108 protein-coding genes, 1 tRNA gene, 4 riboswitches and 2 other annotated features are annotated in these 115343 nt (G+C 40.4%); of the genes, 51 read left to right on the top strand and 58 right to left on the bottom strand.

The window, feature by feature from the left end; all coding sequences use genetic code 11:
- Window positions 1–271 precede the first annotated feature (271 nt).
- The 14 genes from DX933_RS17215 to tatC all read left to right on the top strand — a co-directional run bounded on the left by DX933_RS17215 (window position 272) and on the right by tatC (window position 18073).
- Window positions 272–613 carry a thioredoxin family protein gene (locus tag DX933_RS17215; protein ID WP_123317675.1) on the top strand — a complete coding sequence of 114 codons (342 nt, stop codon included), beginning with the start codon at window positions 272–274 and terminating at the stop codon, window positions 611–613.
- A 66-nt stretch (window positions 614–679) separates the two neighbouring features.
- Window positions 680–2440, top strand: coding sequence for an ABC transporter ATP-binding protein (locus DX933_RS17210; RefSeq protein WP_190279577.1), 1761 nt, complete (start codon window positions 680–682; stop codon window positions 2438–2440).
- A gap of 27 nt (window positions 2441–2467) precedes the next feature.
- Window positions 2468–4222 (top strand): ABC transporter ATP-binding protein, encoded by a 1755-nt coding sequence (locus DX933_RS17205; protein WP_123317673.1) that lies wholly within the window; start codon window positions 2468–2470, stop codon window positions 4220–4222.
- Window positions 4223–4273: 51 nt separating this feature from the next.
- Window positions 4274–4819 (top strand): hypothetical protein, encoded by a 546-nt coding sequence (locus tag DX933_RS17200; RefSeq protein WP_123317672.1) that lies wholly within the window; start codon window positions 4274–4276, stop codon window positions 4817–4819.
- 74 nt (window positions 4820–4893) lie between these two features.
- Window positions 4894–6189 (top strand): EF-P 5-aminopentanol modification-associated protein YfmF, encoded by a 1296-nt coding sequence (gene yfmF / locus DX933_RS17195; RefSeq protein WP_190279576.1) that lies wholly within the window; start codon window positions 4894–4896, stop codon window positions 6187–6189.
- The gene (yfmH, locus tag DX933_RS17190; protein ID WP_123317670.1) at window positions 6190–7473 is read left to right on the top strand and encodes an EF-P 5-aminopentanol modification-associated protein YfmH; all 1284 of its coding nucleotides are present in this window, start codon (window positions 6190–6192) and stop codon (window positions 7471–7473) included. It abuts the gene before it with no gap.
- Window positions 7474–8074: 601 nt separating this feature from the next.
- A complete protein-coding gene (locus DX933_RS17185; protein ID WP_190279575.1) occupies window positions 8075–9388 on the top strand; it encodes a sensor histidine kinase in 1314 nt (437 codons plus the stop codon).
- Between the two features lie 24 nt (window positions 9389–9412).
- Entirely contained in the window at window positions 9413–10159 is a 747-nt protein-coding gene (locus tag DX933_RS17180) for a LytR/AlgR family response regulator transcription factor (protein ID WP_123317668.1), read from the top strand.
- 27 nt (window positions 10160–10186) lie between these two features.
- Complete coding sequence (locus DX933_RS17175) at window positions 10187–10870, top strand: response regulator transcription factor (RefSeq protein WP_123317667.1); 684 nt, start codon at window positions 10187–10189, stop codon at window positions 10868–10870.
- 61 nt (window positions 10871–10931) lie between these two features.
- On the top strand, window positions 10932–12311 hold the full coding sequence (locus DX933_RS17170; RefSeq protein WP_123317666.1) for a sensor histidine kinase: 1380 nt from the start codon (window positions 10932–10934) through the stop codon (window positions 12309–12311).
- Between the two features lie 420 nt (window positions 12312–12731).
- Window positions 12732–14525 carry a S9 family peptidase gene (locus DX933_RS17165; protein WP_123317665.1) on the top strand — a complete coding sequence of 598 codons (1794 nt, stop codon included), beginning with the start codon at window positions 12732–12734 and terminating at the stop codon, window positions 14523–14525.
- Between the two features lie 170 nt (window positions 14526–14695).
- A complete protein-coding gene (locus tag DX933_RS17160) occupies window positions 14696–15448 on the top strand; it encodes a gluconate 2-dehydrogenase subunit 3 family protein (RefSeq protein WP_123317664.1) in 753 nt (250 codons plus the stop codon).
- Between the two features lie 15 nt (window positions 15449–15463).
- Complete coding sequence (locus DX933_RS17155; RefSeq protein WP_123317663.1) at window positions 15464–17176, top strand: GMC family oxidoreductase; 1713 nt, start codon at window positions 15464–15466, stop codon at window positions 17174–17176.
- A gap of 18 nt (window positions 17177–17194) precedes the next feature.
- Window positions 17195–18073 (top strand): twin-arginine translocase subunit TatC, encoded by an 879-nt coding sequence (gene tatC, locus DX933_RS17150; protein WP_123317662.1) that lies wholly within the window; start codon window positions 17195–17197, stop codon window positions 18071–18073.
- Window positions 18074–18129: 56 nt separating this feature from the next.
- On the opposite strand, the gene DX933_RS17145 is transcribed toward tatC, so the two are convergent.
- The 3 genes from DX933_RS17145 to DX933_RS17135 form a co-directional block, all read right to left on the bottom strand.
- A complete protein-coding gene (locus tag DX933_RS17145; RefSeq protein ID WP_123317661.1) occupies window positions 18130–18786 on the bottom strand; it encodes a GntR family transcriptional regulator in 657 nt (218 codons plus the stop codon).
- A 265-nt stretch (window positions 18787–19051) separates the two neighbouring features.
- The gene (locus tag DX933_RS17140) at window positions 19052–19762 is read right to left on the bottom strand and encodes a phosphatase PAP2 family protein (RefSeq protein ID WP_123317660.1); all 711 of its coding nucleotides are present in this window, start codon (window positions 19760–19762) and stop codon (window positions 19052–19054) included.
- A 120-nt stretch (window positions 19763–19882) separates the two neighbouring features.
- The gene (locus tag DX933_RS17135) at window positions 19883–20380 is read right to left on the bottom strand and encodes a QueT transporter family protein (protein WP_317843101.1); all 498 of its coding nucleotides are present in this window, start codon (window positions 20378–20380) and stop codon (window positions 19883–19885) included.
- 8 nt (window positions 20381–20388) lie between these two features.
- Window positions 20389–20433: riboswitch (PreQ1 riboswitch) on the bottom strand.
- A gap of 204 nt (window positions 20434–20637) precedes the next feature.
- Between DX933_RS17135 and DX933_RS17130 the strand changes: the two genes are divergently transcribed.
- On the top strand, window positions 20638–21234 hold the full coding sequence (locus DX933_RS17130; protein WP_123317659.1) for a lysophospholipid acyltransferase family protein: 597 nt from the start codon (window positions 20638–20640) through the stop codon (window positions 21232–21234).
- A 79-nt stretch (window positions 21235–21313) separates the two neighbouring features.
- Here DX933_RS17130 and DX933_RS17125 read toward each other — a convergent pair whose 3' ends face one another.
- Together DX933_RS17125 and DX933_RS17120 are read right to left on the bottom strand one after the other, a co-directional pair.
- Window positions 21314–22078 (bottom strand): DUF3891 family protein, encoded by a 765-nt coding sequence (locus DX933_RS17125; protein WP_123317658.1) that lies wholly within the window; start codon window positions 22076–22078, stop codon window positions 21314–21316.
- Window positions 22079–22161: 83 nt separating this feature from the next.
- Window positions 22162–22842, bottom strand: coding sequence for a universal stress protein (locus tag DX933_RS17120; protein ID WP_123317657.1), 681 nt, complete (start codon window positions 22840–22842; stop codon window positions 22162–22164).
- Window positions 22843–23646: 804 nt separating this feature from the next.
- Here DX933_RS17120 and DX933_RS17115 point away from each other — a divergent pair.
- From DX933_RS17115 to DX933_RS17085, 7 genes are read left to right on the top strand one after another with little or no spacing between them, the layout of a single operon-like run.
- Window positions 23647–26049, top strand: a complete 2403-nt coding sequence (locus DX933_RS17115; protein WP_123317656.1) for a Na+/H+ antiporter subunit A — start codon at window positions 23647–23649, stop codon at window positions 26047–26049.
- Entirely contained in the window at window positions 26036–26458 is a 423-nt protein-coding gene (locus tag DX933_RS17110) for a Na(+)/H(+) antiporter subunit B (protein ID WP_123317655.1), read from the top strand. The genes DX933_RS17115 and DX933_RS17110 overlap by 14 nt, the downstream gene beginning before the upstream one ends.
- 2 nt (window positions 26459–26460) lie before the next feature.
- On the top strand, window positions 26461–26799 hold the full coding sequence (locus DX933_RS17105) for a Na(+)/H(+) antiporter subunit C (RefSeq protein WP_123317654.1): 339 nt from the start codon (window positions 26461–26463) through the stop codon (window positions 26797–26799).
- Complete coding sequence (locus DX933_RS17100; RefSeq protein ID WP_123317653.1) at window positions 26792–28273, top strand: Na+/H+ antiporter subunit D; 1482 nt, start codon at window positions 26792–26794, stop codon at window positions 28271–28273. Before DX933_RS17105 ends, DX933_RS17100 begins: the two co-directional genes overlap by 8 nt.
- Window positions 28274–28300: 27 nt before the next feature.
- Window positions 28301–28783, top strand: a complete 483-nt coding sequence (locus DX933_RS17095) for a Na+/H+ antiporter subunit E (protein ID WP_123317652.1) — start codon at window positions 28301–28303, stop codon at window positions 28781–28783.
- On the top strand, window positions 28783–29067 hold the full coding sequence (locus tag DX933_RS17090; protein ID WP_123317651.1) for a Na(+)/H(+) antiporter subunit F1: 285 nt from the start codon (window positions 28783–28785) through the stop codon (window positions 29065–29067). The genes DX933_RS17095 and DX933_RS17090 overlap by 1 nt, the downstream gene beginning before the upstream one ends.
- Window positions 29045–29440, top strand: coding sequence for a Na+/H+ antiporter subunit G (locus DX933_RS17085; protein WP_123317650.1), 396 nt, complete (start codon window positions 29045–29047; stop codon window positions 29438–29440). Before DX933_RS17090 ends, DX933_RS17085 begins: the two co-directional genes overlap by 23 nt.
- A gap of 1 nt (window position 29441) precedes the next feature.
- Here the strand turns inward: DX933_RS17085 and DX933_RS17080 are convergent, their stop codons facing one another.
- From DX933_RS17080 to DX933_RS17060, 5 genes are all read right to left on the bottom strand, one after another.
- Window positions 29442–29756: a DMT family transporter gene (locus DX933_RS17080; RefSeq protein WP_123317649.1), complete on the bottom strand. Its 315-nt coding sequence runs from the start codon at window positions 29754–29756 to the stop codon at window positions 29442–29444.
- 1 nt (window position 29757) lies between these two features.
- Entirely contained in the window at window positions 29758–30102 is a 345-nt protein-coding gene (locus tag DX933_RS17075) for a DMT family transporter (RefSeq protein ID WP_123317648.1), read from the bottom strand.
- 173 nt (window positions 30103–30275) lie between these two features.
- Window positions 30276–30851 carry a TetR family transcriptional regulator gene (locus DX933_RS17070; RefSeq protein ID WP_123317647.1) on the bottom strand — a complete coding sequence of 192 codons (576 nt, stop codon included), beginning with the start codon at window positions 30849–30851 and terminating at the stop codon, window positions 30276–30278.
- A 98-nt stretch (window positions 30852–30949) separates the two neighbouring features.
- Entirely contained in the window at window positions 30950–32527 is a 1578-nt protein-coding gene (locus tag DX933_RS17065) for a Vga family ABC-F type ribosomal protection protein (RefSeq protein ID WP_123317646.1), read from the bottom strand.
- A 980-nt stretch (window positions 32528–33507) separates the two neighbouring features.
- The gene (locus DX933_RS17060; protein ID WP_123317645.1) at window positions 33508–34068 is read right to left on the bottom strand and encodes a hypothetical protein; all 561 of its coding nucleotides are present in this window, start codon (window positions 34066–34068) and stop codon (window positions 33508–33510) included.
- A 238-nt stretch (window positions 34069–34306) separates the two neighbouring features.
- Between DX933_RS17060 and DX933_RS17055 the strand changes: the two genes are divergently transcribed.
- Window positions 34307–35716, top strand: coding sequence for a LysM peptidoglycan-binding domain-containing protein (locus DX933_RS17055; protein WP_123317644.1), 1410 nt, complete (start codon window positions 34307–34309; stop codon window positions 35714–35716).
- Window positions 35717–35744: 28 nt separating this feature from the next.
- Here the strand turns inward: DX933_RS17055 and DX933_RS17050 are convergent, their stop codons facing one another.
- The 5 genes from DX933_RS17050 to DX933_RS17030 form a co-directional block, all read right to left on the bottom strand.
- Window positions 35745–36974, bottom strand: a complete 1230-nt coding sequence (locus DX933_RS17050) for an MFS transporter (protein ID WP_123317643.1) — start codon at window positions 36972–36974, stop codon at window positions 35745–35747.
- Window positions 36975–37043: 69 nt separating this feature from the next.
- Complete coding sequence (locus DX933_RS17045; RefSeq protein ID WP_123317642.1) at window positions 37044–37616, bottom strand: DUF2087 domain-containing protein; 573 nt, start codon at window positions 37614–37616, stop codon at window positions 37044–37046.
- A gap of 594 nt (window positions 37617–38210) precedes the next feature.
- Window positions 38211–39587 (bottom strand): aspartate aminotransferase family protein, encoded by a 1377-nt coding sequence (locus DX933_RS17040; RefSeq protein WP_123317641.1) that lies wholly within the window; start codon window positions 39585–39587, stop codon window positions 38211–38213.
- Window positions 39588–39710: 123 nt separating this feature from the next.
- Complete coding sequence (locus DX933_RS17035) at window positions 39711–40562, bottom strand: MurR/RpiR family transcriptional regulator (RefSeq protein ID WP_123317640.1); 852 nt, start codon at window positions 40560–40562, stop codon at window positions 39711–39713.
- A gap of 15 nt (window positions 40563–40577) precedes the next feature.
- Window positions 40578–41030: a YaiI/YqxD family protein gene (locus DX933_RS17030; protein ID WP_123317639.1), complete on the bottom strand. Its 453-nt coding sequence runs from the start codon at window positions 41028–41030 to the stop codon at window positions 40578–40580.
- A gap of 140 nt (window positions 41031–41170) precedes the next feature.
- Between DX933_RS17030 and DX933_RS17025 the strand changes: the two genes are divergently transcribed.
- Window positions 41171–43801, top strand: a complete 2631-nt coding sequence (locus DX933_RS17025; RefSeq protein WP_123317638.1) for a cation-translocating P-type ATPase — start codon at window positions 41171–41173, stop codon at window positions 43799–43801.
- A gap of 76 nt (window positions 43802–43877) precedes the next feature.
- On the opposite strand, the gene thrB is transcribed toward DX933_RS17025, so the two are convergent.
- Genes thrB through DX933_RS17010 form a run of 3 tightly spaced genes read right to left on the bottom strand, consistent with a single transcriptional unit; the run spans window position 43878 to window position 47112 of the window.
- Window positions 43878–44774, bottom strand: a complete 897-nt coding sequence (thrB, locus tag DX933_RS17020) for a homoserine kinase (protein WP_123317637.1) — start codon at window positions 44772–44774, stop codon at window positions 43878–43880.
- On the bottom strand, window positions 44771–45832 hold the full coding sequence (gene thrC / locus DX933_RS17015; RefSeq protein ID WP_123317636.1) for a threonine synthase: 1062 nt from the start codon (window positions 45830–45832) through the stop codon (window positions 44771–44773). The genes thrB and thrC overlap by 4 nt, the downstream gene beginning before the upstream one ends.
- Window positions 45829–47112 (bottom strand): homoserine dehydrogenase, encoded by a 1284-nt coding sequence (locus DX933_RS17010; protein WP_123317635.1) that lies wholly within the window; start codon window positions 47110–47112, stop codon window positions 45829–45831. The genes thrC and DX933_RS17010 overlap by 4 nt, the downstream gene beginning before the upstream one ends.
- A gap of 277 nt (window positions 47113–47389) precedes the next feature.
- On the opposite strand from DX933_RS17010, the gene DX933_RS17005 reads away from it, so the two are divergent.
- The 4 genes from DX933_RS17005 to DX933_RS16990 are packed head-to-tail and all read left to right on the top strand — an operon-like array spanning window position 47390 to window position 50102.
- A complete protein-coding gene (locus DX933_RS17005; protein ID WP_123317634.1) occupies window positions 47390–47773 on the top strand; it encodes a GntR family transcriptional regulator in 384 nt (127 codons plus the stop codon).
- Between the two features lies 1 nt (window position 47774).
- Window positions 47775–48668, top strand: coding sequence for an ATP-binding cassette domain-containing protein (locus tag DX933_RS17000; protein ID WP_123317633.1), 894 nt, complete (start codon window positions 47775–47777; stop codon window positions 48666–48668).
- Window positions 48649–49401 (top strand): hypothetical protein, encoded by a 753-nt coding sequence (locus tag DX933_RS16995; RefSeq protein ID WP_123317632.1) that lies wholly within the window; start codon window positions 48649–48651, stop codon window positions 49399–49401. Before DX933_RS17000 ends, DX933_RS16995 begins: the two co-directional genes overlap by 20 nt.
- Window positions 49398–50102 (top strand): hypothetical protein, encoded by a 705-nt coding sequence (locus tag DX933_RS16990; protein WP_123317631.1) that lies wholly within the window; start codon window positions 49398–49400, stop codon window positions 50100–50102. Before DX933_RS16995 ends, DX933_RS16990 begins: the two co-directional genes overlap by 4 nt.
- A gap of 57 nt (window positions 50103–50159) precedes the next feature.
- On the opposite strand, the gene DX933_RS16985 is transcribed toward DX933_RS16990, so the two are convergent.
- On the bottom strand, window positions 50160–51422 hold the full coding sequence (locus DX933_RS16985) for an AAA family ATPase (protein WP_123317630.1): 1263 nt from the start codon (window positions 51420–51422) through the stop codon (window positions 50160–50162).
- Between the two features lie 225 nt (window positions 51423–51647).
- Here DX933_RS16985 and DX933_RS16980 point away from each other — a divergent pair, with 225 nt between their 5' ends.
- The 3 genes from DX933_RS16980 (at window position 51648) to DX933_RS16970 (ending at window position 53464) form a co-directional block, all read left to right on the top strand.
- A complete protein-coding gene (locus DX933_RS16980; protein WP_145962294.1) occupies window positions 51648–52049 on the top strand; it encodes a DUF4064 domain-containing protein in 402 nt (133 codons plus the stop codon).
- 107 nt (window positions 52050–52156) lie between these two features.
- Complete coding sequence (gene ytxJ / locus DX933_RS16975) at window positions 52157–52492, top strand: bacillithiol system redox-active protein YtxJ (RefSeq protein WP_123317628.1); 336 nt, start codon at window positions 52157–52159, stop codon at window positions 52490–52492.
- Between the two features lie 153 nt (window positions 52493–52645).
- A complete protein-coding gene (locus DX933_RS16970) occupies window positions 52646–53464 on the top strand; it encodes a squalene/phytoene synthase family protein (protein ID WP_123317627.1) in 819 nt (272 codons plus the stop codon).
- A gap of 120 nt (window positions 53465–53584) precedes the next feature.
- Here DX933_RS16970 and DX933_RS16965 read toward each other — a convergent pair whose 3' ends face one another.
- From DX933_RS16965 to DX933_RS16955, 3 genes are all read right to left on the bottom strand, one after another.
- Window positions 53585–54265: a DUF4956 domain-containing protein gene (locus DX933_RS16965; protein WP_123317626.1), complete on the bottom strand. Its 681-nt coding sequence runs from the start codon at window positions 54263–54265 to the stop codon at window positions 53585–53587.
- Window positions 54266–54267: 2 nt separating this feature from the next.
- Window positions 54268–55032 carry a polyphosphate polymerase domain-containing protein gene (locus DX933_RS16960; RefSeq protein ID WP_123317625.1) on the bottom strand — a complete coding sequence of 255 codons (765 nt, stop codon included), beginning with the start codon at window positions 55030–55032 and terminating at the stop codon, window positions 54268–54270.
- 171 nt (window positions 55033–55203) lie between these two features.
- Window positions 55204–55407, bottom strand: a complete 204-nt coding sequence (locus DX933_RS16955) for a hypothetical protein (protein WP_123317624.1) — start codon at window positions 55405–55407, stop codon at window positions 55204–55206.
- 463 nt (window positions 55408–55870) lie between these two features.
- Between DX933_RS16955 and DX933_RS16950 the strand changes: the two genes are divergently transcribed.
- On the top strand, window positions 55871–57361 hold the full coding sequence (locus tag DX933_RS16950; protein WP_123317623.1) for an MDR family MFS transporter: 1491 nt from the start codon (window positions 55871–55873) through the stop codon (window positions 57359–57361).
- A 49-nt stretch (window positions 57362–57410) separates the two neighbouring features.
- Here the strand turns inward: DX933_RS16950 and DX933_RS16945 are convergent, their stop codons facing one another.
- From DX933_RS16945 to tenA, 5 genes are all read right to left on the bottom strand, one after another.
- Window positions 57411–57998 (bottom strand): hypothetical protein, encoded by a 588-nt coding sequence (locus tag DX933_RS16945; protein WP_123317622.1) that lies wholly within the window; start codon window positions 57996–57998, stop codon window positions 57411–57413.
- Window positions 57999–58191: 193 nt separating this feature from the next.
- Window positions 58192–58812 carry a thiamine phosphate synthase gene (gene thiE / locus DX933_RS16940; protein WP_123317621.1) on the bottom strand — a complete coding sequence of 207 codons (621 nt, stop codon included), beginning with the start codon at window positions 58810–58812 and terminating at the stop codon, window positions 58192–58194.
- On the bottom strand, window positions 58800–59585 hold the full coding sequence (gene thiM / locus DX933_RS16935; RefSeq protein ID WP_123317620.1) for a hydroxyethylthiazole kinase: 786 nt from the start codon (window positions 59583–59585) through the stop codon (window positions 58800–58802). The genes thiE and thiM overlap by 13 nt, the downstream gene beginning before the upstream one ends.
- Window positions 59586–59605: 20 nt before the next feature.
- A complete protein-coding gene (gene thiD, locus DX933_RS16930) occupies window positions 59606–60436 on the bottom strand; it encodes a bifunctional hydroxymethylpyrimidine kinase/phosphomethylpyrimidine kinase (RefSeq protein ID WP_123317619.1) in 831 nt (276 codons plus the stop codon).
- On the bottom strand, window positions 60433–61116 hold the full coding sequence (gene tenA / locus DX933_RS16925) for a thiaminase II (protein ID WP_123317618.1): 684 nt from the start codon (window positions 61114–61116) through the stop codon (window positions 60433–60435). Before tenA ends, thiD begins: the two co-directional genes overlap by 4 nt.
- Window positions 61117–61176: 60 nt before the next feature.
- Window positions 61177–61277: riboswitch (TPP riboswitch) on the bottom strand.
- Window positions 61278–61401: 124 nt separating this feature from the next.
- A riboswitch (TPP riboswitch) is annotated at window positions 61402–61511 on the bottom strand.
- A gap of 642 nt (window positions 61512–62153) precedes the next feature.
- Here tenA and DX933_RS16920 point away from each other — a divergent pair.
- Window positions 62154–63068 carry a phosphotransferase family protein gene (locus tag DX933_RS16920; protein WP_123317617.1) on the top strand — a complete coding sequence of 305 codons (915 nt, stop codon included), beginning with the start codon at window positions 62154–62156 and terminating at the stop codon, window positions 63066–63068.
- A 51-nt stretch (window positions 63069–63119) separates the two neighbouring features.
- On the opposite strand, the gene DX933_RS16915 is transcribed toward DX933_RS16920, so the two are convergent.
- Window positions 63120–63192: transfer RNA gene (locus DX933_RS16915), tRNA-Ala, on the bottom strand.
- 92 nt (window positions 63193–63284) lie between these two features.
- The gene (locus DX933_RS16910; RefSeq protein ID WP_223806027.1) at window positions 63285–64313 is read right to left on the bottom strand and encodes a YeiH family protein; all 1029 of its coding nucleotides are present in this window, start codon (window positions 64311–64313) and stop codon (window positions 63285–63287) included.
- A 128-nt stretch (window positions 64314–64441) separates the two neighbouring features.
- On the opposite strand from DX933_RS16910, the gene DX933_RS16905 reads away from it, so the two are divergent.
- The 7 genes from DX933_RS16905 (at window position 64442) to DX933_RS16875 (ending at window position 73441) form a co-directional block, all read left to right on the top strand.
- The gene (locus DX933_RS16905; protein WP_123317616.1) at window positions 64442–65320 is read left to right on the top strand and encodes a LysR family transcriptional regulator; all 879 of its coding nucleotides are present in this window, start codon (window positions 64442–64444) and stop codon (window positions 65318–65320) included.
- Between the two features lie 173 nt (window positions 65321–65493).
- The gene (locus DX933_RS16900) at window positions 65494–67659 is read left to right on the top strand and encodes a thermonuclease family protein (protein WP_123317615.1); all 2166 of its coding nucleotides are present in this window, start codon (window positions 65494–65496) and stop codon (window positions 67657–67659) included.
- 233 nt (window positions 67660–67892) lie between these two features.
- Window positions 67893–69386: a peptide MFS transporter gene (locus DX933_RS16895; protein ID WP_123317614.1), complete on the top strand. Its 1494-nt coding sequence runs from the start codon at window positions 67893–67895 to the stop codon at window positions 69384–69386.
- A 343-nt stretch (window positions 69387–69729) separates the two neighbouring features.
- On the top strand, window positions 69730–70008 hold the full coding sequence (locus tag DX933_RS16890) for a YhdT family protein (protein WP_123317714.1): 279 nt from the start codon (window positions 69730–69732) through the stop codon (window positions 70006–70008).
- Complete coding sequence (panF, locus tag DX933_RS16885; RefSeq protein ID WP_123317613.1) at window positions 70005–71438, top strand: sodium/pantothenate symporter; 1434 nt, start codon at window positions 70005–70007, stop codon at window positions 71436–71438. The genes DX933_RS16890 and panF overlap by 4 nt, the downstream gene beginning before the upstream one ends.
- A gap of 105 nt (window positions 71439–71543) precedes the next feature.
- Window positions 71544–72563, top strand: a complete 1020-nt coding sequence (locus tag DX933_RS16880) for a DUF4097 family beta strand repeat-containing protein (RefSeq protein ID WP_123317612.1) — start codon at window positions 71544–71546, stop codon at window positions 72561–72563.
- Between the two features lie 155 nt (window positions 72564–72718).
- On the top strand, window positions 72719–73441 hold the full coding sequence (locus tag DX933_RS16875) for a response regulator transcription factor (RefSeq protein ID WP_123317611.1): 723 nt from the start codon (window positions 72719–72721) through the stop codon (window positions 73439–73441).
- Between the two features lie 100 nt (window positions 73442–73541).
- On the opposite strand, the gene DX933_RS16870 is transcribed toward DX933_RS16875, so the two are convergent.
- Window positions 73542–75524: an acetoacetate--CoA ligase gene (locus DX933_RS16870; protein ID WP_123317610.1), complete on the bottom strand. Its 1983-nt coding sequence runs from the start codon at window positions 75522–75524 to the stop codon at window positions 73542–73544.
- Between the two features lie 120 nt (window positions 75525–75644).
- Window positions 75645–76169: a type 1 glutamine amidotransferase domain-containing protein gene (locus DX933_RS16865; protein WP_123317609.1), complete on the bottom strand. Its 525-nt coding sequence runs from the start codon at window positions 76167–76169 to the stop codon at window positions 75645–75647.
- A gap of 174 nt (window positions 76170–76343) precedes the next feature.
- Here DX933_RS16865 and DX933_RS16860 point away from each other — a divergent pair, with 174 nt between their 5' ends.
- The gene (locus DX933_RS16860) at window positions 76344–76949 is read left to right on the top strand and encodes a DedA family protein (protein ID WP_123317608.1); all 606 of its coding nucleotides are present in this window, start codon (window positions 76344–76346) and stop codon (window positions 76947–76949) included.
- Between the two features lie 31 nt (window positions 76950–76980).
- Here DX933_RS16860 and DX933_RS16855 read toward each other — a convergent pair whose 3' ends face one another.
- A complete protein-coding gene (locus tag DX933_RS16855) occupies window positions 76981–77763 on the bottom strand; it encodes a phosphatidylserine decarboxylase (protein ID WP_123317607.1) in 783 nt (260 codons plus the stop codon).
- Between the two features lie 102 nt (window positions 77764–77865).
- Between DX933_RS16855 and pssA the strand changes: the two genes are divergently transcribed.
- The gene (pssA, locus tag DX933_RS16850; RefSeq protein WP_123317606.1) at window positions 77866–78405 is read left to right on the top strand and encodes a CDP-diacylglycerol--serine O-phosphatidyltransferase; all 540 of its coding nucleotides are present in this window, start codon (window positions 77866–77868) and stop codon (window positions 78403–78405) included.
- A 128-nt stretch (window positions 78406–78533) separates the two neighbouring features.
- Here the strand turns inward: pssA and DX933_RS16845 are convergent, their stop codons facing one another.
- Window positions 78534–78983 carry a YueI family protein gene (locus tag DX933_RS16845; RefSeq protein WP_123317605.1) on the bottom strand — a complete coding sequence of 150 codons (450 nt, stop codon included), beginning with the start codon at window positions 78981–78983 and terminating at the stop codon, window positions 78534–78536.
- Window positions 78984–79234: 251 nt separating this feature from the next.
- Complete coding sequence (locus DX933_RS16840) at window positions 79235–81166, bottom strand: LTA synthase family protein (RefSeq protein ID WP_123317604.1); 1932 nt, start codon at window positions 81164–81166, stop codon at window positions 79235–79237.
- A 244-nt stretch (window positions 81167–81410) separates the two neighbouring features.
- Here DX933_RS16840 and DX933_RS16835 point away from each other — a divergent pair, with 244 nt between their 5' ends.
- Window positions 81411–82283 carry a YitT family protein gene (locus DX933_RS16835; protein WP_123317603.1) on the top strand — a complete coding sequence of 291 codons (873 nt, stop codon included), beginning with the start codon at window positions 81411–81413 and terminating at the stop codon, window positions 82281–82283.
- 95 nt (window positions 82284–82378) lie between these two features.
- On the opposite strand, the gene DX933_RS16830 is transcribed toward DX933_RS16835, so the two are convergent.
- Window positions 82379–82993 (bottom strand): spore coat protein, encoded by a 615-nt coding sequence (locus DX933_RS16830; protein WP_123317602.1) that lies wholly within the window; start codon window positions 82991–82993, stop codon window positions 82379–82381.
- A 267-nt stretch (window positions 82994–83260) separates the two neighbouring features.
- On the opposite strand from DX933_RS16830, the gene nagZ reads away from it, so the two are divergent.
- Window positions 83261–84946 carry a beta-N-acetylhexosaminidase gene (gene nagZ / locus DX933_RS16825; RefSeq protein WP_123317601.1) on the top strand — a complete coding sequence of 562 codons (1686 nt, stop codon included), beginning with the start codon at window positions 83261–83263 and terminating at the stop codon, window positions 84944–84946.
- A gap of 149 nt (window positions 84947–85095) precedes the next feature.
- On the opposite strand, the gene DX933_RS16820 is transcribed toward nagZ, so the two are convergent.
- The 4 genes from DX933_RS16820 to DX933_RS16805 form a co-directional block, all read right to left on the bottom strand.
- Window positions 85096–85485 (bottom strand): hypothetical protein, encoded by a 390-nt coding sequence (locus DX933_RS16820; protein ID WP_190279574.1) that lies wholly within the window; start codon window positions 85483–85485, stop codon window positions 85096–85098.
- A gap of 100 nt (window positions 85486–85585) precedes the next feature.
- On the bottom strand, window positions 85586–86632 hold the full coding sequence (gene mnmH / locus DX933_RS16815; RefSeq protein ID WP_123317599.1) for a tRNA 2-selenouridine(34) synthase MnmH: 1047 nt from the start codon (window positions 86630–86632) through the stop codon (window positions 85586–85588).
- Window positions 86633–86877: 245 nt separating this feature from the next.
- Entirely contained in the window at window positions 86878–87936 is a 1059-nt protein-coding gene (selD, locus tag DX933_RS16810; RefSeq protein ID WP_123317598.1) for a selenide, water dikinase SelD, read from the bottom strand.
- Window positions 87937–87974: 38 nt separating this feature from the next.
- Window positions 87975–88736 carry an exodeoxyribonuclease III gene (locus tag DX933_RS16805; protein ID WP_123317597.1) on the bottom strand — a complete coding sequence of 254 codons (762 nt, stop codon included), beginning with the start codon at window positions 88734–88736 and terminating at the stop codon, window positions 87975–87977.
- A gap of 246 nt (window positions 88737–88982) precedes the next feature.
- Between DX933_RS16805 and DX933_RS16800 the strand changes: the two genes are divergently transcribed.
- The 4 genes from DX933_RS16800 to DX933_RS16785 are packed head-to-tail and all read left to right on the top strand — an operon-like array spanning window position 88983 to window position 92091.
- Window positions 88983–89357 carry a GntR family transcriptional regulator gene (locus DX933_RS16800; RefSeq protein ID WP_123317596.1) on the top strand — a complete coding sequence of 125 codons (375 nt, stop codon included), beginning with the start codon at window positions 88983–88985 and terminating at the stop codon, window positions 89355–89357.
- A gap of 11 nt (window positions 89358–89368) precedes the next feature.
- Entirely contained in the window at window positions 89369–90058 is a 690-nt protein-coding gene (locus DX933_RS16795) for an ABC transporter ATP-binding protein (protein ID WP_123317595.1), read from the top strand.
- The gene (locus DX933_RS16790; RefSeq protein ID WP_123317594.1) at window positions 90055–90888 is read left to right on the top strand and encodes a hypothetical protein; all 834 of its coding nucleotides are present in this window, start codon (window positions 90055–90057) and stop codon (window positions 90886–90888) included. The genes DX933_RS16795 and DX933_RS16790 overlap by 4 nt, the downstream gene beginning before the upstream one ends.
- 15 nt (window positions 90889–90903) lie before the next feature.
- Complete coding sequence (locus tag DX933_RS16785) at window positions 90904–92091, top strand: hypothetical protein (RefSeq protein WP_123317593.1); 1188 nt, start codon at window positions 90904–90906, stop codon at window positions 92089–92091.
- Window positions 92092–92136: 45 nt separating this feature from the next.
- Here DX933_RS16785 and DX933_RS16780 read toward each other — a convergent pair whose 3' ends face one another.
- The 6 genes from DX933_RS16780 to DX933_RS16755 all read right to left on the bottom strand — a co-directional run bounded on the left by DX933_RS16780 (window position 92137) and on the right by DX933_RS16755 (window position 98622).
- Entirely contained in the window at window positions 92137–92475 is a 339-nt protein-coding gene (locus tag DX933_RS16780; protein WP_123317592.1) for a thioredoxin family protein, read from the bottom strand.
- 162 nt (window positions 92476–92637) lie between these two features.
- Window positions 92638–93759 (bottom strand): non-hydrolyzing UDP-N-acetylglucosamine 2-epimerase, encoded by a 1122-nt coding sequence (gene wecB, locus DX933_RS16775; RefSeq protein ID WP_123317591.1) that lies wholly within the window; start codon window positions 93757–93759, stop codon window positions 92638–92640.
- Window positions 93760–93765: 6 nt separating this feature from the next.
- Window positions 93766–94884 carry a polysaccharide biosynthesis C-terminal domain-containing protein gene (locus DX933_RS16770; protein WP_123317590.1) on the bottom strand — a complete coding sequence of 373 codons (1119 nt, stop codon included), beginning with the start codon at window positions 94882–94884 and terminating at the stop codon, window positions 93766–93768.
- Between the two features lie 105 nt (window positions 94885–94989).
- On the bottom strand, window positions 94990–95979 hold the full coding sequence (locus tag DX933_RS16765; protein WP_123317589.1) for a polysaccharide biosynthesis protein: 990 nt from the start codon (window positions 95977–95979) through the stop codon (window positions 94990–94992).
- Window positions 95980–96026: 47 nt separating this feature from the next.
- Window positions 96027–97634 carry a glycosyltransferase family 2 protein gene (locus tag DX933_RS16760; RefSeq protein WP_190279573.1) on the bottom strand — a complete coding sequence of 536 codons (1608 nt, stop codon included), beginning with the start codon at window positions 97632–97634 and terminating at the stop codon, window positions 96027–96029.
- Between the two features lie 421 nt (window positions 97635–98055).
- Window positions 98056–98622, bottom strand: coding sequence for a CotY/CotZ family spore coat protein (locus tag DX933_RS16755; RefSeq protein ID WP_123317587.1), 567 nt, complete (start codon window positions 98620–98622; stop codon window positions 98056–98058).
- 289 nt (window positions 98623–98911) lie between these two features.
- On the opposite strand from DX933_RS16755, the gene DX933_RS16750 reads away from it, so the two are divergent.
- From DX933_RS16750 to DX933_RS16740, 3 genes are all read left to right on the top strand, one after another.
- Complete coding sequence (locus DX933_RS16750; protein WP_123317586.1) at window positions 98912–100198, top strand: glycosyltransferase family 2 protein; 1287 nt, start codon at window positions 98912–98914, stop codon at window positions 100196–100198.
- A 275-nt stretch (window positions 100199–100473) separates the two neighbouring features.
- Entirely contained in the window at window positions 100474–100845 is a 372-nt protein-coding gene (locus DX933_RS16745) for a DUF2642 domain-containing protein (protein WP_123317585.1), read from the top strand.
- On the top strand, window positions 100846–101058 hold the full coding sequence (locus DX933_RS16740; RefSeq protein ID WP_123317584.1) for a hypothetical protein: 213 nt from the start codon (window positions 100846–100848) through the stop codon (window positions 101056–101058).
- Between the two features lie 409 nt (window positions 101059–101467).
- Here DX933_RS16740 and lipA read toward each other — a convergent pair whose 3' ends face one another.
- The 13 genes from lipA to DX933_RS16680 form a co-directional block, all read right to left on the bottom strand.
- Window positions 101468–102412 (bottom strand): lipoyl synthase, encoded by a 945-nt coding sequence (gene lipA, locus DX933_RS16735; RefSeq protein WP_123317583.1) that lies wholly within the window; start codon window positions 102410–102412, stop codon window positions 101468–101470.
- Between the two features lie 6 nt (window positions 102413–102418).
- Window positions 102419–103198, bottom strand: a complete 780-nt coding sequence (locus tag DX933_RS16730; protein ID WP_123317713.1) for a lipoate--protein ligase family protein — start codon at window positions 103196–103198, stop codon at window positions 102419–102421.
- Between the two features lie 82 nt (window positions 103199–103280).
- On the bottom strand, window positions 103281–104054 hold the full coding sequence (locus DX933_RS16725) for an energy-coupling factor transporter transmembrane component T family protein (RefSeq protein ID WP_123317582.1): 774 nt from the start codon (window positions 104052–104054) through the stop codon (window positions 103281–103283).
- A complete protein-coding gene (locus DX933_RS16720) occupies window positions 104035–105702 on the bottom strand; it encodes an ABC transporter ATP-binding protein (RefSeq protein WP_123317581.1) in 1668 nt (555 codons plus the stop codon). The genes DX933_RS16725 and DX933_RS16720 overlap by 20 nt, the downstream gene beginning before the upstream one ends.
- Window positions 105699–106280: an ECF transporter S component gene (locus DX933_RS16715; RefSeq protein ID WP_123317580.1), complete on the bottom strand. Its 582-nt coding sequence runs from the start codon at window positions 106278–106280 to the stop codon at window positions 105699–105701. Before DX933_RS16715 ends, DX933_RS16720 begins: the two co-directional genes overlap by 4 nt.
- Window positions 106270–106881 (bottom strand): YkoF family thiamine/hydroxymethylpyrimidine-binding protein, encoded by a 612-nt coding sequence (locus tag DX933_RS16710; protein WP_123317579.1) that lies wholly within the window; start codon window positions 106879–106881, stop codon window positions 106270–106272. The genes DX933_RS16715 and DX933_RS16710 overlap by 11 nt, the downstream gene beginning before the upstream one ends.
- A 102-nt stretch (window positions 106882–106983) precedes the next feature.
- Window positions 106984–107091: riboswitch (TPP riboswitch) on the bottom strand.
- A 74-nt stretch (window positions 107092–107165) separates the two neighbouring features.
- The gene (locus DX933_RS16705) at window positions 107166–107972 is read right to left on the bottom strand and encodes an AAA family ATPase (RefSeq protein WP_123317578.1); all 807 of its coding nucleotides are present in this window, start codon (window positions 107970–107972) and stop codon (window positions 107166–107168) included.
- A 292-nt stretch (window positions 107973–108264) separates the two neighbouring features.
- A complete protein-coding gene (trpA, locus tag DX933_RS16700; protein WP_123317577.1) occupies window positions 108265–109071 on the bottom strand; it encodes a tryptophan synthase subunit alpha in 807 nt (268 codons plus the stop codon).
- The gene (trpB, locus tag DX933_RS16695; protein ID WP_123317576.1) at window positions 109061–110269 is read right to left on the bottom strand and encodes a tryptophan synthase subunit beta; all 1209 of its coding nucleotides are present in this window, start codon (window positions 110267–110269) and stop codon (window positions 109061–109063) included. Before trpB ends, trpA begins: the two co-directional genes overlap by 11 nt.
- Window positions 110235–110894: a phosphoribosylanthranilate isomerase gene (locus tag DX933_RS18685; RefSeq protein WP_223806023.1), complete on the bottom strand. Its 660-nt coding sequence runs from the start codon at window positions 110892–110894 to the stop codon at window positions 110235–110237. Before DX933_RS18685 ends, trpB begins: the two co-directional genes overlap by 35 nt.
- Entirely contained in the window at window positions 110884–111684 is an 801-nt protein-coding gene (trpC, locus tag DX933_RS18680; protein ID WP_223806022.1) for an indole-3-glycerol phosphate synthase TrpC, read from the bottom strand. Before trpC ends, DX933_RS18685 begins: the two co-directional genes overlap by 11 nt.
- A 12-nt stretch (window positions 111685–111696) precedes the next feature.
- Window positions 111697–112725 carry an anthranilate phosphoribosyltransferase gene (gene trpD, locus DX933_RS16685; RefSeq protein ID WP_123317575.1) on the bottom strand — a complete coding sequence of 343 codons (1029 nt, stop codon included), beginning with the start codon at window positions 112723–112725 and terminating at the stop codon, window positions 111697–111699.
- A gap of 21 nt (window positions 112726–112746) precedes the next feature.
- Complete coding sequence (locus tag DX933_RS16680; RefSeq protein ID WP_190279572.1) at window positions 112747–114153, bottom strand: chorismate-binding protein; 1407 nt, start codon at window positions 114151–114153, stop codon at window positions 112747–112749.
- A 65-nt stretch (window positions 114154–114218) separates the two neighbouring features.
- Window positions 114219–114500, bottom strand: a binding site (T-box leader).
- 40 nt (window positions 114501–114540) lie between these two features.
- Window positions 114541–114791 (bottom strand) — a binding site (T-box leader).
- Window positions 114792–115343 lie beyond the last annotated feature (552 nt).

Genomic DNA, 115343 nt, shown 5'->3' with positions numbered 1-115343 from the left:
AGCAAGCTGTTATTCTCAAATTGGGAATAACAGCTTTTTTTAATGGACCCAAAGTTGCCGATGGAGGGAGGAGGTGAATGTATACAAAGTCCTTTCCTTTTCCTGGAACACCCACATGCTGAATAAACCTTAATATGAACAGAATAAACGGAATACCTACCAGTATGAACGAAAGCTATTGTATATGTACTTTGGAATCGTTATTCTATCTGTATTATCTATTTATGTTGATGAAATAATTAGAAAATTATAATTTCAAGGAGTGGAAATAATGGCGGAAGTGAAAGATATCAACACAGAAAATTTTCAGCAAGAAGTAATCGAGGAAAACATCCCCGTTATCGTCAAATTTACAACGGAAGGCTGCGGTCCTTGCCAGGCAATTGTTCCTGTATTAGAGGAGATTAGCGAAGAATTTGATGGCAAATTAAAAATTGTTTCCTTTCATGTAACCTTTGATGAAGGGATGAACGGAACGAATGAAATTGCTGTAAAATATGACATCATGGCCTATCCAACATTACTCGTATTTCAAGATGGTGAGCCCGTAAAAACCATTATTGGTGCATATACAAGAGATGAAATTGTAGGTCGACTTGGTGATTTGGTGTAGGTGGAACAGCTGCATGTGTTTGGGGTACTTTGTTTTTTGCAGGCTGTTTAGAAGGGTGTGTTTTGTTTGGGAAACAAGCTAGAAACAAAAAAACAGCGAAAGCAGGCTGAAAAAGGAATATGGAAAGCGTATATTCGTTTAATCTTCAAAGCAAAGCTTCCTTGGGGATGGCTCATATTTCTTACATTACTTTATATCGGTGATTCTACCTTATCCTTGATTTTCCCACAATATGCACAAAGAGTAATGGCCGGTAATTTAGAAAACACGGTCATTTATGGGACGGTCATTGTAATTTTTGCTAGGGTGTTAAGCTCAGGAATCATTGGTTTTTTCAATAAACTCGTCATGTATAAAGTAGACGTAAGCTATCGTAGTTTAATTTGGCAACGTTTAATGAAGGCGCCACTTTCCCTTTTTAACAAGGTAAAGCCGAATGAAATGGTCAGTCGTACAGCGAATGATACAGCGACAATTAGCTCTGTGCTCGCCGGTTGGCTACCATCCATCATTGCAGCATCTTATTCGATGATTGGTGTCGTCTTTGTATTATTCACCTACGATTGGCGATTGGCTGCAGGTGTACTCATTTATATCCCAATCTATGCATTTTCAAACATCTGGTATGGAAAGTGGAAATACCGGACGAACAAGATTACCCATAATCGTTTGTCGACATTGACTCAGTTTTTTGCGGAGCTGCTTTCCAGTATTCCACTCATCAAATCGTTTGCGATGGAGAAAAAGGAAAATGAACGTGGGCGGGAGAAAATTCAATACTACTATAAAGCATCCTTCCGAAGAGCAATAGTTGATTGGATCCAAAACCCATTGAACAGTTTGTTGAATTTATTGCAAGACATGTTTGTGATTGGTTTTGGTATTTATCTTATCTCTGAACAAGCAATAACATTAGATGTATGGATTGCATTTTTCATGTATGTGGGGATGCTTTGGGGTATTTTGGAAACCTTCGCATTGTTATATACGCAGTTGAAGCAAAGTCAAGGGGCAACTTCAAGAATATCTGTATTAGTAGAAGGCGATTTGGAGCAATATGTCCGCAATAAACAGTTAGAGGACACCTGTCATGACTTAACCTTTGATCATGTTGGTTTTAGTTATGGGGAGGAAAAGAGGGTATTGAAGGATTTAAGCTTTACTATACCATATGGTAAAACGACGGCGATTGTTGGTCCAAGTGGGAGCGGTAAGTCCACTATTCTCTCCCTGGTGCAGCAGTTTTACGAGCCTGATCAAGGAAAAATCAAATTCGGTGATACGGATATTGCAGAATATCATTTACAAGATTGGCGCGCGATGTTCAGCTATGTAGCACAGGATAGTCCACTGCTTTCGGGAACGATCCGCGATAATATCGTTTATGGTGTTGATCGGGAAGTAAGCGAACTGGAAATACGCCAAGCTGCAGAGGCTGCAAACGCACTGGAGTTTATTAGCAACACACCAAATGGCTTTGATACCAACGTTGGAGAAGGTGGTACAAACCTGTCCGGCGGGCAAAGGCAGCGCGTGGCGATTGCAAGGGCACTGCTCAGAAATGCAGAATTTTTACTGCTGGATGAAGCAATGGCAAGCTTGGATAGTAAGTCTGAAAAAGCCGTCCAAGGTGCGATGGAGCATCTTATGGAAGGTAGAAGTGCCATCGTTATCGCCCATGACTTATCGACCATTCGGGATGCAGATCAAATTATTGTTGTGAATGAGGGTACGGTCGATGGAATTGGAACACATGATGAACTGATGGAATCGAACAAGCTGTATCAATTATTTGTAGAGTACTTGACTGAAGCAAATGCAGGCTAATGAAGTGCTTGGAAAGGAGGGCGACACATGCAAGAAACAAAAAAGCATGGCTGGAAGGAATTTTTTCAACTGGTTCTGAAAGCCAAATTACCCTGGCATTTATACATTCTAGCTTTGATTGGTCTGTTTGCGTCAACTACTTTTACGCTCGGTTTACCAGTCGTGATGTCAGAAATATTTGCTGGAAACATTTTTGATTTTGAAATTGTATCGAAATACTTTGTGTTGATGATTGCTTCACTATCACTTGCTGCAATTTCTGCATTTCTTATTTACATTACCAATCCAATTGTAATGAGAAATATCCAGTGGATTATTTGGCCAAAGCTGATTCGGATGCCGATGCGTAAATATGAGAAGCAGCCGTCTTTACAGCTTATTAGTCGGATTACAGTGGACCCGGGCTTTATTGATCGTGCAGTTGCGGATTTAAATAATGTATTAAATTCAACGTATGGACTTGTGGGGTCATTTATTATTATGTATGGCATGAGCTCCAAGCTTACGTTAGCGCTGCTGCCTATCATTCCGTATATCTTGATTGTCTCGGCAATTACGGGTCATTTCACACAAAAAACGCAGTATGGTGTTCAGCATGCATTTTCCGGTCTAACTGCATTTTTTGCAGAGCGTTTACCGAAAATCCGATTGGTCAAATCATTTGGAAAAGAAGATAAGGAAATAGATCGTGGCAAGACCATTATTCAAGATCAGTATCAGGCAGATAAAAAACGTGCACTTGTAGATTTATTTGCACAACCGCTTTTGAACAGTATCCAAGGAATTATTATTGGGATTGTATTGGTTTATGGAAGCTACCTTGTGAGTAAAGGTGAAATGAAGGTAAGTCAGGTCATCGCATTTTATATGTATGTGCAGTATTTGCATATGAGTGTGACGCAGTATGGACGCTTCTGGCAGACATTAAAGCAAGCAAAGGGAGCATCCGAAAAAATTGCCCAAATCCTGGATTCCAAAGACGAGGTTTTGAAACGTGATAAGTCCCTGGACGATGCGAAACAGCAAACATCCGGAGATATCGTACTGGAAAATGTGTCCTTCAGCTATGCAGACACAAAGGTTCTTTCTAATCTTAATTTTACGATACCAAAAGGTAAGGTTACCGCTATTATTGGACCAAGTGGTGGAGGGAAGTCAACTATCTTTTCACTCATTGAAAGATTGTATGACCCTAATGTTGGGCGTGTGTTAATGGGGAATATGCCAGCGGAAAAAATCAACCTGGATGAGTGGCGACATGGAATGGCTTATGTGTCGCAGTCAACCCCATTAATATCTGGTACGATTCGGGAAAATATCACCTATGGGCTTGATAGAGAAGTAGCGGATGAGGAGCTCGTGCATGTAGCAAAAATGGCAGCTGCTTTGGAGTTTATCCAGGAGTTCCCGGATGGATTTGATACAGAGGTTGGTGAGTTTGGTTCTAAATTATCTGGCGGCCAGCGCCAACGTATCGCGATTGCCCGTGCCTTTATCATGGATTCCCAATATTTATTATTGGATGAAGCTACTTCCAATTTAGATGCCCAATCAGAATATTTGATTGAAAGAGCACTGCAGAAATTGATGAAAAATCGAACGACCATCATGATTAGTCATGATTTGAAAGATGTGAAGAATGCAGATCAAATCATTGTCATTGATCAAGGTGAAGTGAATGGCATTGGTACGCATCAGGAGCTGTCCGAGTCAAATGAGTTATATCAACATCTAACGAAATTGCAAAGCGAAAAAGATGCTAAGTTACTACCAGTTTTTTAAAGTGTTTATGAATAAAAATAAAAATATAAGATCAAACAGGAGGAATTCATAATGAAAAAGCTTTTGACACTTTTAATGTTATTGGTATTTGCAGTAGGGATGGTAGCATGCAGTAGTGATTCAGATAAGAAGGACGATGGCGATACAGGTAAACAGGAAGAACAGCAAAATGGTGATGATGCAGAGAAAGCGGATGAGGAAGCTGCTGATAATAATGGAGAACAGGCAGAAGGAGATGCCGCTGAGGTTGCTTCAGAAAATAAAGGCTTTCAGGAATTCATCGACTTGTTGAAGGAAAAAGGCTTGGAAGTGAATGGAATTCAAGAAGGATTTGGAGATGTTCCTGACTTTAAAGATAATATTAATCTCGTTATTAGTGGGGAAGATATGCTTCCGGTAGAAATCTATGAATTAGAAGCAGACTCCGAAAATCTAAAGCATGCTTTGGATAAAGGGGAAGTGAAGGTTGTTTTTGAAGGCCAAGAAGGATACCTACCTGCAACAGCAAAAGGAAATTACGTATTCCTGCTTGCTGAAGGACATCCGGATATTGAAACAATTGAAAGCATCATCGAAAACGATTTTACTGGTGAATAATACAAATGGGAGAGATCGGCTGTGTGGCCGATTTCTTTCGATTATGAAAAATGATTAGAAATGGGGGAATGGAAATGAAGGCATTGCTTCATGAACAAACGGTGGACGTCTGTGGATTAAAGCTTCATTTAATTCCAAGCAAACAATTTAAAACAGCAACAATTTCTTTAAAAATAAAAGGGGAATTAAAGCGTGATACCATCACGAGTCGTTCTCTTTTGCCAATGGTACTTAGACAAGGCTCTAAAACATATCCAAATACAACTCTACTAGCGGAAAGATTGGATGACTTATATGGTGCAGCTTTATCTTTAGGTGGAATGAAGCGTGGAACCTATCATATTTTGGAGACAAGCTTGGAAGTAGCAAATCAAAAGTATATTGAAAATGAGGATACCATTCTACGAGATGCTTTGTCTTTGTTAAAGGAAATTGTGTTCGTTCCAAAAATCGAGAACGGGGCATTTGATAAGGAGATTGTGGAACGGGAAAAGGAAACGATTCGCCAGCGCTTACGATCTCTTCTGGACGATAAGATGTCCTTTGCCAATATGCGATTAATTGATGAAATGTTTGCAGGACATCCCTATCAGATTCGTGCAGAAGGCTATGAATCTGATTTGGATGACATAACAGGGGAAACTTTATATACGACCTACCAGCAGCTGCTTCAGGAAGACGAAGTAGATTTATATCTCGTTGGGGACTTAGATATGTCTGAGGTTACTGCATTGGTTTCTGAGATTTTCCAGGATGTACTTCCGGAAAATCGTGTGCGTACAACTAAGCACGCAGCGGTAAAGGAAAATGCAGCGGCAAGAAAACAGATAGAAATCATGGAGAGACAGAAATTACAGCAAGCAAAATTACATATTGGTTATCGCACCAATACCACATTTGGAGATCCAGATTTTGCTGCATTACAAGTATTTAATAGTGTGCTTGGTGGTGGACCAGGCTCCAAGCTATTTCTTAACGTTCGTGAAAAACATAGTCTCGCATATTATGTTGGCTCCGGCTTTGATAGCTTGCAAGATTTACTCATTATTTATAGCGGTATTGCTCCAGAGGACTATGAAAAGGCATTGCAAATTATTCGACAGGAGTTTGAAGATATCCGCTCTGATCAGTTTACAGATCAGGAACTAAACGAAAATAAAACCATGCTAATAAACGGGTTTTATGCTGATATGGAGCATGCGCACGGAATCATTGATCTTACGTATATGCAGCAATTGGGAGGCAGTACGCAAACACCGGAAGAAACAGTGGCTGCGATTCAAGCTGTGTCTCGAGAAGATGTTGTTCGTATGGCCCATAAAGTGGAAGAAGATACTGTTTATCTGTTGACAAGTGAGGTGAGCGAATAAATGAATAAAAAGGAATATCAAACCATTGATGAAGTAATCTACAGTGAAGTATTGGATAATGGCTTACAAGTTTTTCTATTACCACGTGCAAATGTACGTAATATGTATGCTACCTTTGTAACGGATTTCGGTGGAAATGATCTGTCTTTTATTCCACGAGGTGGAACTGAAAAAGTTACCGTCCCAGATGGCGTCGCTCATTTTCTAGAGCATAAACTGTTTGAGAAGGAAGACCATGATGCCTTTCAAGAATTTATGAATCAGGGCGCGTCTGCGAATGCTTACACTAGTGCTACACAGACTGCTTATTTATTCTCTACAACGGATAATAAGGAGCAGAATGTCAAAACCTTGCTCGACTTTGTACAGGCACCATATTTTTCCGATGAAACGGTAGAAAAAGAAAAAGGAATCATTGTACAAGAAGCGCAAATGTATCATGACCAGCCAGATCATCGTGTGTCTGTTGGAATTCAGGAGGCCATGTACCATCACCATGGGGTCCGAAATGAAGTACTCGGTACCATTGATTCCATTCAGTCCATCACGAAAGAGGATTTGTACACTTGCTATGAAACATTTTATCATCCATCTAATATGGTTTTATTCATTGCGGGTGGCTTTGATCCAGAGCGGATGATGGAAGTAATCAAGGAAAATCAGAATGGGAAGGATTTTGCCCCACCTGAGGAAATCATCCGCTTTACAGAACCGGAGCCGACAGCGGTTTATGAAGCAGAGAAAACCATTTCAATGCCGGTTAATGTTCAAAAAAGTGCCATTGGAATTAAGGAAGACATGCAACAGATTGCTTCTATTCCACAGGTAAAAAGAGTGTTACTAAATGGAATGCTGCTGGATTATTTCTTCGGTAAAAGCGGCCCGTTCTATAATGACATGTATGCAGCAGGCTTAATCGATTACTCCTTTAACTTTATGAGTAATGCGGAACGAGACCATGGATATAGCCTGATTGCCAGCAATGCAGAGAATCCAGATGCCTTTGCAGCGCATATTAAGGAATTACTCCTTTCCATTAAGGATCAAAAGTTAACGGAAGAAGCATTTACACGTATGAAAAAACGTAAAATCGGCACACTTATTCGCGGGATGAATGAATTAGAGGTCATTGCCGATAACTATGTCTGGTATCATAACCGTGGCATGGATTATCTACAGCTAATCCCAATCATTCAAGAACTCACATTAGAAGAAACCAATGCTTATATTGAGCAATGGATTACCGAAGAACGCATCGCAGTATGTAAGGTCATCGCGGAATAAAGTTATACAAAAAACATAAAAAAACAAAAGTGCAAGTTGGAGTTCAAGTCACAAATCCAACTTGCATTTTTTTATCACAGATTAACTGGCTGTAAGCCCCCCACTGCAGGAATTATTGTTAATAACAAGCATTGTAAGGGGGGCAACAGCCAGTAAAGGCCTGTTTGGTTCAACTAACAATCCGTGGGGAAGTGCAAAAACCCCCCTGATTGAAGTTTCACTGAATTGTATAATGAATCCAATCTCAAGAAAATTAGTTGCTTAAAGTAAAGCGAAGCGTCGTTGAATGTAACGAAGGGTGGGTGATTTCCGAGTGCAACACCTCAAACTCCTCGGAATCGATCATATGTGGATGTCGTCGAATACTTCAAGGATGTTAAGTCAAATATATATTTCTTCAAAATGGCTCCGGAAGAAATCCGTGCGATTGAAAAAATTTCTGCTTAACCAGCAAAAGATTCATACGTAATCACTCCAAACAGAGCATGTTTTTAATTCAAAAACTGGTTTACTCATATGCTTTCTATGAAGCATTCATTCGTTAATCGACTATTGGTTTATGATATACTTTGTAATAATATGTTTTTCGATAGGTGATTCGATGGATGCAGCAACACTTTATTTGCTACTTTTCATACTGCATTTGGCAGTTCTTTTATATACGAGTCTTTCTGTAGGGCTTTCGCTTGTAAGTGTCAAACCGTCTACGAAAGTGCTGCAGATTTTCTTTACTAGCGTGGTTGGGGCAGCGGCATATGGTATGAGTATTCATTATGTTGGGGAAGCTTATGGCTTACTTATCATTTATTTTTTGATGCTGCCTGTTGTTCAGTTTATATTCCGGCTTCGTTTCTTACATGCAAGTGTAGCTGTATTATTAGCGATGATGTTTGATTTAGCAATTGTAAAGCTACTGGAATTTAATATTTTTGATATTCTTGCCGGAATGGAAACTGCGGGAGACTTGGCGATTTCCGCATTTTTTACGTTGTTTGTATTAATGAATAATATTTTTATTTCTATGATGATGTATCAAAAGGCGCCGGTATTATTTCCTGATATTTTATTTTCCGAAAGAGATGTGGAGCAGGCAGGGCTGTATCGGTTCCATCTTTCGTTTGTGCTGCTTATTTTATTGACAATCAATGCCTTTTTATTTTATACGTATATTGAATTACCGCATTTTACGGTGAATTATCGTGTGTTTGTCATTTTATGGGGCTTGGTGATTATTGCAGTTTTAATGTTCTTCTTAAGGAATACATTGCTATCCAAAATAGAGCGGGTACAATTTTTCTTGGATCAACAGTATCAGAAGGACTTGCTTTCGTTTTACAGTATCATTCGTTCCCAGCGTCATGATTTTAATTTACATTTAAATTCGCTTTTCGGTATGCTGAGCAGCGAGCAATATGATGCCAGTCGCCAATATATTGAAGATGTGGTGAAAGAAGTGCAGCAAGTCAATGAATTATTGCCGCTAAAACATCCGGCAACTGGTGCCATGCTGCATACTTTCCGTGAATTGGCGGCACAAAAAGGGATAGCCATGGAAATTCATGTATTGGATGATTTACGGGACATGCCTTGTTCAGTATATGAGATGAATAAAATCCTTGGGAACCTCGTCCAAAATGCGATGGATGAAGCGGAAGGACAGCAACAATCCGATATCATCATTGAAATTGACCGGCAAAATGATCAAATTGTAATTCGGGTTACCAATGAAACAAATATAACGGATGATGCTTTACAGCAAATGTTTGCACATAGTTTTTCAACGAAGGAAGCTCATGAGGGAATAGGGCTGCCTTCTATTCAACGCCTCATCACCAAGTATGGTGGTATAATTGTACCAGAGCTATATGATCATAAAATAACGATGACGGTTCGTATTCCCGTACATGCGAAGTAATAGAAATCTGAAGGTGGTGTTTGTTTGAAAATCCGTGTATTAATAGTTGATGATGATCAGCATGCCATTCAATTATTGAAGTCCTATTTGAAGGCATACGCATATATCGAAGTGGTGGGTACGTGTAATCATGGAGAGGCGGCCATGGATTTCATGCGAAACCATCCAGTTGATTTATTGTTTTTAGATATCGAAATGGATGGGATAAATGGCTTGCAGCTGGCAAAGCATCTTCAATCCATTTATCCGGAGATTATGATTATTTTTGTGACCGGCCATGCTGGATTTGCATTAAAGGGATATGAATCTCATCCGGTTGATTTTCTTACCAAACCGGTTAATGTACTGCGATTGGAAAAGGCGCTGAACCGAGTAAAGGAATTAAAATCAAGTACGCCCGTTGCTGCCAAAGATACAAATCATAAGATTGGTATGAAGGTTGATGGCGGCATCCATATTGTTCACGTCCATAACATTATTTACATTCAAAAAAAGGGCAGAAAAATATTAATTCATTGTCGTAATGGGGAAGTCCTGCATTCTAATGACACGATGAAAAATTTGGAGACGATTTTCTCTGCATATGATTTTTATCGTCCACATCAATCGTTCATTGTGCCACTCGAACAGATAAAAGCTATTTTTCCTGATGCTTATTCAAGGTCATATTCGATTCAATTAACAGATGATCCCACGCTATTACCTTTGAGTAGGGATAAATATCAGGAATTGAAGGACTTATTGCTTTCAAAAGGGGTCGCCATTTATTAAATTTATTTGGTTATGGGGTGATGCAGGATGCTTTCCATCTTAATTGTAGATGATGATGCACATATACGAGAATTATTGCGGTTTTACTTGCATAAAGAGGGATATCAAACCATTCAGGCTGCGGATGGCAGGGAAGCAATTGCCATCTTGGAAGCGGAGCAGGTACACTTAGCAATTGTCGATATTATGATGCCACATGTTAATGGTTATGAGTTATGTACAGAAATTCGTTCTTATTATGATATTCCCGTCTTGATGTTAACTGCAAAAGGGGAAATTACCGATAAGGAGCGGGCTTACTCTGCCGGTACGGATGATTACATTGTAAAGCCATTTGAACCAAAGGAAGTGTTGTTTCGTATTAAAGCTTTGTTAAGAAGATTTCAAATGGTCAATGAGGAAATAATCCGTGTTGGTCATGTTGTCATTAATCGGAAAAGCTATGAAGTGGATGCAAATGGGCGAACCATGATTTTGCCGTTAAAAGAATTTGAATTATTGGCTCAGCTGGCACAATTTCCGGATCGTATATTTACCCGTGAACAATTAATTGAGCTCGTTTGGGGGAATGATTATGCTGGAAATGATCGGACAGTGGATGTGCATATTAAGCGGCTGCGGGAAAGATTTGCTCCGGATAGGGCTGGTTTTGCGATCCAAACTGTTCGTGGTTTGGGCTATAAATTGGAAGTGTTCAACCAGGAATCATAATCAGTTGAGACATGTAAACAGGCCAATGGCTATCATTTTCATCTAGGTTTGGAGGACGAGCATGCGAACATTATATGTGCGAATTATCAATATGACGATGCTCATTATGATTGCTAGTGGGGTCATTGCATTTGTGCTGACAAATGTATATTATCATTATGTTTTGAAACCGCAAAATGATGAAAAAGTCTACCATATAGCTAAGGATACGGTATCCATATTTGAAGGAAACCATTATCCGAAAGCGTCTGATTATCTTTCTACGCTAACAGATCTTGGCTATCAGTTTCATGTAATTTCCCCGTCAGGTGAGCGAGAGCATTATGGAGATCCATTTCGGTCCAAGGAGCTTGCGGGAGAGCAGATTGAATCGGTACTTGCTGGTAATGTGTATCACGGTATTGCTGATTATCCGTGGAAACCATTTGTTACGGGATTTTTCGATAATGAGTTAAAGAATACAGTCGGGGTGCCCATCACGATTAATGGGGATACCCATGCCTTGTTTGTACGACCGAATACGACACAGCAATTTGGTGAGATGCGCTATTTTCTAGCGATATTGCTCCTTGTTATGTTGGTGCTTAGTTTCTTATTAATCATTGTCAGTACCACCTTTATCGTACGTCCAATCAAAAAGTTGACGGTTGCAACCAAGCGAATTGCAGCAGGCAACTATCATTTAAAATTAAATGTAAATCGTCGTGATGAAATTGGCAGGCTTGCTGCAGACTTTACCAAAATGAGTGATAGTTTAGCCAAAATGGAGGAAAAACGGCAGGAGTTTGTATCCAATGTATCCCACGAAATCCAATCACCGCTCACATCGATACAAGGATTTTCGCAGGCCCTGCAAGAGGAAGAATTGCCCCGAGAGATGCGGGAGCATTATTTGTCCATCATTGAAAGTGAAAGCAGGCGTCTATCTACATTAAGTAAGCAGCTGCTGACTTTATCCTTCCTGGATAGTGAGGCAGATACCGATTTGGCGGAGCCCGTTCATATTGCTGAACAATTAAAAGATATCATTGCCTCAACGGAATGGCAATGGCGTGAAAAAGGGATTACGATTGAACGGGATGTAGATGAAATGGTGACACAGGGTAATGCACGCTTGTTGTACCAAGTCTGGATGAATCTAATAACGAACGCAATCCGCTATACGGGCAAGGATGGTGTCATTCGTATCCAGGCAATGGCAGAAAAAGATCGATTTACGGTAACAGTTGCTGATACAGGGATTGGTATTGCGAAAGAAAAAATACCTTATCTGTTTGAACGTTTTTATAAAGTGGATGAAGCACGTACCCGATCGGAAAATAGTACTGGTTTGGGATTGTCCATTGTTAAAAAAATTGTTGAATTGCATAATGGATCTATTTTAATAGAGAGTGAGCTTGGAAAGGGAACAAGTATGCAAGTGTCTTTGCCACGAAATTAAAATAAATGTATGATTCTTTGAATAAAGTGAAACCCCAATCCGTGGGGGTTTACAGCCAGTTAATCTGTGATAAATATAGAGAACACCACGAGTTCAGCTCGATGGTGTTTTTTGCTGATGAGGCAAGTTTTTTCTGCGTAATTGTAACAAAGGCTGTCACTGCACGACTTGGTGACTGTCGTGCTTTCCAATGTAAGAATCCTTTGTTTTAAGGAGTTTTGGTTTGATGTGGGTTTTCATGTGAAAAACGTTGACTTTGCTATAAAAGTGGCAGTAAATAGGTTATAATTGAAGCATGATTTATGTAATTGGAACCATTCTGAATATTACTTATAAAACTTAAATAGTTATACGTTTTTCTATTTAGGTTTCTAATAAAGAGATGGTCCCATGATGGTATAAAAAAGAGGGGGAATAACAGTGTTAGAGTTTCCAAAGCCGCAAGTGGAACAGTTTTTTAGGACGTATGTCATTATGGATTTTACAGTAAGCAAGGATGAAGAAAAGCTAATCTTCAGTACCAATTTAAATGGAAAAATGAATCTTTGGGCGATGGATTTGCCAGATACGTTTCCATACTTATTTTCCCAGCATGATGAATCCTGTTCTTTCATCAAAATAGATTCGGAAAATCGTTATGTATTGGCAGGCTTTGATCGTGATGGGGATGAGAATCATCACATATATGCATTGCCACCAACCGGGGGATTACCACAACCACTCATTACTGGTGATCCAAAGGAAAAATACTTTTACGCTCATGTAAGTGAGGATGGCAAGCGGGTTTATTACATCACTTCTGAATCCAACCCCACCTTTTTGAATGCCCGGGTTCGTCATCTGGAGGACGGCACAGATAATTTAATAAACGAAGGGGAAAAGGCACCCACCTTTTTATCGGCTGTTTCGGAAGCGGAGGATGCATTTATTTATTCACAGTCGTTTGCCAATACATATGTTGTATCCTACGTTGTCAAGGATGGAGAAAAGCATTACTTGACACCGGATCCGGATAAGGTTCATATTGCACATGATCCAATATTTATAGATGAGCAAACTATCTATTTCGTAACCGATTACGAACATGATCATAGCTATTTAGCTAAATACGATTTGGCAACAAAGGAATTTAGTAAAGTCCTTTCTATTGAACAGGAAGGGATTCAAAGTATTCATTGGCATAAGGATGGGAAGACATTATATTTGGTAACAGATAGAGGCGTGGAAGATCATCTTTATCGCTATCCATTAGAGACGGAGGAGCTCCTACAGCTGTCTCCGCCATTGGACGTCATTGAAAAGGTACATGTGACAAAAAGTGGCTCGCTATTTTTACTTGGTCGTAAAGGAACGGTGCCAGATAACATCTTCCAATCGACGAACGGTCAAGAATGGAAGCAGCTGACGAATAATCGAGTACTTGGTGTACAGACGTCTGATATGGTTGATCCAGAAGTCGTTACGTATCCTTCATTTGATGGAATGGAAATAGAGGCATTGCTTTTTAAAGCGAAGCCGGAAAATGATAATGGTCATATGATATTTTGGCCACATGGTGGACCTCAGGCTGCAGAGCGTAAAATGTTTCGCTCCATGTTCCAATGTTTCTTAAATCGTGGCTATAGTATCTTTGCACCGAACTTCCGTGGTAGTACGGGATATGGCTCGGAATTTGTAAAACTGGTAGAGCAGGATTGGGGTCATGGGCCACGTCTGGATTGTGTTGCGGGTATCGAATGGTTGTTTGAAAATAATTTCGCTGATCGAGATAAACTGTTTTTAGTTGGAGGCAGCTATGGTGGCTATATGGCATTGCTGCTACATGGTCGCCATCCAGAATATTTTCGCGCTGTCGTCGATATATTTGGTCCGTCTGATCTATTTACGTTCGTTCAATCGGTGCCGGAGCATTGGAAGCCAATTATAGAGCGTTGGATTGGGAATCCGGAGCGGGATAAGGAACGCTTTATCAAGGATTCACCAGTAACTTATTTAGATGAAATGGTGAAGCCAATGCTCGTTATTCAAGGAGCTAAGGATCCACGTGTAGTGAAGGAAGAGTCCGATCAAATCGTCGAGAAGTTACGTGATAAGGGTCGGACGGTTGAATATCTGGTACTTGATGATGAGGGGCATGGATTTTCCAAAAAAGAAAATGAAATTAAAGTATACAGCCTTATGCTAGAGTTCTTAGAAAAGCATCAAGCCAATTAAGATGGCAGAAAGAACCGATGGACTTCCAATACGGAAGCTTCCATCGGTTTTTTTATTTGTTTGGATAAGCCTTCATTTGCATATTTTTATCCAATATGTGGATACTAACTGGCGAGCTTTAATCTAGTAGCAAGTTTTCTTATACGAAAAAGGCGACAGGAGGAAAAGACATGGAAAAGGATAAGAAAGGATATTCCCGGCGAGATTTTCTTAAGACCTCAGGTATTGCAACAGGTGCCGTTATAGGTGGGGGTCTCATCGGTGGATTGGTTGGCTACAATGTGAAGCGAGAAGGGAAAACGACAGCTCCCGAGGGTGGAAATAAAGAGGGTGTACCGGTTCAACGGCAGGGTGGATTAAAGTTTTTTATGAGTGCTAATGAATTTAATGTAATTTCCCAAGCAACGGAAAGGATCTTTCCAAAGGATGATCTCGGTCCCGGTGCCATTGAATTAGGTGTACCATTTTTTATTGATAACCAGCTTGCAGGACACTATGGAAGCAATGCTAGGGAATATATGCAAGGGCCATTTTATGAAGGGGCACCAACTCAAGGCTATCAAAGTAGTTTGAATCGTGGAGAGATTTTCCGACAAGGGATTGCTCGACTGGATGAGGAAGCAAAAAAAAGATTTGAGAAACCATTTACCGAATTAGAGGGTAAGCAAATGGATGAAATATTGACTGCATTTCAGAAGGATGAGGTGTCCATGAATGGTGTGACAGCTGAGTTTTTCTTTAAGCTGTTACGAATGGCGACGCTTGAAGGTGTATATGCCGATCCGATTTACGGTGGAAATACCAATATGGATGCTTGGAGAATGAAGGGCTTTCCAGGCCATCACGCAAGCTATTTGCAGGATATTGAAAAAGATACGTATTTGGAATTGGAACCAAAATCTGTGAGTGAAATGGGACCATAAAAGGAGGTATGAATGATGGCGAAGCAGTTAGATAAAGTAGATGTTGTAACAGTAGGTATGGGATGGACAGGAGGAATTATTGCTGCAGAATGTGCCAAAGCTGGTTTGAAGGTGAAGGGTTTGGAACGTGGACGTGACCGTGGTACTTCTGATTACCAGGTCATCCATGATGAGCTTCGTTATGCGATTCGTTATGAGCTCATGCAGGATTTGTCTAAAGAAACGATTACCTTTCGTAATGATCGGAAGATGCGTGCGTTGCCAATGCGGCAAATGGGTTCATTTTTACTTGGTGAAGGGCTTGGCGGTGCGGGAACACACTGGAATGGAATGACGTATCGGTTTCTGCCATATGATTTTCAAATCAAGACGGAAACAGAGAAAAAGTATGGAAAGAATAAATTATCCTCTGACTATTTATTAAAGGATTGGGGCATTACATATGATGAACTGGAGCCGTATTTTGATACATTTGAAAAAACGATAGGGCTTTCAGGCGAGGATAAAAATCCTTTTGCTGGAAAACGTTCTTCTGATTATCCGACCCCGCCGATGAAGAAGACCCCGATATTGAAAATGTTTGAAAAAGCGGTATCTAATCTTGGCTATCATCCATTTATGGTGCCTTCCGCAAATCTGTCGGAGACGTATAAAAATCCAGATGGCGAGCAGTTAAATGCCTGTCAATATTGTGGTTTCTGTGAAAGGTTTGGTTGTGAATATGGCGCGAAATCATCTCCTGAAACGACGGTTATTCCAACTGCATTAAAAACAGGAAATTTAGATATTCAATTCCATGCCAATGCAGTGGAAATTATGAAAAATGGTAATAAAGTGACCGGTGTGAAATACATTGACACCCAAACGCGCGAAGAATTTATCCAGCCAGCAGATGTAGTGGTTCTTACGAGTTATGTTTTGAATAATGCAAAGCTGCTCATGGTTTCTGATATCGGGGAAATGTATGATCCCGATACAGGAAAAGGTACATTAGGTAAAAATTATTGCTATCAAATCGAACCTGGTACATCCGGATTTTTTAAGGATAAGATGAATGTGTTTATGGGTGCAGGGGCACTTGGCATGACCATCGATGATTTTAATGGGGATAATTTTGACCATGCTGATTTAGATTTTATTCATGGGGCAAGTATTTCTTTGACACAATCCGGGAATCGCCCAATTCTGACCAATCCCATTGCACCTGATGTGCCTGTTTGGGGGGAAGCATTTAAAAAGGCTTCCATAGAAGGATATCCACGTAACTTATTCGTGTTTGGCCAAGGTGCTTCGATGCCACATAAGGAAAACTTTATGTCGTTAGATCCAGTTTACAAGGATGCGTATGGTGTGCCGTTATTACAGTTGACGTATAACTTCACCCAACAGGACATTAATTTGCATCAATATATTGGCGACCGTACGGAGGAAATCATGAAGGAGATGGGGGCTGAAACGGTTGTAGCAGGAAGTCCAATTACAGATTATGATATTGTACCCTATCAGTCTACCCATAATACTGGTGGTACGATTATGGGGGACGACCCTGCGGATAGTGTGGTAAATCCGTATTTGCAGCATTGGGATGCAGATAATTTATTTGCCGTGAGCGCGGGAAGTTTCTCTCATAATAGTGGTTATAACCCTACTGGAACATTGGGGGCACTTGCATATCGCTGTGCAGAAGGAATTATTAAATACAGCAAACAGGGTGGTTCACTTGTATAACGAGGGGGTGCCATTCGAATGGACCCTTACCGGGATCATCATCGGAAAATACGCAGCCCGTTGGATTTAGAACAACTGGAAGCTGAAGAGGAGCAGGCGGCAAATAAACCAGATGTAGAAAAGACTGCAGATGAAATCAATGAGGAGCAGCATGATGACAATCAAGCGGTGAAAGGGGAAAAAATTCCACTTATGGACCACTTGACGGATTTAAGAAGAGAATTGATTCGGAGTGCCATTGCTTTCACACTCGTTTTTCTATTTGTATTTGGTACGATTCATTTTTGGTTTCCATATATTACGCGTGGACATGAGCTCATCATATTAGGCCCTTTAGAGGTGATTCGATTTTATATGTGGATTTCCTTTGCTCTTGCGATGGGATTAGCGATGCCGTTTATTTGTTTTTTTATTTGGCAGTTTGTTAAACCAGGGTTAAAGGAAAAAGAAAGTCGGCTCGTTGGTTTATATTTGCCGGCAATGCTCCTGTTATTTCTACTTGGTTTGTTATTCGGTTATTTTATCGTGAACCCTGCAAGCTACCAGTTTTTACTTGGACTCGGAGCCATTCATTTTACTGTACTCGTTTCTGCTAAAGAATATATGAGCTTTCTATTCATGACAACTTTGCCATTGGGGCTTATGTTTGAACTGCCTATCGTTGTATTATTTCTTTCTGCTTTAGGTGTGCTGAGGAAAGAAACGATGCGGCGTTTTCGCAAATGGGCATATCTTATATTAGGCATTGTCTCAGCGCTTATTACCCCGCCGGACTTTATTAGTCAATTGCTCGTATTGATCCCAATGGCTATTCTTTACGAGTCCAGTCTATTGCTAATCGGCTGGATGGAGAATCGAACAACCCTTCCAGACGGAGACATCGAAACACAAAGCTGAGACATCAAGTGGGGATCTTACAGAAAAACTGGCATCATATTATGATATGGTGCCAGTTATTGCTTTGATTTGAATTCATCGATGGCGCGGAGCCAATTGGTCTTCATGACTGTGGTCACTTCATCTGCTTTGCCGTCCACCATGAGCTGGATGACTTGTTCATGCTCACGGATTGATTTTTCCGTTAGAATAATGGAATTATGAAAAAACAATCTTCTGACGTGTGCCTGAAGGGAAGATAATAATTTCTCTATATATGCATTGCATGACGCGTCAACTATGAGTTGATGAAATTCCTCATCAATTTTGAGGGCAGAGAAATAATTTTCCGCTCGGACGGCCTCTGCAAATCGTTTATTCGTTTCCTGTAGTAAATGAATGAGTTCATCATTTAATTGAGGTATGGCCAGCTCAGCTGCTAATGCCTGTAACACAGCAAGTGGTGGTAGCAAATCAGAAATGGAATCTCGATCGACTTCCGTTACTTGTGTCGCTTTACCTGGATACATTTTTACAAATCCGTCTACTTCTAATAATTGCAAGGATTCCCTAACCGGTGTTCTGCTAACACCTAAGGCTTGGGCAATCTCTGTATCATTCAGCTTTTCACCTGGATGAAGTGTACCGTCGATGATCCATTGCTGCAGCTGGTTGTATGCGCTTTCCTTGGCGGTTAGTTTCGTTGACTTTAAATGGTCAGTCGGTATTGGCATAGCTTATCCCTCCTCCTGCTTGATGATAGGTGGTCTATGAATAGTATACCGAAAATAGATAGACAAATAAATAGTTCATAATAAACCAAGGTAAGCATCAAAAAAACCGTGACGAATGATTAGCGAACTGTTATAATGAATAGGTTGCGATGAGCTGATTTGTGTAAGTCGAAGGACAAAGCAAGCTTGTGCTGTGAACACATGGTCCATTCGCCACAAATAAAAAAGGGTCCGCTACCAGTTAGTAGGGCCCTTTTTGTATGGATTAATAGCTGTCGCGTTGTCGCAGCATATCTGATTCGTTTCGAAGCCGAAATTTAGCCAATATATCTTTTAAAGGCTGCTGTACAAGCAGATAAACACCAATCGAAATAAGAATACAGGCTGTTCCAAATAAAAAGCCACCAATAACATCTGTTGGGAAGTGCACTCCTAAATAAATCCGCGTGTACATGACAAATCCAATCCAAGCAATCGTTATAAATCCAATGACCACTTTCTTCCATACAGAGTTGACGAGTAATACTGCAACCAGTCCAACTAGCCCGTAAAACACAGTCGTTCCAGTGACATGTCCGCTTGGAAAGCTTTCCGTTGTTTTTTCAATCAGCTGTAAGAATTCAGGTCTGTCCCGGTCAAAGGCTTTCTTTAAAATTTTCGTCGCAATCGCAGCACCGAATAAAATCGTACCACCCAGCCATAATCCTTCTGCAAATCTACGCTTTATAAATAACACGATCACCAATAAAATGGTCAAAACAATTACAACTCGAATATTTCCTATTTCTGTAATCAGTTTAATAGCGGAGGTTTTACCATCTGATATACCTGTTTGAAACTGTTGAATCAGGTTCATATCGAGGGTACTAATCCAGCTGCTTTCCGTATGTACACCCCAAGCGACTACACCAAATCCAATTAAAAATAAAAATCCGACCAATAAAAATGGCAGGGAAGCCAATTCTTTTGTTCTCATATTTTGAACCTTCTTTCTGTAGGTGAATGTTGAGACTAGCTTATCATGGTGCAGCCAGTTTCAAAAGATATATTTATAACAATAGCGCCACAATCGAGATGGATGGCGCTATCGTTCAGCTTATTTATAGTCAAACAGTCTATCGAAACGCAGACGCTGATGCAAGGCCCAGATGACGGCAATACCAATCGACATAACGATTAATTCCCCTGCAGCGGTTGTCATCCAAGTAATAAAGAACGGCACCTCAATGGCTAGATTTAACATGAGTGCGATGATCCACATATTACAAGTGAAAACGACAGTATTAATAACCATGAGTACCAGCTTGTTTTTAATAAATACGCCGAAGCCCATCGTGATTAATAAGGAAATGATCGTTTGTGATAAGCCAAGCAATTCATACGCTCCTAACGTTGACATGAATAAATTGGCAAAAAACACACCAATTGCAATTCCCCAAAAATATCGTTTATCAAAGACAATTAAGTGATTAAAAATCTCCGATAATCTAAATTGAATGTTGGAAAATGCAATAGGAGCTACAAGTGCTGTTGCTGCAATATAAAGTGCAGCCAACACACCATTGGTGACCAAGGTTCTAATATTAATATTCATTTTTACTTCTCTCCCTAGTTTTTTATCGTGGGATGGTTTCGAACCACGTTTGAAAATCTCAGTGGTCGCTGAGATTCCCGAAGTTCATTATAGCAGAAGTCTGTCCTTTGTGTAACTCTTTTTTTGTAAAAAAGAGGAAACACGAGTGATTCCACTATAATTTAGTACCAGGTATTAGGTCAATGTGGTAAAATAGAAACAGGAAATGAATTTATAAATATCAACAATGGATAGTTCAGAGGAAAAAGGGGTACGACATGTATAATTTTGCTGCGAATCTTGTTAAAATCATATTAAATATTTTTGGACGGATAAAGGTTTTTCAGAAAGAGAATTTACCGAAGGATGGCAAAGGCTATGTGATTGCTTGTACGCATACAGGCTGGGTGGATATTTTATGGCTTGGAGTTAGTGTTTATCCAATTCAAATTCACTACATGGCAAAGAAGGAATTATTTGAATCCGGTCCCCTGCGCTGGTTAATGAGGAAGCTTAATGCTTTTCCCGTTGATCGTGAAAACCCGGGACCCAGCTCGATTAAAATTCCTAGAAAACTCATTGCGGCTGGCAAGGTAGTAGGTATTTTCCCAAGTGGAACCCGAACGAGTGAAGAAGTCCCATTGAAGCGGGGAGCAGTTACCATTGCAATGCATTCTAAAGCACCGATTGTTCCGGCGGCATATGTGGGTCCAAATAATTTTAAGGATTTAATCAAATTTCAAAAACCGCGCATCATTTTTGGTGAGCCAATCCATCTTCGTGATGATATTCCCAGAAAAGAAGCAATGGAAGTCATGATGACCGAGCTAAACGAAACGATGCATAAGCTACAGCAACAAATTACATCTAAATAAGTGTTATAAATGACTAAGGCTTGCAGAATTTGGAATACCCATTCTGCAAGCCTTTTGTGTATAGGGGTGCTGCCCACCATCATGTTGGGTGTATTTGAATGGTTAATATTTCATTCTTTGCTTGCTGATAGGCATTTTTAAGACCATTTTCTGCGATGGATTGCTCTCTAACCGTTTTAAACGGTATGGCAAGTGAGAAAGGATCGCCAAAAGGAAAAGGATTTAATCGCATTCTGGAAGGCTTGTCCCATTGTGGTTGGATATAATCCGTGTGTAGACCTTCTATTTTCTGTGGAACACGTAACCCTTTTTGGAAAAATGGATGGAATTTTTCTACTGAATCACCTGGTTCATTCATACATAATAGTAATGAAAAATCATCAAAAAGCTGCAGCAATGCATAATCTTTAGCTATTTCTTCTTGCTCTACGTCACCGAGTGAATCCATTATTCGCTGTCTGCGCATAGCTTCTGTTTCTATAAAGTTTTTTGCTATATTTGATTCATGATGTTCAACAAAGCGTGCATAGTGTTTGCTACATAATAATGCTGCATACGAATCCTCTGCTTCCACCATTTCTATCCCTTTCTGGTATGCTGTCAATTTTGGCTCAAGCGGGTAATCAAGAAAGGAGTAGGGTGCATTGGCTTCGTTATTCCAACGTGGCTTGCGATCGAGGAGCAACCAGCCAATGTCATGATTGGAAATTGCAAAGGAAACAGAATCACGATGATGCGGTGAGGCTGGCATATGCTTCCAATGGCGAAATAATTCTCTGGATAACTTTCCATGATCATGCTGCTGGATCATCAAAAATGCATCCTTTTGTTTTCTAATAATCATTGAAAATCCTCCTTGAAAATACTTTGGAAATAAAAAACAGAAGCAAAGACAACAGGGTATATGTTGCCTTGCTTCCGTTTCATTTAATTTTCTACTTTATAATTTGGTGGAAGTTCAAGTAATCCGGTAACTTTATCGTCGGCGATTGTTACTTCGCAGGTTCTACCATTATGGACGAATTTAAACACACCATTATTAAAGTCGGTACCGATTTCTTTATAAAAGATGCCATCATAATGATCATCATTGGAGCGGGTGAAGCTTAGACGATACTCCTCTCCATCCTTGATCAAAAAGCCATGCACCCCTTTTTCAAATGTATCATGTTCTACTCCGCGAATGGTGCGATCCACAGATACAATATGGACATCGACAAAGGTCATTTCTCGTAATAAGGCATTAGCAAATGATCCTTTTGTAATTTCTTCCCATCTATTTTGAGGTGATTGGCCAATGATAATCTGTGTAATATTTAATCTGCGTGCCACTTCGGCGATAACTTTAGCGGAAGGACGCTTTTCATTGTCAATCAAGATGAACTCTTCAATATCTGATTCGTCTGCAAGCTCTTTCCAACGATCCACATAATTGGATTTTTCCGCATCGAATTTGTCATATGGAAGTGGGTCCACCGTTAATACATATAGGGGACAATCGAGCAGATCCGCCAATTTCTGGCCGCGTCTGATTAATCTTTCCCCATTCGGTCCGTAATAGGCACAAACGAGAATACTTTCATCCATTCGACCTTTTATTTTTTTCATGACGATCCTTCACCTCAAAATTAATAATAGTATGGCAGGCTGATAGGGCTAACGGTCGCTTGCACTTAATTTTAGAAACGAACTCATTTTAACATGATATATTTATGGATTCAACCGTTCATTTTACGAATGGTTATAACAGTGGATACTTGTCGTTTCTGCGATATTTTCAATCATTTGCACATAAAGTGAAACTTCAATCAATGGAGGTCTTACAGCCAGTTAATCTGTGATAAAATAAATGGCATCCTTGCGTGTTTCAAAAGTGCAGGAAAGCCTAATTTAGTGTATAGTAAAATGGTATGTACCTTTATCAAAGCAAGGTACATTTCATGGCACTATAAAGTCCGTTTCACATGAATAGTGAAATGGATGGTAGCAGCTACTCCTCTTTATCCATAAGCTATCATCTGCATTCCCAGGGTATGTGCAGTCCATCCTACTCTGTCTATTAGCCATTAATTATCCCATGTTTATGGAAGATGTCAAATGGCTGGAATGCTCTGCAGACGGGACAAACCATGAAGCGTGAACAACGGCTTCCCATGTCCAAAAACAACTTTTGCTATGACTTATATTTATCTCAACAGAAAAAATAGATGTGAAGCGAAATAGGATTAGCTTCATCTATCATACATTAGAAAAATTCGTTTACAAGTCCTTTTACATAAAACGGATGTCGAAAATAAAAAAGTATACCCGCTAAGCGGGTTTTCATCGCATGATATAGCCACTTTGGGAGGTCCTTCAATCAAGCATCTTTGGGGTTTTCCAACATGAATTGTTATTGGGGGTTTTGATTTCATGATTGTTGTTGCAATTTTAATTCCATTTATTGCTGCAATGTTTATTCCACTTTTACATAAATATTTTCCGAAAATACATGTAGGCTGGTTTGCGCTTACCATCCCGGTGCTGCTTTTTGTTGGTTTTATATCCTATGCTCCAGCACTTGCAAATGGTGAAATACAATCCTATACCATTCATTGGATACCTTCCTACGGGATTAACTTCACCGCAATATTAGACGGTCTCAGTATGATATTTGTATTGTTGATTAGTGGGATCGGAAGTCTGGTTATCTTATATTCGATTTATTATTTATCTGAAAAAGAGTCGTTACGCCACTTTTATATTTATCTTCTATTATTCATGGGCAGCATGCTGGGTGTTGTGCTCTCTGACAATATGATGGTTTTGTATGTCTTTTGGGAGCTTACGAGTATTTCTTCTTTCCTATTAATTGCTTTTTGGTACCATCGAAAAAAGTCGAGGTACGGTGCACAAAAATCCTTACTTATTACAGTTAGCGGTGGTATTTCCATGCTGGTTGGCTTTCTGATGCTTTTTAGTATGACGGGAACCTTCAGCATTCGCGAAACGATTGCTTCGGTGGATTTGATTGTCGGGCAGCCATTGTTTATTCCGGCAATGGTCTTAATCCTGCTTGGTGCCTTTACGAAGTCTGCCCAATTTCCTTTTCATATTTGGCTTCCTGATGCGATGGAAGCACCGACACCAGTTAGTGCATACTTGCATTCAGCCACCATGGTGAAAGCAGGCATTTATTTGGTTGCGCGTTTTACACCAATATTTGCGATGGGAGAAGCGTGGTTTTGGATTATTACAATAATTGGACTCATGACATTGTTCTGGGGTTCGTTTACTGCAATCAGGCAGACTGACTTAAAGGCATTGCTTGCTTATTCAACGATTAGTCAGCTTGGCTTAGTCATGAGTCTATTAGGTATGGGCTCGATTGCTTTACAGCTTGGTTATCGTACGGAAATGGTTCTATATAGTCAAGCTACTTTTGCAGCATTGTTCCATCTCGTGAATCACTCGACCTTTAAAGGCGCTTTATTTATGGTTGTTGGGATTGTTGACTTGCAGGTGGGAACAAGGGATATTCGACGGCTAGGTGGTTTAATGTCTATTCTGCCAATTACGTTCACAATTGCTTTAATTGGCAGTTTTTCTATGGCAGGTCTTCCACCGTTTAATGGTTTTCTAAGTAAGGAAATGTTTTTTGCTGCGGTATTGCAAATTGGTTCATTAGATCTTTTCTCATGGGACGCTATTGGTGTGGTTTTTCCAGTAGTTGCCTGGACCGCGAGTGTGTTTACATTTGTTTATTGCATGATTATTGTATTTAAAACATTTCTGGGCCAATACAAAGGGGAAAAAGTACAGAAACAGGATATTGAACCACCAGTGGGCATGCTTATTGCGCCATCTGTACTCGGTTTATTGGTGATTGGTATATTCTTGTTTCCAAATGTGATTGGAACGTATTTGCTGAAGCCGGCAATGGTAAATATTTATCCCGGACTTGCCGATCAATTGGCGGATCATTATACGATTTCTGCCTGGCATGGATTCAAACCTGAGCTCTGGATGACGATTGGAGTAATTGGTATTGGGATATTGGTGTACAAGCTGTTGAAGCATTGGAAGGGTGTGTATCGGTTATTTCCTGATCAATGGTCATTGGATGCGTTATATAACCATACACTGACGCATTTAGAGAATAGCTCGGAAAAATTAACCCGCTCCTATATGACTGGATATTTACGGGGTTACCTCATGTATATTTATATATTTTTTATTGCAGTCGTTGGCGGGGTAGCACTTTTTAGTGGCGCTATATCCTTTGATTTATCAACGGATGCGGATATTGGGGTATACGAGTGGATATTTGTATGTATTATGCTTGTGGCTGGTATTGCTATTTTATTTGCAAAGTCACGGTTAACAGCGGTATTGCTTAATAGTGTGCTCGGTTTTTCGATTGCCTTTTTCTTTGTGTTATTCCGTGCACCTGATTTGGCATTAACCCAGACAATTATTGAAACGGTGACAACTGCATTATTTTTACTTTGTTTTTATTTTCTGCCGGAATGGAAAAAAGAGCATATTACGCCGATGTCAAAAATGCTGCAAATTGGGATATCGATTGCGACTGGTCTGATTTTTATTCTGATTGGACTATCCGTTAAAAGCGGTCGATTATTTGACTCTATCTCGAATTATTTTGAAAATGCTTTTGAATTAGCAGGTGGAAACAACATTGTTAATGCCATTCTAGGGGACTTCCGTGCCTTTGATACGATGTTGGAGGTTGTTGTGTTATTCATCGCAGGAATAGGGGTTTATGCATTAATTAAATTCAAAGGAGAAAAGAGGCAGGATTATGAAGACCAATGATGTCATTTTACAAATGATCACTAAAATCGTCGTATTCATTATATTGACGCTGGCTGTGTATTTGTTTTTTGCTGGACATCATAATCCAGGTGGCGGCTTTATTGCTGGTCTTGTCTTATCTTCTGCCTTTGTGCTTCTTTTTTTAGCTTTCGATACAGAAACCATTATCAAAGGCTTGCCGCTTAATTTCAAGGTTACAGCTGCAGTCGGTGCACTGCTTGCGATTTCATCCGGTATTGTTCCAACTTTATTTGGTCATCCATTCTTAAATATGGTCATGTTAACAATCAACTTGCCGCTCATCGGTAAGTTTGAGCTCGGAACGATTGTATTATTTGAGGCCGGTGTTGCATTGGCTGTTGTGGGTGTTGTCGTTACGATTATTCTAAGTATAAGTGAGGATGTTTAAGCATGGAAACGTTAATCATTATCCTGGCCGGGGTATTGGTCGCTGTTGCTACCTATTTAATCTTGTCCAAACACATACTCCGAATTATTTTAGGAACCGCCATTCTATCTCATGCTGTCCATCTATTATTAATGACGATGGGTGGCTTAAAGCGCGGTTCTACACCTATCCTTGCTGAAAATAAAGTAGCTTATACGGATGCCTTGCCACAGGCGTTGATTTTGACAGCAATCGTGATTAGCTTTGCCGTAACAGCTTTTATTTTGGTGCTAGCATATCGGTTATATCGGAAAACTGGGTCAGATAATCTAGATGCATTGCGAGGGATGGATGATGAATAATGTATTGGTTTTTCCCATGGTCCTTCCCGTATTGACTGGTATTTTGCTTATTTTTCTGCGTCCATATATTCGATTGCAGCGCTGGTTAAGCATGTTATCTGTATTGGGTACAGGCGCGATGAGTATCATACTTCTGCAGCGGGTGCAGGCAAGTGGGATTTTAACGATTGATATAGGTGGTTGGCAGCCACCCTTTGGCATTTTATTTGTAGGCGATTCATTCGCATTACTGCTCGTTTTGACTGCAAGTATTGTAACAGCAGTCTGTTTACTATATGCCTTTTCAACGATTGGACCAGCCCATGAGCAAATGCATGTGTATGCGTTTATTCAATTTTTATTGGCTGGTGTAAATGGTTCATTTTTAACAGGGGATTTGTTTAATTTATTTGTTTGCTTTGAGGTGATGCTGCTTGCATCCTACATACTTGCTTCACTAGGCGGGAAGAGAAAGCAGCTTCGTGAATCCCTAAAATATGTCATCATTAATATTCTGTCTTCCTGGATTTTTCTAGTAGCGATTGCCTATCTATATGGGGCAGTTGGAACATTGAACATGGCACATTTATCAGAAAGGATTGCTGAATCAGGACAAACACCATTATTAACGACGATTAGCATGTTATTTCTCATCGTCTTTAGCTTAAAGGCGGGGCTGGTACTTTACTTTTGGCTACCGGGAACATATAGTGCGCCGCCAACAGCGATTGCGGCATTGTTTGGTGCATTGCTGACAAAAGTAGGTGTCTATGCCATGTTCCGTGTGTTCACCTTATTGTTTTATCATGAACCGTCGATTACACATACATGGATCGGAATCATGGCTGCGATAACGTTAATTGGTGGCAGTATTGGTGCCATATCATCCAAGGATGTTCGGGTTATCGTTTCCTATAATGTAGTCATTGCGGTTGGTTTTATGATGGTTGGATTAGCAGCTGCAACCTCAGCAGCATTGGAGGGGTCTATCTACTATTTGATTCACGACATGCTTGTAAAAGCCTTGCTCTTCCTATTAGCTGGCACCATGATTGCTTTAACTGGAAAATCCAAATTTAATGAAATGAGTGGGTTGATACGTAACTACCCATTACTTGGCTGGTTGTTCTTTATTGGGATGCTTTCGTTGGCAGGAATTCCGCCATTTAGTGGATTTATTGGGAAGGTGCTGATTGGAAAAGGAACCATTGAGGCAGGTACTTACATTTTGCTGGCCTTGGCGTTTGTTTCCAGTATTTTAGTTCTCTATTCCTTGCTGCGTGTATTTCGAAATGCATTTTGGGGAGAAACAGTTATCAGTTTGGAAGAAGAAAAACCACTGAAAAAAAGCTGGTTGGTTCCAAGTGTTTTATTAGCAATTGGTACAATTGTGCTTGGATTAGGTGTGGAAGTGCTGGCTCCTTACGTGCAGGATGCCGCTAATGTTTTATTGCAGCCGAAGCTGTATATTGATGCCGTATTCCAGAGCAAGTAATAGGGTACGTTTACGGGAGGTGACAAAATGGCAGCGCAATTTGTATTGAATATTTTTATTGCATTCCTATGGATGATGTTTCGTGATGAAGATGTGTTAAGGGTGTCGACTTTTTTAACGGGATATGCCGTTGGGATTGTGATTGTCTTTTTGATGTATCGTTTTTTTGGAAAGAAGTTTTATTTGCATCGACTCTATGCGGTTATCAAGTTAATATTTATTTTTAACTCGGAACTGTTTCAATCTGCATATCTGGTGCTAAAAACGGTGCTGACACCTAAGTTGAATTTACAACCGGGGATTTTCAAATATGAAACAGTCTTGAAAGGGGAATGGGAGGTTCCTTTGCTTGCATTGCTATTAACGTTAACCCCGGGCTCTGTCGTAATGGAAGTTGCACCAGAAGGGGATGTGTTTTACGTGCATGCCATGGATATTGTCAAGTATAAAGAAAATCTACTGCGTTCGTTAGGGAAATTTGAAAAAGCAATTATGGAGGTGACACGCTAATGATTGATACGATGTTAATAACCGCAATGGTGTTGTTCGGTATTTCCATTGCAGTAGCGCTTTATCGAATCATTCGCGGCCCCAGTTTGCCGGATCGGGTTATCTCCATGGATTTTATTGGTGTGAACTTAATTTCTGCAATCGCAGTTTTTTCTGTTCTCTTTCAAACGAGGGCATATTTAGAAGTGATTTTGATTTTAGGGATTTTAGCATTTATTAGTACGATTGCGCTCTCTAAATTCATTGAGCGAGGTGTTATCATTGAACGTAAGCGAGACAGTTGAGTTTATCGCTGCTTTATTTATTTTATTTGGCAGTATCATTAGTGTCATTAGCGCATTTGGAATTATTCGTTTTCCAGATGTCTATAGTCGTGCCCATGCTGCAACGAAGAGTTCAACATTGGCTGTATTGCTGACGTTATTCGGAGCGTTTATTTACTTCTGGATATCGGAAGGAATCATTAGTGTACGATTGATATTGGGAATTATATTTGTGTATATTACATCACCTACAGCGGGGCATTTAATTATCCGCGCTGCCTACCGCTCTAATGTGGCACGCACAGAGACGACAAAGGTCGATGAATTGAAGGAAGTCTATGAAGCATATGAACGACAACAAAAAAATCCTCCGCATCACACGGAGGATGGATAGATTAGGATAATGCTTTAAGTCCAACAGCGCCAATAATAATAAGCAAGACGCTTAATATACGACGAATATTTCTTGATTCTCCAAAGAACACCATATTTAACATGACAGCACCAGCTGTACCAATACCAACCCAAACGGAATAAGCGACACTAATTTGCAGATGGTGAAAGGATAAGTATAAAAAAGCAAATGAGCCAGCAAAGCCTCCCAAATAAAGGAGCCCACTCATGATTGCTTTTTTTTGGCTGTACATTTTTAAACCAGTTACCCCAATCATTTCCGTTACTGCGGCAAATAGCACATACATCCAACCCATTTTACATACTTCCTTTCGCCTGTTGTTCTTCGTGATTATCTGCTAATTTTAGACTAATGACTCCTGCAACCAGAATGACCATAAAGAATACTTTTCCTCCTGTAAGGGCCTCATCAAAGAAAAAGATATCCAACAAGGCAGTCCCGATCGTACCTATCGCTGCAAAACATGCATAAACCGTTCCCGTTGGAAGAAGCTCACAAGCCTTGGTAAGAAAATGAAAATCAATAAAAATGAGTAGGACAATAATCCCCCAATGCCACCACTCTGTTGCGATATTAAAGCCAAGAATCCATACGAGCTCAAAAAAACTAGTAAATCCTACATATAACCATGCTTTACTCATGATGTAATTACTCCTTTTTATCTAACAAGAATTATAAGTGTGGAATCAACAGCCAGTAAAGGCCTGATTGGTTCAACTAACAATCCGTGGGGGAAATGCAAAAACCCCTACGGATTGAAATTCCACTTATGACTGACTATCAGTCATTTTTTATAATAAAAAAATAGCCCTGATTATGATGTTACGCCCAGGGCATGCTGTAAAAAGTCCAAGACAGCGCGTTCTTGTTGTTTTGATTGATCTATTCCGGTTGTGTCATATAAATAAATTTGCTCAGCAGCTGATTCAACGAGTGCAATTACAAGCTTGGAAGCAGCGTGCGGATCGATGTTATTTCGTATTTCATTATTTTCCTTAGCTGTTTGCAGGAGACTGCGAACCCAATCATAGAAGGGTTCATAGACACGCTCCCACTCCTTGATATGTTCAGTGGAAGCCAATCCTGCATAAATAAGTGCTTGAACTTCGTGATATTCATCGGTAATATGAAAAACAGCCTGCACCAATTGCTCGAGTTTTTTTGATAATGGTGCTTTTTCCTGTACTGTATCCTGAACAGAATCGAGTAGTTTTTCAACCATTAGCTCAGCGATGGCCGGCATTACAGCAAGCTTGGAAGGGAAATATAAATAATACGTTCCCTGGGCCACACCCGCCCGCTTCACGATATCCGATATTTTTGTTTTTTCAATACCTTGTTCCTGAAAGGTTTGCAATGCAGCACGTGCAATGACACTTTTTTTATCCATTCACAAACTCCTTCATCATCTGAAATGACTGACTATCATTCATTTTATGAAATGACAGCAGCTTTGTCAACTAAAAAAGGACCAGCAGCCCCAACATGCTACTGGTCAACCTCGTCTAATTTACGTTTTTCATCGAGTAATTGCTGGAAGGTTTGCTCCAATTCATCACTGGGCGCAATACTAAGCTGGCCAAGTACCTCTGATATTTTTGTTTCAAGCATCAGTTTTTTTTCAGCAAAGTGATCCCGGGTTTCCGTCGGCTGATGCTCATTCATTTCTTCCAGTGTTCCATCGAAAATGGTTAATTCCTCGTCTGCGATAGAGAGGATTCGATTGGCAATACCTTGGATGAATCGCCGGTCATGGGAAACGAAAATAATCGTTCCTTCATACGCCTGCAATAAATCCTCTAAAGCTTCAATGGCTTGGATATCCAAAAAGTTAGTTGGTTCATCCAGAATAATGGTATTAACATCACTGAGAAATATTTTGGCAAAAGCTACCTTAACTCGTTCTCCACCGCTTAATACGGCTACTTGCTTGTATACATCATCACGGTAAAAGTGGAGTCTAGCCAATACCGTTCGAATGAGTGATTCTTGCTGTTTAGAACGCATGGACACATTTTCAAGAATGGATTTATTTAAATCGAACACATCTAAATTTTGGCTGAAGTAGCCAATTTTAACTGCCGGTGAAAGGTGTATGCCTTCTGCTTGGTTCATGATTTTTTTTAGTAAAGTTGTTTTGCCGGTACCATTGTTTCCGATGATTGCCAGCTTATCATTTCCTCTAATATAGAAGCTCGTTTTTTTCCAAAGCACTCGATTGGGAAATGTGCCTGCAGTTTCCTCCATCCGAATAATTGTCCTGCCTTGTAAAGAGGCTTCATTTGGTAAATCCATTTTAATTGGTACTTCTTGTTTAGGGCGCTCTACCTTTTCCAAACGTTCCAGGCGGCTTTCTATCGCTTTAGCAGTCTGGCGCAGTTTTTTCTGTTTGTTGGCAAAGTATGGCTTAGCTCCTTTAATTCTTGCTTCGGAACCAGTTAAATTCTTTGGTTTTTTCGTTGCGCGTTGTGCCTTTCTCTCTTTTTGTTCCAAGGCATCTTCCAATTGTTTTTTCTTGTGCTGGTAGTTCTCATAAGCATGTTCATGCTGCTTTTTTTCTAATGCTTTTTGATCCGTATATTCAGCATAACCACCAGTATAGCTGTTGACTTTTTCATCATCGATTTCCCAAATCGTATGGCAGACAGCATCCAGAAAAGCTCGATCATGGGAAACGATGACAGCGGCCCCTTGAAAACGTGCAAGCCTTTCTTCCAGCTGTTCCATATGTGCTGTGTCAAGGTTGGTCGTAGGTTCATCCAGACATAATAAATCTGCTTGTTTGGCAAAAACTTGATTAATATAATCTTGGGTAATTTCCCCGCCACTATTCGTCGTGTCAGTCGGCTTTAGCTGAGGCAGGAAGGATACCGTTGTCAGCCTCTCTATACTGCCTTCATCTGGTTCGCGTCTTCCTGCTAATATTTCCAATAACGTGGTTTTCCCTGCTCCGTTATGGCCGATCAGCCCGATACGTGCTTTAGCTGGTATTTTTAATAATGGAATCTCAAAAAGCAGCCGATCTTTTTGGTAATATTTAATATTGGTTGCTTCTAAAATAATCATTTGATTCTCTCCAATCTGTTGGTTGTTGAAGGCAATAAAAAAAGCCTCCGCCAATGAATGGAATAGGAGACAAAATGGATTGAAAAAACAGCAGTGTCCTGCCGTCACGTTATAAGGGTGTCATCCATCTAGCTAATCCTATCCCGAAATACGAAAGATGGCATGCAAAAATAAACGGAATGTAGTACCGTTCATGAACCATCTTTATATCGTGTTTCTGCGTCATAGGATTAGAAGCGCATCGGCATGAGTCACCCTTTCTAAGTTATGTTAATCCTACTATATTTTATGGAAAGCGAATTGTCAATGTTCCGCATATGGAAGCTTGGGTCAAGTATGTATAGGTGAAGCTCACAGTCTCTCCTATTTCATTGTTTGATTGGTGTTTTTGTAGAAATCTTTTTTTAAAGCTGCTGTCATTGGTTTCTTTTACATGCAATACACGGTTGAAACGACCTTGATTCGCTTGCGGGCTCTTCTTAGATGTTGACGTATCACGGTTGCTATGCCTAAGATGCGGTATATTCTCTTTATACAAGGCAAGGAAAAGGCATGGCTCCCAATTTCGAAGCCATGCCTTTTCCCCTTATTGGGGTGCACACGGAAAATTTACGTATTTCCTTTTACTTACTTGTAATGCACGATGGTGTTTCGTACCCATCGTTTGAATCCATTACCTGATCCGTTATGACAGTTTCGGTGAATCATTCACCCGAAGGATTGGATCAGCCTTGCAAATGCACTTACACAAAAAACTTACTGCTTACAGATTACATGCAAAGCCCATACATAAAGCTTGTAAAGCATTTGTAACCGGTACTGCTAGAAGTAAATTTTCCGCCAAGGCTGTGCAAATCTGTAACGAAGCCTGTTCACATGATGCGTTAAGACTATAGCTTCGTCATAGGTTACGCCTTGTATTTATATAATACCCGTAGGTCAAAGGTTTTAAACCTTTAATAAAAAAATAATGATAATAGCTAAAAGGCACCAGAAAGGGCCTCTTCCTGCTGGGTATTTCCCCAAAAATGCTGCAATGGACCTTGGTAAACAAGTTCCATGCCAGGAACGGTTTGTAAATCAGCCGGTGAAATAAAAGCTGGTGGTTTATCAAAGCTGGTAACATTGCATTCTTGTAAAAGAACGGCAATAAATTGTGAACAGAAGTAGGCGCGTTTTCGGTCAATTTGCTTGTGGAATGCAAAAGCGATCAAGCCAATAAAATTATAGCGGTAAAGATTTTTTTCTGCTTCCATCTGTAAAATAAATTGTTTAATTCTTCTTTTTTGCCCTTCGGTAACACGAATACTGTAAATGGCACAATTTGCTTCCCGCATGATTTCTCCACGGGGATTTTCCTTTACAAAGCCGCCAATAAATGGGTTATTCGCCCGTTTTCTCCCAAAGCTATAAATATGTTGCAACTCACCATCCAATGAAATGGAGGCATGATTATATGGTTTTTTCGTATACAGCTTAATCGCCTTTGTAAGTAAGGTGCTTGTATCGGTTAGCAGTATATATACCTCCTGTGTTTTCATCTGGTTTCTCTCCCTATGTTTGAACTCTATTTAGTGTAAGCCAATTTCTTTCCGTTGATAACCACTCTAGGCTATAAAAATAATTAAGCCTTTGGACTTATTATACGATTGAACACAGAAATAAGTTTCATTTGATAGGGAGCACGGTATATAGGAAAAAGATTGGAAAGGCACATGCTGATCTGTTCGTGAATACGATGGGCTAATAGAAATGTGTTGAGTAGGGGAGAGATTTAAAATGCAAATTTATGTTGTGAAAACAAGAGATACACTATGGCAGTTATCACAGCAGTTCGGTGTTTCTGGTAATGATATTGCGTTGGTGAATGAAATAGAGGATCCCAATCAGCTTGTAGTCGGTCAGTCCTTGGTTATTCCTACACCCGGAAGAAATGCAGTCGTACATGCTGGTGATACGATACAATCGCTTGCCAATCAATATGGTGTTTCCATTGAAAACCTTATGCGTGTCAACCGTTTGAATGAAGCATCTATACTTTCTATTGGCCAATTATTACTCATTCCGTCGTTTATACATGTCATTCAGCCGGGAGAAACTTTGTCAGCTATTGCGAACCGATATGGAGTTAGTATCCATAGTTTAAGTCAAATTAATGGCATCACCAACACTTCTTTAATTTATGCTGGACAAAGCATTCGTATTCCGTTGATGGACAGACCAGTGACAGAAATCAATGCATATACGACAGCAATTAGTGATGAGGGAGCACAGGAAGTCCGTCGATTGGGTCATAACTTTACGTATCTTTCTCCGTTTATGTACAGTGTGAAGGAAGATGGCAGTTTGACAGAAATGCAGGAAGGGGCATTATTAGACGCAGCAAAGGCAACGGATACGGCCTCACTACTTGTATTAACGAATTTTAGAAATAGGAAATTTGATTCAGATCTAGCCGCAACGATTTTGCGAAATGCCACAATACAAGAAACATTGATTACTAATTTGCTAGCGATAATGAAGGAAAAGGGCTATCAAGGACTGAATATAGACTTTGAATATGTCTATCCGGAAGACAGGGAAAACTATAATGCTTTTTTAAGAAAGCTTGCCCCTAGGCTGCATGCGGAAGGATTCTTATTATCAACGGCTCTTGCCCCAAAGGAAAGTGCTGACCAACCTGGGCTCTTGTATGAAGCACATGATTATCAGGCACAGGGGGAGATTGTTGATTTTATTATTTTAATGACGTATGAGTGGGGTTGGGCAGGTGGGCCACCCTTGGCCATAGCGCCAATTAACAAGGTTCGTGATGTGCTTGATTTCGCGGTATCGGTTATACCAAGGAATAAAATCATGATGGGTATTCCATTGTATGGGCGTGATTGGAAAATTCCGTGGGAACAAGGGACAATCGCTCGAACGATTAGTCCGCAAGCAGCTGTCCGTTTGGCAAAAGAACATGGTGCGGCCATTCAATATCATGAACAGTATCAATCTCCTTTTTTTAGGTATACAGATGATACAGGGCAACAGCATGAGGTCTGGTTTGAAGATGCTCGAAGTATGCAGGTGAAATATGACACGATTAAACAGTATGGCATAAGGGGTGGCAGTTATTGGGTGTTGGGTAATCCATTCCCACAAAATTGGCCAGTCCTCCAGCAAAATTTTTTCATTAAAAAATGACGACAGAAAACAGGTCAGGTACATGCTGCTACCCGGCCTGTTTAATCTTGCGCCGGAGTGTTCTTTTCGCTTGCTGCCAATTAATCTTGGAAAAGAAAAAAGCATATAGCATCGTTAGAAAGATATAGGTAATTCCAACGTATAGACTCAGTGTTCTTGCCGGGATGATATCGACAATAAATCCTGCCGCTCCCATGGAAACGCCAAGTGCACTATTGGAAATCATTTGGGAGATACCAAAAAAAGCACCCTGACTGGAACGGGGAACTATTTTCATCATAAGAGTTGCGACATAAATATTGCTAATACCACCGACATAGGTAATGAAAACGACAATAAGCAATGCAGTTATAAATGTTGGGGCATGGCTCAACAGGATATGCCCAAGCCCTTCCAAAGAAATGAAAATAACAATAACGGCAGCTAGCTTTTTTCCGGATAACCATGCGCTATAGGAACTAAGAATGAAGCCCAATCCAAGTGCACCATATAAAAGACCGACTCCTAAATCGCCCATGTGAAATACGTCTAATGCGTACATACTGATTAGCACATTGTCAATTCCATTTGCTAATGGCATGGTTGCATCGATAAATAAAAATAATAATAATGCAGAGGATCCCCATGCAAGTTTCCAAATAGGGATAGATGGAGCTTGCCGGACTTTTCTCGTTTGTGATTGTGTAGGTATCAACATTCGCCCAAGCATATAAGCGGAAATTAGAAACGTAACTGCATCAAGCAAGAACAAGACATGGGTTCCAAATAAAAACGCAATTATTCCACCTGTTGTGGAGCCGACAACCAGCACTGCACCCAGCATGATTTGCTCTAAAGCATTTACATATAAAATTTTATCTGATTTTACCAATGCAGGAATAACTGACATTCTTGTTGGTGCATATATCGCCTCACAGATGGCTAGCGAAAATAATCCAATATATAAAAGCCATATCCCGTTCGCATCATGAACAAACAAGGGGATACATGCTAATGGAATTCGCGCCATATCAAGCCAAATTAAAATATGCTTTTTAGGGAAGCGGTCTGCGAGCATGCCGCCAAGTGGTGCAAAGATTAGAAACGGGATCAAGCGAATGGCAAAGTAAATTCCAATTGACAATCCCGAACCAGTAATCGAATAAAGTAATGCAAGCATGGCAACCTGATTAAACCGATTACCGATTCCATTGATAGCTCCTGACCAAAACAATTGGCGATAGTTTTTTTCTGATTTCCAGACCGTCCAATTCGTCACAATAAACACCTCATTTAATAAGCATCTAATTTGATATACGTCTAATTAGATGATGAAAAAAAAGACTGATCAAATCAGCCACATTTCTTTCGGGTTTAGCTCGTATATCCCGTCGTTACGTTGCATAAAATGGCACATAATCCATTCTCTTCTTATCGTTGCATAATCATCGTGAAACTGTTTAATAAATGCATTGATATCTTTTTCCGGATACTTTTTTCCAAATTCTAAACGATCCACCATATGCTCCAAGATAATCAGCTTCTTTTTACGCTGTGCAGGAATCGTTTGTAAACGTCCATCCTTGGAGAAGAAATTGCGGATAACCTTTTGTTTCTCGGTCCAATCAACCTGCTGTTTATTCATCGCATCATCCCCACCAATTCTTAAAATTGCCTCTGCCATGTAAGCGAGCTTTTTTTCGTTTAAGTGGAAATAGATTGTATTCTTATCCCGACGCTGATAGATAACATCGATTTCACGTAAACGTGTGACATGATAGGAAACTGTAGCTGGCGTCAGTCCGAGCTTGCCAGCGATTGCCTGCCCATGCAAAGGCCCATGGCGCAGCATGGAAATAATTTGAATTCGATTTTGATCCCCTAACGTTTTATGAAAAGCCACCAACCGATCAATTTGCATCCATATCCCCCCTACAACCATCTAACCTAATTAGATAGTAATCTAATTAGGTGATTGAGTCAAGCACGAATCAGGAAGAGAGAATCACGTTTGATTGTGTATCACGTTTAAGCGATGCGATTTCGCGATAAAACGGAAGTGGGGTAAGTTAAATTACATTTAAGTGATGCGAAATCATGTATTTTCGAAATTAGGAGTAAGTTAAACTGTATTTAAGTGATGTGTAATCATGTATTTCAGGAAATGGAGTAAGTTAAACTGCATTTAAGTGATGCGTAATCGTGTATTTTTGAAATTAGGAGTAAGTTAAACTGCATTTAAGTGATGCGAAATCATGTATTTTCGAAATTAGGAGTAAGTTAAACTGCATTTAAGTGATGTGTAATCATGTATTTCAGGAAATGGAGTAAGTTAAACCGTATTTAAGTGATGCGAAATCATGTATTTTGAAATTAGGAGTAAGTTAAACCGTATTTAAGTGATGCGAAATCATGTATTTCACCAAATGGAGGAAGTGAAACACAATTAAGCTAAATATGCAGCTTGAAATCCAGTTTGAGGGATTCCAGGCTGCATATTTATGGTAGGGAGTATTTAGCCTTTGACTCGTTGGAGTGCTTTTTCATGTGCTGCGACTGTTCGGTTTATATCGGCTTCGCTATGGGCGAGGGACATGGAATATCGGTTTAAAGGCTTTGAAAATATTCCGAGCTGTAGCAGTGCTTGATCTATTTTCTGCCTTAGGGCTGTGTTGGACTGCCACATGTCACGATAGTTATGAATTGGTTTGTCAGTAAGAACGATATTGAAAATACTGCCCATCCCGATGGTTTGCATGGGTACATCGTATGTGGCATACAATTTTTCAAGCTGATCTCGTAGTTTATTTGTTTGGCGGGCTATATCGTTCATCACACCATCTTCCTCAAGCATGTGAATCGTCTCGAGACCAGCTGCTAGTGCAATGGGGTGGCCATTATATGTCCCGCTATGGAAAACAACTTCATCCTTTTTCCTGCTTTTGCTACCGGTAGCAAACACATCACTTTCTTCATTTGGGGCGCTGAGCATCATGATATCTTTTTTACCTCCGACAGCGCCTATCGGATATCCTCCACCTAGAACCTTCCCAAGTGTTGTAATGTCAGGTTTTACATGAAAGACACGTTGGGCCCCTCCAAGATGGACACGGAATCCGGTTTTAACCTCATCAAAAATCAGGACAATATTTAATTCCTCAGTTAATTCCCGTAGTCCCTTCATAAAAGCAGGGGTTGCTGGGATAAATCCGCCTTGTACAGGCTCCAGGATGACTGCCGCAAGATCGTCCTTATGTTCACGTAAGATGGTTTCCACTGATTCGAGATCATTAAATGGTAAAACAAGCGTTTGATCAAGTTCATGCTTTGGAATTCCCTTTGATTCCGGGATTCTGTGTGGTCTGTGTGCATCTCCTGCTTCTTCATGATCCGGGTTAATGCTCACAAGCATATGGTTTAACCCTCCATGATAATGGCCTTCAAATTTTCCAATCTTTTCCTTACCGGTATATGCGATTGCAAGCCGGATGGCGAGTTGAATTGCTTCAGATCCTGAATTGGTAAAACGAACCATATCAATAGCCGGATACAGCTGGGCTAATTTTTCAGCCATCACTGCCTCCAGCTCGTGTGGTGTACCAAATATAGCTGTACCCGATTGGTGTAAAAAGTCTGCTGTAGCTTGCATTATCCTTTTATGCCCATGGCCGGTAACAAGGGCACCGTAACAAAGAGAATAATCAATATACTCGTTATCGTCCATGTCAACCAATTTACTTCCATATCCTTTTTTCATGACGATTGGGAAAGGTGGGAAATACTTAATATTTGCTGAGACCCCACCCGGAATCACCTGACTGGCCTGTCGATACACTGCCTCTGACTTCACCATGCTGTTCTTCTCAAAATATATTTGAGCACACAAAAGCATCAGCTCCTCCTAATTCTTACCAATAGTGTATGTGAAAAGCTGATGTTATGCAACGTTTATTTCATATTTTAATAATAATGAAATATAAATTTCACAACCAAACAACCAAACAGGCAATCCTATTCAATAAAATACGTCATATTGATCCCATAGCTGTTCATATTGTTTGAGGCGTTTATCTATTTCCTCGGGTCGTTGTTGACCAATATAAGCTATGAGTGCATTGATCAAACTCAGTGGAGCGACAAAAGAATCCATAAAGGATGGCATTTTACTGGATGCAATTAATGATACATCGGCAAATTGTGTGACAGGCGACAGATGACTGTCGGTAATGGCGATAATTTTTGCATCTTGTTTTTCAGCATGGCTCACAATATCTACCGTACTTCTTGTATAGCGGGCGAAGCTGAGACCGACTACAACGTCTTTTTCATTTAAATCGTACATACTATCAAAGGCAGATTCACTGGAATGAACCATCTCACTATGGTCAAAAATAAGCTTTAGATAATAATGTAAAAATGCACCAAGAGAAACTGCACTTCGATTGCAGGCGATAAATATTCGATCTGCCTCTAGTAAATAATGGGCTGCAGTTTCAAATTCGCCAAGATCTAAAGTTTCCATCGTTGTTTGGATATTCGCCATATCATCTTCAAAAATCTCGTATATCCCTTTTTCCGTCTCTTTATGATAGATTGACCGTGACATTTGAAGTCTTTCTACAGTATTAAGCTGCTTCTCTACTGAATCATACATATGCTGCTGCAGCTCGTTATAGCCCTTATAGCCAAGAAACGTAGCAAACCGCACGACAGTTGCTTCACTGACACCAGCCATTTTTGCTAGTTTTCCAACGGTTAAAAAGGGTGCAGAATGCGGGTTTTCCAACATATAAACAGCTATTTTCTTTTGTGCCTTGCTCATGTTTGGTACTTTTTCCCCGATTAATTTGTATACATTTTCTTTCACTCATCCTCACACCTTTCATTTGGATTGCATGCGTTCAATGGTACGAACAAGAAGATCGTGGAATTTTTTTCGGTCTTCATCTGTGAATGGTTTTGGTCCTTTCGTCCGTTGACCACTTTTTCTTGCTTTTGCACTTAAATGACGCGTTTGAAGTAGCTGATCAATATTTTTATTCGTGTATTGGAAGCCTTTGTGATGAAGAACCGTACATTTCTTACCAAGGGCAAGGGATGCTAACCCATAATCTTGGGTAATGATGATATCTCCATGCTTGGCAAGCTGAAGAATGCGATAGTCAGCTGAGTCGGCCCCTTCATCAACATAAACGGTCTTCACACCTTCTAATTCCTCCGCATTGGAGAAATGGCTGAAGCTTTTCACGAGCACAACTGGAATGGAAAATGTTTGTCCTGTTTGGCAAACCACATCTTTAACAGGGCTAGCGTCAGCATCTACATATATTTTCATGACCTCTCTCCTTAACTGCAAACATAAACTTGTTTCCATCTAATCGGAAAGCTTGCATATTGTCAACTTATAATTGGCATATATAACGTATAATGAGGGTACTATGATAACTAATCAATAAAAAAAGGTGGGGAACGGAAATGGCAGTAGATGAGGAAAAGCATGTCCATCCAGAAACAGGTCTTTCCAATGATGAAGCGAAAAAACGTTTAGAGGCAAATGGTCCAAATCGTTTTGAAGAAGGGAAAAAAGCCTCTCTCCTGGAATTAGTTTGGGGGCAAATCAATAGTCTGTTAATTTATATCCTTATCGCTGCTGCAGTTATTTCCGCCGCAGTAGGTGAAGTTAGCGATGCAGTGATCATCTTTTTTGTTATTTTGCTGAATGCGGTAATTGGCGTTATTCAAGAAGCAAAGGCGGAAAAAGCATTAGATGAATTGAAGAAGCTTTCTACTCCACACGCCATCGTGATGCGGGATGGACAAGCACAGGAAATATCCTCCGAGGAAGTGGTTGTCGGAGATATCGTACTATTGGACGCCGGAAGATTTGTACCGGCGGATATTCAATTGATTGAATCCTCTAATTTGAAAATAGAAGAATCTTCGTTAACAGGTGAGTCCATCGCGGTGGAAAAAGATGCTAACTGGCTGGCTGAGGGAGAGGATATCCCACTAGGTGATCAGCGTAATATGGCTTTTATGTCCACGCTCGTTTCTCATGGGAGAGGAACAGGTGTGGTTACCCGAACAGGAATGGATACGGAAATTGGAAAAATTGCGAAGATGCTTGCTAATAAAGATAAAGAAATGACTCCATTACAAAAGAAGCTGGATGAAGTTGGGAAGGTACTCGGTATTGGAGCCATTGCTATTTCCCTAGCTATCTTTTTAATTGGCTTTTTGCAAGGCAGAGAAGTATTGGAAATGTTTTTAATTGCTGTGAGTTTAGCAGTTGCGGCTATTCCAGAGGGGCTCCCGGCAATTGTAACGATTGTGCTTGCTGTCGGGGTGCAGCGTATGATCAAGCAGCATGCAATCATACGTAAGTTACCTGCTGTAGAAACACTTGGTGCAGTAAGTGTCATTTGTTCGGATAAAACGGGTACGCTTACTCAAAATAAAATGACTGTTACAGAGCTATACTCAAATGGAACAGCTGTAAAAACTGCTGATTTCGTTATCAATCAATCCACCAATGAAAAATTAATCAAAGCGATTGTGCTTTGTAATGATGCTACAATCGATGGGGATAAACAGACAGGTGATCCGACTGAAATTGCATTAGTAGAGGCTGGAATTCAACTGGGTATCACGAAGCGGGCAGTGGAAAAAGAATTTCCCCGGGTAGATGAAAATCCATTCGATTCGGAACGAAAAATGATGTCCACGATACATGCTGCTGGTGATGAAAGGATTGTCTATGTGAAGGGGGCATTGGAAAGTATCTTGCCCCAATTGAACCGTGTGGAAACGGATGGGGAAGTTCATTCGCTGACAGCAGCAGATCAAGAGAAAATAATGGCTCAAGCAAATCATATGTCGGAGCGGGCATTGCGTGTTCTTGCAGTTGCCTACAAGCTGGTTACTGCAGATTCAGAAGCAGAAACAGAATTAATATTTTTGGGCTTAACCGGAATGATTGACCCACCACGTGAGGAAGTGAAAGACTCCATTGCAGCTTGTCAAGATGCAGGAATCCAGGTGGTGATGATAACTGGTGACCATCAAAGGACAGCGCTAGCAATAGCCAAAGAGCTACATATTGCGAACCATTTGGATGAAACGCTGACAGGGCAGGAATTGAATACGATGAGTGACACGAGATTAAAGGAAAGTGTACAAAAGATTCGTGTCTTTGCCAGGGTTTCTCCAGAGCATAAGGTCCGAATTGTGCAGGCGCTAAAAAGCCACGGCAATATCGTGTCCATGACAGGGGATGGCGTAAATGATGCCCCATCCTTGAAGGAAGCAGATGTAGGAGTAGCGATGGGGATTACAGGAACAGATGTAGCGAAGGGTGCTGCGGATGTTGTTTTGACCGATGATAATTTCTCTACGATTGCGAAAGCCGTAGAAGAAGGCAGGAATATTTATAAAAATATTAAGAAGTCTATTCTATTCTTGCTGTCATGTAATCTAGGGGAACTAGCCGCCTTATTTATCGGTATATTAATGGGCTGGCCGGCACCGCTCACTGCGGTACATATCCTCTGGGTTAATCTCATAACAGATACGATGCCTGCGATTTCACTTGGGCTGGATCCAGATGATCCCGATGTGATGAAGGAAAAACCACGTGATGCAAGTGAAAAGATATTCACGAAAGAAAATATTACCTTTAGTTTATGGAATGGTTTATTAATCGGGGCATTGACATTATTTGCATTTATGGAAGGGCTGAAGGTATATACCGATTCCAGTTCGTTATTTGCGATGGATCTTCAGCATATTTCCGATGAAACATTGACACATGCACAAACCATGGCATTTATTACGTTAAGTGTGTCACAGCTATTCCATTCCTTTAATTTAAGAAGTGATACAAAATCAATCTTCCAGGTCGGTCTCTTTTCCAATCGTTATTTAATTGGAGCGGTGGTTGCAGGATTGCTTATCCAATTTACAATTGTTCAGGTACCACTATTTAGTGGCCTCTTTGATATACATGCACTTGTATGGCAGGATTGGCTCTTCGTATTGGGATTATCTATTATTCCAATCATTATCAATGAACTGGTAAAAGCAGGGAAACGAATTTTTGCTGCATAATGAAGGTCAACAAAAAACGTAACCAACAAAATGTATCATGTTGGTTACGTTTTTTAGCATGTGGTAAAACCTATGCTTAGCCAATCAATTCAACGTTTAACCCCTGTGTATCTATTTGGACAGGTTTGATTTGAAAATCTGAAAAGCTATGCCCCAGTGTTGCTGCAATCTGTTCTGCGGTACCTGTTGGAACAAAAGAAATAAGGGTTGGACCTGCGCCACTGATGACAGTGCTGAATGCTCCAAGCTGCTTTGCTTCTGAGCGGATTCCATCATAACACGGTATTAATTTGGAACGGTATGGTTCATGAAATAAATCATGCTCCATCAAATTACCTGCTGTGCTAAAGTCATGGTTGAGTAATGCGGCAACCATGAGGCTGCTAATGGCGCTTGCTTTTGTTGCGATAGATCGTGGATAAGAATCGGGAAGCACCTTTCTGGCGTCCTTTGTTGGAAGCTCTGTTGCGGGAATGGACAGCACAGCCTCCAAAGGAAGCTGTGTCATCTGAAAGGTTTCTATTCGTTCACCAAGCAAAACAGCCAAGACGAGTCCGCCATATAAGGCTGGGGCTACATTGTCGGGATGGCCTTCGATTTGCTGCGCAATCATAAGTTTTGTTTCACTGGAAAGATCCAGCTCACAAAGCTGATTGGCCAATTCAATACCAGCAATGATAGCAGAAGCACTACTCCCTAATCCACGAGTAAGTGGGATATCACTTTTAATCGTTAGGTGGCAGGGTGGTAGTACGGCATCGTAAGCGTCAGCTGTTTGTTTTGCGATTTGATAAATGAAATGGTCTGTGCAAGCTTCCACTGCTGGTAAATGGCTGGATACATGCTCTATTTCCCAGCTTGGATGTGATATTGCATGGATTGTTAAATATTGATTAATGGCAAGGCCAATAGAATCAAAGCCTGCCCCAAGATTTGCCGAAGTTGCAGGGACAGTAATCCGGAACGGTTTCATGATGTAACCTCAGATTGGATAAACTTCCGTAAAGCATCTTCATCATTGGGCAAGGAAATTGGATCAGCAATTGCTTGATCCATTGCTGTTTGTGGATCCTTTAAACCATTTCCAGTTAAAATGGCAACAACTTTACTACCTGGTTTGATATGACCAAGCTGACATTGTTGAATGACTCCGGCAATGGAGGCACAGGATCCCGGCTCTGCAAAAATCCCTTCTTTTCCGGCTATCAGTTGAAAAGCTTCCAGGATTTCAGTATCGGTTACGGACTCGATTCGCCCGCCTGATTCATCTCTTGCTGCAGCTGCTAATTTCCAGCTTGCGGGATTACCTATTCGAATGGCGGTAGCGACTGTTTCCGGTGCTTCTATCACCTTATTTTGTACAATTGCTGCTGCTCCCGCTGCTTCAAATCCGAATATTTTCGGTAAAGCTGTACCCTTTTCTGAATGGTATTCCTTAAAGCCTTTCCAATAAGCACTAATATTTCCGGCGTTCCCAACGGGGATTGCCAAAATATCAGGTGCTTGGCCAAGCTGGTCACAAACTTCAAAAGCAGCTGTTTTTTGCCCTTCTAATCGAAATGGATTAATGGAATTGACCATCGTTACGGGTGACGACTCACTAATGCGTTGTACCATTTTTAAAGCATCATCAAAGTTTCCATCAATCTCCAATATTTTGGCACCATACATTGTAGCTTGAGCTAATTTTCCCATCGCTACTTTTCCTTTAGGAATGATAATAATTGCCTTTATCCCAGCCCGGGCTGCATAGGCGGCAGCTGAAGCAGAGGTATTACCAGTAGAAGCGCAAATAACGGCATTGCTTCCAGACTCCAAGGCTTTGGCAACAGCAACGACCATGCCGCGGTCTTTAAATGAACCAGTTGGATTTGCTCCCTCCACTTTTCCATATAATTCAATGCCAAGCTGTTCGGATAGCTTTGTAAAAGGAATGAGTGGTGTATTCCCTTCGTGTAAACTGAGAGAAGGTGTTGTATCATTTACTGGCAAATAACGTTCATATTCTTTTAGTAGACCTCGCCAATTCATTGTCCTTCCTCTCCTTCCACGCGATAACAGCCGGCAATCCCGTTTACATGTTCCAGCTGTACAAGTTGTTGCTTGATTTGCTCAAGATTTTCTAAGGAAGTCGATTCGGTAACAAGAATTAATTCACCAGGTTTTTGTACGGTTTTTTCCAAACGAATTCCTATATCGAGAAACAGCTTGGATACTGCGGCAAATACTTCTTCATTTTCACCAACTTGTAAACGTAGATAATATTGGCTAAAGCATTGATTGGGCTCTGCTGCACCTTTATTAAATTGTGGGACGGTTACCCTTCTTCCCGTGGCACCGAGCTGAATGTTTTTAATGACCTCGACAATATCAGACACTACTGCAGTGGCTGTCGGCAAGCTGCCAGCACCAGGGCCATAAAACATGGTTTCGCCAATTGCTGCCCCGTTCACATATACTGCGTTGTATTCATTTTTTACCTCTGCCAAAGGATGTGTCTTAGATAGTAAAGTCGGTTGTACACTGACTTCAACACTTTGGTCATGATCTTTCGCATAACCAATAAGCTTCATTGTATAGCCTAGTTGTTTCCCATACTCCAAGTCAGCTAATGCAATGTTAGCGATGCCTTCCGTGTCAACCTGCTGCAAATTTACATTGGAAGAAAAGGCTAGCCGAGCTAAAATGGCCATCTTCCGTGCAGCATCTAATCCTTCTACATCTGCAGTCGGATCAGCCTCCGCGAAACCTAACTTTTGTGCTTCCGTTAAAGCATCGTGGAAGGTAGCTCCATCTGCATCCATTTTTGTCAAAATATAATTGGTGGTACCATTGACTATTCCCATAATTTGATGGATTTGATCGGAAACCAAGCCATCGGTTAAGCCACGCAATATAGGAATACCACCTGCTACACTTGCTTCATAAAATAGGTCACATTCATGTTGTCCAGCCAGCTTTTCCAAGGCAGGTCCATGTAGTGCGATTAAATCTTTATTGGCGGTGATGACATGTTTTTTAGCTTGGAATGCTTGTGAAATATGCTCATAGGCTTCATCAACACCACCCATGACTTCCACAATAATGTCAATATCTGGATCCTCCAAAACATCTTTCGGATTCGTTGTAAGCACACCATCCTGTAAAGATACATTTCTATCTTTATTCGGATCTCGTATAAGCACGCGTTTAATTTGCACTTCACAACCAAGCTGGTGGGCCAGTTTTTTCTGGTGATCTTCAATAATACGGATGACACCCGATCCGACCACACCTAAGCCTAATAAACCAACCGCTATTTTATTACCCATGCGTACACCCCTTTACTGTTTTCTCTAAAAATACAAACGTTTACGTATGAAGGACATTATACGCTTGTATGTGAGGGAAAATCAATAGATAAAACAAATAATTTTCGCATAATTCGGTGAAATCGTTTCCAATTGATTGATAATACTATACCATTCTTTAAAAAATTTAAATAATTTTGTTTCTCCTTTTGTAAAAAGCTTGTGTTTTATGAAAAAATATTATATAGTACATTACAACACTAATGCACTATGTTGGTTAAAAGGAGCTGATGCCAAAATGCTCGATCTGAATGGTGTAACACCAATCTATATTCAAATTGCAGAATGGATGGAAAATCAAATTTTAAATGGGACATTTCAAATAGATGAAAAAGTTCATTCACAATATACATTGGCAGAAATGTTCAATATCAATCCGGCAACAGCTGCCAAGGGACTGCATTTACTGTCGGAAGAAGAAATTCTATATACGAAGCGTGGACTAGGAAAATTCGTATCACCACTTGCCAAAACAATCATTATGGAGAAACGAAAAAGTCAAACCTTAACAGGGTTAATTACAGACCTTGTGCTGGAAGCGAAGCAGCTTCAGGTGGAGGATGATGAACTACTTGAGATGATTCGGAAAGAAATGAAGCAACAAAAGGGGGAGGAAATATAAAATGATATCGTGCAAGCATGTGACCAAGACCTATCGTGGCACTACTGCGTTAAATCGTTTAAGCTGTAATATTCATGAAAATACGATAACCGGTTTAATCGGCAGAAATGCAGCGGGAAAAACCACTTTATTAAAAATATTAACAGGAATGATTAAGGAATCTAGTGGAGAAGTAGAGGTGTTTTCCAAACATCCATTTAATAACTTGTTTGTCTCAGCGAATTCTATTTTAGTGGATGACCAAATGAGTTTTGCTAATTCCATATCTTTATACGAATTATTACAGCAGGCAGGCCGTTTTTATAAAAACTGGGACATGGATCTGGCGCTTCGGTTATTTGATTATTTTTCTTTTCAACCAAATGCAATTCATGAAGGATTGTCAAAAGGAAGGAAGAGCACCTTTAATATGATTATTGGGCTTGCTTCCAGATGTCCATTAACGATATTTGATGAGCCGACTACTGGAATGGATGCGGTGGTTCGCAATGATTTTTATCGGGCATTATTGAAGGATTACATAGCCCATCCAAGAACAATCATTATTTCCAGTCATCATTTGGATGAAATGGAGCATTTACTCGAGCATGTACTGGTTATTAAAAAAGGAAAGGAATTATTGCATATACCGATGGAGGACCTGAAGGAGTATGCAATTGGACTGGAAGGCAAGACAGCAGTATTAAAAGAATGGTTGGGTGACCAGCCTGTTCTGACGAAGCGGACCGCTAGTGATTACGCCTATATTGCAGTTAAAAATGACTTTGACACCGAACAGCTGGAGCAGGTAAAACAACAGGGAGTGAAGGTGTCGCCTGTGTCAGCGAACGATGTCTGTATGTATTTAACAAAAGGGCAGAAGGGTGGAATCGATGATGTCTTTCGTCAACGTTAGTCTAAAGGAAACGGTTTGGAATCAATACTGTTTTAAGCTGAAATCGTTTTATGGTATGTTTCGCTCGATTATCATACTGCAGGTTATTGCGATCGGATTCACTTCACTGGCAGGCGTTGCATCCACTGGGAGCGGTTCTATGACGATTAGCTTTAATGTGCAATATTATTCAGCGGATGCGGTGATTGCTTTTACGATGATTGGTTTATTTATCAATGGGATTCAAATGACAACAAAGCCTTTTCGTGAAGATGACTTTGTTTTCGTGACCAATCGGCTGAGCCAAAATCTATCTAATATGGCTTTTTTATTAACTGTAAGTGTTGCAACAGGCATCACAGCACTCCTTTCCAGGAATGTAATTGAAATGATTCGTTATTTTCTGCCTGAGCATAGTTATATGCAAGATATGGATGGACCAAACACTTGGTATATGGTAGTTGGTGGAGGAATAGCAACGATATTATATATTGCTGCATGTAGTGCACTTGGTTATTTAGTAGGCAGTCTTGTCCAGTTATACAAAGGGTTGGTTATTATTATTCCAGCTGTAGTCATTGGCTATTCTGTCATTTTAGGTACCCAAGAAGGTTATATAATGGGAAAAATTTGGGCGTTTTATTTTTCGGAGCATCATCTTGGATTATTTGCAGTGAAACTCATTTGCACGATTGCTATTTGCTATGGTGCAGCTATTCTCCTGCTGAATCAAAAGGAGGTAAGAAATGTATGATTATTTTTCCGTTCATATTTATCCTATTAATTATGCTGATATGGGTAGCAAATAGCTGGGGTAAACGAAAGGGTGCAGGGTTTTTACGAGATCGGTTTATCTCTATTTTTCTCATTGTACTTATTGTTTCGACGGTCATGCATTTCTTTTTGCCTGAGCGTCAATTGGTCGGTGGAAAAATAGATATTTCTACCATTCCAGATATTTTTCATGAGGGCTATGAAGGTAGAATCGATCAGGTAGATTCACAATATTTACTGAAGGAATGGACATTTACACCTAAGCAAGAAATGATTCAAATTGCTTTGCCAGATGAACTCAATCAATCCCAGCCACAAATATTTGTTGAACGGATCAAAGGCTTAGATGTTATGGAGGTAGGCTATTATCGCACACCGGTTGTGCTGACTAGCGGTTTGGATATCTCGGGTTATTTATCTGAGCCACGCCTTCGCTTTGAAGCAGGTTCAAATCAGATCATCATAGAGGATACCGGATATACGGTGCTGGAGCTCGTTGCCTTGAAGCGGGAGTTTCCTATTAATCAATTCTATCTTGATCAACATCAAGATTTCTTTGAAGGACCTCTGGCTGAAAGAGGGGATTATTTATTTTATCTCCGTATCCCAGAACAAGCAGATGTTGAAGCACAAGGGGATATTTGGATTGAGTGGATTGGTGAGGAAACAGAATCAGAATAATGGGGAATAAAGAGGTGCGCTTATCAACAAAGAAGCGCGCCTCATTTCTTTATTTAATTAAAAGCCAACTCTTGTAAATTCATCTGTGTCCCATGCTTGTTTGACCGTTTTTCGCTGGTTGGCTTGCAGTTCTTTAATGATACGATCTACATCCACATGCTGCTCATAATGCCACTGTAAAGCAATCGACATATGTAATTCATTTAACTGGGCAATCGAAAGCCCATCTGTTTTTTTCGTTAAGGCCTCGATTTGATCCCTATCCAAGAAGCGGGTAATATCTTTACGACGCAAATAGCTTTCCCGGAGGGTGCTATTTGGTTGCTGGATTTCATAAGCACGGTCAAACCGACCAGCTCGATTAATAAGCGCAGGGTCAATCTTTTCGGGATAATTGGTTGTACCGATAATGAAGATGCCTTCCTTGGAGGTGGCACCATCCAGCGTATTTAAGAAAACAGACCGTGATTCTTCCGGCATGGAATCGATATCTTCTATCACCAGTACCATCGGGGCCATTTTGGTTACAGTTGTAAATACTTCCTTAATCGAATAGCTTGTCGTGTATTCTGTAATTTGCCAATATACAACTGGTGCAGTGACACTTCCGGCAATGGATTTCACAAGGGTTGTTTTCCCATTTCCTGGACTACCGTATAAAAGAATCCCGCGTTTATATGGGATATTGTATTCTTTAAAAAATGTGCCGCTTTCTAAGAAAAACTCATCAATAGAGCGGAAGATATCGGTTTTCATCTCTGGTTTTAATAAAATATCGTCACGATGGATCTGGTAGGTAATTTGTTCCTGCTTACGCATGATCCCTTCCTCAGTATCCGTGAACACGGTAATTCCATCCATCATATATTGTCGTTGTATATCTAGCATATAGGATAAGAATTTTAAAAGACTTGCATGATCCCTAGCAAAAACAAACGACTCTGGATAATCCTCATGACTTTGGTAGATTGGAATTCTAACAATTGCTACTTCATGGTCTGGAAAATAAAATATATTATTCATCATTGCTGGTGTAACGGTATAGGATCCATCTTCGGCAGCATGGATGGTTGAAATTCCTACTGTATCATAAACACTTGCAAGAATTTCTACCTTATCAGGGTCATGCTCCAATATTCTTTGTAATGTATCAAATAATTCGTCCAATTCGTCCTCAGCACTGCAAAGCATCCACTCATTTCCCAATTTATCCGTTAAAATTTGTTTAATTTCATGGATCGCACGAGCATAATCATAATAATGAGGCATAGTACTTTGGTCTGTGTCAAGAAATTGTATGATGGCGTTTTTGTTTTTCATCGGATGTTTCCTCTCTAACCTTACTTTTAACAGCAATTTAAACAATGTTATCATACCATAATGTACCAAACAATGATATGAAAAATATATAAAAAAATGACATATAATAGGTAAAAGGAACTAAATGTTGAATAATTGTTAAAAAGCAATGTATGGCTGTGGGTTGACAAAGATTTCATTCATACGAAGAATAGTAAGAAAGATAGAAGGAAAGGGCGTGTGTACTTGAATCGGACATTTGAAATGGTTTTAGGAATTATTGGGATGGTAGCGGATTTTGGGATGGCCGTTATAGGTGTATTATCTGTATTTTTATTATCGTTTGGATTTGATGGACTTTTTAGCGCCTATCCATCATTAGAGCCTCTAAGTCAACTTTTTCAGGTGGTAACTGTATTTATTTGGTTGCCCATTATTTCCTGTGCTATTGGCGGTATGCTAGCTGCAATTGCAACGTATCAAATCGCTGGGAATAAAAGGCCCAAACTGGCTGGTGGGTTATTTATTGCTTCGGCCTTATTATCATCCTGGTTATTATTTACACTTGGTGCTTTTCAATCCATACTTTACGTAGTAGCAGCAATTATGTGTTTTGTTCGAAAGGAAGATGAACCATCGCAGGTTTAATATAAATGCATACGTTAAGCTATTTGCCTGTACGAATAGCCAGCTATATTTTAAAATGTAGGTAGAGGCACCCTGAAGTACACAGGGGAGTATAAAGGAGGAAGGGCATGGCACAATTAACAGCATTATTTGAAGAGGATGCATTACATGAGGCATTAGAAGAGTCACAGAATAAAAAGGTGTTGCTTTTTAAGCATAGTACAACATGTCCCATTAGCGCGCGTGCATTTAAGGAATATGAAAGTTTCCTCGATCAGGCAGAAGAAAATATTTCCTGTTATCTTGTGAAAGTAATTGAAGACCGACCAGTCTCCAATGAAATCGAGCGCATTACAGGTGTGAAGCATGAATCACCACAGCTTATTATCATGGACAATAAGCAGGTTGCTTGGCATGCTTCCCATGATGCAATTACAGCAGAAAGTATAAAAAAAGCACTGTAAAGGTTGATATGGATATTAAAAGGGCACCCTTATGAGCATAACAGCTGATGGGGGTGTTTTATATTGACTTGCCTGGGCTTCTTCAAATAGGTAATCTATTCAGTTATTTGATATACTAAATATACCTCATTGTTTAGAAGGAGGACCAAACCATTGAGTGAATCGGTAAAACTAGAAAAAGAAGCCATGCATATGCTAAAGCAAACGAGTAGGACATTTTATATCCCGATTAAATTATTAAAGCCTACCTTACGAAAAACAGTTGCGTCTGCATATCTCTGCATGCGTGCCATTGATGAAATAGAGGATCATGAACAATTAAATTCGGAAGTGAAGCAGCATCTACTCCGTAAAACAAGTGTATTGCTGCAGGAAGGATTCGATCAGGCGGCATATGAGGCACTTGTTGAGCCGTATGCAAGTGAATTACCTGAAGTGACATTAAGACTTGCCGATTGGATTGGCTTCTGTCCGTCAGATATAACTGGCAAGGTCCAGGAATCCACTGCTGTCATGGCAAAAGGCATGGCAGATTGGACAGAGAAAAACTGGGATGTTCGAACAAAAGAAGATTTAGATGACTACACTTATTATGTTGCTGGACTTGTCGGTGTCATGCTATCTGATATTTGGAAGTGGTATGATGGAACAGAGACGGATTATGATCTAGCTATTGGCTATGGCAGAGGCTTACAAGCTGTAAATGTACTGCGTAATAAAGACGAAGATGCTGCACGTGGTGTGCGATTCTTTCCAGACAATTGGTCCAGAGAGGATATGTTCGTTTATGCAGAGGGAAATTTACAGCAGGCAGATGAATATATTAAAGACATTAAAAACCGAAACATTCTTCTATTTTGTAGAATACCATTGGCACTTGCAAAGAAAACATTGCGTGCTCTCAAACGAGGCGAGGAAAAAATGTCACGTCATGAAGTAGAAGAAACTGTTGAAGAAATTATGAAAGACTAGGTATAAAGAAAAAAAGACACCGGAGGTACTGACCCCCGAAAGTTAGAGTGATAAATCTAACTTTTAGGGGTCGCCACCAACAGGATATGCGGTGTCTTTTTTTGTATGCTATTTCAATACTTAATATTCGTTGTTCAAATAGGTGAGTGATACTTTTAGGTTCGCATTCTTCTCGCGGATTCGGTCAAGCAGTTCTTTGTCTTTCGTTGCATTTTTACTACGGATTGCAAAGGTATATAAAATCATGGTACCTAAATTTGTTGTTTCCACCTGACGTAGTGTATGTGCTTCTGTGTACTCCTCTAAAATATCATCCAAAAGATTTTCATGGTTTAGGTTTTCCGGTACAGTTACTTTTAAAATTTGTGTGTCTTTTCCTTTGCCGTATTGGAATTTATACAATAGATAGAATATCAAACTCGCAAATAAAGTGAGCACGATTGCTAGATCAAATCGGAATAGACCACTTGTCATACCAACACAAAGTCCGAAGAAAATATATGCAATGTCCTTCGCATCTGTTACAGCACTACGAAAACGAATGAGTGAGAAAATAGCGAATAAACCAAAGGCTACTCCAGCATTCCCACTAATCACATTCATAACGACAGACACGATCACACTCATCATAATAATGGTATGAACGAATGCCTGTGAATAACGCTCTCCCTGGAAGGTGATTTGATACACCTTTGTGATGACCAAGCTAAGAATGGTTGCCGTTAGCATTGCCAGCAAGATCATTCCTATAGTCGATCCATTTCCTGTTCCATTTGTAAATAAGTCGTTAATCATATCCATGTTTAAACTCCTCCTCCAATTTGTACTGTTTCTTTTACAATTCCGTTCGGTAAATATTCACCCTTCAATAATTCCAGGCTCGTGCAGTATTTTGAGGCACTCCGTTGTTCACAATTTAGCGTCTGTAAAATACGGGTTAGCCATAAAGGGACACTATGATTTACTTTGACTTCTAAGACGACGAGATCATTGTCGATAAAATGCTCGCCCTGTGGTCCATTTTCTAAAAACAAATCATTGTTGCGGCAGCGTAAATTATAATCAAAGGTTACCCGTAAATCTGCATCATCTATGCCATGGAATGCGCTTCTATCATAGCTGACAATCATTTCGGGCTGTAGGTTGTACAGGCTGCGAAAATGGTCTATTTCCCGAAAAACCTGTGGATTGGAACTCTCGTATTCTTCTAAAGGACATTCTTCCGTACTAACTAAATAACGATAGGCTTCTTTTAACGGCAGGACCATTCTGCGCTTGTTAACTACTTTTTTGTGTTTTTGTTTGACCTCAAAAAAAGCTGTTCCATTTATGTCCGTGTCATCATAGACTCGTAGACGAAGCTTTTGCCGAAATCTTAACTTGTTTTTCGTTTCATAATAGATTGTATTTTCCGGACTCTCGAAATAAAGACTAGACACAGTATAATTTCCTTTGTTTCCGTTAATATCGGCTCGCATATAGGGCTTCATCCCAGCAATTAGATCATCAGCTTGTTGTCTTGTAATCAAATACTTTTGCTCTCTTCTTGTGAAAACCTCGATTGCCATGTGGCCAACTCCCTTCCTGTGAATTTCTATTTTCTATACTAAATACCAATTCTTAGATGGTACTGTGTGAAAGATTAGAAATTGATGAGTATATTATGAGAGGGTAGGAAAAAATAAAAATCCCCCCGCAGTTCTTACATGCGGGAGAATTCTTTGGAAAATGGGTAGATGCTATAGTGTACGCCCTCTGCCAAATAGTTTGTTAAGTGCCAGGATAATAATGGCAAGTGAGAATACGACTACTGCGACAGCTCCAATTGCAATGAGGATAGAAGCGATTGTTCCAGTAATGAATGAACTCGCTAGGTCAACAACAACGATGAGCGCAAACCCTGCCAAGATTGCTGCTAGATAAGCTAGAATGGGTTGTTTCATTCGTATACCCCCTTTCTCTCTATATCTTATGAACGCCTGTCTTTTTTTGATTGTATGTATGTCTTGCAACAAATGATGGAAATATGCAACCATGTCGGGGCTGTTTTGCGTATACGGAGGAACAGATTTTTTTCTTGCTAATTGAAGGATCACGTGATAAGATTACTTTACTTATTTTGAACGGAGGTTTTTTAAATGGTTTTCGTACAGTTCCAATTCACGGTGATTGATAAAATTTAATAGTAATAAAGCCCGTCAGCACGGTGCTGTGTTGGAATTTGTCTGCCTGTTTAAAAAACATGAATAAATGATTTGTTTGGGGAAGAGACAATTCTTCCCCTTTCTATTTTAAAGGGGTTCTGCTATCTGCGGAATTCTTTTTTTATTTGTAGAAAATGAGAAGATACAGCACTGGTTCATGTTGGTTGATAGTTTGAAGAATAAGAATAAAAGAGGTTAGATGATGAACGAAAATAACAAACCGAAGAAATACGAATTTTTAGCGGATGATCCTCATGTGAAGGTTCTGCCTATTATGGTCTCATTAATTATTGGTGCTTTTTTTGCCATTTTAAATGAAACCTTACTTAATATTGCATTGACAACCTTGATGCATGAATTTGACATTCAAGTAACAACCGTTCAATGGATGGCAACTGGCTTTATGCTAGTCATGGGGATTGTGATCCCGGCATCCGCCGTTTTACTGCAGTGGTTTACGACAAGACAGCTTTTTCTTGGAACGATGTTCGTATTTACAATCGGAACGACGATTAGCGCGTTGGCACCGAGTTTTCCTATCCTACTTGTTGGTCGTCTGACTCAGGCGGTTGGAACAGGTCTACTCATTCCGATTATATTCAATGTATTCCTATTGCTGTACCCACCACATCGCCGCGGTAAAATTATGGGATTAATTGGGCTTGTCTTTATGTTTGCACCAGCAATTGGACCAACGCTTTCCGGGGTGATTGTCGAGCATCTGGGCTGGCGTTATCTTTTTATACTTGTAATTCCTTTTGCTTTATTTTCTATACTGTTTGCCTATAAATATTTGGTGAATGTATCAGAGGTAACCAAGCCAAAAGTAGATTATTTTTCATTGCTGCTATCTACTATTGCTTTTGGTGGTATCGTCTTTGGATTTAGCTCCGCAGGCGGGGAAGATGCGGGATTCTTGGATCCTGCAGCCTATATGCCTATATTGATTGGAACGGGCGCACTCGTTTTGTTCTCGATTCGCCAGTTAAAGCTGGAGGAGCCAATTTTAGATTTACGTGTATTTAAATATCCGATGTATACACATGCCGTCATTGTGTTTTTGATCATTATTATGGCAATGTTTTCCTCGGAGATTATCCTGCCTATCTTTATGCAGGGTCCAATGGCGTTAACTGCCGCAACAGCGGGATTAATTTTACTACCTGGCAGTATCATTAATGGTTTACTGTCGCCGGTAATGGGGTCCTTATTTGATAAACTTGGACCGAAGCCGTTATTACTACCGGCAACCATTGTACTTGCAGCAACCATGTTCGTGATGAGCAGACTGAATCTAAATACGCCATTATGGGTATTGATTGTCAGTTATATTTTATTGATGATTACAGTATCTGCTATTATGATGCCAGCTGAAACAAATGGATTGAATCAATTACCGAAACGATTATATCCGCATGGTACAGCAATCATGACAACGTTACAGCCTGTTGCAGGAGCCATTGGTGTATCAGTATTTATTAGTATTATGAATGCCAGACAGCTTCATTTCTTAAATCAGGCTGCTAATCCAACCGATCCTGCAGTCATTAATGATTCGCTGGTAGCAGGGGTGGAGCTTGTTTATCTGATTGGATTTGCGATGGCACTCGTTGCAGTTGTGTTAGCTTTCTTTGTTTATCGTGCAGAGCCAATGGAAGATAAACCTGTTGATATCAATGATAATGAAATATGAAAAAATGGACGAAGGCGAATTGCTTTCGTCCATTTTCATATGACTGTTGCTAGAAGCACTGGAAGGATTGAATCGATCGTAAATCAATTCCGAAGTAGGTCCATCTATTTCGCGACCAGCGGAATCCCGCGATTGACGTTCTGCCAATAAAAATAGGATAGAACCAGAATGATCTACCATTATGGAGCCAAACATAGGTGAAGCGGAATAAACAATTACGAATGGCGCCAGGGTCAACTGCAAATGTTTGAAAGGCTGGCTGCTGTGGTGTGAAATTTGGTGGCGGTGTCGATGGTGGGCCCCCTTGCTGTCCACCTTGTTGCGGACCTCCGGAAAATGGCGGAGGAAAACCGCCATGACCCGGCCCACCAGGCCCACCCGGTCCGCCTGGTCCTCCAGGTCCACCTGGCCCTCCAGGAAAACCGGGTGGCTGTCCGCCTGGAAAAGAAGGTCCTGGTCCACCTTGCCCAGGAAATCCTGGTAGAAAGCCTCCGGGTACTTGCCCGGGAAATGGGCTTCCAGGGAAAAAGCGTGCTCCGTCCTCAGTATCCTCTTCAATGTATTGGGGTGTATGCTGCTCGGTGTATGAAGAAGGTGTTTCATATCCCGCTTGTTGCTGGTATGGATGACGATGCATGAAAATCAACTCCTCATTTATAAATACATTCACTTCAATATATGGGTCAACAGTCCAAAGTGGGATTGTTTTTTTGAGGAATGGGCGGATGATGTAGCTGTTTGAAGGAGTGGTAATGATTGAATGGGGTGGTTTACTTGAACATAAGCGGTTAGCTGATTCTTGTGGAACCAGCTAACCGCTTATTTAGACTTTAAAGCGCTGCTACAACTTTATGAATATGAGGCGCCTCTGTTATGGCTGAAATAACGGAGACACCATCTGCACCGGCTTCGATTACATGATGGGAATTCATTGGCTGAATACCACCAATGCCAACAATCGGTAGGCTAGGGAATTGAGCACGTAGTTCCTTCATCCAATTTACCCCAACTGGTGCTTTGGCATCTGTCTTTGTATAGGTGCCGTAAATAGGACCGGCACCAAGATAATCAACCGCTGTAATTGGACTATTGTTTACCTCATTTTGATTGCTTACAGATAGTCCGATGATTTTATTTGGAAACTGGCGACGTAATTCGGCTGCATCCATGTCATCCTGGCCAACATGAATTCCATCAGCATCTAAAACCTCTACCAACTCGACATCATCATTGATAAAAAATAAGATGTGGTAAGCACGACATATCGTTCGTAAACGCTCACCTAACTTAATTTTTTCAGCGCCAGTAAGCGAGCCGGGACCTTTTTCACGATATTGGAAAGCAGTTATGCCTGCTTTTGCTGCCTCTAATAAAATGTCTTCAGGAGGGCGATTGCAATTTTGACTTCCCATGATGAAATATTTACGTAATTGCTGTCTTAATTTGTCCATGATGTATCTCCTTTGATCGTCTCCCAATTGAAAGAGAGGGCATCCAAAAACGCCGGCAAAAAAGTTCCTGGACCTTTGGTGTGTGGCTGTGCAGCTGCATACGCTGCAGCTCCCCCGTAAAATTCCAAAGCTGCTAATAATTGTTTTTCTATTGAGAAGTCGGTACTGAGACAAGCAGCCATAATGGAGCCTAACAAACAGCCTGCACCAGTGATTTTCGTAAGCAAAGGATGTCCTGTTTGATTGGTAAAAAGGTTGCCATCCACTACAAAAACATCTGTCTCTCCGGTAACGACAACGGCAGTTTGATATTTTTTTGCGACAAGATAAGCGATTTCTTCAGTATTGCCATTTCCAACCGCATCAACACCTTTTGTATCCCAAGAAACATCTGCTAGAAAAGCAATTTCACCTGCATTGCCTTTAATCACTGTAGGCTGTACCTGTTTCAGTATCATTTGGACAGCTTCGGCTCGAAAGGAACTAGCTGCAACGCCAACCGGGTCAAGCACAATTGGGATGCCTTTATCATTTGCCGTTTTACCTGACGAAAACATTGCAGCTACCTCCGGCTGTTGGATGGTTCCAATGTTAAGTAGTAATCCATCGGTTAATTCGGTAATGGCTCCTGCTTCCTTTTCTTCTTTTGCCATAATTGGACTACCACCAAAAGCAAGTAAACCATTTGCAGTAAAATTCATCACCACATCATTTGTTATATGATGGATCAAAGGTATGTTTTGACGTACTTGATTAATTATATTATGTGTCATAGGAACACCTCCATTACGCATTATTGTCTCAATTCATCGTTTGAATGAAGTGTGGGAGCCACCATTCGTGGTGCCCAATGATTGGTCGGCCCACTTCCATGTCCCAAATCAAAGGCATGCTGGATTGCCGCTGTCACATAGTTTTTTGCCTTTTCAACCGCCTTTGGTAAAGATAAACCTTTAGCAAGATAGGCAGTGATTGCTGCTGACAACGTACAGCCGGTGCCATGTGTGTTATTGGTAGCGACTCTTTTTGCGGGGTAGGTATAAATCCTATCACCATCGTATAAAAAGTCGATTGCGTCACCAGTTAAGTGGCCACCTTTGACCAATGCAGCACCCGCCCCATATTTCGTGACAATTTCAACTGCCGCTGCTTTCATATCATCTAAAGTGTGAATTTCTTGTTGGATGATGCATGCTGCTTCAGGAATATTCGGTGTGACAATCGTCGTTTCTGGTAATAAATGTGTACGCAAATATTCACGGGCATCCTCCGCAATTAATGGATCTCCACTCGTCGCAACCATGACAGGGTCCAACACAAAGGGTGCATCGAAGTTCGGAATGTACTTTAAAATAACCTGCATCATCTCGACGGTTGCAATCATACCTGTTTTGAAAGCATGTACTGGTATGTCTGATAGGACCGATTGTAGCTGATTATTAATCATGGAAAGGGGCAGGTGATGCACATCCTGTACGCCTGTTGTGTTTTGGGCAACGACAGTGGTAATCGCGGACATGCCATATACCTTGAGCTCCTGAAATGTTTTTAAATCTGCTTGAATCCCTGCGCCGCCGCTCGGATCTGTTCCAGCAATGGTTAATACGGATGGTACAAGGCTCATTTTATTTGTGCACGCTCCTTTGAAGGCCATGCCTCGCAAGTATAGGACATTTCCCAAAATCCAAGCTCTAACTGACAGCTTTTACGAAAGGCATCACGCATTTTTTCTTTTTCGGCAATTCCTGCACGGTCCGCTATTTTATTCAGTTGATGAATCATTTCAAGCTCTACAATGGATGGATTCGCATAGAAGGTAATCCACGGATAAAAAGGATGCTCCTCACTTGGCTTGTAGCGTGCTGTTAATTGCTCCCCGATTTCCAAATACGTCCATGGGCATGGTAAAAGTGCAGCAATCAACTCTCCAAGACTTCCTGTATGGGCATGGTAAAACATATGCTTCACATAATGGTCTGCCGTTGGTGGTAATGCATACCCTTGCAGTTCCTCATATCCAACACCAATATGATCACAAAAATTATGGTGTGGGTGTGATTCACTATGGAGAACAAAATTAATTTTTTCGTTAAAAAAGCCAATTTCTTCTCGGGCTGCAGATTTAGATAATGCGATTCCATATAGCTGCATGAACGCAGTTAAATAACCAAAATCAGCTTTAATATAATGCTCCAATGCTTTTTTTGGAACATCTCCCTTGCCAATGCCTGTTACAAATGGATGCTCAAAAATGAGTTCGAAAATATCATCGTTTTCTTTTCTTAATTGATCGGTGAATGTCATACAAATGCCTCCTGAAAATAGATTTTCAGAAGCCGCCTGAAGAATAAGCAGGATCATGTGAGAGGTATCTCACTGCTTTCCTACGCTGGAATTACCCAGTTCAGGTTCAAGGGACAAAGGCAACCACCTTTTCTCAGCAATAAGCGCCCCTAGCAGCTTCGAATAAATATAGAGATTGATAGATTTCAAGCAGTGGAATAAAGTCGTATGGATATCCCCCCTTTTAGGCAAAGAAAAAAACCAGATTCTACATAAGAACCTGGCCAACGCTCGAAAATAGACAGACTTCACGTCTAACTACTTTCCTACGCTGGCATGATCCAGATCAGGTTCAAGGGTCAAAATGCTAACGGCACTTCTCTCAGCCTTCATAAAAGGCTCCCCTAGTAGCTTTGCTATCCATGCTTGATTACTACCACCATAGCAGAAGAAAAGAAATTTGTCATGGTAAATTAGAAAAGGATTGTATAATCATTCTTGTCATTCGATGTGTGTTTTTGTTGTGTCTATGGGATTCTTAGGGGAAATTCGTCTTGTCAGTTGAGTGAGTTGAAAAAACCTCAAGAAACCGTGAGAAATTCACTTGGGAGAGAAAGCGAGTGAAATTTTCAGATGGGAATAGGGTAAAATTCATCTCGACTGCTGCGCGAGTGAAAAAATCCAACTGAAATCATAGAAAACTAAACGAAAGCGCCTGATCCGTCAAAAAATCCATCAGAAATCATAGAAAACTAAACGAAAGCGCCTGAACCGTCAAAAAATCCATCAGAAATCATAGAAAACTAAACGAAAGGGCTCGAACCGTCAAAAAATCCATCAGAAATCATAGAAAACTAAACGGAAGCGCCTGAACCGTCAAAAAAAACGCCAGCGGGAGCGTAATTTTAAACGGATCACCCAATTCTGTAAAAAATCCAACTGTAAGCATGGTCCTTTGGATAAGAAGGGTTTGGATTGTGGATTTTTCCCAGTTATGTCTAAATGGTTATATAAGCTGAAACAAATTTATCCATTATTTAAAGGGGTGGGAATACCCAATGATAAAAACAAATGATTATGTACATGCGATAAAGCAGCTTGTGAATCAGTTGGATCGGGAAGCGAAGATCGCCGCGATGAAGCAATTAAAGGGGAGTACTTCGTCTACACTTTATGAGGTTTCACTGGAGCAAGGTTCATGGCGAGAAATTGTCATTCGCTTTTTTGATCATGTGGAATGGTTAAGGGAAGAGCCTGACGTTCCCCAGCATGAGGTAGCGAGTTTACAGATAGCTGCAAATGCAACTATAAAAACACCCGCATATATAGCACTTTATGAAGCGGCTCCGATTGTCGGGATGCCTGCGATTGTTATGGAGAAGTTGCCGGGGGGTGTGGTTCTTGATCCGGGCGAGCGTCATCAGTGGGCGTGTCAGCTTGCGAGGGCATTATATGCCATTCATCAGCTTGATGCAGACGCATTTCCGTGGGAGTATGCGAGTTATCATACGGAAAAAGATTTAAACATTCCAGCATGGACGGACTCTCCTGAAAGCTGGAAACAAGCCATTCAAATTGTCAGGGGTAGGTGGCCGACATTTCATTCTTGCTTGATTCATCGGGATTATCATCCAGCGAATGTGCTGTGGCAAGATGGTGCAGTGAGTGGTGTGGTGGATTGGGCCAATGCATGCCGCGGTCCTGCAGCAGTTGATCTTGGTCACTGTCGGATTAATTTAGCATTGCTCCATGATGTTGAAACAGCAGATGCATTCTTACAGGCATATGAATCATTAAGCGAGGGAAAGTTCATCTATAATGCCTATTGGGATTTGGTATCTGTGTTTGATTTTCTACTTGGGCCACTCCAAGTGTATCCCGGCTGGCTGGCGTTTGGGATGACTGGATTAACGGATAAATTAATGGAGGAACGAATGGACACATATGTAAAGCACATCATCGCGAACAAATAAAGCAGACAACAAAAAAACGCTCATACGAAATATGTATAAGCGTTTTTTAAATGGAGCATACCGGGCTTGAACCGGTGACCTCTTGCCTGCCAGGCAAGCACTCTCCCAACTGAGCTAATGCCCCGCAAAGTGTTACCTGCATTATTATAAGCTCTTTTAGGAATATTTTCAAGCCGGTTTTATAAAAAGGTCCACAAATGCATGCACAAATGCATGTTAGATAATGAAGAAAGCTAGGATAGATACACATACAGATGTGATCGTCATTGCCAGTAAAGGCTTCAGCGCCCTGGAACGTAAATCTTCCAAGCTTACGTTTAATCCGAGTCCAACCATTGCAGCTGTTAGTAACCATGTTGTTATTGTGGATACAGCATCCATCGTGCTGTCTGAAACTGGAATGGAATGACCGAAAACATAACTGCCTAAAATACTTAATAGGATAAATCCTAATAGGAACCATGGAAATTGAATTTTCGTATTTCCTTCTTCTGGACTGCCTTTATGCTTTCTTTTCATTATATAAATAAAAATGAAGCATAGCGGAACAAGTAAGAATACCCGTCCTAATTTCGCTAACAAAGCGATTGCAAGTGCATCTTCCCCGGCAGGGTCTGCCGCAATGGCAACATGTGCCAGCTCATGCAGGCTGATACCTGACCAAATACCGTAATCCAATGCATCCAAAGGTAAAATGGGTCTTAAAATGGTATAGGCAATGGCGAAAATAGTCCCCATTAACGCAATGATTCCAACCCCAATTGCGGTATCATCATCCTTGGATTTAACGATGGGTGCCACTGCTGCAATAGCTGCGGCTCCACATACACCAGTACCAACACCGAGTAACAGGGAAATATTTTTATCCGCCTTGAATACTTTCGCAAGCCAAATGGTAAGTAGGATTGCAAATGTAATAATGAGTGCGTCTCGCGCAAGCAGGCCAAGACCATCGTGCAATACAACATCAATATTAAGCTTTAAACCGTATAGTATGATGGCAACTCGTAATAATCTTTTTGATGAAAAAACAATTCCTTGCTGAATGGCATAAGGGTAGCCGAAAAAATGCCGGTATGCGACTGCAATTAGAATCGAACAAGCGAGTTGTCCGACATGATCAAAGCCAGGTACCTTTGCCAATAAAAAGCCAAGCAGGGCAATGAAAAATGTAAATAATACGCCACCAATCCAGTTGGGCCATCCACTTGGTTCTTTTTCGATTACATCTGATTGATTGTTCACCGTTCAACACCTCCTAGCTTAGAATAATGGATTATTATGTATAAGTAAAATAAATATATATTATGATGATGATAAGTAAAATGATATAATAGATGCAAAAAGCATTGCTTTTACAGGAGGAGAAATTGGTGGATCAACAATTATTAGTATTTGCCACTGTTGCAGAAAAATCCAATTTTTCGCGTGCGGCAGAGGAATTGCATATGACACAACCGGCTGTCAGTCAATATATTCGTACGTTTGAACAACAAATTGGAACGCGACTCATGGAGCGTACAAATAAATATGTCAGGCTGAACAAAGCGGGTGAAATTGTTTATCATCATGCGAAAGAAATATTGGGGCTATATTCCAGGATGCAATATTTGGTGGATGATTTGATGCATAAGGCAGAAGGACGGCTTTCGATTGGTGCAAGCTATACGTTTGGTGAATATGTATTGCCTGGTATTATTGCAGCACTGGAGCAGCGATTTCCTAATATCGAAGCTACGGCAACCATTGGGAATACCGAAAAGATTGCTGGAATGCTGTCAGCACAGCAGTTGGACGTAGGGATTGTTGAAGGTGGTATCAAGGACGTTCAGCTGCAGGAAGAATATTTGGCAGATGATACGATGGTGATTACAGCACCAGTAGGGCATCCTGAGCTACCAGCAAACAACCAGGACTGTTTACATGCATTGGAGAATCAAAGGTGGATTATTAGGGAATCGGGTTCGGGAACGAGGGAAGCGACGGAAAAGCTGTTTAAGCAACTCGGTATTTCTCCAAGTAAATGTATAACTTTTAGCAGCACACAATCTATCAAAGAAGCGGTGGAAGCGGGATTAGGTATAAGCTTGCTTTCCAAATGGGCGTTAAAAAAGGAGCTATCAAGAGGAGAAATGCGGGTACTTCAAGTGCCTGGACTACCATTTAAAAGGGAATTCTCTGTATTAACCAATTCACCTTTTCGTACGAAGGCAATGGATGTGTTTTTGGAGCTGTTGCATCAGTCCTTTTAACCAATCGGGATATTTTTTAGAATAGGTCTAAATAATCGTTTTCAATCTGAAGTGAAAAACATGGGGCTAAACTCCTGACTACATGCAAATTCACCGTTGTTACCGCCATATTTCTATGCCATATTTAAAGTACCATCATCCTGTATGGGAATAAATTTAAGTGGAGGGACACGATGAAAAAATCTGCTGTTTGTAGAAGCTTGGCACATGTTATGTTGGCGCTTTCGCTCGTACTCATGAACTTTTCCGGTTTGTATGCTAATGATGTATCCGCAGAAGCGGAGCAAATTACAGCTGAGGACTTATTTATATCAGAATATATTGAGGGAAGTTCTTATAATAAGGCATTGGAAATTTATAACGGAACCGGGGAAGCAGTGGACTTAGCGGATTATCGTTTGGAGCTATACTCTAACGGAGCTGGTTCTCCAAGTCAGCATGTGGACTTGTCTGGGGAACTGGAGCATGGTGAAGTGTTTGTCATCGCTCATGGAAATGCAGCTGAGGAAATATTGGACATGGCAGATCTGATTCATTCAACGGTCGTCAATTTTAACGGTGATGATGCCGTTGCACTCGTGAAAGGAGAAGAACTTCTAGATACTTTTGGCGAAATTGGTGTTCAAGCGGATTTTGCCAAAGATGTAACGAGAGTGAGGCAATCACATGTAACGTCTCCCAATACAGCTTATGATACGGCGGAATGGCAGGACTATGCAAAAGATACCTTTGCTTATCTAGGAAATCATACCATGGACGGGGTGGATCCGGATGAACCGGAGGAGCCGGAAGAACCTGGTGAGCTGCAAAGCATTGCCGATGCAAGAGAACTTTCTGACGGTACTGCCGTTACGGTTGAAGGAGTTGTGACAGTTAGTAATGATGCGCTCCGAGTTGGCGCACAATTTACGACATATGTACAGGACGAAACAGGCGGCATCAATGTTTTTGCATATGAACAGAAAAACTTACCCGATGTTGAAAAGGGAGACAAAATAAAAGTAGCGGGAACATTGGATACCTATAATGGACTAAAGGAATTAATACCGACTTCAATTGAAGTGATAGAACAGGATCAGGAGCTTCCTGAACCGATAGAAATCAGTTTATCCGAGTTACAAGATGAAGCTACTGCAGAGTCATTGGAAGGTCAGCTGGTGCAATTGAATGGTTATATTAATAATGTACCAGATACCCCTGCTGGTGGAGGCTATAATGTCTCTATCATAGATGCGGATTTTAATGGAACCATTTTACGCGTGATGGAAAATGCTTTGGATATTTCACAGGTTCCATCAGGATATTGGTATGACGTGACAGGTATCGTTAGCCAGTACAATTCGTACCAGCTTATTCCGACTGAACAGGCTGATATTCAGACGGCTGATGAACAGCCTGACCCGCCTTCAGCAGAAGGGATTTATGAATCAACGGTAGAGCGGATAACGGATGGGGATACCATTCATTTACGTGATCCTGTATTAGGTGGTACGAAGGTACGTTTTCTGAATATGGATACTGCTGAAACGTATACAGCCCATAATAAGGACCCAGAGCGGGCAGAAATTAATGCCAACCAAAAGTATTTTGGCGATTTAGCAGCAGACTATATTGGTACATTAATAGAACCAGGCGATGAGGTGCTTGTAAAAATTGGTCAAGAGCCAACAGATGATTATGGGCGTTTGCTTGCCGAAATTATTCGCAAGGAAGACGGCATGAACATTAACCTGGAAATGGTACGTCAGGGGATGGCTGTTACCTATTTCATCGCACCATATGATGAAACGGTTTATCCGGAATATCAGGCTGCAGTTAAGGCTGCTAAAGATGCAGGACTTGGCATTTGGGATCCTGAGGAACCATTAATGGAACTGCCATTTGAATTTCGGGCGATGGATGATCAAAAAGGATTTTTGCGTTATGTTGGAAATTCAGATACGATGAAATATGTGTTACCAGATGATTGGGCAGAGGTACCAGTGGAAAAAAGGGTCTTCTTTGCTAGTGAGGAAGAGGCGGAAAGTTACGGCTATACGCGCTCAGATGGTGAAGAACCTGGTGAAGGGAATCAGCCCGAAGAAGTCGAAATCATACCTTTGCAACTTCATGTTATTGCGACGATATGGATGAGGGATTTGATTGGACTACAACAGGATGCACATGTTGTAATAAATATATCCCATAAGAAAAAAACGAGTTTATTATTGTTGACCAAACCACAAATTGATTGGCTGCGAATGAAAAATATTACCTTACGTGTTACAGATGGCACTGTCTCAAAAACATTTCACATGCGTGACATTACCAAACCAATGATGCTTATCAGCTTAGATTAACCTTCAAGAAAAAAGGTATGCCGTGAGCTGGGCTATACCTTTTTTCTTTTTTAGCGAAGTGAAGTAGTATTTTTATGAATCAATTTATGTGGGAAGCTCATTCTATTGAATAACAGTATTTTTTGTTATCGATTGAATAGCGCTCAGCGAATAGATGGGATATAATTACAACTGTGGTCTAATGGCACGAAACTGAGAATAATTCAGCGCAACAGAGAGGAAGAAATCACAACATGAGTAAATTAAGTAAGGAACAGATTGTACAAAGTGTTCCCCAACGTGGGTTCTTTGGACAACCAAAAGGATTATTTACTTTATTTTTCACGGAGTTTTGGGAACGCTTTTCCTACTATGGAATGCGTGCATTACTTCTATTCTATATGTATGATTCGATTGCAAATGGTGGATTAGCAATTGAAGATTCCACTGCACGTTCCATCATGGCAATTTATGGATCATTGGTTTATATGTCCGGTATTATCGGAGGATGGATTGCCGACAGATTGCTTGGTACACAGCGTACGGTATTTTACGGTGGTGTACTTATTATGGCAGGTCATATCGTGTTGGCATTGCCGGCAGGAGTCACGGCATTATTTATTTCCATGTTCCTCATTATTATTGGGACAGGCCTACTTAAGCCAAACGTTTCCAATGTTGTTGGTGATATGTACAGCCCGCAGGATATGCGCCGCGATTCAGGCTTCAGTATTTTCTACATGGGAATCAACATGGGGGCATTTATTGCACCATTTATCGTTGGTACCTTGGGACAAAAATATAATTATCACCTCGGTTTTGGTACCGCTGCAATAGGTATGTTCCTTGGTTTAATTGTGTTTCTTGCTACACGTAAGAAAAATCTTGGACTTGCAGGAACATATGTGCCAAACCCATTGGAAGATGGAGAGAAGAAGGTTGTCTTTACACGGTTTGCAATCGCAGGTGTCATTATTGCTGTGTTGGCCGCGATTACGATTCCGACTGGAATATTGACGATTAATCGTTTTACGTTCTTGGTTAGTATTCTTGGTATTGTCATCCCAACCCTATACTTTATTGTGATGTATAGAAGTCCAAAAACAAATGAGGATGAGAAATCTCGTTTGCTTGCTTATATCCCGTTATTTATTGCGGCAATGATGTTTTGGGCCATTCAAGAACAAGGATCAATTATTTTGGCTGAATATGCCGATAAACGTACGGCATTACACATCTTTGGCTTTAAATTAGAATCTTCTTGGTTCCAGTCACTAAATCCATTGTTCATTATTGCTCTTGCACCATTATTTGCAGGACTATGGGTGAAGTTGGGAGATAGACAGCCGACAACTACGAGAAAATTCTCGTTCGGACTCGTTTTTGCTGGTTTATCTTTCCTAGTTATGATTATCCCATCCGTATTAAACGGAACGGAAACACTTGTAAGCCCTATTTGGCTTGTGCTTAGCTTTTTCCTAGTTGTTGTCGGGGAACTATGCTTGTCTCCGGTTGGATTATCGGCAACAACCAAACTTGCACCGGCAGCGTTCTCTGCTCAAACGATGAGCCTATGGTTCCTGTCTAATGCATCTGCGCAGGCAATTAATGCACAAATTGTAAAGCTGTATACACCAGAAACTGAAATTATTTATTTTGGTGTCATCGGAGGTATCTCTATTTTACTCGGTATTTTACTATTTACCGTTGCTCCGAAAATTCAAGGATTTATGCGAGGCGTTCGCTAATAACGCAATTTCCAAAAACGTCAGTGCCTAAATGGATGCGTCTATGAAGAAATTTAATTATTTTCAGAATAAGTAAATTAGATACACAATATGCAGGCTAACATCTAAGTGTACGGATGTTAGCCTGCATCTTTTTCATAGACATGATCCTGAGTCCCGAAATCATTGAATAGAGGAATGCTCGCAATTGTTGTTTGACGAATCGAACGGTTTAAAATGTGTATCTTCACCCATATTTGCGTTATATTGTAAGTACATAATTTTCAATCATGTTTTATCTTGATCCGTAAGAAACACTTGGATATACGTAAAAAAATAAAGGAATGGTGGTTGAGAGATGGATATGCGAAATCAAATTCCTGACAAATGGAATCAAATTGCGAACCGTGAAGCGTTGATTGGTGTAGGGCTGGCCATATTTAATTTTGCTTGGTGGTATCTGTTTGCGTATGGATTAGGGAGTAAAAAACCAGAGGATTACAGTTATATTTTAGGTCTGCCTGCTTGGTTCTTTTATAGCTGTGTAGTAGGGTTTGTTGTCATGGTTGCTCTCGTTACTTTTATCGTCAAGGTATTTTTTGTCGAAATTCCATTTGATGAAGAAGGAGAGGAAGACGTATGAGTTGGCAGGTATTAGTTCCATTGCTGGTTTTTCTCTTTGCCGTTTTTGCTGTCGGTGTCTGGGCTAGTAAATATGTACAATCCTCCCATTCTTTTTTACAGGAATATTTTTTAGGTGATAGAAGTCTTGGCGGTTTTGTACTTGCGATGACGATGACGGCAACCTATGGCAGTGCAAGTAGTTTTTTGGGAGGTCCGGGTGTTGCATACAATGAAGGACTTGGTTGGGTGCTTCTAGCGATGTCGCAGGTGGTTACTGGTTACTTTGTACTGATGGTACTCGGCAAGAAGTTTGCCATTGTTACACGTCGCTATAAGGCCATTACGCTTGTCGATTATTTAAAGGAACGTTACCAATCGAAATGGGTTGTTTTATTTTCCGCTTTTAGCATTATTATCTTTCTCTTTTCTGCTATGGCAGCCCAATGGATTGGCGGAGCCCGATTGATTGAATCGATTACTGGTCTATCTTATTTATCAGCATTGTTTATTTTTGCTGCTTCCATCCTGATTTACGTGATGATTGGTGGATTCCGTGCGGTAGCATTAACAGACGCCATTCAAGGCTCGATTATGTTCATTGGGACACTTGTTTTGCTTATTGCGGTGATCGTTGCAGGTGGTGGTATTCCAGCAATTATTCAAGATTTATATAACGAAAACCCCAATTTAATTACGCCATATGGGGCAGAGGGAAATTTGACCCCTGCATATGTATCCTCGTTTTGGATTTTAGTCGGTGTTGGGGTAGTTGCACTTCCCCAAATCGCAGTTCGGGCGATGTCTTATAAAAATGCAAGATCCATGCATCGCGCCCTCATTATCGGAACAATTGTAGTCGGTTTTATCATGCTCAATATGCATTTAGTCGGTGTATTTGCAAGACCAATTTTACCGGGGATTGAGATTGGCGATAAGGTAATGCCGCTTGTTGCATTGGAAGTGATGCCGCCATGGCTTGCAGGGATTGTGTTAGCTGCTCCAATGGCTGCGATTATGTCAACCGTAGATTCATTGCTTATTTTAGTTGGCTCGGCCATTGTGAAAGATGTGTACATTAATTACATGCATCCGAAGGCTTCAAATCAGCTGATTAAGCGGGTAAGTATTGCTGTTACGGGTGTGCTTGGTGTCATTGTATTTCTGTTAGCGTTGAATCCACCTGATTTGATTATTTGGCTAAATCTTTTTGCTTTTGGTGGATTGGAGGCCGCCTTTATCTGGCCGATTGTGCTTGGGTTATATTGGAAGAACGGCAATAAATATGGTGCCATTGCCTCCATGGTTACGGGGGTTGCGTTGTATATTTTCTTTGATACCTTCTATCCTGAGCCACTTGGAATGCATTCCATTGTGTTTCCGGTTATTTGTTCCTTTTTTGCATATGTCATTATCAGCTTGTTTACGAAGAAAAAACTGCAGCAGGTTTAAGATTTCCGTCTCGGGGCGGAGGAACCATCCAACGTCAGCTCGTTGTTGTGTTGGGATTCGCTTGTTAAAATGAAACAAACGCAGCAATAAAAAGGGGGGACAGACTTGAAACAATCAAATCAGCAAGGGAATGAGACGATTATATTGGAACGCAGTCTTTCCGAATCACGTAAAGGCTTCTTTGTTTTGACAGGGCGGATAGCTTCTGATTCCATTCCACACATATCTGTGAGCACAACATTTGTCGATGTGAAAATTACGATTCATAATCATCCATGGATGGATATTCGAATGACATCATTTTCAGGCGGACCAGAGCTATCGGCAACAAGACACGGTGATAGGGTAGAGTTGAATGTGGAAACACCTTCAAAGCGGTCTGTTTTTCAACATAAGAAAGAAGCGCAATGCCAATTGGAATTGACTGTTCCACCAGATATTTCGGAGCATTGGGAAATAGCGTGTGGATCAGGTAAGGTTATCTGTCGTGATTTACTTGCTCATACTATAACGTGTAAAGGTGGCTCTGGTGATTATTACTGTGATGCATTACGTGTTCAGCATTTACACGCGGCGGTGCAGTCAGGGAGTATGCAATTAAAGCATATATATGGCGCTATAACCGGGAAGGTTAGTTCTGGTGATGTGAATGTAGTAGCGTATCGGGGAGACCATCTGTACTTAAAAGCAACATCTGGAGAAATCTATATCGAAGATGCCATTGCAGAAAAAAGTGTTTTGGAGGTAACCTCTGGTGACATTGAAGTGAAAGGGCTCACGGTAGATAATGCTGTTCTGGCAATTACTTCCGGAGATGCACGCATATCAGATTTCTCAGGAAGTCTACATGGTAGCGCAACCTCTGGTGACCTTCGAATCGTTTCCAAAGGCGATGCAGCGCTTAATCTTGAGGTTGGCTCTGGTGATCTAACTGTTGCCTTAGACCGTGATACAGCGGATGCTACGATAGAAGTATCCAAAAGATCCGGACAGTTGATTACGAACTTACCGTTGAAGATCACTGCTAATAATAGTCACCATATACATGGTATTGTAGGCGAAGGGAAAAACCCTGTTCAGCTCCGAACTGGTTCTGGTGATATCGTACTAAATTGGAAAAGGTAGCAGTTGTTTTAGCAATTGCTGCCTTTTGCTAACAGGAAAAATTTGCCTTAGCCTGTTGTATCCCCTATAATGAAGATGACTTTATATGAGACGGAATCTTCTAACAACTAGGCCCTTACATCGATGTAAAACCTATTAGTGGATGGAGGGAGCGCATGGCGAAGGAAGATATTTTACTGATAGAAGACGAGGAAGGGATTCGCGGCCTCGTCCAATTGTATTTGGAGAAAAAAGGGTATACGGTTTTTGTAGCAGAAGACGGAGAACAGGGCTTGGAGCTTTTACAACGCAAGCAGCCGAAGCTTGTGCTATTGGATATTGAAATGCCTGGAATGGACGGCTTTGAGGTTTGCAAACGAATCAGACAGGTGTTGAATATCCCAATTATATTCATAAGCTGTCGGCGCGATGTGATGGACAAAGTGAAGTGCTTTGAGCTTGGTGGGGATGATTATATTACCAAACCATTTGATTTTGCAGAACTAGAGGCACGAATTACTGCCCATTTACGTCGTTACAGACAAAGTGAAACCCAGTCGAATCATATAGAACCGATGAATTTATTGAAATTTAAAGGACTAACGATTGATTTGGACAGTTATAGTTGTTATGTACATGGGAAACCGTGTAATTTATCTACGAAGGAGCTACAGCTTTTAATTTTATTAGCACAACGACCGAAGCATGTTTGGAGCGCTGAGCAGCTGTATGATCAAATTTGGGGCTATCATTCCACGGGAGATGTGCAAACCGTTAAAGTGCATATTAGCAATCTGCGAAGAAAGCTGGAGAAGAAGCAATTAAATCCGCAATACATCCAAACCGTTCGCGGCTTCGGGTATATATTTAACCCAATCGAGGAAAAAGAAGAAATGTGAAGCAACCAGCGACAAGCAGCATTTAGAGACACTCACAATCGATCATAGCAAAAACAGACCAGAAATCCATTCAGGATGCTGGTCTGTTTGTTTAGATACATTATAAATTTTCCTTCTGAAAGTTGATGAAATATTCAAGTGACGATGGATTTTTCAAGGAACCGATATTGACGACCTGATCAGCGTCTTGCCCCATTAATATTTTTTTAATTGGAATTTCAAGCTTTTTGCCGTTTAAGGTTTGTGGCAGCTCAGGAACCGCGTGTATTGCTGTCGGCACGTGCCTTGGCGAACATTGGGTACGAATATGTGAACGAATGGCTTGCTTTACCGTTTCATCCAGGGCATATCCGTCTTTCATCACGACAAAAAGTAGTACAGCGGAATCACCATCTGCTTTTGGAATATCGACAATTAAACTGTCCGCAATTTTCTTTACTTGATCGACAGCGCGATAAATTTCACTTGTGCCGATTCGAATACCGCCACGATTAATGGTGGCATCTGATCTTCCGTAAATAATACAGGTGCCGCGTCCTGTTATTTTTATATAATCTCCGTGACGCCAAGTGCCGGGATACATATCGAAATAGCTGTCATGCATGCGACTGCCATCGCTATCATTCCAAAAATATATCGGCATTGCCGGGAATGGTTTCGTCATGACAAGCTCTCCAACTGTGTCCAGCTTTGCTTCTCCCTTGGGCGAATAGCTTTCAATTTTAGCACCGAGCCCTCTACACTGCAGCTCGCCAGCATGAACTGGCAGGGTGGGAGCACCTAAAATAAATGCCGTACAAACATCTGTCCCTCCGCTAACAGAAGCGATCCATAAATCTTGCTTGACGTGATCATAGCACCATTGAAATCCTTCAGGTGGCAGGGGAGAGCCAGTGGAACTAATACATGTCAAATGACTTAAGTCATAATGCTTTCCCGGATCCATGTTTTCATCTTTCATGCAGGCAGTGATAAAGCTGGCACTTGTACCAAATACAGACATTTTTGTTTCCTCTGCCAGTTCCCACAACCGGTTCATGTTGGGGTAGGCTGGATTACCATCATATAGAATAATGGTACTGCCTACTAGTAAACCGCCAACAAGGAAATTCCACATCATCCAGCCAGTTGTAGTGAACCAAAAAAATCGGTCACCCGCTTTTAAATCGACATGGAAGGTTACAGTTTTGAGATGTTCTAGTAAGATTCCTCCTTGGCTATGGACGATTGGTTTTGGAATACCAGTCGTTCCAGAGGAAAATAGTACCCATAACGGGTCGTTAAAATCTACATCCGTATAGGAAAGTGACAGCTCATGATCATATGTAATTGCTTCTTCCCAATGGATGACTTGTTTGAGATGGGAAAAATCGGCCTCTGCATGTAAATAAGGTATTGCAATTGTAGCTTCTAAACTGGGAAGCTGGGATTGGATTTTTTCAACGACATCCATTCGATCAAAAGCTTTTCCACCATAACGATAACCATCGACGGTAATCATGACCTTAGGTTCAATCTGTTTAAAGCGATCAATAACACTTTGTGTGCCAAAGTCCGGTGAAGCACTGGACCAAATAGCCCCGAGGCTCGCAGTGGCAAGAAAAGCAACAATGGTTTCATATATATTTGCTGTATAGGCAGCAACGCGGTCACCTTTTTTGACCTGTAGCTTTTTTAAGGTATGTTGTAATGCGGCAGTATCCTGGTATAATTCCTTCCACGTTGTTTCACGCAACCCGCGCACTTCAGATGTGTGCATGATGGCAATGTCATCTGGCTTCCGGTTACGAAAAATATGTGCTGTGTAATTCACACTTGCTTCTGTGAACCACCTAGCTCCTGGCATATTATGACTCGTTAATATTTGTTGATAAGGTGTTTGGGATTGGATATCAAAATATTCCCATTGTGATTGCCAAAAGTCTTCTATATGCGTCACAGACCATTGCCAAAGTTCTTGGTAGTTGGCTGGCTCCAATGTGCCTCGTTGTTTCAGCCATCTCATATAAGCCATCAAATTGGTTTGTTTGATCCATTTTTCATCTGGTTCCCATAATAAGGTTCCTTCTTTTATTTTTGTCACACTCATCCCCCCGCTAAATGTAGCAATTAACTTCATTATATGGAAACGCTTTCTAAGTGTAAAGAATGGATTAAATAATAAAGACAGACTTTCTAATGCTAGAAAGCCTGTCCACGTTCGTTATACTTCAACAAGTAATTCAATAAATGTTTTCATATAAACTGGTAAATCAGGTGGGCGTCTACTGGAAACCAAATGTCCATCTACTACTACAGGTTCATCAACCCAATTTGCGCCTGCATGAATCATATCGTCTTTAATTGCAGGTGTACTCGTTGCCTTTCTTCCCTTTAGAATATCGGCAGAAACGAGCACCCAGCCTGCGTGGCAAATAATACCGATCGGTTTTCCTGCCTGATCCATTTGTTGGATGAGCTTGATGACGTCTGGGTTTTGTCTTAGTTTATCTGGTGCCCATCCTCCTGGAACAACAATTGCATCATACTGATCTGCAGCAGCATCCGCAATAGATAGGTTGGATTTTGCGGGTAGACCATGCTTTCCGAGATATGTTTCATCAGCTTGCGCCCCAGCCAAGTGGACTTCAGCGCCTGCTTCCTGCAGACGTAACACTGGATACCAAAGCTCAAGATCCTCATAATCATTGGCAACAAGAGAAATCACTTTCTTTTGCTTTAACTGCATGAATTTATCCCTCCTATTGGAAGGATAACAAATGAATGACCATTTGTTGAGTAAAAGGAATGATAACCTATTGAAAAAATATTTCTGAAGGTGTCCAAATTTAACTTTTTCTATAGTATAATAGTAATATTAAACATGTTTTTAGATGTATGAATATTGAAAGCAGGGAACGGTATGGGTACATGGTATGATTTTATAAGCCAATATGGCTACATTGCAATTATAGTTATTTTAAGCTTAGGGATTATTGGACTGCCGATACCAGATGAAGTGATTTTGACATATTTAGGCTATATTATTTCGATGGATGGTATGAAATTTTCGATTACTTTTGTAGCTGCATTGATTGGTGCTGTTGCCGGTATATCAATCAGTTATTTTTTAGGCGTAAAATTAGGAGAACCTTTTATTAGGCGTTATGGCCCCAAGCTATTTATCTCTGATAAAACCATTGATCGCACAAATAGGCTGTTTCGAAAGTATGGCCCGTTTGTGCTCATTATTAGTTATTTTATACCTGGAATTAGACATGTAGCTGCTTATGTAGGGGGGATTACGAAATATTCCTTCAAGCGCTTTATGATATTTGCATATGTAGGCGCATTGTTCTGGGTATTTACGTTTATCGCAATTGGGCGTCGACTGGGTGAAAACTGGGGCCTTATTTCTACCTTCTTCCATCAGTATATATGGTTGATTGGTGGGTTAGCTTTGGCTCTCGCTGCATTTGGTGGTCTGTATTATATATATCGAAATCATAAGTTTAATAATATTTTGTAAAACTGCTGCTGGAATGCTCCAGCAGCAGAGATTATACGTTTGTCCACTTACCTAACGCTTGTCCAAGCTTGATTTCGGTATTGTCTGGAACGATATTTTGAAAGGCATGTTTGTTTTCAATAAATAAGAGCACTGTTGAACCGAATGAGAAGTATCCAGCTTCTTCCCCTTTGACACATATGTCAGAAGAGTTAGTTAGCTGAATGCTGTTTATATTTAATGCTCCAACCTTAATGAAGGCAACCTTGCCAGTATCTGTATCGATTTCGGAAATAATACGATAATTGGTGGAGAAGGGCTTATCACCCCAACGCAGTCCCAAGCTGTTGACAGGGTATGATGTTTCCCCAAGTGCATAGCGCTGGATTAGTTTACCATCGATTGGATAATGGATACGGTGGTAATGGCTAGGTGATAGATACAGAATATAATAGTAGCCATCATAGTAGGTGCTTGCACGTTTTGTATCTCCAAAAATATCATCTAAACGATATAATCGATCTTTAATGTAGAAGGCTTGATTCGGTAGTACTTTGCCAATTCCATTTACAATACCATCAACAGGTGAGGTCAATGTATATGGTGTCCTATCGATTGGTCGAAGATTAGGTTTTAGCTTTCTCGTAAAAAATGCATGAAGACTATGATATTTTTCTAATGGTTTTTCTATTTCTGATTCATTTATATGGTATACTTTTGAAAATGGACGTACGAGTGGCTTACTTATTTTAGAGCTTGAGATCTGCTTTAGCATGTTCGATGCGAATGGATTACCTGTTAATTCAACAAATAGCTTTAAACCTGTTTTGATCATCTGATTCAAATCCTTTTTTTATAAAATTGGCTCAGTGCAGGAAATACGTTGCCTGTATGGTATTTGTACTTTTTTGTATACGCTATGTTTGGGGGAGTTCAAATGTTTTTATCACGACTTTTTGATTATACTAAATTGAAGGCTCAATTGGCTAATGCAATTACTTTAATGAATTTAAGTTTTGGTATTGTAGCCATCGTTTTGATAACTAATAATCTAGCACATATGAGTCTGCTTTTCATTTTTTTAGCTGCTTTCTTCGATTTATTTGATGGACTTGTGGCGCGGAAATTTAATATTGAATCTGATTTTGGTAAGGAGTTGGATTCATTAAGCGATCTAGTATCCTTTGGAGTGGCTCCAGCCTTATTAATCTATCAAGGTATTCTTTACACTGTTCCTGGTGTGGGGATGACCATTATGATTATGTATATTTTATGTGGTGCTATTCGTCTAGCTCGTTTCAATGTGAAAGAATTCGATGGGGCATTTTACGGGATACCGATTACAGCTGCTGGAATTATAATGACATTAAGCAGTTTTCTAATACCGTATTTCTCCGTTCTATTCTTTTCTATTTTAACTTCCGTGTTGATGCTATTAATGGTGAGTAATGTGCGCGTTCCAAAAATAAAAATGTAAATAAAAATGGTTGGGGATTAAGTGCCCAACCATTTTTATTACAGTTCAACAGCCAGTAAGGGCCTGATTGGTTCAACTAACAATCCATGGGGGAAGTGCGAAACCCCCCCACGGATTGAAGTTTCACTTTATTTGGGTTGAAACCAGCCTTTTATTTTATTCCAGAAGGAGGAGGGTTCTGTTTTATCCTTATCTATTTCCTCAGGTGAGGGGTCATCCTCTGCGGCAATATTTTCAACGTTTACCGCATAATCACATGCCAATACAGCCCCGATATCCGTTTTATTTTCTTCATCCTGGATGACAGTATAGGGAACATTATATTGGTTTGCTAATGTTTTTTCAGCCCGAAAAAAACGGTCGGCAATATGGCCGTTAAAAATCAGCTTGGCATCTGGATATTCCTTTATCGCCTTTTCGAGGTCCTGTAGGCCTTTATCAGCCATAACTTGACCAAATGTTAGGACTAGCACGACACGCTCTCTTAGCGTACCGAGATAATGATTTCGCTCAGCTTGTTTTGGAAGACGTGTACCATACATTCCATCATTTAAATAATCTTCTACTTGCTTACTCATTGAAATCCCCACTTTATTCATTACATTTATCTTAATTATCGATTCATTTTATTCATAGTATGAGACAAAAGGTTTGCCTATATTCCATTTTCTAAATGCCCTTCTGACTATCCTTTATACAATAAATTGACAGGAAATGCAAACAATGTGTAGTTTTTCACATATATAGTGCCCACTATAGAACTGCCCGCACATTGAATAATAAAAAAAGGAATCGATTGGCATCTATGCTTCAATCGATTCCTTTTTGTTTAATTGTTTTTTTCTTTATTTCCATAAGAGTAGATGGATGGATCTACTGGCTCCCAATCTTTTGTCGGAGAGTAGAATCGCAGTAGGTCACCATTTAGTAATTTATCGGATAGCTCAAGCTCATGGTGAATCGTTTCCTTCATTTCATCCATTTCCTCTGTTGCTTCTATTTCTTCCCCTGTTTCTGTGTCATAGTAAACACCTGATACATAACTGTATTCCGGGGTAATAAAGTCACCATTTCGGAATGGCACATAGTCTTTATGGTTCTCAGAGAACATATCCGTACCGAATTGGATATAATCTTGTGCATCAATACCTAGCAAATGCAAGAATGTCGGCATAACGTCCATTTGTCCAGTATATTCATGAACTGTTCCTTTGCCTTCAACGCCAGGAACTTTAATCATATATGGTACACGCTGCAGCTGGGCATTCTTAAATGGCGTAATCTCCTCGCCAAGCAATTCTTCCATTGCACGGTTATGGTTTGTAGAAATACCGTAATGGTCCCCATAAATCATGATGACAGAATCATCATATAGTCCAGCATCCTTTAGATCATTGAAAAACTGCTCTAAGGATTCATCCAAATAACGCGCCGTTTGGAAATAGCGATCCACAGAAGGGTCACCTGTTTCAGCCGGTGCAATCGTTGCATCCTCTGCATCGATTAAATATGGATGGTGGTGTGTCAGTGTCATCATATGCGCATAGAAAGGCTGTTCCAATGACTCTAAATATGGCATGGACTCTTTGAAAAATGGTTTGTCCTTTAAGCCATAGTTGATGACTTGATCTGGACTCATGTCATAATAGCTGGAGTCAAAATACGTGTCGATACCAAACTTCTTATAAATCTCATCACGGTTCCAGAAAGAACGATCATCTCCATGGAATACTGCTGACGTGTAATCTTGCTCTTGATTTAAAATGGCTGGTAATGCCTGATAGGTGTTGTTTCCTCTTGTGACAAAAGCAGCACCTTGAGACAGACCATAGATGGAGTTATCTAAAATAAACTCAGCATCAGCCGTTTTTCCTTGTTCTGTTTGATGGAAAAAGTTATCAAAATAAGTGAAATCCTGATCTTTATCATGAACAAGTGAATTTAGAAATGGCGTTACTTCCTCGCCATGCAGCTTGTAATCAATCAAAAAGGTTTGGAAAGACTCCAAGTGAATTTTGATAATGTTTTTCCCTTTTGCGGCGCCAAATAATTCTTTATTTGGTTCTGCATACTTGTTTTTTGTATAGTTTTCTACCACGGTAATATCACTGCTGTCCGCCAACACACGCTGGGAGGACGATTTGATATTTTGAATGGCATCATGAATAGCAAAGTTATAGGCACCTAAATACTTAACAATATAGTTACGGTCAAAGGTACGCTTTAATAACTGTGGTCGGTCAACTTCAGCCAATGCCAGGTTGATGGAAAATACAATCAAACCAGACGCAATAACGAGCAATGGTTTTCTAAACTGCAAACGACTGACAGACCAATCTTTTTTCATGAAAACAAATAGCGCAATCAAGATAATGATATCCAGGGTGTAGAGCAAATCAGACCATTGTACAAGACTGACAATACTACCACCAAGACTTCCAAAGTTGCTAAACTGTGTAAGGGTCGGCAGTGTAATGTAGTCCGAGTTTGCACGGTAATGGACGACGTTCGCATACAAAAAGATTCCCATTAATGTTTGTATGACAATAATCCATATCCCAGCTTTTCTTCCCTTTGCAAAAAGTGCAACACCTAGAAAAATCAGTGCAGAACTTAAAGGGTTAATAAATAAGAGAAAAGCTTGCATTCCATTTGAAATATCCAAGTTAAATTCATTTATATAGACGATGTAAGATTTAATCCAAAGTAAAATAACGGCTACCAGAAAGAATGACATTTTGGATGTTGTTATTTTCTTCATTCATTTTCACCTCAATTTTTTCTTGCAAGAGAATATTATAAATGATGTTCCCTAATTTTACAAGTTTATTCATGGAATAATATTTGTAAAATAGTGGGAAACCATGTGGGCGCACTGGTTTATATCGTGCATTTGTAGATTATGATGTGTTAGACTAGACTAGGAATTTCTGTAAAAAAAGCATATATCCATAAATATATGAATTGCCGTAACAAGTATATACCCAGAAAGGAATAATGAAAACATGAAAAATTTACCGCAACAATCCAAAAGTGTTTGGAAAGAATATATATATATCATGTTTGGCGCAACCTTGGTTGGTTTGTCCTATAATATATTTTTATTGCCGGCAAAACTGGCGGCAGGTGGCATTTCAGGGGTGAGTACCATTATCTATGAGGTGTATGGTTTAAGCCCTGCCCTCACACAGGGACTGATAAATATCCCTATCTTTTTAATTGGCTGGTTTGCAATGGGGAAGGATTTTAGTGGAAAAACATTGGTAGGAACGTTTTTTGTGCCCTTTGTTATATGGTTAAGCGCTGATATTCCGTATACCGTAACGAATCCTTTGTTAGGTGCATTATATGGTGGTATTGTGCTTGGGATTGGCTTAGGGATTGTATATAAAGGTAATGGATCTACAGGAGGTACTGCCGCTATTGCCCAGATTGTCAAAAAGTTTACCGGCTTGTCCAGTGGATATTCACAATTAATTGTTGATGGATTTGTTGTAATTAGTTCAATCATCGTCTTTAATTTGGAATTAACGTTATTTGCCTTAATGGCTATTTATGTTACGAGTAAAACAATTGACATGGTTCAATTACAGACTTCTTCTACAAAGCTCATCCTTATTATTACGGAACGTGAAAAAGAAATACAGAGCCTGATTAAAGACGGTATTGATCGTGGGTTAACGAAGGTTCGTTCTGTTGGTGGCTATTCCAATAAGGATAAAACAATGATTTTATGTGTTGCTGAAAAGCAAGAAGCAGTGTATCTGAAACGCATGCTTCAACAAGAAGAACCCGATTCCTTTGTCATTTTCCTCAATGCTTCGGAAATCTTAGGACGAGGCTTTTCCTTGGACAAGTATTACGGACAAAAGCTATAGCAGAAAAATAAAAAAACATGGTAAAGCCCATCATGGCCCGCAATTTTTCGGGAGTAGATGGCAATTACCATGTTTTTAATTTTTTTCGTCCATGTTTAATGTGGCATGGTTCCTTGAATTGGTGCAAAGGCCTGGGTATACTGCTGCATGTCCTCTGGCTTTAATTGTGGCACCTGGTAATAATGATGTTTGTTTTGGTAATAAAACAATTCAAAAGCCATCTCAATGAGGTTCGGAATACTGTCGGCAAATACGCGACGTAATACTGGGTTGGTCGCCTCCAAAGCGGTTGTCGTGAAGGCTGTGGCTGAGGATTTCAAGGCGCCCATTAAGAAGCCCGAAATACATTGATCATTCAGCTCGCTAACGGATTGGATAGGCGTTGTCGGCTGTGTTGGCTTCATTCCGTATTCCGCCGTATGTCCCTCAGGCATGGTATAGGTTTGGGTTTTAATTGCTGGATCTTGACCTGTTCTAAGCGTTTCAACAATCGTATTATACATTTGGGTTAAAAATGTACGCTGTCTTTGCTGAATAGATTGTAACTCCGGATCCTGAATATGCTGTTCATATATGACAGACTGTTCTAATCCTGAAACAAGGCCTGAGATGGCCTCGTGTGCATCAAATAATTCATGTCCACCATGGTTTTGCTGACTTGGAATTTGATTGGAAGCTTGGAAATTGCCTGTTTGATTCTGATTATGCATGATGTATCCTCCTTCATTTTTTTTCATGCTTATTATGGTTGGTCAAGAGAAAAATATACACAGCATGTAGAAGTATTTTTTCGGATGATTATTAATAAAGTATAAACACGATCATCTTCCAACAGTTTGGTGAAGGTTATAAGAAAGGGTTGCTATTATTTTCTAGTCATTAGGCAAATATGTATAATGGAGATATAGATATATAGGAAGATTTACGATTATCCATATGATACGTATGGGAATATTTATAAGACTGGAGGAATTCCAATGGTCAAAAAGGTCGGGCTTTCCTTGGCAATTATATTAATTATTTTGGTAACGCTCGATATTTTTGTTGATCGGGATTTTGACCAGCCGCAAAGTAGCTTAAATCAACCAAATGATGAAAATAAACAGCAGGACAATCATTCCATTAATCGGGAGTCCTCGGAAGAGTTGATTTATCAAATTTTTTCAAAAGCCGAAGCGGGAGAGGTTAATGAGTCGCCATTCCAGGTTGAAAAAACCGATATTCAAGAAGTCGTTACGCGTTGGGGTGAACCAGTTAAGACAAATGAAATAGATAACCGTTATTATGCGGAATATGATAATCAATATGTACATATTGGGTATCAGAATCAGCTCATTTTTGATATCCGTTCTTATGCCCCGTCATTACAAGCCATTCACTTCAACGACATCATCGGGACAAAGGGAGAACCGGATGAAATCAATTTTTACCAGGATACAAATGTTGACCAAATCATTCTTATCTACCAAGTAAATGAAATGTTTCAATTGAAATGGATTTTTCCTAAACCGACTGAAACGGATCAAAATCCGGTTTTGCACCATATTTCTGTTACAAGTGGTTTGGATGATTCCATAGATAGTGTGTCAGAGGAGATTGCAGCATTGTCATTAGATGAAAAAATTGGTCAGCTGCTCATCAGCGGGATTGACCAAACGACAACATCTGATTTTACTGATAAATTACTTCATGAATATCATGTTGGTGGTATCATTTTCTTTTCGGAGAATCTAGAAACAACAGAGCAATCCGTTGCGCTTATGAATCAATTGAAGAAGGACAATGCGGAAAACAAATATCCCTTATTTTTAAGCATTGATCAGGAGGGCGGTGAGGTTTCCCGGTTGCCGGAGGAAATTCGTGCGCTACCAACCGCTAAGGAAATCGGCTTACGAAACAGTCCATCTTATGCTTATCAAATGGGAGTATTGTTAGGGAAACAGTTAAAATTATTCGGCTTTAATCTTAATTTTGCTCCTGTGTTGGATATTTACAGTAACCCAGCCAATACTGTTATTGGCAATCGAGCGTTTGGGGAGGATGCAGAAACAGTGGGGAAGATTGGCATCCAGGAAATGAAAGGGATCCAGACCCAGCAGGTGATTCCGGTAGTGAAGCATTTTCCAGGTCATGGGGATACGGAAACAGATTCTCATGAAGGATTGCCAGTAGTGGAGAAATCGTTACAGGAGTTACAAGAGTTGGAGCTTCAGCCGTTTCAGGAAGCTATCGAAAAGGGCGCCGAAGCAATGATGGTCGCACATATCATGCTGAACGAAATTGATCCGGAATGGCCGGCCTCGCTTTCAAATCAGGTCATCCAGGATTTATTGCGGGAAAAATTAGGCTTTAAAGGACTTGTGATTACAGATGATTTGACGATGGGAGCTATTGTAAATCAATATGACATTGGTGCGGCAGCCGTGAAATCTATTCAGGCAGGATCGGATATTGTACTCGTTGCCCACGAAGAAGCAGCGGTTGATGCTGTTTTTTATTCCTTAAAGCATGCTGTGGAAGCAGGAGAAATAACGGAGAAAAGAATCGATGAAAGCTTACAACGTATCATCAGTTTAAAAAAGAAATATGGCATGCATCATAATTCAATCCCAGCAGTAGATGTTGAGGAACTTAATCAAACGATTGATCAAGTGATGAAATAGCTGAAGTGAATTTCTTTGTTGGTGAGACCGGCCCGTGGAACGCGGAGAAGATTGATGGAGTGATGAAGGTCATCAAATAAAATGAAAAGGAGTTCCAGTAAAAATTAATTTACTGAAACTCTTTTTTAGTTTTAGACTTATTTGCTTTATTATTTTTCTGTTTTCATAAACGTCAATAGAAAGAATACGGCAAAACTGACCAACAGAATGGTTCCACCAACAATAAAGAAAACAGTTGGCAGGGCACCATCTAAGCCAAATGGTTTCAAATAATATATCCACATCCCGATGGTAAGCCCAGCTGCACCAATAATAGCTGTCCAAACATGAATGGTCGCCATGATTGTTTTGGCGGGTGTGAATATTTTATAAAAAACAGCCCAGGCGAAGAGGGTTAACCAGCCAACAACTAAAATATGGGCATGGACGGTTTTAAAAGCATAGCTGCCTGCTCCAGCCATATGGGAACCAAGAAATGCTCCAACCAATGCAAATAAAGCTGAAAATCGTAATAATACCTTACTATATGTGTGCAACATACTCGCTCCTTTGTCCTTTTCCTATATGTTATATAGTTTATGAAATGAATATGAACGGAGCGTGAATAGTTGATAACAAAAAACACGCAGCACAGTTTTGTTACCTGTGCTGCGTGTGATGTTGAATTGTCATGTGATTCATGATCTGCTCGGCTGCATGCTGGGCTGTATCGGCAGCAATGTAAATGTGTTCCTCCTGATCTACATCCTTGACCGCGTATTCATACCGTGGATCATAGTAATATTCCAAAAGCAGTTTGATAGCAGTCGGGAAATCACTTTGAAGTAAAGCTTCTTCAATTTGTTTGGCAATCGGTTGATGAATCCGGCGTTTAATATACTGGAATGCTTCTAGAAATCGTTCTGGATCGTCATCGGGCTGATAATCTGCCAAAATATTTTTTACACGTTCCTCCATTGGCAACTGAATGAAAAACTGGGTACCTTGCTGTTTCTTTTCAAATAAACAATCTGGCAGTAATACTTTACCAATGCGTTTACTTTCCCCCTCCAAAAATACGAATGGCTCTTGTTGGAGCTGATTTAATTCTGTGATAAGCAAGGAATCAAACTTCCGCTGGTTCCGAGGTTCCAATCCAATTTGTCCAAAAATAGAACCGCGATGTCCAGCTAATCCTTCCAAATCAATGGTGGGTAGCCCGTTATTTTTTAATAAGTGAAGAATGGTTGTTTTTCCAGATCCCGTATATCCATTCAATACATAAGCAGCTGGACGAAACGTATAATTCTCGAGTTGTTGAACGACCCACTTTCGGTACGTACGTATGCCGCCATTCAAGCGGTTCGCATGAATACCCATCAAATCAAGTACGGTTGCAGCAGTTTTACTACGCATTCCTCCACGCCAACAAAAGACAGTAAATGGCTTGTCCAACGCTTCGAATGCAGCAATAAAGTCGGGCAGTTTTTTTGAAAAAATTTCTAAGCCGCGCTTTTTGGCTGCTTGCTGACCTACCTGTTTGTAAATGGTACCAACCTCTGCTCGCTCTTCTGTTGTAAAAACAGGAATATTAATGCTTCCGGGAATGGTTGCATCATGATATTCGATAGGGGAACGAACGTCAACGAGGCAATGCGCTTTTTTCTTTTGTAAGGTAAATAATTCTTCTAGTGATATGGTATGCATCGTTACACCCCGTTTAAAAAGTTTACAGATTTACTAAATGCGGAAGACGCGAGCCAGTGCTGACGGCGGGAGTCTCCGCATAATTATACTTATCACAGATTAACTGGCTGTAAGCCCCCCACAATAAGCGTTTTTGTTGATAACGAGAATTGAAAGTGGGGGATCAAACAGCCAGTAAAGGCCTGATTGGTTCAACTAACAATCAGTTGGGGAAGTGCGAAAACCCCCCTGATTGAAGTTTCACTTTATTTGGCTGTGCGAATTGTTATATGGCCTGGATGCTTAGCAGTTACCTCGCCTATGATGGCGGATTCCACGCCATGTTCTAATAATTCTTGCTGTAGTTTATCTGCATCCTGTTCCGCAACAGATAACAGTAAACCACCTGAAGTAACGGCATCACATAAAATCCATTTGTCGATTTGCTCCATATCATCTGGAAAGGACACATCACCTTCCAAGTGGGCAAAATTATTTTTGGTTCCTCCAGGCACGGCGCCATCCACAGCCAATTCCCGAACACGTGGAAGGATTGGAACCAGATGTTGGTCAATAGAAATCCCAACCTGACTTCCTTTAGCCATTTCAGAAGCATGCCCGAGCAGACCAAACCCTGTTACATCAGTGGATGCATGTATATCGTATGCTGCAGAAACCTCTGCGGCTGTCTTATTTAAGGTTGTCATCACCTTTGTCACCCGATCAATCTCAGCATCATCCAAGAGACCGCGTTTTAACGAGGTGGTTAAAATACCTACACCAATTGGTTTCGTTAAAATGAGCCGATCACCAGGCTTGGATCCAGCATTTGTGCGGATATGGTCAGGGTGAATAACACCTGTGACAGCAAGACCAAACTTCGGTTCTTGATCGTCAATGGAATGCCCTCCGACAAGTGTAACGCCGGCTTCCCTTAGCTTATCGCCTGCACCTCTTAGGATAGCGGTCAATATTTCCTTATCTAATGTCCCAATTGGAAAAGCAACGATGTTAAGAGCAGTTATTGGCTTTCCACCCATTGCGTATACATCACTAATGGCATTTGCAGCTGCTACCTGACCAAAATCATACGGTCGGTCCACAATCGGTGTGAAAAAGTCAACGGTTTGTACAATGGCAGTATCATCGTTAATTCGGAAAACACCTGCGTCATCACTCGTATCCAGCCCAACAAGCAAGTCTGGATGGGCTTTTTTGGGTGGAAGGGCATGCAGCACCTGCGCCAAATCTGCAGGACCAATTTTACAACCACAACCTCCTTTAGAGGATAAAGCAGTTAATTTTACGTTTTCTTCTTTCGACATATTTATCAGCCTCTCATTTATCATGATCTTTCATACATTTATGAAATTGTATCTATTTCCAACACGATTGGACAGTGGTCGCTTCCCATGACTTCGGAATGAATACCAGCTTGCTGGAGCTGTTGTTGTAATCGATTCGATACAATAAAATAATCAATCCGCCAGCCAATATTCCGTTCCCGGACCGTTTTCATATAGGACCACCACGTATATAGTCCATCTGTTTCTGGATGGAAGTAGCGTAGCGTATCGGTGAATCCAGCATCCAGCAGCCGGGTCATACAAGCTCTTTCTTCTGTCGTAAAACCAGAATTACCGTGATTGGTTTTAAAGTTTTTTAAGTCTATTTCCTCGTGGGCAACATTCATATCTCCACAAAGAATAACTGGTTTTGTTGCATCAAGCATCTGTATATACGCAAGCAGTTCATCTTCCCATGCAAGGCGTAAATCAAGCCGTGCTAAATCACGCTGGGCATTTGGCACATACACATTGACGAGATAGAAAGTGTCATATTCCAACGTAATAATCCGACCTTCTGGGTGTACAGCCGCACCATCCATACTGTAGCTCACAGCATTAGGCCTATGTTTCGTGAAAATAGCTGTGCCGGAATATCCTTTTCTTTCAGCGTAATTCCAATATTGATAATAGCCGTCAAGGTCCAGGCTAATTTGTCCATCCTGCAGCTTTGTTTCTTGAACGCAAAAGAAATCTGCATCCATTTGATGAAAATAATCTAAAAAGCCTTTTCGTACACAGGCTCTAAGTCCATTTACATTCCATGATACGAGCTTCATTTGATTTCTCCTTTAATATTCCCAATGCATCTATTTTAACATAATTTATAGCGGGACCTTTTTTCTGTTGCTCATTGGATTCAAAAAAAGTTTTAAAATAATCATTGACTTTGGGTGTATTAACCGTATAATACAGTTAAGTGGTGTATGAAGTGATTAATACACTATATTTTTTGCCCATTGTGTACTAACTAGTTAATACACGATGGGATACGCATCTGAAGAAGACAGGTAGGAGATGGATTCATGAAAATAAATGTAAATAAACGTGATCCCGTATATGTACAAGTGATGCGCTATTTTAAAGAACAGATTGCCACGGGGCAATTGGCACCTGGTGAGGAAATTGCATCCAGAAGAGAAATTGCAAATCAATTGAAAATAAATCCTAATACGGCCCAGCGTGCATACAAGGAAATGGAGGAGCTCGGTTTGATATTTACGGAAGGGAATATGCCAAGTCGAATTACAATGGATGAAACCATTTTAACGGATGTTCGCAAAGAGCTAGTGCTAGAGGCAGTAACGGAATTTATTCATTCCATTCAATCTATTGATGTGTCACTGGAAGAAGCGGTGGAGCTTGTAAAAGAAAATTATAATCGGAAAAGAGCGGACTAGGGGGTTAAGATATGTTAGAGGTCAAGGATTTGAAAAAGAAGTTTGGCAGGAAGCAAGTATTAAAAGGTGTTTCATTTACAGCAAAAAAAGGTGAAATCACCTGCTTGATTGGTATTAATGGGGTAGGTAAAACAACCATATTGAATGCGATTATGAGACTCACAGCCATAAATGGTGGTCAGATTTTATTAAATGGCGAAAGCATCACAAAGAAAAGCTATGAGAAAATCACCTTCATACCAGATGCAATTACGGTCATGCCCCATATGAAAATATCGGAAGCAATGCAATTTATGGATGATTTTTATGACTGCTGGAATGAGAAACGGGCAACCGAATTATTGGACTTTTTTAAGCTAAATGCGAATGACCGTGTTTCCAGTTTATCTAAAGGTAACACGGCAAAGGTTAATTTATTGCTGGGACTCGCAATGGATGTGGATTATGTGTTAATGGATGAACCGTTTTCTGGAATAGATATGTTTAGTCGGGAAAAAATTGCTGAGGTTTTTACGACACATTTAATCGAGGATCGTGGTGTGATTATTACGACGCATGAAATCAGTGACATCGAGCATTTAATTGATCATGTCGTTTTGCTGGACAATGGTCGGGTACTAAAGGAATTTGCAACAGAGGAAGTTCGTGAACAAGAAGGGAAATCTGTTGTTGATGTGATGAGAGAGGTGTATCAAGCATGAGCAATTATTTAAAATTAGTTAATTTTGAACTAAGCCGATTTATGAAATTGTATGTGGTAATGATTTGCTTCACCATTATTATGCAAATCACGGGTGTAATTGTGAAATCAAAATCCTATATGGGCCTGGCAAATGAAGAAATGTACAAAAATATGATGTCGAAAACTGAATTTATTAATCAGCATGGTGAATTTTCATTTTATTGGTTGACACAAAGTATTTGGTTCATGGGTCCAATTGCCTTGTGTGGGGCGGCTTTATTATTTTATATGTTTCTCATTTGGTATCGCGATTGGCTAGGGAAAAATACCTTTATCTATCGGTTGCTTATGATTCCTACAGCAAGAATGAATGTATATTTAGCTAAGGCAACAACTATCTTCTTAATGGTCATCGGAATGGTTGCCTTACAGCTGGCATTGTTTCCTGTTGAGGCAGTTGTGATGCAATGGATGGTTCCAGTTGATTTTCGGTTGGATTTAAATATTTTGCAAACCATCTTTAGCTTAAATTTTGCAGCTGTTTTATTTCCATTAACCCCAACGGAATTCTTCCTTTGGTATGGTGCTGGTGCAATGAGCATTTTGGTTATCTTTACTGCGATTCTTTTTGAACGAAGCTTTCGTTGGAAAGGGATTTTAATTGGAGTAGTTTATATCGCTTTATCTGTCGGTTTACTCATGCTCCCAGTTCTTATCGACGAGTTCTTTATGTACGGTTATCTATACCCAATTGAATTAGTTGGAATAACGATAGTGATGGGGCTTTTGGTTACGGGAATGTCATTATTTACAAGTCATTATTTATTGAATAAAAAAGTAACAGTTTGATAGGGGGAGAATGAGATGCGTTATTGGAAATTACTCGTATTAACGATTGTACCGGTGCTTATCTTTAGCACCTTCTATATTCATAATCGGATTGAGGCCAGCAAGCTGCCTGAGGTAGTAATGAAAAACCAAGATGGAGACCGGAAAGAAATAGCTGATCTTCAAATTGAAGGTTATGTGGAAAATAATGAAAATGTAAGCAATGTGCTGATTAGACCAGATGAAACGATTTATTTTGAACGTATGGGTTATTTAAAAAAATTAAATCTTATGTTTCAACCAGAAGTGGAGCAGCTTGTCAAGGAACATCGCGGTTTCATGCGTGGGAAATTAGAGAGAGCAGAATTGTTTTATGAAAATGCTGATGTGCTAATTTATGGCGATATTGAAGTGGAATATAAAAATTATAATCCAGACAGCTTTACGATCCAAGTGGATGTATTGGATAAGAAAACAAATCAGTCGACAGATTTTACCATTCCTGTACCAAATGAGGAAACGTATGATTATGTCTATGCAGAGCAAGTGTTTTATCATCAAGGTAAATTAAGTATAGCTGCCAAAAGCTATTCCAATTTAAATGATGAAGATGGTCGTACAGGTGAACAACTGGAGATGTTTACGATTGAATTGGCATCGAAAAAATTGGTCAATCAGGAAACACTTTTAACTTTTGATCAGAGAGACAATACGTGGAGTAGTCCATTTATATTAATCAATGATGATGAGGAACTTGGTAATCAGCAGCTGCTAGTAGGTAGCTTGGTTGAGGAATTCGTGGAACCAGAGGGGACCAATATCGAGTTGGATCAACTGTCTATTTATGATTTAGAAACGAAAGAAATGAAGCCAGTTGCACTTCCAAAAGAATGGAAAGGTGCAGACCCAGTTTATTTCCGAGGCAACATGCTGTACTTCCTTTTGCATCAAGATGGAAAACAAACCATTGGCGAGTGGAATGTAGATACTGGAAAGCAGGAAGAGGAGCACAGTTTTGATTGGCTTAAAGAAGGATCTAGCCTAACATTCAGTAATGGAAAAATTTATACGATTGATAATCCAATGAGCGATGGAAGTTCATCCATATTGCGGGTAATGGATGCCCAATCAGGTGAAAGCTTATATGAAGGCATATTGGAGTTTAAAGATTCCGCAAAGAAAAAGGGTTATCAATTGGTTATTGATCAAATCAGGGTTCCATAAATAAAATGAATTTCCTTGTGTTTTACAATGAAAATATGGTTGGCATTAGTTGCCAACCATATTTTCGTATACACGTTTTAGCTTTTGATTCAATATATCTGTGTGTACGATTCGCGCCTCACGAATATATTCCTTGCCATCGATGAGTAGCAATAATACAGGGACTGTAAATATAGAAAATCGACCAGCGATTTCTGGTACTTGATCCGCATCAACATATCCAATTGCTATTTTAGGAAAGTCTTCCATCAGTTGTTGGATTTGCGGCTTGAGTCCTATGCAAACACTGCAATTTTTACGAGAAATAAACAAAAACGCCAGTTCATGATCTTGAATAAAATGTTCTATCTCTGATAGTTGATTTAGTTCATGGAAATCTCTCAATCATTCCACACTCCTAACTGATTCCATCATAGCATGGTATTGGTGGAACGACTGTAATTTTGCTTAGGCTAGTAATTTGGGAAATGACGTTTCATATTAATGATGCCAACAAATATATCTTATTTCAAAGTGGAGTAGTGTATGGTGCATGATCATTTAGTCTTATCTTTTTTTCCAAACATTCCTATCGATTATCTCTGTGTAGCTTTCAATCAACTGAACCACCTTATGTGATACATTTGTGTCCCTGTAGTCTTGCGGCTGTACATGGCTCTTTCCATACAATTCGGTTGCCAATCTTATGGCTTGCAGGATTTCGTCAGCTGTAATTCCGCCAATAACCATGGATCCTTTATCCAGCACTTCTGGACGTTCTGTACTGGTTCTAATTAAGACCGCTGGAAAGTTAAGAATGGAGGATTCCTCACTTAGTGTTCCACTATCTGATAGAACACAAAAAGCATGTTGCTGAAGTTGATTATAGTCAAAAAATCCAAATGGTTTCAGGGATTGTATGAGTGGATGAAAGGCTACTTTTTGTTCTTTAATTTTCTTCAAGCTTCTTGGGTGAGTGGAGTAAACAATGGGCATATTATATATCTTTGCCACTTCGTTTAGTGCGTCCATCAGATTTTTAAAATGGATTGGATGATCAATGTTTTCCTCGCGATGCGCGCTCACGAGTATATACTTTTTCTTATCCAGTCCTAATCGATTGAGAACATCACTTTTATGAATGTCTTCCATGGATAACGTAAGGACCTCGGTCATTGGAGAACCAGTAACGAATATATATTCTTTTGGTATGCCTTCACTTAAGAGATAGCGCCGGCTATGCTCTGTATAAGGAAGGTTGACATCACTAGTGTGATCAACGATTTTACGATTGATTTCTTCTGGGACATTTTGATCAAAGCACCTATTCCCAGCCTCCATATGGAATATGGGAATCTTTAAACGTTTGGCAGAAATTGCACACAACGTACTGTTGGTATCTCCTAATATTAATAATGCATCTGGTTTTTCCTTTTCTAGGACTTCATACGTTTTAGAAATAATATTACCCATCGTTTCGCCCAAGTGGTTGCCAACGACATTCAAAAAATAATCAGGTTCTCGAATATCCAATTCCTCGAAAAAAACTTTATTCAGATAATAATCCCAATTTTGTCCTGTATGAACCAAAATGTGATTAAAATACGAATCACATGCCTTTATCACAGCAGATAATCGTAATACTTCAGGTCGTGTACCAACAATTGTCATGACTTTTTTTATTTTCATTCCATGTTACACCTCATTATTATACGTATCAGGATTCTTTGGATCGAAGGCCTCGTTTGCCCAAAACAAAACAGTTAGCTCCTGATCAGTTAAATTTTCCAATGAATGCGTATATCCAGGGGGGATGTCAATGATCTCCAACTTGTTTCCAGAAACAACATAGGACACCACGTGACGTGATAAAACGGAACGAAGCTTAACCTCGGCCTGACCGTTAATGACACAAAACTTTTCCACCTTATGGTCATGATAATGATTGCCGCGCACAACCCCTTGCTTCGATTTAGATACAAAAATTTGCCCAAAATAGGATGATTTAAATAATTCTGCCAAACTTCCTCTGTGGTCGACCTTCATATCTAATTTATAGGAAAGATCATGTTCATCCAGATACGATAGATACGTGGAATATAAAGCTTCCGTTAATGGGTCAGAGAAATCTGGAACCCATAAATTCTCTCTCATATTTTTAAATTGATAAAGGGTATCTGCTAATCTTTGGAGTGTTAGTTTATGGACAGGTGAGACTTCAAAAAAATAGGTGGTTTGCTTCTGTTTCGGCTGTTTGTCTTTCATTACTTGTATAAATTCGTCTATTACATCATGGATATAAACCAAATCCAGCTCAACAGCCGGGTTATTTATTGTAATTTCCAGATCATGTGAAATATTGTAGCAAAATGTGGCTACGACAGAATTATAATTAGGGCGACACCATTTACCAAAGACGTTCGGCAATCTGTATATATATAACTGTATATCTAATTCCTTGGCATATTGAATGAGTTCGATTTCTGCTTTTCTTTTGCTCCTGCCGTATGGTGTGTCATTTTTTGCTTGTGTAGATGATGAAAAGATAATCGTTGGTTTTCTTTTTTTGCGACGAAGCATCCTTATCATATTTTCTATTAACGCAACATTATCTTTATTAAATTCATCTTTATCTTTGGAGCGATTAACACCGGCTAGGTGATAAATTAAGTCTACGCTATCCAAAAATGTATCCAAATCTTTTAAGCTATTTTTTCTTGTAAAGGTTTGGACGGTAATGTTATCTAATCGCTTAAGGGCTTCTAGTAAGTTTTTACCGATAAAACCATCAGCCCCGGTAACTAAAACATTCACGAAATCACTCCCATTGTGAAGAATTCAGATCTGCTGTCTAATGCAGTTATTAGTTTAGTCATGATCATCTTTTTTAAATAACATCTTATAAGTGTTCAACCGTTTTTATGCAAGGAATCCTCCATGCTTTAACATGTCGGTAATTTCATTAGCAGACATAAGAAAGTCATCAGATTGATATTGTTTAAAGGTTGCTTTTGGTAAATGTTGATATTGCTTTAGAAGATTATTGGAAGGGTGGGTTGGCAGAATCACATAATATTGATTACTGTATTTAAATGTGTGTGGTGCTTCATAGCTGGAAACTAGAACCTCGTGTAATTTTTCACCAGGTCGTATTCCGATTTCTTTTATTGAAATTGAATTTGCTGCAAGTTGCTTGCTCAATACATGGATTAAATCGGTTATGCGGCAGGCATTCATTTTCATGACAAAAATTTCCCCACCTATAGCTGCTTCCGAGGCTTTCAGCAATAAGTCAATAGCCTCCGAAACGGATAGGAAAAACCGTGTCATAGCTTTGGATGTCAAGGTTACATCTTTGTTTTCCAATATTTGTTTTTTAAAAATTGGTACAACACTACCGTTAGTTCCAAGCACATTTCCTCCTCGAATACAGACAAACCGTGTCGAATCACTATTATCATTTGCACGAATCATCAGCTTTTCCCCAAATGATTTTGTCATGCCATAAAAATTAACAGGTTCAACTGCTTTGTCCGTAGAAACGTCAATGACCTTTTTTACGCGGTTTGAAATACTTGCTCGTATAATGTTTTCCGTACCGCTGACATTTGTTTTAAGCGCCTCTCCAGGTTGAAATTCACAAACAGGTACATGCTTGAGGGCTGCAAGATGAAATACATAGTCCACGTTTTGCATTGCATCGTTAACAGATTGATAATCCCTGACATCACCAATCACGAATTTTAACGCTTCGTGATGATCAAAAAGACGTTTCATATTTACTTGGAGAAATTCATTACGTGAAAAAATCCGTATTTCCTTCGGGCTTTGGGCGAGTAACTTCTTTGTTAATTCTTGCCCCCAGGAGCCTGTTCCTCCCGTTACCAAAATTGTTTTACCTTCATACATTCCTTGTGGCCTCCAATTCATTTCGTTTATATGCAATAGCTGGTTAACTAGTCAAGGCCCGTTTGTTCCATTCTATAATTAGGCCCCAAAAATTCTTGTAAAATCCTTTGTTTTTCCTCATTATTGGTTATCGTGTTCTCAACCAGGTTTAGAGGCTCCCCTTTTTCGTTACGCCAGTTCCAGTTTTTTTCATCCTCGAGGAAAAAAGCTGAATTAGCTTCATGGGCATGATTAAGATAGACTCGATTGCTAATAATTTCATGTGGAAGCGCAATAGCCCCTGTCCATACTGGTTCGTAAATATTGTGTCTTACACCATTTACATAGTCTTTCACATTATAAATCAGACAATTAAAGGAGCTTGAAAAATTATAGTACTCTACTAATTCATGTGTGTTGGATTGATAGGCATAGCCATTTTGACAAATTAATACCTTTGTTTGAGGGGCAGGGCGATAATGATAAAGCTGTTCAATATAATCCTTATGGTACGCATCATCACTGTATAAATGAAGCTCATAGAAGTAATCATAGCCGTCTAGTGCTTTTATTACAGCTTCTTCATATCCGCTGCTGGAGATAAATTGAATATGAAAAGGAAGTTCAGGGTAATTTTGCAAAGCTTTATCAATATATGGTTTGGTGCTATCGTGATATACGACAAAGGCAAGATAGTTTTGATTGGACTGATTCACTAGACTTTTTAAAGTGAAGTTCATAAAAATGGAAATTCTATTATTAATCCATTCTTCTGTTAAATGGATATTTTTTTGAGTTTGATTTGCTGGATGGTCTTCAGGAAGTGTCTCTTGAACATTTAAATTATTAAATGGAATATATATAATAACGCGATTATTAGCGATAGTTGGTCCAGTATATGGATTACTATACCTTGCATCTATTTTGTATTGCTTCTCCAATTTGCGTAATTTATCCCTACGGTGGCGGGCCTCTTTCATCACAATAAATAAAAGATCGTTTCTCCGTTGGCTTACTTCCGGAGAATTACTGATTTGCAGGGAGTTACTGTAAGGGGAGCTGAATCTGAATCCCATTAGTTTTTGAGGTGTAAATGTAATGTCACAATGCTCCGTCAGCCGTAAAAAATAATCATAATCTTCAACAGGCATATACCTATATCCTTCTATTTTTTGTGCGAAAGCTTTCTTATACATAAATGCATAACCGATGAAATACTCTTGTATTAAGTTTTCCTTTGGCTGGTTTAAACGTTTATTCCATGCTATTGTTTTATCGATGTCTTCTCCATTGTCATCCATAACATGAAAGCCCCCATAAGCCAAACCGATATTTGAAGGAGATTCCACTAATAGTTCTCTTAAAACGCCTACAAAATCAGGATAATAAATATTGTCACTTGAAACCCAGGTTAGGTAATGTATATTTACATTACCCTGCAAATAATTAAATCCTATATTAAGTGCAACATCTGTTCCTTTATTTTCCTCCTCTTCAATTACCGTTATTCTTGCATCTTTTGAGGCATACTCATTTGCAACACGAACTACATTAGGCGTCGCTCCATCGATAACAATTACCAAATGAAAATAAGGATACTTCTGATGGATGATGGATTCTATCGCCGCTATAAAAAGGTTGCTGCTTTGTTTATATACGGGCATAACAATTCCCACGTCAGGTTCCATTTAAATCATCCCTTCAAAAAATACTATAGGATCAATATATTCTAGCAACGTTCTTTGGCAACGGCCTTTCCCTATTTATCACAGATTAATAGGCTATAAGACCCCTATTTCAAGAATTTTTGTTGATCACAAGAATTGTAAGTGAAGGATCAACAGCCAATAAAGTCTTGATTCGTTCAACTAACAATCAGTTGGGGGAAGTGCGAAGACCCACACGGATTGAAGTATCACTTTATTATAGATTCGGACACTCATTCTCGATATGGAATAGTGTCAAAAGATAATCATATCCATTAACTACCTACCATTTGAAATAGAAGGCTTATCGTAAAAGGCCAACCCCATACTTTTTGGGCTGGCCTTTTCTATAAATGGGAGGTATTTATGACGGGATATTTACCTCTTACCGTTAGATTGGATCAATAGGATCCAAACAAGTAATGCCTACGAAATGGTCTAAATCAACTGTTAAACAAATGCCTGTAGCTATAAAGTCTGTAACTGGGTCATTTTCAGGGAAAAACGAACAAACCCTACCATTATTATCGCATTGGTGGTATTTAATTTCACAATCATCAGATGCAGGTAATAATAGTTCTAGTGTTACACAACAATCACTATTTTTAATAAAACGCTTCGCACGAAATACAGGCGTTTCTATGCATCCAAAGAAAGATTCCTTGTGTTTATTTCCCGGAGTCTTAAATATCCCACTTCCTATAAATGGTTCACTTGTTCCTTTAGCATAAAGAATAAATGGAATTGTCGTGTTTTTATGCCCCATTCGATTTCCTTTTCCTTGTAACTCTCGAATGGATTGCTCACAGCAAGTTGAGCAATCATTCATTACTTCATCTTGTGCCTTAACAATCTTTTTTACTACATCACATACGCAACTATCGGTAGTTTCCTTGTGATCACTTGCTCTAGTTATTGCCCTGTCCCTGTTCCCGTTCCTGTTCCTATAAAAATCCATGATATCCCCCCTTAAAGATTTCGTAATATCCCTACTAATGTATGTACGCTTTCTATAAGAGGCTGTGCAAGGGTCCTATGCTTCCATAAAATTGATTAAAATGCTTAAGTTATTCTAAAAAATATATAGAAACCACTTGATATAGAAAAATTTTTATTTTTTACGAAATCCATTGGGAAAATTAAAATAGACACTAGGTAATAGCGCCTTTATCTGCGCATAAACAACTTCTTAAAAGAAATGACATATCTATAAATGAGAGAACATATGAGGAAAGGGGGAACTTCTTTTGAAGGATATCGCTGCTATTCTTGTAAATTACTCCAATCAGGCAGAGCTATATAAAGCAATTCTTTCACTGAGAAAGCTTGAATCTAGAGTAAAAAAAATAATTGTATTTCAGAAGCAGGGTGTGGTCGTTAGAGAAAACCAGCTTCATGAATGGGAAAACTTTGTTGAATTCATAGATACTAAGGAAGATGACATGGGAGAATTGCTAAATCATACAATAGATAAACTAGATACCCAATACGTATTATTTCTTCGGGATACAGACTATCTTTCACCAACTATCGGTGTTGAGCATTTTCGCTTACCCAATCATAAAGCAGTGTTGGCAACTACCAGCTACGATCGTGACATTGTTATTCATCGGCCGTTGCTTGTACGCACTTCATTATTAAAACAGAAAAAATTCTTATCCGCATCCTACTTACCATTTGAGGAGGCGCTATTTCCTATTTGGCTCGCAGGTGTAGCAACTGCTTGTCAATTTATAAATGAAGATTTGGTGAAACAATCGCGAAAAATGATGGATATCAATACGATGGAAAAGAAAAAAGCAATACAGAAATATCAGCTTGAAATAGTTAAAACCAAAGCACCAACGGTTTCTATTTTAATTTCAAATTATAACATGGATAAATATGTGGAAACTGCAATTGCCTCCTGTCTTTTACAAAATGAAAAGTGTGATCAAATGCTTATCATCGATGATGGATCAACAGATAAGTCGATCCAGAAAATAGAGCGTTTTATGGAAAGGGAGCGGGTGCAAGTATTCCGCAAAAAAAACGAAGGAAAAGCAAAAGCTTTAAATGAATTATTATCACACGTAACGTCTGATTTCATACTGGAGCTGGATGCAGATGATTGGCTTGATTTCGACGCTATTTCTGTGATTAAAAAACAAGTAATAGATCTACCGAAAGCAGTTTCGGTACTATATGGCAATCTTAAAAAGTGGAAGCAAGTGAAAGAGGAGGTTCTATATAAGGAGGTTGCCAAAGGATATGCTGTTTCTGGAACAATTGACTTGCTTTCCTATCGGTTTCCTTTAGGACCGCGGATATATCGGTCATCCACTTTAAAAGAAATAGGTGGATTTCCTGTTATTGATTATGAAAATGGTAGGCTTTATGAAGATGTAAGTGTACTAAATAGACTTATAAAGCAATCTTCATTTTGTTATCGAGATTTCACTGTTTATAATGTGCGCGAGCATAATGAAAGTATAACGAAAAACAATCATATAAAGTGGAATGATTTTATCAAAACGATAATGCAGGAAAAATAATTTCATTCCATTTCCAACCGGCCTACAGAAGAGTAGTGTTGCGTTCAAAGTGGTAGGGATTAAACCAAAAATGGTGGATTGCAAGACAGACAAAAACAAAGGATATCCGCTACCCTCAGTTGACAGACGGGAGGAATAATCCGACAGCTACCTTACTTCGTCTATTCGCTTTGCCTATTCTATTAATAAATGGGTGCTTCTTCCGGACAGTCACCCTTACTCTTTTAAACCTCTGGCATAAGATATTTTAAACACAGGTAAGGAGGAAAGGTAATATGTCAAAGTCATATAAAGGATCAAAATATGATAGTCACGGTAGGTCCCTCATGATGGATAAATGGGGTTCCAAACATGACAATAATTTGGATAGTGATAGATGCGGCAGTAGGTACAATAACGATTCCTGCGATAAAAGGCGCCCCCCTTCTTTGGAATGCCCACCCAATTCTCCCACAACTATTAGGGAGATTTTATGCAATTTAACTGGCGAACAAATCCAGGTTACTACCCCATTTGGCCCAGTCACTGGTACACTAATTGCTGTGAAACGTGACTATATCGTAATGATTGATGAAACTACCGGGGAACAGGTGCATGTGCGTATCGAAAAGATTGCACTTGTTAATCCATTAAGGGGAGGGATTTAGGTGTTTGAGGAACTCTTTGTTGATGAGTTATCCAAGCATGTTGGTTCAAGAGTTGAAGTAACAACGGATAATAATGTTGTAGAAGGAATTCTTTCAGGCGTTACAGAAGAATTAATCCTAGTGATTGATGTCATTGGCGGTTATGGGCTAAACAATAGAGTATATATTGCAGTGGACTTTATTAACTATGTTCGATTTCCCGTAGCAGTATAAATGAGATGATCGATGAAGGAAAGGTAATTTACTAAATACCCTGGTATTTTATATCAGGGTATTTATTTGCCCAGCCTGAGTTCATTGTAAAGCGTAAATATACTTTAAATATGCGATAACCCTATTGGTTTGGCCAACACCGATGTGTACTGGTAAACATATAAATAAGTATAGTTTTGCAAGACTATTAAAATAAGTGACACATGCCCAACCCTTGACGTACTTGGAGAGCCGTCTGATCAGCGGCTCTTAATGCTTCCTATTTTAAGAGTGAAAAGAAATCTAATGGAAAAAAGCAGGCTCGTTCCGATTTCTATGTTCGGAAGCTAGCCTGCTTTTTTACCACAACTGGCTGTAAGATCACCGCATTAAGAATTTTGTTATTGAAGTTTCACTTTATCATTCTACATTAAAAGTTAAAATCAACTTGCTTACTTTCTTGTGTCTCATAGCCCTTCATATAATCAATTCGTCGTTGGGCCGCTGTTTTGCTCACTTGTTCATCCGCATGATAGGAAGAGCGGACAAGGGGACCGGATTCGCAGTGACGGAATCCTTTCTGGAGCGCAATTTTTTTTAGCTCCGCAAATTCGTCTGGATGGTAATACTTTTCTACAAATAAATGCTTTCGAGTTGGCTGTAGATATTGTCCAATCGTCATGATATCTACTTGATGGGCCAGTAAATCATCCATTGCTTCAAGAATTTCTTCCTTTGTTTCTCCCAGTCCAAGCATCATGCTGGACTTCGTTGGAGTATGTGGTGAAATTTCCTTGACACGCTGCAGCAGCTGTAAGGAGCGATCATAGGTTGCACGTGCACGGACTCGCTTTGTCAATCGGCGAACGGTTTCGATATTATGATTGAAAATATCCGGTTCACTGTCCATTAAAGTATGAAGGCTTTCATAATCCCCCTTCATATCAGATGGTAGAATTTCAATGGTACAGCCCGGATTTTTACGTCGAATAGCCCGTACTGTTTCCGCAAAAACGGCAGCACCGCCATCCTTTAAATCGTCTCGAGCAACTGCAGTTACAACCACATGCTTCAATCCCATGATAACTACGGAATCAGCGACCCGCTCCGGCTCTCCCCAATCAAGTTCATTTGGCAGGCCGGTTTTTACAGCACAAAAGCGGCAACCTCTTGTACATGTATCTCCAAGAATCATGAAGGTTGCAGTCTGCCGCTCACTCCAGCACTCATGGATATTTGGACATTTTGCTTCCTCACATACAGTATTTAATCCTTTTTCACGCATTAACTTTTTTAGTCCTGTATAGGATTTATTTGTATTAAGCTTGATTTTTAACCAATCTGGCTTGCGAATGTGTTCGGTTTGCTTTGACATCCATCTTCATCCTTTCATGGAGATACTTCTATTCCTTGTGTCAGATATTGTTGTATATTTTTCTTGAGCTAGTTTGTAAACTTCATCCCACTGTGCGTCAGATAGCGTAATGGGATGAAGTGAAATGCCAAGACCATGTTGAAAACCATCATGAAAAGCGGCATGTAAATCAGCATATGTATGACGTTTGCCGGTTAATTCATCAATGGTCGTAGCCTTGTGAAAAAACTGTCGCTTTCTTTCTTGTTTTTTCACTTCAGATGGAAAGCGAAATAAATCAAAGAGCAAATCGATGTCTATTCGCATCGGAATGGAACCATGCTGTAGCAATACGCCATTTTTTCTCGTTTGTGCATTACCTGATAATTTCTTACCTGCAACGACCATCTCGTATAAGGCAGACTTCTCGAAGCAGACAGCTGTTTTGGTCTTACGCTCTTCGGTTTCAGGTACGGCATAGTCAACTGCTATACCTAAATTTGCATAACCGGCTACGACCCCTTTGGATAGGATGTAGTAGGCTTCACTAACAGAACGTGGAATACTGGCATGTTTTTCGGTAATCACAATACTATAGGTTAGTTCGTCAGCATGCAGAACAGCGCTACCACCTGTCATCCTTCGCACCATCTCCACTTGATGATTGTGGACAGCTTCCATGTGAATGCCGTTTAGTTTTTGAAAATGTCCAATCGACAGTGTCGGGTTTTCCCAGAGGTAAAAACGGATGGTTGGTGGAATTAATCCTTCCCGATGCCAATTCATCAGGGCTTCATCCATCGCCATATTTACTGCCGCATGATTTGCGCCACTATCTAAAAATCCCCATGTTTCCAACTCATTTCACGTCCTCTTTACGCGAGTGTCATTAACTCGCGCCCCATTTGAAATATCCAAGTAAAAAGGATAGGTAGGCTGCGATTGCAAATGCAGCTACCATCAGTAATAAAAATCCGATATCCTGTAAAACGACGGAAAAGCTTTTATAATACGTACGCTGTCTATCACCTGTGAATCCTTTTGATTCCATTGCCATTGCTGTGCGTTCTGCTTTGCGGATTGCACTTGCCAATAAAGGAATCGCGAACCGGCTGTACTGCTTCCATTTTCCCCAAAAGGAATGTGCTTCGTTTACACCACGAATGCGATGTGCTGCATGTACAAGCTTCATCTCATCACGCATCATGGGTAAAAACCGGTAGCCTGCGAGTACACCATAGGCAATTTTGGGTGGAACTTTACATTGCTGAATCAAGCTTAAAATAAAATCTATGGTATTGGTTGTAAAAATAAATAAGAGTGACAGTGATCCTACAGCAAGTACCCTTGTTGAAAGTGCTAATGCTGTCAACAGACTTTCTCGTGGATAACTCCACCAGAGGACAGTTATGGTATCTGCCGCATTTGTAGGTGGTTTTTGAAAAATGAGTGTTGTCCATAGCATGCCGAAAGCAAATATGCTAAACGGAATAAAAAATAGAAAATAGGTTTTCCAGCGTACCTTGCCAAATGCCAGCGTAATGAACATCGTAAAGAAAATCATCAACATCGGCGTCACGGGATCAAAAATAAATGCGAGCAGTATAATGAGCAACACGACAGTACAGGCTTTAATACTTGGGTTAAGGCGCTGCAAATACATGTGTACACTTCCTTTCCCAAAGCTGTTGCAGCTGCAATGGAATGGGTCGTTTTAGCTTCCAAGCGGATAATTGTTCATCCGAATGGTTCCAAAGCGCTGCTGTTGGCATGTCAGCTACTTTATGTCCATGTTCCATCACGATGACGCGCGTGGCATAGTGATATACCAGTTCCATATCATGGGTAATCATCACGATACTCGTTCCCTGTTGAAATCTTGCGGTTAACAGCTGCATTAATTCCTGATTGGTGCGCGCGTCCTGACCAAATGTTGGTTCATCAAGTAATAGCATTTCTTGTTCATCTATGATCATCGTCGCTACGCTTAGTCGTCTTTTTTGACCTTGGCTCAATGTATAAGGGTGTTCTTGCTCCATTCCAGATAGATGACATGAAGCTAGCGCTTGAGATACTTTTTCAATAATGATGTCCTCTGATAGACCGCGCAATCTGAGGCCGAAAGCCAGCTCTTCAAAAACAGTGTGTGCAATAAATTGATGCTCCGGATTTTGAAATACATAGCCGATTTTCTTACGTAAATCGGATTGTCGCCATTCAGGTAGTTTTTTTCCTTGTAAGACAATGTCTCCTTTGGTGGGGGACTGAATCCCGGCTAACAATCTAGATAGACTTGTTTTTCCGCTGCCATTTGCACCAACAATTGCTACAAATTCATTTGTATATAATTGGAAGGATACATCTTGAATGATATTCCTGTCTTTTACATGCCAAGAAAGATTGTTCAGCTTCATGAATGGTTCCTGAAGAATGGGTTGAGTTTCCGTCTGCTTATGTAAGGTGTAATCAGGCAATTCAATTGGCTGTGCTGCATAGGCCCCAATCGTAAGGGGTACATGTTGATAAGGTGGCGCAATAGCTGGCAGTACATATTGCGCAACCTTAGGTAGCCAAATCCCTTCCGTTTCAAGGCTTGCTAGTTTGCTAGCAATTGCTTCTTTAAAGGAACCATCATAAAATAGTTCCCCATTAGATTGAAGTAGTAGACAGCGATCTGCAATATCGGTCCAACCATCCAATTGATGCTCAATAATCAGCAATCCAAATGAGCGTTTCCTTTGTAAAGTCTGGATGGTGCGAATGAGCTGCTGTGCTGCTTCTGGATCTAAATTGGCGGTTGGTTCATCCAGAATAAGCAATTGCGGTTCCAACGCAAGAATACATGCTAGAGCCAATCGTTGCTTTTGCCCACCGGACAAGGTTGCAATAGGAGCCGATTTGAATGCTAGTAAATCGACTAGCTGTAACACTTCCACAATCTTATCTTCCATTTCGGATGGTGGGACCGCATGATTTTCCAAGCCAAAAGCTATCTCATCTTCTACGGTGAGCATACAAAATTGTGTTTCGGGATCCTGAAAGACGACACCTACCTGCTTGCTGAGTTCTCCGGGTAGATAATCGGCAGTATTTTTTCCATTAAAAATAACCTGTCCTGTCATGCTGCCATCCAATTCTCGTGGGTAAATCCCATTGAGACAAAAGGTTAAGGTGCTCTTGCCACAGCCGCTCGGTCCAAGCAGGAGTACCCGTTCATTCTCAAATAGTTCAAAGCTAATGTTAGAAAGGACAGCTGCTTTTGCTGCATCGAATTGCAGGGAAAGCTCCTGTACCTGCACAAGTGGTTTCATGCAGCATCCTTCCTTTTTTGTTCTTTTCCGAGTGCAAAGCTAGCGAGTACACCAGTTTTGGCCAGACCATCTGCGATTGCTTTTCCGCCAACACCTGCAATTACTGCACCACTAATGAGACGAAGCACGAACATGGCAACTACATAACCGGTTGCAAGTGCAGCATACCCACTCATAAAATAACCATAGGTAAAACTTGTAACAGCAGATCCCATTCCAGCTAGTAAAAGCACCCATGTCGCATAATTCTTCCAGCGCATAGAAGCAAACACGGCTTCTGCACCAATTCCTTGCACCATTCCAGCAATAATAAGCATTGGACCAGCTGTACTTCCAATAAGTACTTCAACCATGGCTGCAATGGTCTCGGATAGGAATGCAGCACCAGGCTTTCGGATGATATAAGCGGCGATAATGGAAACAAGGAACCATACACCGAAAATAATATCGTAGCCAATCGGTCCAAATAAACCTACAAGAAATTTCCCAACTGGCAAAAATGCGAGATAAACAACTCCAAAAACGACGGATAAAGCAGCCATGACAACAATTTCTTTAAAGCGCCAGTTAGCGTGCATTTTCTTGTCCCCCTGTATGAGATGGACTGTTTGCTGAAATGGACACCGTCATTACTGTATGAGCAGAACCACCATGTATGGTCGATTGAAACACATCCTGTAGCCCGAAAAATAGCGCATGTGTATCTCCTGTTAACCGAGTAGAATAGTGGGCAGGGGATACATCAACACGACGTTTCATGGCTTCAATTTGCTCGTAAATAATATCCATGTAATTACCTCCACCAAGCGGATAAAGCGAAAACTTCGCAGCGGCATGCTGTTCCATTTCCTTTATAGACGATTCATTAGCTGGGATGTCATCTTCGACAAGAAATACGTCTCCCTCTGAATCGCCGGGGCAGCCAAAAGAATAGGTTGCTTGAAACGAAACGTGCTTTCCCGATTGAGCTGCGTGGAGAAATAATGCTTTGGTTACATCAAAAACGTGAATTAACTTTCCTCTTACGGTTGTCGTAACATCATCTGTTTGCAGCCACACCTTGGATGTATCTACCTCCTCCAAGGCGCGCAGGATAATCGTTACAAAATCATCACTCATCGGGTGAATCGAAAAGCTTGCACCTGCAATGCTGCTTTTTTGACATGCTGTGTTGTCCATGAAAACCACTCCTTCTATTATTTTTGAACAATAAAAAGACTGCATCCCATGGGAATGCAGTCTGGTTGTATGTATATGCATAAAAAGTAACATCAGCAAGCATACGATTCGACCACACTTCCCCACGCTGGTATTATCCAGATCGGGTGCAAAGGGTCAGAACATCCAGTTCTTCTCAGCCGCTCATATGCAGCTCCCCTAGTGCTTTCTTTTATGATGCAGTTTTCACAGTCTATGCTACCATGAATAAAAAAAATGTAAAGGGTCTAAATAACGAGTAGTTGCTAATCATCCTGCAAATGTCGCAAGAAACGTTGTGGATTTTCCAGAAATGATTTCGTGAATTGAACGTGTTCCAGCTGATCATACGGTGTTTCTTGCAGCTGGTCATTTTTTACTTCTAATATTTTTGCACCAGGATAAGCAAGTAAAATAGGGGAGTGGGTGGCAATAATAAATTGTGACCCATCCTTTACCGCATCCTGCAGCATGACAATGAATGCCAGCTGTCTCATGGGAGAAAGAGCTGCTTCTGGTTCGTCCATCAGATATAAGCCATTTGGCACCAATCGACTGGAAAACACTTCAAAAAAACTTTCTCCATGAGAATTAGCGTCCAAATTCTCACCATACTTAGCGTTAATTTCATGTAAGGAACGTGCATATGGTTGCATGGCAAGTGCCTGCGCATAGGGGGAGCGATCCTTATATGTTTCCTTTACTTCTTCGATATGTTCAAACATTTCAGTGCGTGTTTTCTCTTGCTGCTTGACAAAATTAAAAAAATCTTCTGCCCGCATGAAAAATCCACGATTTCGCTTATATTTCCAATGAAGCTTCATACAAGCCGCGAGCTGACGAACCGCGTTTAATGTTGGGTCTGTTGTAACGGGTTCATTCCCGATTGTAATAGAATTTACGGCTACTGCAATGGACTCTAGCAACGTAGATTTACCACTGCCATTTTCACCGACTAAAAAGGAAATCGGATTTGTAAATTCGATTTTTTTTAGGTTTTGAATGAGTGCTAAATGAAATGGATATTGCTCCGTTTTGGGAGGAGCGGTCATATGTAGTGATTGTAGCAGCATATGGTACACCGTCCTTTATAAATGACTTTTCAATTGTATTGTAGCAGGTGTGAACCATGTATGCTTGTTTTTTACCATATACTGCATCCTGCCATTCAATGATAGGCAGGAATGCAGTGATGGATGGATCGTTTATCACAGATTAACTAGCTGGCTGTAAGATCCCCACGTCAAGAATTTTTATGGATAACAAGAATTGTAAGTGGCGGATCAACAGCCAGTAAAGGCCTGATTGGTTCAACTAACAATCAGTGGGAGAAGGGCGAAAATCCCCACTGATTGAAGTTTCACTTTATGATAAATCATGGGCTGGAGTTTTATCGGAATAGAGAGATTGCTGAATGAGGGAAGTAATGGCAGCTTCCTCTCCTTGATGAAATAGCTCGACTATTTTACTTCCAACAATAACTCCGTCACAACAGTCGCTTAACGTCTTTGCCTGCGTTGGATTGGCAACACCGAATCCTGCCAAAACAGGAACAGGACTAACTTGCTTAAGCTGTTGCAAATATTGTTTTACTTCTACGGCATGGTCTTCTGCAACCCCAGTCGTTCCCATGACGGACACAGCATATAAAAAACCTTCTGCACGTTGACAGATTGCCTGGAGACGGTCTGGTGTACTATTTGGTGCGGCAAGACGTATGTTAGCAATTCCGGCTTGTTTGAAAGCATCTGTTAAAATGTGTTCCTCCTCCATCGGTAAGTCAGGAATGATGACACCATCTATTCCTGCATCGGCACTATCCCGTGCAAAGGCCTCGATGCCATAATGATAAATGGGATTGAGGTAAGTCATAATAACAATAGGGATAGTCGGCTCTTCTTGAAATGCTTGTAATGTCTTTAGAACCCCTTTTAAAGTTGTTCCATTTTGTAATGCTCGGCTTCCTGCGGCTTGGATAACAGGACCATCAGCAACTGGGTCTGAAAAAGGAATTCCCAGCTCGATTGCAGAAGCGCCAGCAGCAGTAAGCAAATGGATACGCGCTTCTAATTGATCCAATCCGCCATCACCGGCAACTATATAAGGAATAAAAAGCTTTTCCCCATTGGATATCTTTTGTTCAAGCGTTTGTTTTAAATATTTACTCCCCATGATTATCACCTCTAAGTAATTGTTGTACTGCTTCTACATCTTTATCACCACGACCGGACAGACAAATAACTAACGTTTCATCTGTTTGCATTTTCTCCGCTTGCTTGCATGCTTCAGCAACTGCGTGGGAGCTTTCTAAGGCGGGGATAATTCCTTCTGTTTTGGAAAGCAATTGAAATGCAGCTAATGCTTCTTCATCTGTAGCGGCTGTGTAGGTTACCCGTTTTTGCTCATGTAAATAACTATGCTCCGGACCGACACCAGGATAATCCAAGCCTGCAGATATCGAGGTAGCTTCTTGGATTTGCCCATCTTCATTTTGTAATAAATAGGAGAGGGTACCATGTAAGATTCCCGCTGAACCAGTCGACAATGCAGCTGCATGCTTATCTGATTGTAGGCCATTGCCACCGGCTTCTACACCAATCAGGCGTACCGCATGGTCATCAATGAATGGATAAAACATGCCCATTGCATTACTCCCGCCACCAACACAGGCCACAATAGCATCAGGTAGCTTATTGCTAGCCGCAAGTATTTGTTGCTTCGTTTCGTTTCCAATGACGGATTGAAAATCACGGACAATTTGTGGAAATGGATGTGGTCCGACTACAGAACCTAAAATATAGTGGGTATCTGTTACATGACGAACCCAGTAGCGTAATGCTTCATTAACAGCATCCTTTAGTGTGCCGCTCCCTTGTTCCACTCCACGAACTTCAGCACCGAGCAGCTCCATCCGGAATACATTCAATTTTTGGCGCTTCATATCTGCTGCACCCATAAATACAACGCACTCTAAACCAAGTAAGGCACAAACCGTCGCGGTAGCAACACCATGCTGACCAGCTCCTGTTTCAGCAACAATCTTTTGTTTGCCCATTCGTTTGGCTAATAATGCTTGGCCAATGGTGTTATTAATCTTATGTGCGCCGGTATGATTCAGATCCTCCCTTTTCAAATAGATGGAGGGGCCGCCCCATTTTTTGGTTAAATTTTCGGCGAAATACAAAGGTGTTTCGCGCCCGACATATTGACGCAAATGGTTGTCTAGTTCCTGGATAAATGCAGGATCATTCCTAGCCTCCGTGTATGCTTGTTCTAACTCAATAACAGCTGGCATGAGCAGTTCGGGGACAAATTTGCCACCGAAAATACCATATTTACCTTCCTTTGTTGGCATTGTATAGGTTGTCAATGCAATCTTCCTCTCTTGTTATGAATGTTTGCTCCTTTAATGTTGCTTTAGCAGCCTGGATAAAGGCTTGTATGCGTGTGCGATCTTTCTGTCCATTGATTTCTACACCGCTTGAAGTGTCTACACCAATTGGTTGGACCTGGCGAATCGCCTGCTGAACATTATCCGGTGCAAGGCCGCCAGCCAGAAGCAGCTTGTTCCGGTTAACTGGCAGCCGATCTAGTAACTGCCAGTCAAATGTATTGCCCGAACCAGGATGGGTGCCATCGATTAAGACATATTCACAAGGATACGTTGCTATTTGGTCATTTATTTGATGATTCGGAAATGCCTTGATGACTGGTAAAGATAGTTTTTTGGCGATGGCTGGTGATTCCTGTCCATGCAGTTGAAGATAATCAAGCCCGACCTCCATTGCAATTTGCTGCATGAAAGAGGGGGAGGCGTCAACAAATACACCAACTTTTTTGACCGTAGCTGGTATACAAGCAGCGATCGTCTTTGCTGTTTCAGGTGTGACTTGTCGTTTACTTGGAGCAAAGACAAACCCAATCATATCCGCACCCGCCTCAGCAGCAGTGCTGGCAGCTTCACATGTTTGGATGCCACATATTTTAACGATCATGTGGCACCACTCGTTTCTGAATTGGAACCTGCATTCTGGAAAATGCTAACTCAAGCTGGGAGGAGCGCATAAATGTTTCGCCGACTAAGATACCTTGCGCACCGTGATTTGCTGCAAATGTGGCGTCTTCTTTTGTTCGCATCCCGCTTTCGCTAATGAGGGTGCAATCTTGGTTCTCGACCATTGCTGCCAATTTTGCTGTCGTTTGCAAATCTACCTCAAATGTTTCCAGATTTCGATTATTGATCCCGATTATCGGCACTTGCTGCTCCAAAGCAAATTGCATTTCCCTTTCATCATGCACCTCGAATAACACATCCATTTGAGCGGCTTGAGCATGCGCATAGAGACGCTTGAACTGATCTGGCGTTAAAGCAGCAGCTATTAATAAGATAATCGATGCACCTGCCGCCTTTGCCGCGTCGATTTGAACCGGATCAATGATGAAATCCTTACACAATATGGGTAAATCAACTACATTACGAACAGCTGCAAGATCCGCAAAGGAACCGTTGAAAAAGGGCTGATCCGTTAATACGGAAATGGCACCAGCACCAAGAGATGCATATTTTTTCGCTTGTGCCACTGGATTGACATCCATTTGAATCGCTCCCTTGGAAGGGGAGGATCGTTTTATTTCTGCAATAATATTCAATGTTGACTTCCCATTAAAGCATGTTGCCAAAGAGGGAATGGTTTGTGGAACGAATTCAAATGTCGGTATCCCTTTCTGTTTGAGTTGTTCCACTTCTACGTGTTTCTTGGCAATAATTTTATCTAGAATATTCATCTTATTGTCCTCCTATAATGAGCTGCCAGCAGTGACTGGTTTACTATATTGAATGAGGTATTCCAGCTTGGATAACGCAGCACCGCTTTCCAGGCTTTCACGGGCCAGCTGGACCCCATCTTGTATTGTGGCTGCTGCTCCATTGGCGAATAATCCAATAGCAGCATTCAATAATACAGTGTCATAATAGGGACCAGGCTTGCCGCGAAGCACGTCAAGCAGAATCTCAGCATTATCCCTGGCACTGCCACCTTTTATTTTCGAATTCTCATAGCTCGGCAATCCTAATTCTTCCGGTTGGATTGTAAAAGGAATAAATTCGCCTTTTTCCATAAGAATCAGATGATTTTCACCTGCAAGTGATGCTTCATCCATATGATCCGCGCCATTCACGACAACGGCGCGCTTACGGCCTAAATGGTATAGAACAGCGGCAATCATGGGTAGCATGTCGCGCCGATAAATACCAACGAGCTGTGAATCCAGTTGGACAGGATTTGTCAGTGGACCAATCAGATTAAAAATAGTCGGAATTCGTAGCTCACGACGAACCTTCATATATCGACGTAACCCTTGATGCATATGCGGTGCATATAAAAATGCAATTTTATTTTCCTGTAATATCTCTTCAATTTGTGGGGTGCCAAAATCGAGGGACACCCCAAGTGCTTCTAATACATCTGCACTACCTGTACTGCTAGATATGCTGCGATTGCCATGCTTAGCTACCGTTACACCAGCACCTGCAATGACGAATGCGGAAGTGGTGCTAATATTAAAGCTATGCGAACCATCGCCACCAGTCCCGCAATTATCCATGACACCGGACACGGGGGAAAAGGTAAAGCTTGATTGTTCTCGAATAACTTCGACGAGTGCAGCGATTTCTTCTGCTGTTTCTCCTTTGCTTCGTAAAGCGACTAGAAATGCGGCCAGCTCACTATCGGAAGCTTGCCCAGAAAAGCCTTTTAATACAGCCTGCTTCATTTCTTGCTTGCTCAGATTTTCTGCCTCTAACATTTTTTCCAAGTATTGTTTCATTTCTCTATCCTTCCTTTCTGTTCAAATGGAAGCAACATCATATGCTGCTACCTGCATGATTGATTTTGCTTTATGCATCGTTTCGTGAAATTCATTTTCAGGTATGGAATCTTTTACAATCCCCGCTCCGGCTTGTAGATACGCCTTTTCTCCTTTGATGAGCAGAGAACGGATAGCAAGGGCCATATTTAAATCATGATTCACATTGATATAACCAATTCCGCCACCATAGACGCCACGCTTCTGTTCTTCCAATTCATTAATGATTTGCATGGCACGTTCCCTTGGTGAGCCGGAGACGGTTCCAGCAGGGAGACAGGCAAGCAGGGCATCAATACTAGTGAACCCTGGCGATAATTCGCCGTGAACCTGGGAAACGATATGCATCACATGCTCGTATTTTTCAATTTTCATATGAATGGGTACAGTAATTCGGTTGGCATCACAAATACGCTGTAAATCCCGCTTGCTGCTTTCAATTAGCATGAGGTGCTCAGATATTTCTTTTTGATCTGCCAGCAGTTCTTCTGTCAGCTTCAAATCTTCAGCGATTGATTCACCGCGAGGCCTCGTGCCTGCAATTGGATTGGTGATCACATGTGTGTCAGCCACTTCCACAAGACTTTCGGGTGATGCCCCCAAAACGACGTAAGATTCAAAATCAATATAGAACATATATGGCGATGGATTTTTCTTACGTAACTTACGATAAAATGCAAATGGATCACCAGTAAAATCAGCTGACAGCCGTTGGGAAAGCACGATTTGTTCCACCGCATGTTCCTTTTCAATATAGTCCTTTGCCTGATGGATTCGGTTTAGAAAATCTGCTTTGTTCATTTCCGGTTCAAAATAAATATCATCTGCCGCTGTCGTAACAGCGTGAGTCACCCCTCCCATAATGGTTTGCTCCAGGTTTTGCAGTCGAATGTCTAGGACGTGTTCGGTCTGATTGTCGAGATTCATGGTAATCAAGTAGACGGAATCATCATGGTGATCAAAGACAATACTCGTGTGATAGAACATTAAATCAACATCAGGCATATCCAAATCATCTTGAAGTGGAGCACCAACCTGGTAATAGACACGTGCTGCATCATAACCGATATAGCCGATTGCCCCGCCGTAAAAAGGGAAGGGGAGTGATAAATCGATGGGTGGCATGCAAGCATTTAGGATGGATTGTAAATTTCCCCGCTTGATTGTTTGTGTGCCTTTTTCATAGTCAATGATGACGCCTTCCGTTCCACGACAAATGAGTTCCTGAAAAGGATCCATTCCAATAAAGGAGTAGGCACCCTTTTCTTCATGTAAAAAAGTGCTTTCCAATAAAAATTTCTTCTTTCCTTGCAGCGCATGAAATATTCCAATCGGTGTCAGCATATCTGCGTTCAATCTGACCATTTTATACGGAATCGCTGTTTCCATCTTGTAACGCCTCCTTAGAAATGTATAAAAAAAACGCCCTCTATAAACACAATACGCTTGTGCTTATAGAGGACGATAGGACCCGCGGTGCCACCTCCATTGAAAAAACATTTTCCAACTCATTCAGCTGCGGGCGAAGCGAATACAATGAATGGCGTGCCGACAGCCTATCCTGATAACGGTGGAAATCCGTTTTTCCTTACTGAGGAGCTATGTTTACCACTGCTCCTCATTTCGGGAAAACTCTCGCAAGCCCATTCGGCATATCACTACGTACCGGCTTCCACCTGCTCCGGCTCTCTGAAAACGCAGTAAACATACGTACTCCTCTTGCTCAACAATTTAGCTATATATGAATTTTTCCATACAAAAAGGCCCCTCATCCATCAAAAGGACGAGGGACCCGTGGTGCCACCTTTATTGACTGCATCTGCAGTCCACTTTGCAATATCTGGCAGTCTATACCAAATATCCGCCTCGTGTAACGATGAGGCATGCTCGCCAAAGCCTACTACAAAAAATCGGTTCGGTTTGGAGGCTCAGAAGGCCATTCATCTACGGATTTATACTGGTTTGCACCAACCACCAGCTCGCTGAATAAATACCATTAGACTACTCTTCTTCATCATAGCCGCTTCTCAAATAAAGTTATTGGGAACAATGATATCGAAGGAACGAGACAATGTCAAGTGACTTTTTAAAAAATGTGATAATTTCATGAATTGTAGTGCCCTTGGACCAGTAATGGCGTACGAAGGAACAAGCATTTGAAATATTTGGTTTCTGAGCCCACTCCGAAATCTGTCCAGATCGCTTTCTTGCGTGAATGGATTGAAACAGCTGGAGATTCGTTTGACCGCCGTTTGAGTAAAAAAATCCTAGTGTATAGTGTGAAAATTCGCTTCGGTGTTAGTTCGAGTGAAAAACTCTTGTTGAAGTTGCTGGAAATTCGCCTCGGTGTTAGTTCGAGTGAAAAAATCGATTAAGTCCATATAATTGTGTAAATAGAAAAGGGTCATTCATCAACCCTATGTTACAATGTTTTTACCACAAAAACCATAACAGGAGGAATTGATGATGACCCAACTTAATTTTACACTAGATTTTGATAAACTAAAAGCAGATGTAATGCAATCCAGCTTAAATGATGTGGTTAAATCCATGGTGGTGCTAGTTTTGAATGAGTATAT

The organism is Ornithinibacillus gellani, from assembly GCF_003730295.1.
GTDB classification, from domain to species: Bacteria; Bacillota; Bacilli; order Bacillales; family Amphibacillaceae; genus Ornithinibacillus_A; species Ornithinibacillus_A gellani.
The sequence above is the reverse complement of the archived record's forward strand: the minus strand, read 5'-3'. Positions and strand labels throughout refer to the sequence as shown.

Coding starts and splice junctions, on each gene's coding strand:
- DX933_RS16805 (WP_123317597.1), bottom strand. CDS start 88,736: ATGAAGCTCGTATCATGGAATGTAAATGGACTTAGAGCCTGTGTACGA.
- DX933_RS16985 (WP_123317630.1), bottom strand. CDS start 51,422: ATGAAAAACAAAAACGCCATCATACAATTTCTTGACACAGACCAAAGT.
- DX933_RS17160 (WP_123317664.1), top strand. CDS start 14,696: ATGGAAAAGGATAAGAAAGGATATTCCCGGCGAGATTTTCTTAAGACC.
- DX933_RS17095 (WP_123317652.1), top strand. CDS start 28,301: ATGGCAGCGCAATTTGTATTGAATATTTTTATTGCATTCCTATGGATG.
- mnmH (WP_123317599.1), bottom strand. CDS start 86,632: ATGCATACCATATCACTAGAAGAATTATTTACCTTACAAAAGAAAAAA.
- panF (WP_123317613.1), top strand. CDS start 70,005: ATGAGTTGGCAGGTATTAGTTCCATTGCTGGTTTTTCTCTTTGCCGTT.
- DX933_RS16730 (WP_123317713.1), bottom strand. CDS start 103,198: ATGGCGATGGATGAAGCCCTGATGAATTGGCATCGGGAAGGATTAATT.
- DX933_RS17140 (WP_123317660.1), bottom strand. CDS start 19,762: ATGAGAACAAAAGAATTGGCTTCCCTGCCATTTTTATTGGTCGGATTT.
- DX933_RS16715 (WP_123317580.1), bottom strand. CDS start 106,280: ATGCACGCTAACTGGCGCTTTAAAGAAATTGTTGTCATGGCTGCTTTA.
- DX933_RS17130 (WP_123317659.1), top strand. CDS start 20,638: ATGTATAATTTTGCTGCGAATCTTGTTAAAATCATATTAAATATTTTT.
- DX933_RS16755 (WP_123317587.1), bottom strand. CDS start 98,622: ATGGATTTTTATAGGAACAGGAACGGGAACAGGGACAGGGCAATAACT.
- thiE (WP_123317621.1), bottom strand. CDS start 58,812: ATGGACAAATTAAGACAGCAATTACGTAAATATTTCATCATGGGAAGT.
- DX933_RS17030 (WP_123317639.1), bottom strand. CDS start 41,030: ATGAAAATATATGTAGATGCTGACGCTAGCCCTGTTAAAGATGTGGTT.
- DX933_RS16995 (WP_123317632.1), top strand. CDS start 48,649: ATGTCTTTCGTCAACGTTAGTCTAAAGGAAACGGTTTGGAATCAATAC.
- DX933_RS17185 (WP_190279575.1), top strand. CDS start 8,075: ATGGATGCAGCAACACTTTATTTGCTACTTTTCATACTGCATTTGGCA.
- DX933_RS16955 (WP_123317624.1), bottom strand. CDS start 55,407: ATGAAACAACCCATTCTAGCTTATCTAGCAGCAATCTTGGCAGGGTTT.
- yfmH (WP_123317670.1), top strand. CDS start 6,190: ATGAATAAAAAGGAATATCAAACCATTGATGAAGTAATCTACAGTGAA.
- DX933_RS17215 (WP_123317675.1), top strand. CDS start 272: ATGGCGGAAGTGAAAGATATCAACACAGAAAATTTTCAGCAAGAAGTA.
- lipA (WP_123317583.1), bottom strand. CDS start 102,412: ATGTCAAAGCAAACCGAACACATTCGCAAGCCAGATTGGTTAAAAATC.
- DX933_RS17045 (WP_123317642.1), bottom strand. CDS start 37,616: ATGCAAATTGATCGGTTGGTGGCTTTTCATAAAACGTTAGGGGATCAA.
- DX933_RS17200 (WP_123317672.1), top strand. CDS start 4,274: ATGAAAAAGCTTTTGACACTTTTAATGTTATTGGTATTTGCAGTAGGG.
- DX933_RS16895 (WP_123317614.1), top strand. CDS start 67,893: ATGAGTAAATTAAGTAAGGAACAGATTGTACAAAGTGTTCCCCAACGT.
- ytxJ (WP_123317628.1), top strand. CDS start 52,157: ATGGCACAATTAACAGCATTATTTGAAGAGGATGCATTACATGAGGCA.
- DX933_RS17170 (WP_123317666.1), top strand. CDS start 10,932: ATGCGAACATTATATGTGCGAATTATCAATATGACGATGCTCATTATG.
- DX933_RS17110 (WP_123317655.1), top strand. CDS start 26,036: ATGAAGACCAATGATGTCATTTTACAAATGATCACTAAAATCGTCGTA.
- DX933_RS16795 (WP_123317595.1), top strand. CDS start 89,369: ATGTTAGAGGTCAAGGATTTGAAAAAGAAGTTTGGCAGGAAGCAAGTA.
- DX933_RS16800 (WP_123317596.1), top strand. CDS start 88,983: ATGAAAATAAATGTAAATAAACGTGATCCCGTATATGTACAAGTGATG.
- nagZ (WP_123317601.1), top strand. CDS start 83,261: ATGGTCAAAAAGGTCGGGCTTTCCTTGGCAATTATATTAATTATTTTG.
- DX933_RS16860 (WP_123317608.1), top strand. CDS start 76,344: ATGGGTACATGGTATGATTTTATAAGCCAATATGGCTACATTGCAATT.
- DX933_RS17040 (WP_123317641.1), bottom strand. CDS start 39,587: ATGCTTTTGTGTGCTCAAATATATTTTGAGAAGAACAGCATGGTGAAG.
- thiM (WP_123317620.1), bottom strand. CDS start 59,585: ATGACACATAATATAATTAATCAAGTACGTCAAAACATACCTTTGATC.
- tenA (WP_123317618.1), bottom strand. CDS start 61,116: ATGACATTCACCGATCAATTAAGAAAAGAAAACGATGATATTTTCGAA.
- DX933_RS16790 (WP_123317594.1), top strand. CDS start 90,055: ATGAGCAATTATTTAAAATTAGTTAATTTTGAACTAAGCCGATTTATG.
- DX933_RS16875 (WP_123317611.1), top strand. CDS start 72,719: ATGGCGAAGGAAGATATTTTACTGATAGAAGACGAGGAAGGGATTCGC.
- DX933_RS16960 (WP_123317625.1), bottom strand. CDS start 55,032: ATGGCAATCGAGGTTTTCACAAGAAGAGAGCAAAAGTATTTGATTACA.
- DX933_RS16965 (WP_123317626.1), bottom strand. CDS start 54,265: ATGGATATGATTAACGACTTATTTACAAATGGAACAGGAAATGGATCG.
- trpC (WP_223806022.1), bottom strand. CDS start 111,684: ATGAATATTCTAGATAAAATTATTGCCAAGAAACACGTAGAAGTGGAA.
- DX933_RS17155 (WP_123317663.1), top strand. CDS start 15,464: ATGGCGAAGCAGTTAGATAAAGTAGATGTTGTAACAGTAGGTATGGGA.
- yfmF (WP_190279576.1), top strand. CDS start 4,894: ATGAAGGCATTGCTTCATGAACAAACGGTGGACGTCTGTGGATTAAAG.
- DX933_RS16820 (WP_190279574.1), bottom strand. CDS start 85,485: ATGTTGCACACATATAGTAAGGTATTATTACGATTTTCAGCTTTATTT.
- DX933_RS17060 (WP_123317645.1), bottom strand. CDS start 34,068: ATGAAAACACAGGAGGTATATATACTGCTAACCGATACAAGCACCTTA.
- DX933_RS16900 (WP_123317615.1), top strand. CDS start 65,494: ATGAAAAAATCTGCTGTTTGTAGAAGCTTGGCACATGTTATGTTGGCG.
- DX933_RS16680 (WP_190279572.1), bottom strand. CDS start 114,153: ATGGAAACAGCGATTCCGTATAAAATGGTCAGATTGAACGCAGATATG.
- DX933_RS17125 (WP_123317658.1), bottom strand. CDS start 22,078: ATGATTATTAGAAAACAAAAGGATGCATTTTTGATGATCCAGCAGCAT.
- selD (WP_123317598.1), bottom strand. CDS start 87,936: ATGTCGAAAGAAGAAAACGTAAAATTAACTGCTTTATCCTCTAAAGGA.
- DX933_RS16725 (WP_123317582.1), bottom strand. CDS start 104,054: ATGTATTTGCAGCGCCTTAACCCAAGTATTAAAGCCTGTACTGTCGTG.
- tatC (WP_123317662.1), top strand. CDS start 17,195: ATGGACCCTTACCGGGATCATCATCGGAAAATACGCAGCCCGTTGGAT.
- trpA (WP_123317577.1), bottom strand. CDS start 109,071: ATGGGGAGTAAATATTTAAAACAAACGCTTGAACAAAAGATATCCAAT.
- thrB (WP_123317637.1), bottom strand. CDS start 44,774: ATGAAACCGTTCCGGATTACTGTCCCTGCAACTTCGGCAAATCTTGGG.
- DX933_RS17065 (WP_123317646.1), bottom strand. CDS start 32,527: ATGATTATTTTAGAAGCAACCAATATTAAATATTACCAAAAAGATCGG.
- thiD (WP_123317619.1), bottom strand. CDS start 60,436: ATGAGCCTTGTACCATCCGTATTAACCATTGCTGGAACAGATCCGAGC.
- DX933_RS16865 (WP_123317609.1), bottom strand. CDS start 76,169: ATGCAGTTAAAGCAAAAGAAAGTGATTTCTCTTGTTGCCAATGATTAT.
- wecB (WP_123317591.1), bottom strand. CDS start 93,759: ATGAAAATAAAAAAAGTCATGACAATTGTTGGTACACGACCTGAAGTA.
- DX933_RS17075 (WP_123317648.1), bottom strand. CDS start 30,102: ATGAGTAAAGCATGGTTATATGTAGGATTTACTAGTTTTTTTGAGCTC.
- DX933_RS17175 (WP_123317667.1), top strand. CDS start 10,187: ATGCTTTCCATCTTAATTGTAGATGATGATGCACATATACGAGAATTA.
- pssA (WP_123317606.1), top strand. CDS start 77,866: ATGTTTTTATCACGACTTTTTGATTATACTAAATTGAAGGCTCAATTG.
- DX933_RS17135 (WP_317843101.1), bottom strand. CDS start 20,380: ATGAATATTAATATTAGAACCTTGGTCACCAATGGTGTGTTGGCTGCA.
- DX933_RS17120 (WP_123317657.1), bottom strand. CDS start 22,842: ATGAAAAAAATAAAAGGTCGAATGGATGAAAGTATTCTCGTTTGTGCC.
- DX933_RS17205 (WP_123317673.1), top strand. CDS start 2,468: ATGCAAGAAACAAAAAAGCATGGCTGGAAGGAATTTTTTCAACTGGTT.
- DX933_RS16855 (WP_123317607.1), bottom strand. CDS start 77,763: ATGATCAAAACAGGTTTAAAGCTATTTGTTGAATTAACAGGTAATCCA.
- DX933_RS17025 (WP_123317638.1), top strand. CDS start 41,171: ATGGCAGTAGATGAGGAAAAGCATGTCCATCCAGAAACAGGTCTTTCC.
- DX933_RS17005 (WP_123317634.1), top strand. CDS start 47,390: ATGCTCGATCTGAATGGTGTAACACCAATCTATATTCAAATTGCAGAA.
- DX933_RS17090 (WP_123317651.1), top strand. CDS start 28,783: ATGATTGATACGATGTTAATAACCGCAATGGTGTTGTTCGGTATTTCC.
- DX933_RS16945 (WP_123317622.1), bottom strand. CDS start 57,998: ATGCATCGTCATCCATACCAGCAACAAGCGGGATATGAAACACCTTCT.
- DX933_RS16890 (WP_123317714.1), top strand. CDS start 69,730: ATGCGAAATCAAATTCCTGACAAATGGAATCAAATTGCGAACCGTGAA.
- DX933_RS17105 (WP_123317654.1), top strand. CDS start 26,461: ATGGAAACGTTAATCATTATCCTGGCCGGGGTATTGGTCGCTGTTGCT.
- DX933_RS16950 (WP_123317623.1), top strand. CDS start 55,871: ATGAACGAAAATAACAAACCGAAGAAATACGAATTTTTAGCGGATGAT.
- DX933_RS17000 (WP_123317633.1), top strand. CDS start 47,775: ATGATATCGTGCAAGCATGTGACCAAGACCTATCGTGGCACTACTGCG.
- DX933_RS18685 (WP_223806023.1), bottom strand. CDS start 110,894: ATGATCGTTAAAATATGTGGCATCCAAACATGTGAAGCTGCCAGCACT.
- DX933_RS17055 (WP_123317644.1), top strand. CDS start 34,307: ATGCAAATTTATGTTGTGAAAACAAGAGATACACTATGGCAGTTATCA.
- DX933_RS16830 (WP_123317602.1), bottom strand. CDS start 82,993: ATGCATAATCAGAATCAAACAGGCAATTTCCAAGCTTCCAATCAAATT.
- DX933_RS17115 (WP_123317656.1), top strand. CDS start 23,647: ATGATTGTTGTTGCAATTTTAATTCCATTTATTGCTGCAATGTTTATT.
- DX933_RS16705 (WP_123317578.1), bottom strand. CDS start 107,972: ATGCTGCTACAATCACTACATATGACCGCTCCTCCCAAAACGGAGCAA.
- DX933_RS16990 (WP_123317631.1), top strand. CDS start 49,398: ATGATTATTTTTCCGTTCATATTTATCCTATTAATTATGCTGATATGG.
- DX933_RS17010 (WP_123317635.1), bottom strand. CDS start 47,112: ATGGGTAATAAAATAGCGGTTGGTTTATTAGGCTTAGGTGTGGTCGGA.
- DX933_RS16920 (WP_123317617.1), top strand. CDS start 62,154: ATGATAAAAACAAATGATTATGTACATGCGATAAAGCAGCTTGTGAAT.
- DX933_RS16745 (WP_123317585.1), top strand. CDS start 100,474: ATGTCAAAGTCATATAAAGGATCAAAATATGATAGTCACGGTAGGTCC.
- DX933_RS16765 (WP_123317589.1), bottom strand. CDS start 95,979: ATGTATGAAGGTAAAACAATTTTGGTAACGGGAGGAACAGGCTCCTGG.
- trpD (WP_123317575.1), bottom strand. CDS start 112,725: ATGAAACAATACTTGGAAAAAATGTTAGAGGCAGAAAATCTGAGCAAG.
- DX933_RS17100 (WP_123317653.1), top strand. CDS start 26,792: ATGAATAATGTATTGGTTTTTCCCATGGTCCTTCCCGTATTGACTGGT.
- DX933_RS16710 (WP_123317579.1), bottom strand. CDS start 106,881: ATGGACAACACAGCATGTCAAAAAAGCAGCATTGCAGGTGCAAGCTTT.
- thrC (WP_123317636.1), bottom strand. CDS start 45,832: ATGAATTGGCGAGGTCTACTAAAAGAATATGAACGTTATTTGCCAGTA.
- DX933_RS16845 (WP_123317605.1), bottom strand. CDS start 78,983: ATGAGTAAGCAAGTAGAAGATTATTTAAATGATGGAATGTATGGTACA.
- DX933_RS17070 (WP_123317647.1), bottom strand. CDS start 30,851: ATGGATAAAAAAAGTGTCATTGCACGTGCTGCATTGCAAACCTTTCAG.
- DX933_RS17080 (WP_123317649.1), bottom strand. CDS start 29,756: ATGGGTTGGATGTATGTGCTATTTGCCGCAGTAACGGAAATGATTGGG.
- DX933_RS16835 (WP_123317603.1), top strand. CDS start 81,411: ATGAAAAATTTACCGCAACAATCCAAAAGTGTTTGGAAAGAATATATA.
- DX933_RS16720 (WP_123317581.1), bottom strand. CDS start 105,702: ATGAAACCACTTGTGCAGGTACAGGAGCTTTCCCTGCAATTCGATGCA.
- DX933_RS16840 (WP_123317604.1), bottom strand. CDS start 81,166: ATGAAGAAAATAACAACATCCAAAATGTCATTCTTTCTGGTAGCCGTT.
- DX933_RS17145 (WP_123317661.1), bottom strand. CDS start 18,786: ATGCCAATACCGACTGACCATTTAAAGTCAACGAAACTAACCGCCAAG.
- DX933_RS16785 (WP_123317593.1), top strand. CDS start 90,904: ATGCGTTATTGGAAATTACTCGTATTAACGATTGTACCGGTGCTTATC.